Origin of the sequence: Saccharopolyspora erythraea NRRL 2338 (genome assembly GCF_000062885.1) — a bacterium.
In the GTDB taxonomy this organism is placed as follows: domain Bacteria; phylum Actinomycetota; class Actinomycetes; order Mycobacteriales; family Pseudonocardiaceae; genus Saccharopolyspora_D; species Saccharopolyspora_D erythraea.
Genome location: NC_009142.1, coordinates 3666709 through 3780323, shown reverse-complemented (window position 1 = coordinate 3780323; position 113615 = coordinate 3666709). Strand labels below are relative to the sequence as shown.

Below are 113615 nucleotides of genomic sequence, written 5' to 3'. Positions count from 1 at the left end.
CCGATCGGGACGCCGATGGCCGCGAACTCCGCTATGTCACGCTCGCCGACGGGCGTGACTACTCCGTCGCGGTCGCCGAGGCCGGGCACGCCACCGTGAGCTACCCCTCGTCCGCCGACTCGTCGAAGATCGCCGCGATCTCCCAGGCCGCACTGCGCGGTGCCGGTCCGCGGACATCGCTGTGGTCCGAATGCGCTCCCTCACCGCCGCCACCCCCGGCACCACCGCCACCGCCACCTGCGCCGCTGGTCCCGCCCGAGCCGGTACCCGAGGACGACAGCGACTCGACCAGCGCTTACTACGCCAACTGCACCGAAGCGCGGAACGCGGGAGCGTCACCCCTGTACGCGGGTGAGCCCGGCTACCGGCCCGGCTTGGATCGCGACAAGGACGGCGTGGCCTGCGAGTAGCCGACCACAGCGCTTACCGAAGCCCCGCGAGTCACACCGTCGGCCCGGTGGTCCCCTTCGGCGCCAGCACCCGCAGCACGTGGTAGCCGACGAGGGTGACGATGGTGCCGAGGGCGATGCCGCTGAAGCTGAAGGCCGGGGTGATGTCCAGGGACACGTCGCCGATACCCGCGACGAGGCCCGCCGCCAGCGGCAGGAGGTTGACCGGGTTGCCGAAGTCGACCCGGTTCTGCACCCAGATCTTCGCGCCGAGCAGGCCGATCATGCCGTAGAGGACGACGGTGATCCCGCCCAGGACACCGCCCGGGGTCGCCGCGATGACCGCTCCGAACTTCGGGCACAGCCCGAAGCCGATGGCCACGATCGCCGCCACCCAGTACGCCGCCGTCGAGTACACCCGGGTCGCGGCCATCACGCCGATGTTCTCGGCGTACGTCGTCGTGGGCGGCCCGCCGACCGCGCTGGAGAGCGTGGTCGTGAACCCGTCGGCGAAGATGGCGCGCCCCAGGCTGCCCTCCAGGTCGGTGCGGGTCATCTCCTCGACCGCCTTGACGTGCCCGGTGTTCTCGGCGATGAGGGCGATCACCGCCGGGAGCACGACCACGATCGCGGTCGCCTGGAACGACGGCGCGTGCAGGGTCGGGAACCCGAACCAGCTCGCCTCGGGAACCGCGCTGAGATCGACGCGGTAGTGTGCCACCACCTCGCCACTCGCGGTCGGCGAGGTGATCATCCCGAAGACGCGGTCGAACACCCACGACAGCACGTACCCGGCGACCAGGGCGATGAACACCGCGATGCGGCTCCAGAAGCCGCGCAGCAGCAGGCTGCACGCGAGCACCAGCACCATCGTGATCAGCGCGATCCACTGGTCCTGCGGCCAGTAGGTCTCGGCCACGACCGGCGCCAGGTTGAACCCGATGAGCATCACCACCGCGCCCGACACCGCGGGCGGCAGCACGCGGTGCACCACGCGGGCCCCGACGAAGTGCACGACCAGTCCCACGACCGCGAGCACGACACCGGACACCAGGATCGCGCCGGTCACCGCCGAGCTGTCCCCGCCGCCTGCGCGGATCACCGTCACCGCCCCGACGAACGACGCGCTGCTGCCGAGGTAGGAGGGGATGCGGCCCTGCACGATGAGCAGGAACAGGATCGTCGAGACCCCCGAGACCATGATCGCCAGGTTCGGGTCGAGCCCCATCAGCACGGGGAAGACGAACGTCGCGCCGAACATCGCCACCACATGCTGCGCGCCGAGGCCGACCGTGCGGCCCCACGACAGCCGCTCGTCCGGGGCGACGGCCTCGCCGGGGGCCGGCGTGCTCCCGTCACCGTGCAGCGTCCACCCGACGCCCAGCTTCCTGCCCAAACCCTGTCGCATCAGGACAGTCTCCCCCACGCCGCGGCCGGTCGGGTCTCAGGCCGGGCACCGGAACGGAGAAGAACAGGTTTCCGGTGGAGCCCGGACACGTGCTGCGACCGGCGAGTTCGCTCCAGTGACCGATGCGGCAGCAGACGTCCCGCGCAACGGTCGCTCAGCGCCAGCGCATCGGTGCGCTCCGTCCACGCTGGACTCGCGAGGCGCAGATGCGGAGGCCTGCGGCAGGCCGCTCTTGTAGCTTCGATCACGTGGCAGTCGCCGTGGGAGTGGTCGAGCGGATCTGGCGGTACCCGGTCAAATCGGTCGGGGGTGAGCTGGTCGAGCGAGCCGACGTGGACGAGCGCGGACTCGTCGGGGACCGCCTGTACGCGGTGCGCGATGCCGAGGGCAGGTTCGGCTCCGGGAAGAACACCCGCCGCTTCCGCCGGATGGCCGGCCTGCTGGAGCTGCGCTCCCGCTACCGCGATCACAGCCCGCGGCCAGAGCTGCTGGATCCGCGAGGCGCGGTGGTGGCGGACCCGACGGCCTACGTCCGCGGCTACCTCGGCCGGGACGACGTCGAGGTGGCCCGGGAGGCAGCGGTGTCCCACTTCGACCAGTTGCCGTTGAGCGTGCTCACCACCGCAACCCTCGACTGGGTGCGCGCGGCGGTGCCCGGCGTACCGGTCGACGAGCGTCGCTTCCGGCCGAACCTGCTGGTCCGCACGCCACCAGGCACACCGCCATTCGTCGAGGACGAGTGGTTGGGCAGCACGGCGCGGATCGGGAGCACCCTGTCCGTGGAGTTCGTGCGGTCCAGCGAGCGGTGCGTGATGGTCAACGAGGCTCAGCACGACCTCCCGCGCTCGCCGCTGGTGCTCCGCGCTGTCGCACGAGGGCACCAGAACCGGCTCGATGCGCTCGCCACGGTGGCCCGCCCGGGGGCGGTGCAGGTCGGCGACATCGTCACGGTCGCCTAGGGACACGCCGCGGTGTCCGGCGGATGGCCGCCGGACACCACCGGTACCGCTCAGCTCTTGCGGAACGGTCCGCTGACCTCGTAGGTGATGCCGCCGCTGTTCTCACCCGTGGCACCGCGCTGCGAGGAGAAGTAGAGCCGGTCGCCGGACGGGTCGAACGCGACGCCGCAGAGCTCCGACAGGTCCTGGCCGGTCACGCGCAGGAACGGGGCGACGACGTCGTCCGGGGTGATGACGCAGACCTCCATGTTGCCGCCGTCCTCGGCGACGTAGAGGTCGCCCACGGCCGCCCCGGTGATGTTGTCCACGCCGGTGAGCGGGGCATCGGCGGAGTCATCGTGGTCGTAGGCGACGTTGAGGACGTTGTTCACCGCGTCGTAGGCGTAGACGCGATTCTCGCCCGCGGCGGCGAAGAAGCACGTGCCCGAGCGGTAGTAGGCGCCCTCACCGTGGGAGATGTGCAGCGCTTCGGCCACCTGGTGGCGGGTCGCGGTGTCCGCGGCGCTGGGATCCGGGACGTCGACCCAGACCAGACCCCCGTCGCGCTCGGCGAGCACCTGCAGGGCCCCGGCGGACATGTCCTCCCAGGTCGTGGGCACGAACCGGTAGAAGCAGCCGTCGCTCACGTCCTCGGTCAGGTACACCACCTCGCGCTCCGGGTCGACCGCAGCGGCCTCGTGGGTGAAGCGTCCCATCGCCGGGTGCGCGACGGCCTCCTTCCGGCCCCACGGGTCGGTCTCGAACACCTGGCCGCGGTCGAACTCCTCGCACGACAACCAGGTGTTCCACGGTGTCGCACCACCGCTGCAGTTCACGCTGGTGCCGGCGAGGATCGGGTAGGCGGCGGTGATCCCACCTGCGCTGTCGAACCGGACCGCGCTGACACCGCCCTTGCCGTCGTACTCCTCGGAGTTGGACACGTAGATCCAGCCGTCACCGTCGACGAAGCACGCGCCACCGTCCGGCGCGCCGTGCCACACGTGGTCGGTGCCGGCGACCTTCTGCCCGGTGCGGGCGACGACCCGGCTGGTGAACCCCTTCGGGAGCATGATCCCGTTCGCGTCGGGCGGCAGCAGTTGCCCGTAGGGGCCGGTGCCGGGCTCGGCCGGGAAGGCGATGGCCTCCCTGGAAACCGAGAAGCCGAAGGCGACCGAAGTGCCGACACCGAGCACGGCGGCGCGCAGGAAGTTACGACGTTGCACTGTGGGCTCCTACTACGCGAGATCAGTTCGGGGCTTTGATCGCACAGTAGAAGCGCGGCTGAACCGCGAGCAGCGCCGTTGTGGTGAATTGTTCCTTGCGAATGGACCATTCCCGTTTTCCCGAAGCACGGAATTGGTCCATGCGGCGGTTTCCTCGTCAGAACCCGGTCCACGATGGACGGTTCACAGGGGTCGGCACGTTACTTCATCGCGCTGATCACCGCGTCCCCGTAGGTCTCGATCGTCGCGTCCACCGAGTCGTGCATGGCGTAGATGGCGAACTGGTCGACGCCGGCGTCGGCGAGTTCGTGGAGCTTGGCGACGTGTGCTTCCCACGGCCCGAGCAGGCAGAACCGGTCGACGATCTCGTCGGGGACGAAGTCGGTGCTCGGGTTTCCCGCGCGGCCGTGGTGGGAGTAGTCGTAGCCGTGGCGGCCCTTGACGTAGTCGGTGAGCGCGGCCGGCACGGCCTGGGCGGAGTCGCCGTAGCGCGCGACGATGTCGGCGACGTGGTTGCCGACCATGCCGCCGAACCAGCGGCACTGGTCGCGGGCGTGGCCGAGGTCGTCGGAGACGTAGGCGGGCGCGGCGACGCACACCGTGATCGAGTCCGGGTCGCGCCCGGCGTCGCGCGCGGCTTCCCGGACGTGGTCGACCATCCACCGCGTGAGCACGGGATCGGCCAGTTGCAGGATGAAGCCGTCGGCCTTCCTGCCCACCAGTTCCAGCGCCTTCGGACCGTAGGCGCCCATCCAGACCGGAAGGCTGCCGTCGCGGATCCACGGCATCCGCACGGGCGTACCGCCGAGGTCGACCTCACGTCCCTCGGCGAGCTCCTTGATCACGTGCATGGCCTCTTCCAGCCGGGCCAGCGTGTTCGGCCGGCCGCCGGTGACCCGCACCGCCGAGTCTCCCCGGCCGATGCCGCACACCGTCCGGTTGCCGAACATGTCGTTGAGGGTGGCGAAGGTCGAGGCGGTGACCGTCCAGTCCCTCGTGGACGGGTTGGTGACCATGGGCCCGACGACCATCCGCTCGGTGGCCGACAGGATCTGGCTGTGGATGACGAAGGGCTCCTGCCACAGCACGCACGAGTCGAACGTCCAGCCGTGGGTGAAGCCGAGCCGTTCGGCCTTGCGCATGCGGTCCACCACGGACCAGGCCGGTGGATCTGTCTGCAGGACCAGTCCGAAGTCCATCGATGCTCCGCTCGCTCAGATGAGGTACTGGCAGGTGCTGCGTTCCAGGAACCGCCCGTGTCCGGCGCGTCCCAGGTACTCCCCGGAATCCACGACCACCTTGCCCCGGGAGAGCACCGTGCGCACCTTGCCGGTGAGGCGCTTGCCCTCGTACGGGTTGTAGTCGACGTTCATGTGGTGCGTCTCTGCCGAGAGCACCTGCTCGGCGTGCGGGTCGTAGACGACGATGTCGGCGTCCGCGCCCGGGGCGATGGTCCCCTTGCGCGGGTGCAGGCCGAACATCCGCGCCGGGGTGGTGCTGGCCAGCTCGACCCAGCGGCGACGGCCGATGCGGCCCTCCACGACCGCCTGGTGCAGCAGGTCGATCCGGTTCTCCACCCCCGGCATGCCGTTGGGGATCTTCGAGAAGTCGCCCAGCCCCAGCTCCTTCTGCGAGGTGAAGCAGAACGGGCAGTGGTCCGTGGAGACGACCGACAGGTCGTTGGTGCGCAGCGCCCGCCACAGCGACTCCTGGTGCTCCTCCGGGCGCAGCGGTGTGGAGCAGACGTACTTGGCGCCCTCGAACTCCGGGCGCGCGAGCTCGTCGACGGTCAGGAACAGGTACTGCGGGCAGGTTTCGCCGAACACGGTCAGCCCGGCGTCGCGGGCCTGGGTCAGCTCGGCCACCGCCTCGGCGGCCGAGACGTGCACGACGTACAGCGGAGCGCCGGCGACCCGGGAGAGCTGGATCGCGCGGTGGGTGGCCTCGGCCTCCAGCAACGGGTGGCGCACCTTCCCGTGGTACTTCGGGTCGGTGCGGCCGGACTCCAGCGCCTGCTGGACCAGCACGTCGATGGCGATGCCGTTCTCGGCGTGCATCATCGTCAGCGCGCCGTTGCCCGCCGCCTGCTGCATCGCGCGCAGGATCCTGCCGTCGTCGCTGTAGAAGACGCCCGGGTAGGCCATGAACATCTTGAAGCTGGTCACGCCCTCCCCGACCAGCGCGTCCATCTCCTTCAGCGACTGGTCGCCGACGTCGGAGAGGATCATGTGGAAGCCGTAGTCGACCGCGCAGCGGCCTTCGGCCTTGGCGTGCCAGGCGTCGAGTCCCTCGCGCAGCGAGCGGCCGACCGTCTGGATCGCGAAGTCGATGATCGTCGTCGTGCCTCCCCAGGCCGCGGCCCGCGTCCCGGTCTCGAAGGTGTCCGAAGCGAAGGTGCCGCCGAAGGGCATCTCCATGTGGGTGTGCCCGTCCACGCCACCAGGGATTACGTAGTGGCCGCCGGCGTCGACGACGTGATCCGCCTCAGCCGCCCACCGCTCGCCGAGACCGGTCCGCGCACCGGCGACGGCGGCGATCTGCTCGCCCTCGACCAGGATGTCGGCGGCCATCTCGTCGGACGCGGTGATCACCAGGCCACCGCGGATCACCGTTCTGCTCATGCCCGCCCGCCCTTCCCGGTCGTGGACCTCGTCCGTGCGCCGCCTCGGTGCTCCGCGCGCCCGCTCATGCGCGACCCGCTTTCTCCAGTACGTCGAGGAGGATGCGGGCGCCCTCGCGCGCCTCCTCCTCGGTCAGGCTCAGCGGTGGAGCGATGCGCAGCACGTTGCCGTGCATCCCGCCCTTGCCGACGAGCAGCCCCTGCCGCCTGGTCTCCTCCAGCGCCCAGGTGGCCAGCTCCGGTGCGGGCGCGCCGGTGCCCGGGTGGACCAGCTCGACGCCGATCATCAGTCCCTTGCCCCGGACGTCGCCCAGCGCGGGCAGCCGCCCCAGCGCGGCGTCGAGCTGCTCGCGCAGCACCGCGCCGACCTGCCGGGCGTTGCCCTGCAGGTCGTGGGCGACGAGGTGGTCGAGGTTGGCCAGCGCGCCCGCCGCGGTCACCGGGCTGCCGCCGAAGGTGGAGATGGAGTTGGCCGCGACGCTGTTCATGATCTCGGCCCTGGCCACGACCCCGCCGATGGACAGGCCGTTGCCGATGCCCTTGGCGAAGGTGACGATGTCGGGCCCGCCGTTGGCGGCGTGCGCCTGCCAGCCCCAGAAGTGCTCGCCGGTGCGGCCCCAGCCGGTCTGCACCTCGTCGCTGATCCACAGGATGCCGTGCCGGTCGAGGACCTCCTTGAACCGTGCGAACAACCCGTCCGGCGGCGTGGTGAAACCGCCGACGCCCTGGACCGGCTCGGCGATCAGGCAGGCCACGTTGCCGTTGAGCTGCCCTAGCACGTCCTCGAGATCGGCCACGCACGCGTCGGTGAACTCCTCGTCGGGCAGGTCCGCCATCGGCGTTCCCGGCCTGCGGCTGCCGTGCACGTAGGAGGTCTGCACCGGCGACAGGCTGGTCGGGGACCAGGCCCGGTTGCCGGTGATGCCCAGCGCCGAGAACGACCGCCCGTGGTAGCTGTTGCGCAGCGCGAGGACCTGGTTCGACGCCCGGTAGCCGGTGGCCAGCAGCAGCGCGGTGTCGTTGGCCTCGGTGCCGCTGGCGGTGAAGAACACCCGTGGCTCGTCGATGCAGGAGAGCTCCGCGACCCGTTCGGCCAGCTCGACCATCGGCCGGTTCAGGTACAGCGTCGAGGAGTGCAGGATGCGCGCGGCCTGCTCGCTGACCGCGGCGGTCACCTCCGGCAGCGCGTGCGCGGTCATGGTGGTCAGGATCCCGCCGAAGAAGTCCAGGTAGCGGTTGCCCTCCGCGTCCCAGACGTGCCTGCCCTCGCCGCGTTCGAGGTCGATCGGCTCGTCGTAGTACAGCGACAGCCAGTCCGGCAGTACCGCGCGGCGCCGCTTGACCAGGTCGGTGTGCACGCCGGTGCTCGCCATGCGTGGTTCCTCTCGTGGCCGGTGGCGGTCAGGGGGTGGTCAGCGGTCCGTAGGCGTCGGGCCTGCGGTCGCGGTAGAAGGCCCACTTCGTGCGGACCTCGTCGATCAGGTCGAGGTCGAGGTCGCGGACCACGAGCTCCTCGTCGGTGTCGCTGGCGACGTCGCCGACGAACCTCCCATAGGGGTCGACGAAGTAGCTGCTGCCGTAGAAGTCGTTGTCGCCGTACTCCTCGACGCCCACCCGGTTGATGGCCGCGACGAAGTACTCGTTGGCCACCGCCGCGGCGGGCTGCTCGAGCTTCCACAGGTAGGCCGACAGCCCCCGGCTGGTCGCCGACGGGTTGTAGACGATCTGGGCGCCGGCCAGCCCCAGCGCGCGCCAGCCCTCCGGGAAGTGCCGGTCGTAGCAGATGTAGACGCCGACCTTGCCCACGGCGGTGTCGAACACCGGCCAGCCCAGGTTGCCGGGCCGGAAGTAGTACTTCTCCCAGAAGCCGGGCAGGTGCGGCAGGTGGTGCTTGCGGTACTTGCCCAGGTAGGTGCCGTCGGCGTCGATCACCGCCGCGCTGTTGTAGTAGAAGCCCGGCCCGTCGGCCTCGAAGACCGGCACGACCACGACCATGCCCAGCTCCCGCGCGAGCTCCCGCATCCGCTGCGTGGTGGGGCCGTCGGGGATCCGCTCGGCCCACCGGTAGTGCTCGTTCTCCTGCACCTGGCAGAAGTACGGCGCGTTGAACACCTCCTGGAACCCGATGATCCGCGCGCCTTCGGCGGCCGCCGCCCTGGCGTGCTTCTCGTGCGCGTCGATCATCGAGCCGGTGTCGCCGGTCCACTTCGCCTGGACCAGCGCGGCACGAACGAGATTGGACATCGGCTCGGCACCCCTTCGCCTCGTCGCCCGCCCGCTCGGACGTCCGCCGAGGGCGCGGTGCCGGGCGGTCGCCGCCCGCACCCCGAACATATGACCAGCGCCACACACGTGCAATGACCGCGCTGTCACTCACGGTGACAACAACCTCGGCCGCGGATCATCGGACGTGTCCCGGCGAGCGCAGATGCCGGAAGAGGCCGCGCCGACGACCGCCCGCAATTCGCTCGAGCGGGCGAATCGCCGGTGTGTCGGGCGAATGCGCATCCCGGTCTGTCCGGGCGCGGAAGGCGGGCCGTTGCCGAGCCCCGGCGAGGGGGCTGCTGGCGGCTGACGTCGACCGCCACGCAATCGGTCGCCCGCGATCTCCACTGTGGAGGATGCCGAGTCCGGCGGTGGGCGCCCGACCACGCCACCGGCTTCGGCTGTGCGCCGTGCGGACGCGGTCCGCCCGCCCGAACGGCGGAGAGCACCCTGAAGCGCCAGGTCGTTCCGCGTGGCGCTTCAGGACCCCAGGCCGATGCCCCGCCGGTCGAGGTGGCGCAACCACCGCCCTCGGCGTCCGCCACGCGCATCGGCCTTGGCCAACGCCCGCCGCGTGTACTGCACCAGCGGCCACCGCAGCGGCTCCGGCGGGAACCGCACCGGTTTCTGCCGGACCATGGCGGGCCGCGTCAGCTCGGTCTCCTCGCCGCGCAGCAGGTCGAGCGCGACGCCGGCGCCGAAGCGCGACGCCGCGAGCCCGAGGCCGGTGTAGCCGACCGCGTAGGCGACCCGGCCGGAGCAGCGGGTGCCGAACACCGGGGTGAACCGCGCGGTGGAGTCGATCGGTCCGCCCCACCGGTGTGTGAAAGCGATCCCCTCCAGCTGCGGGAACGTGTCGAAGAAGCCCGCCGCGAGCGCTTCGTACGGGCCCGGCCGCCGGGCCTGCCGGGCCCCGGTCCGTCCGCCGAAGTAGTAGTGGGCCTCGGAGCCGCCCCACAGGATCCGCCCGTCAGGGGTGGGCCGGTAGTAGTGGAAGTTGTTGTGGCTGTCGGTGACGCCCTGGCCGTCGCGCCAGCCGACCGAGCGCCACTGCTCGTCGGCGAGCGGCTCGGTCACCAGCACGTGGTCCCAGACAGGCAGCACGTGGCGCCGGATCCCGCGCAGGGGCGGCGGGAACGCGTTGGTGGCGACGACGGCGCCTGCCGCGCGCACCGTCCCGTGTGGAGTGACGACGTCCACCGCTCCACCGCGATCTCGCAGCGCGCGGACCGGGGTGTCCTCGTGCACCGCGACGCCCAGCCGACTGGCCGAGCGGGCCAATCCCCAGGTCAGGCGGGCGGGGTCGACCAGGCCCCCGGCGCCGGGCAGCCGCAGGCCGGCCCGGTAGGTCGGGGACGCGATGTCGGCGCGCACGCCGCCCGCGCCCTGGAAGACCGCCTCGAAGCCGTGCTCGCGGTAGAGCGAGAGCTCGTCGCTGAGCTCGCCGACCTGGTGCGGCTCGGTCGCGACGCTGGTCTTGCCGCACATGCGCAGGCCGGCGTCGATGCCCTCCGCCGCGACGAACTCCTCGACCGCGGCGAGGTTGCGCCTTCCGAGCGCGACCAGGGTCCCGATCTCCTCCGGCCACAGCCAGGCGCCGTGGGCGAGCCCGTGGGTCAGCGACTCGGAGAGGAAGCCGCCGCTGCGGGCGCTGCCCCCGCCGCCGATCCGGTACTTCTCCAGAAGCACGACCTCGCGGCCGGGGTCGCGCAGCTTGGCCAGCACCGCCGCCCAGAGCCCGGTGAGCCCGCCGCCGACGACGGCCAGGTCCGCCTTCGACGAGCGGGGCAGCGGTTCGGCCGGCGCGGGCGGTTCGGTGCGGGAGGTCCAGTAGACGGCGGGCTCGGCATCGGCGAGCGCACGACGTGCCCGCGCGTCGGCACGGCCCATCGGCAAGCGCCCTCCAGGTCGGTCGGCTCGGCACCGCGAGCCTAGCGGGCTACGGCGCGTTCGGATGATCGGGATGACGGGTGCCGGGAAACGGCCACCTGCTCACTCCCACCACGGGTGGTATCCGACGCCGTGGCGCTCGGCCCGGCGCACGTCCCGGTTCAGCGTCCGGGTCTGCCGCCCGATGCCCGGCGGGTAGCCGTGCTTGATCACCCGGTGCTCGGCCATCTCCACCGCGAAGCACAACGAGTAGAACAGTCCGACCATCAGCCCCAGCGCGATCGAGGTCAGCCGGATCCACAGCGGACCGGGGAGCAGCAGCACGAGCGCGCAGAACGGCAGCATCTGGGTGAGCGCGCGGGCGACGTGGCGCAGCAGCCACGTCCGGCAGGTGACGTCGTGCAGCACCCACTCGGCATACCGGTCCGGCAGCCGGCCGCCGAACGCGTACCAGACCCACTGCGCGGGATTGGGCCGGCGGCTCGCCATCCCTCCAGGCTAGTCGCCGCGAACGCGGTTGAGACCGCCCGTTCGACCTTCGCATCCCGGGCGACCTCCGGCGCTCTTCGGCGGACGCGGCCATTGACACGCCTGTAACCCGTCCTTACATTCCCTACATTCGCGATAAGAACAAGTGTGCGTAATGCGAACACAGTGATCGGGTCCTCGGCTACCCAGGAGCGGACATGGCAGTACAGGCCCAGAACGGCAGCACGAACCACCCGGCGGTCCGGAAACGACGCGTCAGGATCCGCTACGTGGTCCTCGCGGTCCTGTTCGTCAGCACGGCGATCAACTACCTGGACCGGACCAACCTGTCGGTCGCGGCACCGCACATCCAGCACGACCTGGGGCTCAGCGCCACCGAGCTGGGCGTGATCCTCTCGGCGTTCTCGTGGGGCTACGCGTTCCTGCAGATCCCCGGCGGCTGGCTGCTGGACCGGATCGGGCCGCGGCTGGCCTTCGGCTGGGCCCTGGTGCTGTGGTCGCTCGCCACGGTGGCGACCGCGCTGGCCCGCGGGTTCGGTTCGCTGTTCGCGGTCCGCGCGAGCCTGGGGGTACTCGAGGCCCCCGCCTTCCCGGCCAACGGACGCCTGGCAGCGTCCTGGTTCCCCAGCTCCGAGCGGGGTCGCGCCACCGCGATCTACACCGCGGGCGAGTACGTCGGGCTGGCGCTGGCCGTGCCCGTGCTGTCGATGCTGGTCGTGGCGTTCGGCTGGCAGTCGGTCTTCGTGGTCACCGGCGTGGCGGGCCTGGTCTGGGCCGTGGTGTGGTTCCGCCAGATCCGCAACACCCCGCAGGAGGACCCGCGGGTCGACGACGACGAACTGGCCCACATCGAGGAGCGGCACCTGGGGCGGGCCAACGTGGTGCCGAGCTCGGCCAAGCTCAACTGGGCCGACCTGCGCTACCTGCTGACCAGGAAGCGGCTGTGGGGCATCTACCTGGGCCAGTTCGCGATCAACAGCGCGATGTTCTTCTTCCTGACCTGGTTCCCCAGCTACCTCACCCAGTCGAGGGGACTGGAGCTGATGGAGGCCGGCTTCTACGCCTCGATCCCCTACCTGGCCGCCCTGGCCGGCGTGCTGCTCGGCGGCTGGTGGTCGGACTCGATGCTGCGCCGCGGCGTCTCGGTCAACGTCGCGCGCAAGACGCCGATCATCACCGGGCTGTTCCTGGCGACCGTCATCGTCGCGGCCAACTACGTCGACGACGTCGGACTGATCGTGGCGATCATGTCCGTGGCGTTCTTCGCCCAGGGCATGGCCGCCATCTCCTGGCTGCTGCCGCCGGAGATCGCACCGTCGCGGATGGTGGGACTCACCGGCGGGGTGTTCAACTTCGTCGGCAACCTCGGCGGCGCGAGCACCCCGATCGTCATCGGCATGATCGTCGACGCGACCGGGTCGTTCGCCGGCGGACTGGTGTTCATGAGCTGCGTCGCGCTGATGGGCGCGCTCAGCTACGTCTTCCTGGTCGACAAGGTGGAGCGGCTGGAGGGCTGAACGAGCGGAGTGGACACGCCGCCGGGCGGCGTGTCCACTGTGCTCAGTGCGAGCGGGCGCGCCGGACCAGGCCGGCCAGCGACGCCTTGAGCTCGGTGGCACCGCCCTCGACCAGGTCGGTGAACATGATGGCACCCATGATCAGCACGAAGAACAGAGCAACGACAACGACGAACACGATCTTCTCACCCCTTCACCCCCTTGATCGCGCGTTACCGGAAATCCGTTACAACGCAACAGGAAAGTGAGCCGCGTCTCGTCGCCGCGCGGCGGCTGCCGCGGCGGGCGGCGATCAGCTTGGCGGATCGCCCAACCGGGAGCGGCCAACGGTAGCTGTTCGCACAATGCCGCCCGCCGCGAGCGCTGCCTAGGGTCATCGCAACGCCGAGACCCAGGAGGACACCGCCCATGGCCGTCGATTCCCCGACCCGCCACCGCCGCGGGCGCGCCGCCTCCGTCCGGCCGGTCGACGGGGTCGCCTGATGCGCCTGCTGCTGATCGGTGAGGACGACCTCGCCGACTCCGTCGCCGAGCACGCCGTCCGCTGGGGTGCGGAGCTGAGCCGGCTCGGCTCGCCCACCGCGGTCGACCTCGCCGACGCGCTGGCCGGCGAGGTCGACGTCGTGGTGATCGTGTCGCGCGACGACATCCGCGTGCTGCGCTACGCGCTGATGGTCGAGCACGCCAGGCCCGGCGTCGCCCTGCTGGTCACCCTGTTCGACCGGACCGTGGCGGGCGAGGTCGTCCGGTCGGTGCCCAACTGCAAGGTGATCGGGATGACCGAGGCGCTGGTGCCCGCCCTGCTCGGCCCGTGCATCGCCGACGAACTGGTCAGCCTCACCTCGACCGCGTCCGGGCGCTATGTCGGCGTGACACGCACGCCGGTGGGGCTGTCCGCGGCGCCGCTGAGCAAGCACGAGATCGACGGCAGGCGCCCGGTCCGCAACTGGGTCCACGCCCAGCTCCGGCCGTTGGAGGGCACGACCCGCTCCCTGCTCGCCGGCCTGGCGGGACTGCTACTGGTGTTCCTGCTCGACACCGTGCTCGGCGTGCTGGTGCTGCACGAGCCCGGGGTGACCGCCGCGTGGAACGCGGCCAAGACGCTGACGACGGTCTCGGCCAGCGAAGCCGCCGAACACGCCCCCGCCTGGTACCACGCGCTGTCGACGCTGACCCTTCTGTGCGTGCTGGGTTTCTCGGCGCTGTTCACCGCGGGCCTGGTCGACCGGATGACCTCGGGGCGCTTCACCGGCATCGTCGGCGCCCGCGCCGTTCCGCGCCGTGGCCACGTCATCGTCGTCGGGCTCGGCCAGGTCGGTACGCGGCTGTGCACGGAGCTCCAGCGGCTGGGCATCGGCGTGGTGGCGGTGGAGCGCGACCGGTCGGCGCCGTGCGTGCCGCTGGCCAGGTCGCTCGACATCCCGGTCATGTTCGGGCGGGGCGGCGACCGCTTCCTGCTGCGCAAGCTGTCGTTGCGCCGCGCCAGGGCGATCGTGGCGGTGTCCTCGGACGTGCTGGAGAACATCGCCGTGGCGGTGGCGGCCCGCGCGGTCGCGCCCGACCAGCGGATCGTGCTGCGCGCCGGGGGCGACGACGACGTCACCTCGGAGTCGCAGTCGCTGTTCCGCATCGGTACCGCCTGCGACGTGAACCTGATCGGCGGATCGTTCATCGCCGCCACCGCGCTGGGACTCGCGCCCCTGACCACCTTCACCTCGGGCCACGACGTCCACGCCCTGCTGGCCGACGGCGCGGTGGTCGACACCCGCGAGTGGGCCCGCCCCGGCGTGCCCGCGCCCGCGCACTGATCCTCACTCGGGACTTCCCTGATGCCGGAATTGCCCTGAACCGCGTTCTGCGGCGATCTCGGCTTGCTACGATGTGTGCCCGACTGGTCACCTGGAGGGGCCATGAGCAGGCGCGGGCGCAGGGTTCGGGTTGCGGGGGCCGGTCGGCGGACGCCGTCGCGGAACCACGGGAAGTGGTGGGCGATCGGCGCAACGGTCGCCACCGTGGTCGTGATTCCACTGGTGATCGCGCTGGTGAGTGCGCAGTACGGCGCGTGGGTGACCTTCGAGCGGGCCCCGGAGCAGGAAGTCCTCGCGCAGGAATCCGTCAAGCGGCACGAGGATGCCCAGCTGGAGACCGAACCTCCGGTGGTGGCACGTGTCGAGCAGCTGTGGGACGTCAACGGCGACGGGTGGAACTGGGTGTTCGAGAAGGCCCTGTCCCCCGCCGAAATCGCCGAGGCGGGACGCATCTCGGCGCAGTTGGAGAGCGCCGACATCGGCAACGGCCCCACCAGTCAGGAAGAGACCGCCGCCGAGCAGATGTCCGCGCTGGGTGGTCGGCGCTTCCTCTCCGCGTGCATTCCCGACTGCGGTAGCGCCACCAGGTACAAGGTGGTGCTGACCGGGCATCGCCGCGAGACCGTGTCCGTGGTCGGGATGCGGGCCCGCGTGCTGGAACGGCTGCCCGTGCCCGACGGCACCATGCTCTACGCCGGCACCCAGGGCGGTGAACCGTTGGAGCGCGTGATGGTCGACCTCGACGCCGACGGCGCCGTGCGCACCTTCGACGAGGAGAGCCAGACGAGCACGCCTTACCTGCACAGCCACAACCTCACCCTGGCGAAGGACGAGCAGGAAGGCTTCGAGCTGACCGCGGTCACCAGCCGCTGCTGGTGCAAGTGGGAGCTCGTGGTCACCACCGAGTACCGAGGGCAGCAGGACGAGGTCGTGGTGCGCAGCGACGGCACCGCGAGCGGCGCACCGTTCGAGACGGTGAGCGCCGATGCGCCGCGGTTCGGCGAGATCGTCGACGGCGAGCAGCGCGGAGGCGAGTTCTCCTACGACTACATGGGGAACTGGCTGCCCATGGACGGCTGACCTCGTAGCCCCCGGACGCTTGGCCGCTCACCGCCGGGTGCCAGCGCCCGCCGCGCGCGCCGGTCAGCCGCCGGCGCCGGTCAGCCCAGCAGTCCGCGCGCGGCCAGGTTCGTCATCAGCGAGCCGATACCGAACGTCCACTCCGGACACTTCTCGGCGTGGTTGACGCGGTTGGCCAGCGTGCCCAGGCGGGGCGAGGAGATCCGGACGACGTCGCCGAGGTGGTGGGTGAAGCCCGCGCCCTCGGCATCGCGGTCCTCGGTGGGCGCGAACAGCGTGCCGGTGTAGAGCATGATGCCGTCCGGGTACTGGTGGTGGCGCCCGACCGTCGCGGCGACCAGCTCGAGCACGTCGCGGCTGATCTCGCGCATCGAGCTCAGCGCGTCCAGCACGAACCCGTCCTCGCCGACGACCTCCAGGCGCACGTCGGTGCGGCGCACGTCGTCGAGGCCGAAGCCGTCGTCGAACAGCCGCAGGAACGGCCCCAGCGCGGCGGAGGCGTTGTTGTCCTTGGCCTTGGGCAGCAGCAGCGCGCTGCGGCCCTCGACGTCGCGCAGGTTCACGTCGTTGCCCAGCGTCGCCCCGGTGATCCGCCCGTCGGACCGGACCGCGAGCACCAGCTCGGGTTCGGGGTTGTTCCACCGCGAGTCCTCGGCCACGCCGACCTCGGCGCCGGTGCCGACCGCGGCCAGCACCGGTGCCTTGGTGAAGACCTCCGGGTCCGGCCCGAGCCCGACCTCGAGGTACTGCGACCACAGGCCGTCGCGGACCATCCACTCCTTCACCGCCGCCGCCTCGGGCGAGCCGGGGTCGACCACGGCCAGCGTGCCGCCCATCGCGGCCTCGACCTGCGCCCGGATCAGCGCGGACCGGTCGGGATCGCCCGCCGCGCGTTCCTCGATGACCCGCTCGAGCATGCTGCGCACGAAGGTCACCCCGGCCGCCTTGATCACCTGCAGGTCCGCGGGTGCGAGCAGGTGCGGGCCCGTGCGGTCGCCCAGGGTGTTGTCCAGGACCTCGGCCAGCGGCCAGCTCTTGCGCGCCTGCGCGGTGCGCGCCAGCTCCGCCGGGTCTTCGGACTCCAGCAGCTGCGACAGGGTCGGCGCGGCACCGGAGATGTCGAGCAGCTCGTCACCGGCGACCACGACGACGCTAGGCCCCTGCTCGTCGGGATCGTGCACGCGGCCCACCAGCAGGGCGGTCCGCCAGTCGGCGGGCAGGACGTCGAACGGGTTGTTGACCAGGGACACCGCTCACCTCGCAGAGATCCGGCCGTAGGCGCTCCGACTAATCTCTACCACGCCGGGCGGCGGGCCGAACAGGTTCCGGGATACCGGTTCAGCGTGCACGCAGCTGCCTGCGCAGCAGCTTGCCCGTCGCGGTCTTGGGCAACTCCTCCAGGACCTCCACCTGGCGCGGGTACTTGTACGCGGCCATCCGGCGCCTGCAGAAGTCCACGAGTTCCTCCGGACTCGCGGTCAGCCCCGGCCGCAGGCTGACGAAACCCTTGACCATCTCGCCCCGGTACTCGTCGGGAACGCCGACCACGGCCGCCTCGCGCACCGCCTCGTGCTCGTAGAGCACGTCCTCGACCTCGCGTGGCCAGACCTTGTAGCCGCCGGTGTTGATCTGGTCCTTCTTGCGGTCCACCAGGTAGAACCAGCCGACATGGTCCATGTACCCGACATCGCCGGTGTGCAGCCAGCCGCCGGGCAGGGCGCCCGCGGTCTCCTCCGGCTTGTTCCAGTAGCCCGCGACGACCTGCGGCCCGCGCACCACGACCTCGCCGATCCGCCCCGCGGGCAGGTCGGCCCCGTCGTCGCCGACGATCCGGGCGACCGTGCTGTACATGGGCACCCCGATCGACAGCGCGCCCGACTCCGGGTCGACGGGTGCCTCGCCGTGCAGCGGAACGGCGTGCGTGGGCGCGGTCGTCTCGGTGAGCCCGTAGATGTTGTGGATGTAGTGCCCGAAGCGCTCCTGGAACGCCCTCGTGGTGCTCGGCGGGATCGGAGCCCCGCCGGAGTAGACGCGGGTGAGCGAGCTCAGGTCCGCGCTCGTCGCCTCGGGCGCGTTCATCAGGGCGATGAAGACGGTGATGGAGCCGATGGTGAAGGTCGGCCGGTGCTCCCGGATGAGGTCGACGGCCGCGTTCGGCTCGAAGCGGCAGAACAGCACCAGCGGCGCGGTGGTCAGCAGCGCCAGGGCCGCGTGCGCGACCATCCCGGTGATGTGGAACAGCGGCGCGACACCGAAGACCACGTCGGACTCGCCGATGCCGACCCAGTCCCGCACGGCGCGGGCGTTGAACACGAGGTTGCGGTGGGTGTTCATCGCGCCCTTCGGCGGCCCGGTGGTGCCGGAGGTGTAGGTCAGCACCGCAACGTCGTCGGGGCCGAGCTCGACCGCGGGCGGACGCCGTCCCCGGAAGCGCTCGATGAGCGCGGACATGTCCTCGGCACCCTCGCACCGGATGCGCCGCACGTCCCCGAGGACGCGCGGGTCGTCGCGGGACTGGTGCTCCAGCTCGGAGGTCGTCATCACCAGCTCCACGTCGGTCTCGCCGAGGACCGGGCCGGCGACCGGGCCGTGCAGCGACTCCAGGCAGACCAGCGCCCGCGCGCCGGAATCGCGCAGCAGCAGGGAAAGCTCGCGCTGCTTGTTCATCGGGTTGATCGCGACCGCGACGCAGCCGGCCTTCCAGGTGCCGAGCAGCGCGACGAGGAACTGCGGGACGTTCTGCAGGAACAGGGCCACCCGGTCGCCCCGCCGGATGCCCCGGTCCAGCAGCCCGCAGGCGAACGCGTCCGACAGCTCGTCCAGTTCGGACCTGGAAAGCACTCCGTCGAAGTACTTCACCGCCGGCCGGTCCGGTGCCGCGCGCACCGACGCCGCGAACATCTCCAGCGCGTTGGCGAACTCCGGCTCGATGTCGTGCGGCTGCCCCGCGTCGTATCGGGCCAGCCATGGGCGCTCGTCGTAGACGCTCATCCGCTCTCCGTCGCTCTGCGGGGCCTCGGCGGCCCACGGCCCGGATGCGAACCCACACTAGTGAGCAAAGTTGCGAAGTCAACCATTCGGCTGACCGCGAGCGGGCCCGAACCGAGTCGCCACCCCCACTGCGCAATGGGACAGTGAGGACAAAACGCCGAACCGGCTTCGGGGGTGCCATGGAGACCGTCGCAGTCACCGGAGGCACAGGACATCTCGGGCGCGAGCTCGTCGAGTTGCTCAGGCCGAAGTACCGGGTGCGGGTGCTGACCCGCCGTCCGGGCGCCGAAGACGACGTGCAGTGGGTGCAGGGCGATCTGGCCACCGGCGAAGGCGTTGCCGAACTGGTCGCCGACGCGCGGGTCGTGCTGCACGCGGCCACCATGTCGCCCGCCGCGCAGCGGGGTTACCTGCTGCCCGCCGACTTCTGGCGCAGTCCGCCCGACGTCGACGTCGACGGCACGGCCCGGTTGCTGGAGGCCGCGACCGACGCCGGGGTCGGGCACTTCGCCTACATCTCCATCGTCGGCGTCGACCGCCCGGTCGGGCCGTACCTGCGGCTCAAGCACACCGCGGAGGAACTGGTCAGCGTCGCCGACGTGCCGTGGTCGATCATGCGCTCCACCCAGTTCCACTGGCTGCTCGACCGGATGCTCGGCAAGGCGACCCGGCTGCCGGTGCTGCCGCTGCCGACCTCGCTGCCGACGCAGCCGGTCGACGCCCGCGACTTCGCCGAGTACGTCGTCGAATGCCTCGCGGAGGGCCCGGGCGGGCACCGCACCGACTTCGGCGGTCCCGAGGTGCTGACCTTCGCCGAGGTCGTCGAGCAGTGGCAGCGCGCCCGGCACCGCTCCAGGAAGGTGGTCACCGTGCCCGCTCCCCGCAGGCTGACCCGGATCGCCACCCACATCACGTGTCCGGACGGACGCCGGGGCAAGACCACCTGGGCGGAATGGCTGCGGACCCACCCCGCCGAGTGACGACCGCGCCGCACTTCGGGCGCCGGCCACTCCCGCCGTAGCATGTACCGGACGTTGTTCGGCGATGGGTGGACCGATGGCGACGGAGTACAGCGGCGGCGGTGATCCCGCCCGCAGCCTGGCCCTGCTGTGGCGGAGCCGGCAGCGGGGCGGGCGCCGGGGGCGGTCGGACCTCGACGCCGACCGGATCGTGGCCGCCGCGATCGAGCTCGCCGACGCCGAGGGCATCGCGGCGCTGTCGATGCGGCGGGTCGCCGAGCGGCTCGGCGTCGGCACGATGTCGCTCTACACCTACGTGCCCGGCAAGGCCGAGCTGCTCGACGCCATGCTCGACACCGTCTACGGCGAGACCGCGCGCCCCGAGGCCGACGGCGACTGGCGCGGCAGGCTGGAGCGGATCGCGCGCGAGAACTGGGCGCTCTACCACCGGCACCCGTGGATGCTGCAGGTCGCGACCGGTCGCGCGGTGCTGGGGCCCAACGTCATCGCCAAGTACGACTACGAGCTGGGCGCGGTGGCCGGGCTGGGGCTGTCCGAGGTCGAGATGGACTCGATGCTCAGCCTCGTGCTGGGGCACGTGGAGGGCGCGGCCCGGCGTTCGGTGGAGGCGGCGCAGACCGAGCAGCGGACCGGGGTCAGCGACGAGCAGTGGTGGCACGCGCACGCTCCCCTGCTCAACCGGATCATGGATCCGGCGCGCTTCCCCACCGCGGCCAGGGTCGGCTCCGCGGCGGGCGAGGCGCACGGTTCGGCGCAGGACCCCGAGCACACCTTCGAGTTCGGGTTGCAGCGCATCCTCGACGGCATCGACGCGTTCGTGCGCGCCAGACGGACCGAGTAGGTTCCCCGCCCCGCGCCGGGGGCGGGGAACCGGCGCTCAGCTCCGGTCGGCGATCTTCACCAGCGTCTTGCCGGTGTTCTCACCGCGCATCATGCCCAGCAGCGCCTCGGGCGCGTTGCGCAGTCCTTCGTAGACGGTCTCGGTGTAGTGGATCCTGCCCTCGCGCAGCCACTGGCCGACCTCGGCCAGGAACTGGTCCCGCAGGTGGGCGTGGTCGATGACGATGAACCCGCGCAGCGTGAGCCGCTTCTGCACCAGCATCGTCATGTTGCGGGGACCGGGCTGCGGCTCGGAGTTGTTGTACTGCGAGATCATCCCGCACTCGGCGACCCGGCCGAAGTCGTTGAGCACCGAGATCGCGGCCTCCAGGTGCTCGCCGCCCACGTTGTCGAAGTAGACGTCGATGCCGTCGGGCGCGGCGGCCTTGAGCTGGTCGTAGACCGGGCCGTCCTTGTAGTTGAACGCGGCGTCGAAGCCGAGCTCCTCGGTGATGTAGCGGACCTTCTCCGCGCTGCCCGCGCTGCCGATCACCCGGGAGGCGCCCTTGAGCTTGGCGATCTGGCCGGCCACCGCGCCGACCGCGCCCGCGGCACCGGAGACGAAGACGACGTCGCCCTCCTTGACGGAAGCGATCTCCACCAGGCCGACGTAGGCGGTCATCCCGATCATGCCCAGCACGCCGAGGTAGGCGTTGAGCGGGGCCGCGTCGGGATCGACCTTCAGCGTGCGCTTGCCGTCGACGACCGCGTACTCGCGCCAGCCCTGCCAGTGCACCACGAGGTCGCCCGGCTGCACGCCCTCGGCGCGGGAGGACACGACCTCGCCGAGCGCGCCGCCGGTCATCGGCTCGCCGACCTCGAACGGCTCGACGTAGGACTTGCCCGCGTTCATCCGGCCCCGCATCGACGGGTCGACGCTCATCACGAGGTTGCGGACCAGCACCTGCCCCTCGGCGGGCTCGCCGACCTCGACCTCGGCGAACTCGAAGGTCTCATCGGTCGGCCATCCCTTGGGACGGGCGGCCAGGCGGACCTCCAGGCTCTTGTACGACATGATCGCTCCTTCGCGGCTGTGCGGTTGCCGTCCCCGACGATACATAAAGTGTCAGCGACTGACATATGGCGGCCAGTGTCTTAGGTCATCGTGTGCCGCTCGTCATCGAGTGACCAATGACGTCCACTGCCGTCCGGCACAATGAACGCCATGAGCGTCCCCGCCGAGCAGGTCGGCCTCCGCGCCCGCAAGAAGCAGCGCACCAGGTCAGCGCTGATCGACGCCGGGGTGGACCTCTTCCTGGAGAACGGCTACGACACCACCACCATCGACGAGATCGCCGCGCAGGTCGACATCTCGCCCCGGACGTGCTTCCGCTACTTCGCGGGCAAGGAGGACATCGCGCTGGCCAAGGCCGCCGCGTTCGACGAACTGGTGGTCGAGGCGCTGCGGGCGCGTCCGTCCCGGGAGGCGCCGCTGGCCGCCCTCCGGCACGCGGTGCTCGCGATGGTGCGCGACTCGGCGACGAGCGAGGGGGTCCGGCGCTTCCTGCGGATCCAGCACCTGATCAACAAGACGCCCGCGCTGCTGGCGGGCAACCTGCGCCGGACCGCGGCCACCGAGGAGCGGCTGACCACCGAGATCGCCGAGCGCGAGGGTGTCGACCCCGCCGCGGACATGCGCCCGCGGATCCTCGTAGGCGTCGTCTACGCCGCGCTGCGGATCGGCATGGAGGCCATGTGCGCGGACCCGAGCCGGGAGCTGGACCGCATGGTCGAACTGGTCGAGCGCGCGATCGACCTGGCCACGGCCGGGCTGCCGGAGAGCTGGGGCCCGGACAACCGGACCTGGTGACCCCGCCCGGGGCCTGTGCCGACGGCATCCCGCGGAATACAGTGGTGCATCGGCGATCACACGGGGGTGCTCGGTGAGCGATGTGCTGACCTTCGACGACGTCAAGGCGGCGGCGGAACGGCTGCGCGGGGTCGCGCACCGGACACCGGTGCTGACCTCCAGGACCCTCGACGAACGGCTCGGCGCTCAGGTGCTGCTCAAGGCCGAGAACTTCCAGCGGGTGGGTGCGTTCAAGTTCCGCGGCGCCTACAACGCGATCTCCCGGCTCGACTCCGCCCGGCTCGAACGGGGAGTCGCGGCGTACTCGTCGGGCAACCACGCGCAGGCCGTCGCACTGGCCGCACGGCTGGCGGGCACGACGGCGACGATCGTCATGCCCCACGACGCCCCGGTCGCCAAGGCCGAGGCGACCGCCGGGTACGGCGCCCGGATCGTCCGCTACGACCGCTACTCGCAGGACCGCAGGCAGATCGCCGAGCAGCTCGCCGCCGAGCACGGGCTGACGGTGGTCCCGCCCTACGACCACCACGACGTGATGGCGGGCCAGGGCACCACTGCGCTGGAATTGGTCGAGGAGGCCGGACAGCTCGACGCGCTCGTGGTGCCGGTGGGCGGCGGCGGTCTCATCTCCGGCTGCGCGACCGCCGTGCGCGCGCTGAGTCCGGCGACGAGGGTGATCGGGGTCGAGCCCGAGGCCGGTGACGACGTGCGGCGGTCGCTGTCGGCCGGCCACCGGGTCGAGATCCCGGTGCCCCGCACGATCGCCGACGGTCAGGCGATCACCGCACCCGGCGAGCTGACGTTCGAGGTCGTGCGGCGCCTGGTCGACGAGGTCGTGCTGGTCTCCGACGACGAGATCCGCGCGGCGATGCGGCTGCTGTTCGAACGCCTGAAGATCGTCGTCGAGCCCAGCGGCGCGACCGCTCTGGCTGCGCTGCTCGCCGGGCGCGCACCCGCGCGCGGCCGGGTGGGCGTCGTGCTCTCCGGCGGCAACGTCGACCTGCGGCGGTTCAGCGAGCTGCTCGACGGCTGACGCCAGCCGTCCGAAGTGGACCTCCAGCCCGTCGAGCCGGCGCTGGAGACGGCCCGATCGACGTCGAACTCGCCGAGCCGGCGCGGCATCGGACGACGTCGCCGAAGCGGTGCGCCGCGAGGCGGCCGTCAGCCCGCGGTCCTGCTGCCGACGGGTGACGGCCAGGGACGCTGCGGCGGGCGGATCCGCTCGTGCAGGCTCGCCAGCCGCAGCACCCCGACGTCGTCGAACCGGCGTCCCGCGATCTGCAGGCCGATGGGCAGCCCGTCGGGGGTGTATCCGCAGTTGACCGAGACCGCGGGCTGGCCTGACATGTTGAACGGCACGGTGAAGGCGATGTGCTCCATGGGCAGCCGCGAGTCACCGGTCGGATACGCCTGCTCGGCGGGGAAGGCCGGGATCGGGGCGACCGGAGAGAGCAGGAAGTCCAGGCCGCGCACCGCCCGGTTGGCCGAGGCCGAGATCGCGTCCATCTGGCTGAAACCGTGGAAGACCTGCGCCGCGGAGGCATCCCGCGCACCCGCCGCCCACGCCGCGATGTCGGGCAGGACGTGGGCGCGGCGCTGCTCCGGCAGGGCGCTGATGTCGTTCCACGCGCGGTAGCGCCAGAAGAGGTCGAGGCCGTCGAGCATCTCCCTGGTCAGGATCGGCGCGAGCGGCTCGACCACCGCGCCCGCGGCCTCGAACCGCTCCGCGGCTGCCCGCACCGCGTCGGTGACGGCCGGCTCGACGGGGAGCCCGGCGCCGCCGTCGAGCAGCAGGCCGATGCGCAGGCCCCGGGCGTCGCCGTCCAGCGCCGCCCAGTCGATGTCGGCGGGCGGCAGCGCGGTGTGGTCGCGCTCGTCGGGCGCAGCCAGCACGGAGGCCAGCAGCGCGGTGTCGGCGACAGTGCGGGTCATCGGGCCCACGACCCGGCCGATGTAGGGCGGGTCGACCGGGATGCGGCCGAAGCTCGGTTTGAGCCCGACGATCCCGCACCAGCCCGCCGGCAGCCGGATGGAACCGCCGATGTCGGTGCCCACGTGCAGCGGCCCGTAGCCGGCGGCGGCCGCCGCGCCCGCGCCTGCGCTCGAGCCCCCCGGGGTTCGGTCGGGGTTCCATGGGTTGCGGGCGAGGTGGTGGAAGCTGGAGGCGCCGGAGGAGAGCATGCCGTAGTCGGGCATCGTGGTCTTGCCCAGGATCACCGCGCCGCTCTCGCGCAGCCGGGCGGCGGCGGGTGCGTCCTCGGCGGCCGGGACCCGCTCGGTCGCGGCGGTGCCGAGCGGGACGGGGACGCCCCTGGTTGCGATGTTCTCCTTGATCGTCACCGGCACGCCGTCGACCGGCCCGTCCGGCTCTCCCCTGCCCCACCGCCGCTCCGATTCGCGCGCGGCCGCGCGGGCGCCGTCGGGGTCCAGGGCGTAGGTCGCGCACAGCAGCGGCTCGCACGCCTGCACGCGGTCGAGCACCGACTCCACGACCTCGACGGGTGAGAGCGTGCGTGTGCGGTAGCCGGCGACCAGGTCGACGGCGGGGAGATCGGCGAGTTCGGTGGACCGGCTGTGCTCGTTCATGCGACCTCCACGTCCCGGGTGGCGTTCGTGCGAGTGTCGATCAGCCGCCGCGGCCGGCGGCAGCGACACAGTGTCGCCGAACCGGGCGGGACCGGCACATCCCGTCCCTTGACATCCTCACCCGGCCGCCGGTACCGGGTCGACGGGCAGCCGGCTGTAGAGCATCGAGTCCCGCCGGCCGTCCGTCCCTCGCAGGTGCGAGCGCAGGCGGCCCTCGCAGACGAAGCCGCACCGCGCGGCGAGGCTCCGGGACGCCGTGTTGGAAGGGGAGGTGGTCAGTTCCACGCGGGCCGGCCCGAGGGTTTCGAAGGCCCACGCGACGAACAGGTTCACCCCGGCTGCCGCCAGCCCCCGCCCACGCCCGTCGGCGTGCATCCAGTACCCGAGCGTGCCCGACTCGTGCTGCCAGTCGAGACCGGTGAGTCCGAGCAACCCGATCGCCGGGCCGTCGGTGACGACCGCGGCCGTCACCCCGGCGCGGTCGCGGCGCGCGGTTTCGAAGCGCTCCAGCCGGGCTCGGGCGTGCTCCTCGGTGAACGGCAGCACCGGGTCCAGCAGCGTTCCGACGATCACCGGATCGTTGAACGCCTCGACCAGGCGCGGGATGTCGGACTCGCGCCACTCCCCGCAACGACACCGCGTCGCCGTCGATCCGCGGCAGTGGCAGCGGTTGACCAGCCATGGACGCAGAGTAGCGATGGCTGGGGCGGACCAGCACACGATCGGGTCGGCGCACGGTTGCCGGTACCGGGCGAAGCCGACCGGGGCCACCATGGTGCCCAACCGGACTTCGCGCAGAACGGAGCTCGAATGCTGTACGGCTACATCTTCGAACGCGTCGGCGTCCTCCTCCGCGACATGCACTTCGAGAACACCAGCGCCGGCGCGAAGGACGAGGGGCCGGAGCGCGGCGTCCGGCTCGAGCTGCGGATCCGCGAGCGCCAGGACTGGCAGGGCACCGAGTTCGCCGCCCAGCGCGTCGTGATCGACCGCCCGGTGTGGCGTGCCGACATCTTCGTGGCCGTCGGCTCGCCGCCGGAGTCCTTCGACCGGGCCCACTACCACTCGCGGTTCGAGGGCACCGAGCCCGTGCGGCGGGAGTGGAGCGACCGGCTCACCGCGAGCCCGTTCGAGTGGCTGCGCGATGAGCTGTCCGACCTCGCCGGCCTGCTCGATCGGGCCGGGGTCGCCGACGACGGCATCCGCGATGCCGACGCGGCCGAGCTGCGCAGGGCCGCGCCGGAGATCGCCGAGAAGGCGCGGGCCGTCTTCGACGAGGTGCACCGCGGCGAGCTGGTGAGCGAGGTGAACCGCCCGTTCGTCTGAACGAGCGGTCCACGTTCGGCCGCACCGGAGCGGGGCGAGCCGCCTATGCCCGCGCGGCTCGCGCCCGCCTGCTCAGTCCTTGAGTTCGCAGAGGGTGCTCCCCTGGGTGAGGGTGGCGCCGGGCTGGGCGGTCAGTCCGGTGACGGTGCCGTCCTTGTGCGCCAGCACCGGGTTCTCCATCTTCATCGCCTCCAGCACCGCGATCTCGTCCCCCGCGCTGACCCGGTCGCCCTCGGCCACCACCAGCTTGACCAGCGTGCCCTGCATCGGCGCGGTCACCGCATCCCCCGACGAGCCCGCACCACCACCGCCGGCCGACCGCCGCCGCGGCCGCCCCGCACCCCCGGCCGGCGCCGCCGCGGGCGTGAGATCAGCCGGCAGCGACACCTCCAACCGACGACCACCGACCTCGACCACCACCGTCCGCCGCCCCACCCCCGCCTCGGCCTCGCTCGCACCGTCGAACGGCGGCAGCGTGTTGTCGAACTCGGTCTCGATCCACCGCGTGTGCACCCCGAACCCGTCCTCGGCGGTGAACGCCGGATCGGCCACCACCGCCCGGTGGAACGGCAACACCGTGGCCAGCCCCTCCACCCGCATCTCGGCCAGCACCCGCCGCGACCGCGCCAACGCCTGCGCCCGATCCCGCCCCCACACGATCACCTTGGCCAACAACGAGTCGAACTGCCCCCCGATCACACTCCCGGACTCCACCCCCGCATCCACCCGCACCCCCGGACCCGACGGCACCACGAACCGCCGCACCGTGCCCGGCGCCGGCAGGAAATCCCGCCCCGGATCCTCCCCGTTGATCCGGAACTCGATCGCATGCCCCACCGGCACCGGATCCTCCCGCAACCACAACCGCTCACCCGCCGCGATCCGCAACTGCTCGACCACCAGATCCAGCCCCGTGGTCTCCTCCGACACCGGATGCTCCACCTGCAACCGCGTGTTGACCTCCAAAAACGAGATCGTCCCGTCCGCACCCACCAAGAACTCCACCGTCCCGGCACCGGCATAACCCGCCCGCGCACAGATCTCCCGCGCCGCGGTATGGATCCGCTCCCGCTGCTCCTCGCTCAAAAACGGCGCCGGAGCCTCCTCCACCAACTTCTGATGCCGCCGCTGCAACGAACAATCCCGCGTCCCCACCACCACCACACCACCATGGCGATCCGCCAGCACCTGAGCCTCCACATGCCGCGGCCGGTCCAGATACCGCTCCACGAAACACTCACCCCGACCGAACGCCGCCTCGGCCTCCCGCACCGCCGACTCGAACAACCCCGGAATCTCCTCCAGGCTGCGCGCCACCTTCAACCCCCGGCCCCCACCACCGAACGCCGCCTTGATCGCCACCGGCAACCCGTGCTCCTCAGCGAACGCCACCACCTCATCAGCACCCGACGCCGGCTCCTCGGTCCCCGGCACCAACGGCGCCCCCACCTCCAACGCGATCCGCCGCGCGGTCACCTTGTCCCCCAACACCCGGATCGCCTCCGGCGACGGACCCACCCACACCAGACCCGCATCCAGCACCGCCTGCGCGAAATCCGCGTTCTCCGACAAGAACCCATAACCCGGATGCACCGCATCCGCCCCTGAGCGCTGCGCCGCATCGATCACCTTGCCGATGTCCAGATACGACTCCGCCGCCGTCGACCCACCCAACCCGAACGCCTCATCGGCCAACCGCACGAACACCGCATCCACATCCGGCTCCGCATACACCGCCACACTGCCCACCCCCACATCCCGGCAAGCCCGGATCACCCGCACCGCGATCTCACCCCGATTCGCCACCAACACCTTCTTGATGGCACCGGAGATGACGGTGTTGTCCACAGTGGTCTCGGCAATGCGTTCTGCGGTCATCTCGACCAGGGCTCCTAGCTCGCGCGGGGAATTGCTTTACAGGGGAAGGGCGGAGGTGCGCCACGCCGCCGGGCCGGGCCGCAGCGGCCTGCGGCCGGCGGGATGGCGCAGGGCCGCCGACCGGTCGGCCCACAACGACCAACCGGTGGGCTCGGGCTCTGTCTGCGCCGCGGCCGCCGCGGCGCTCACCGCGGCCAGCGCCGCGGTGAGCGCCGCCAGCTCGACGTCGTCGGGCTCGCCGCGCACGATCCGCAGCACCGGCCGCTCGGACTCATCGCTGTGCACTGTGTCCTCCTAGACCCCCGGTGTCGCAGGGGGCGTTCACAGGGGATCGGTGGTGTCAGAGGGGGATGTTGCCGTGCTTCTTGGCCGGCAGCGCCTCGCGCTTGTCGGCCAGCATCCGCAACGCCCGCGCCACGTGACCCCGGGTGTGGGAGGGCGGGATCACCGAGTCCACGTACCCGCGCTCGGCGGCCACGTACGGGTTGCACAGGGTGTCCTCGTACTCCTGCTGGAGCCGCGCCCGCAGCGCCTCCACGTCCTCACCGCGCTCGGCGGCCTCGGCGAGCTGGCGCCGGTACAGGATGTTGGCGGCGCCCTGCGCGCCCATCACCGCGATCTGCGCGGTCGGCCACGCCAGGTTGATGTCGGCACCGAGGTGCTTGGAGCCCATCACGTCGTAGGCGCCGCCGTAGGCCTTGCGCGTGATCACGGTGACCAGCGGCACCGTGGCCTCGGCGTAGGCGTAGAGCAGCTTGGCGCCCCGGCGGATGATGCCGTTCCACTCCTGCCCGGTGCCGGGCAGGAAGCCCGGGACGTCCACGAGCGTCAGCACGGGAATGTTGAAGGCGTCGCAGAACCGCACGAACCGAGCGGCCTTCTCGCTGGCGTCGATGTCCAGCGTGCCCGCGAGCTGCATGGGCTGGTTGGCCACCACGCCCACGCTGGCTCCCTCGATCCGGCCGAACCCGCACAGCATGTTCGGCGCGAACAGCGCCGAGACCTCCAGGAACTCGCCCTCGTCGACGAGCCTGGTGATGACCTCGCGCATGTCGTAGGGCTGGTTCGGCGAGTCCGGGACCAGCGCGTCCAGCTCCAGGTCGGCATCGCCGACACCGTCGGCGACCGAACCCTCCTCCACCTCGGCGCCGGGGAAGACCGGCGAGGAGGACAGGTTGTTCGACGGCAGGAACGACAGCAGCTCCTTGACGTAGGAGATCGCGTCGTCCTCGTCGGTGGCCAGGTAGTGGGCGTTGCCGGAGCGCTCGTTGTGCGTGCGCGCCCCGCCGAGGTCCTCGAACGAGACGTCCTCGCCGGTGACCGTCTTGATGACGTCCGGGCCGGTGATGAACATGTGCGAGGTCTGGTCGACCATCACGGTGAAGTCGGTGATCGCGGGCGAGTAGACCGCACCGCCCGCGCACGGCCCCATGATCAGCGAGATCTGCGGGATGACCCCCGAGGCGTGGGTGTTGCGCTTGAAGATCTCGGCGTAGAGCCCGAGCGCGGCCACGCCCTCCTGGATGCGCGCCCCGCCCGAGTCGTTGATGCCCACCAGCGGGCAGCCGGTCTTCATCGCCAGGTCCATGACCTTGACGATCTTCTCGCCGAACACCTCGCCCAGCGACCCGCCGAACACGGTGAAGTCCTGGGAGAACACGCAGACCCGGCGGCCGTCGACGGTGCCCCAGCCGGTCACCACCCCGTCGCCGTAGGGGCGGTCGGCGTCCATGCCGAAGTTCGTCGACCGGTGGCGGGCGTGCTCGTCGAGCTCCACGAAGGAACCCTCGTCGAGCAGCATGTCGATGCGCTCCCGGGCGGTCCGCTTGCCCTTGGCGTGCTGCTTGGCGACCGCGCGCTCCGAACCCGCGTGCACGGCCTCGTGGTTGCGCCGGTAGAGGTCGGCCAGCTTGCCCGCGGTGGTGTGGATGTCCGGTGCCTCCGCCGGCGGCACCCCGACAGGTTCGGTCGCACTGCTCATCGCTGCGGTTTCTCCTGGCTCGTTGCGGATGATCGGCGAAGCCGCACCGGCGGCGCACCCCGCCAGCAGCGGGCGGACCGATGGGCCTGCAGGCGGACGCTAGCGCACGCCCTCAGCAGCGTCAACCGGGATGTGACGCCGTGGTAGCCCTCCCGAGCACCGCTAAAGCCGCGCCCCCACGCACTTGCTACCCATAAGTGAATGCCCGATAGGCATCGGTGCGGAACATCAGGGCGCTGCCGACGCGCGCGACCGCGTCGGGGTCGCGCACCGTCCCCGTGCGCGCCATGTCGTTGGCGGCGGTCAGCGCCGCCTGCACCAGCACCCGCGCAGGGACGCGGTCGAGATCGGGCCGCACCCGGCACAGCAGCGCCACCCACTCCGCGACGTAGTCGTGCTGGGTCTGGCGCGCCCGGTGCCGCTCGGCGTCGGGCAGGTGCCCGACCTCGGTGACCAGGATGTCGATGAACCGGCCGTGGTCGTAGGCGAAGGTGATGTAGGAGTGCAGGAGCTCGCGCAACGCCTCCTCGGCGTCGCCGGTGGCGGTCAGGGTGCGTTCGAGCTCGATCTCCAGCCAGGCGCAGCCGCGGGCGATCACCGCCCCCAGCAGCTCCTGCTTGCTGGCGAAGTGGCTGTAGACGCTCGGGCCCGCGATGCCCGCGGCGGCACCGATGTCGTCGGTGGTCACCGCGGTGAAGCCGTTGTCGGCGAAGAGCCGGGTCGCCGCCGACAGCAGCACGGCCCGCCGGGACGCGCGCCTGGCCAGCAGCGGGGACGTCGCGGGCTCGGCGGTGCGCCGCGACGCCAGAGCCATGGGCTGCTGGTCGGTGACCACCGCGACCATGTTGCGCAGCAGCCCCTCGAACTCCGCCCTGGGCAGCTCGACCTGGTGGTAGGACGGGCTGGTCAGGGCGCTGAACAGGCACCAGCCCCGGAACCGGGCGTCCTCCTCGGCCAGTCCGGGCCTGCGCACCCGCGCCAGGTCGGCCAGCCCGCCCGCCACCGCGCGCAGCTCGCCCTTGAGCTTCTCGCGCTCGGCGGCGGGCAGGTGCCGCGCCTCGCGCTGCCACAGCACGCCCAGCCTGCGGTGGTCCAGGGCGGCGGTCGCCAGCTCGGCCACCAGCGCGTCGAGGTCGTCGGTCCCGACGCGGCCGAGGATCTCGCCGAACGGGCGCAACTCCTCCAGCACCACCTCGGTCAGCAGCCGCTGCTTGCTGGCGAAGTGCCGGTAGAGCGCGGAGGGCCCGACGCCGACGGCCTCGGCGATGTCACTCATGCCGACCCGCGGGTAGCCACGGGCGTGGAAAAGCTCCGACGCGGCGGCCACGATCTGCGTCCTGCGGTTGCGCGGCCGGGTGTTGCGCACCGCGCCCGCGGCCCCCTTGCTGCCTGCTGCGGCCATTCCCACCCTTTCCGGCACAGCGCGCTCCGGCGGTCGTGCGCGGCGGCGCCCACCGCCCGCCATTCCGGACAGCTTACGAGGCGCCGCACGCACGACGTGCCGGCCCGGTGGGCGGCTACTCCTCGGTCGCCCCGTCGGAGACCTCCTGCTCGGCCCGTTGGTCGATGCTCTCGTCGAGCTCGTGCATCCGGCTCTCGGCCAGCGGCGGCTCCACCGAGCCCGGGCCCTCCGGTTCCTCCGAGCGCAACCGCTCGTCGATCGAGTCGCCCTCGCGCTGCTCCCTCGGCGTCGGCCTGCCCTCGGCGACCGGCGACCAGCCCTCGGCCGGTTCCACGCCGCTCTCCAGCGGGTCGACGCCGAGCTCGTCCTCGTCCAGGTCGGGCGCGGACTGCAGGTTGGCCGGGTCGGCCGGCTCCTGCGTCGGGGCCTCGTCCGGTGACGGCGTGGTGGCGTCGAGTGGGTCCGACATGCTCGCTCCTTCCTTCACACCGCCGCGTGGCGGTCGATCCTGGCCCACGGGTCCGCCTTCCTGGCCAGCCGGCGCGTCATGTTGGCCAGGCCGTGGCGGTTCGGCGTCGCGCGGCTGATCTCGGCGAGGTCGATCGGGGTCGCAGCCGGGGCCCCCGGTCGTGCTCGCAGCGAGTAGGGCGCGATCATCGTCTGCCCGTAGGCGTTGCGGTTGATGTCCAGGAAAACGCGGTCGCCGCGCTTGTCCTTGCGCTGCTGGGTGGTCAGCCGCTCGTCCTCCTGCGCCGCCCGGTCGGCGATCTCGGCCATGTGGGCGCGGACGTCGTCGAAGTCCCTCCGCGCGTCCAGCGGCGCCACCACGTGGAAGCCCTTGCCCCCGGTGGCCTGGACGAACGGATCCAGTCCGGCGTCGCGGAACCGGTCGCACATGTCCTTGGTGATCGAGCGCAGGTCGGCGATGCCGGTCGACTCGGGCGGGTCCAGGTCGACCACGGCCAGCACCGGGTGCTCCAGGTCGTCCGCAGTGGACAGCGCGACGTGGAACTCCAGGCATGCCTGGTTGGCCAGGTACACCAGCGTGGCCGCGTCGTCGGCGACGACGTGGTGAACCGAGTCGTCGGCGCCGCGCTGCGGCACCGAAACGACGCGGATCCAGTCCGGGAAGTGCTCCGAGGCCTCCTTCTGGAAGAAACCGCCGGAGCCGATGCCATCCGGGAACCGCCGCAGCGTCAACGGTTTCCCCCGCACGTGCGGCAGCATCACCGGCGCCACCGCGCGGTAGTGGCAGACGACGTCGCGCTTGGTGAAACCGTCGTCGGGGTACATGACCTTGTCCCCTTTGGACAGCTCCACCGACCTGCCGTCGATGTCGAGCGTCTCGGAGTTCGCGGTCATCCGAACACCCCTCCGCCTCGTCCGTGTAGCTCCACCCGGAGCCGATCGAGGTTCCGCGGACCCACCGTCGCACCTGGGCACGGGCCCGCCGGGCCACATCCGCCCCGGCCGCAGTTCCTGGTCACCTCAACCGCGTACCCGAACCCCCAGCGGCCCAACCACGACGGCGCCACGCGGGTGGCCTGTGCCACGCTTCCGGCATGCGGATCGCCACCTGGAACCTCAACTCCGTCACGGCCCGGCTGCCGAGGCTGCTGGAGTGGCTGTCGGCGGCCTCGCCGGACGTGTTGTGCGTGCAGGAGCTCAAATGCTCCTCGGACATGTTCCCGGTGGCCGAGGTCTCCGCGCTCGGCTACGAGGTCGCCGCCTACGGCACCGGGCGGTGGAACGGGGTCGGCGTGCTGTCGCGCGTCGGCCTCGACGAGGTCCGGCGCGGACTGCCCGGTGAACCCGGCTACCTGCCCGAAGGCGCGATGTTCGAGGTGAACGAACCTCGCGCCATCGGCGTGAGCTGCGCCGGGGTGCGGCTGTGGTCGGTGTACGTGCCCAACGGCCGCTACGTCGGCCACCCGCACTACGACTACAAGCTCCGCTTCCTGGAAGCGCTGCGCGACACCGTCGCCGCCGAACGCGATCACGGCCGGGCGTTCGCGGTCCTCGGGGACTTCAACATCGCGCCGGCCGACGACGACGTGTGGGACATCAGCGCGTTCGCCGAGAGCACGCACGTCACCGAGCCCGAGCGGTCGGCGCTGGCGGACCTGCGCGCGGCGGGGCTCGCCGACGTCTACCCGCGCGCCCTGAAGTACGACGTCCCGTTCACCTACTGGGACTACCGCGCCGGGGCGTTCCCGAAGAACATGGGCATGCGGATCGACCTGGCCTACGGCGACCCCCGGTTCACCGGCGCGGTGTCGGACTCCTACGTCGACCGGGAGGCCCGCAAGGGCAAGGGCGCCTCCGACCACGCGCCCCTGGTGATCGACCTGGACCTCTGATCACTCCTGCTCGCCGGTCCCGGTCGTCGCGTGGTGGTAGTAGCCGAGGACGCCACCGGCACCGTGCAGCGCGAAGCCCGCGTCCGGGTTCGCGGGTTCGCCCGCGAGCGCGATGACGCGCCGGAGGTGGACGTCGACCAGTTCGTCCAGCGCGCGCCAGCGCGCGGCGGGCGGGCGACCGGCGGACCTGGCGGCGTTGTCATCGAAGTCGGACTCGGAGTCGAAGTCGGCCTCGGACCGGGTGAGCGCCTCGCGCAGCTCCCGCACGGCGGTCCGGAACTGCTCGGGCTCGCCGGGCGCGAGCCCGTCGGACCGGTCGAGCAGCAGCCGGACCATGTAGAACGTGTCGTCCACGTGGTTGGCCAGCCACTTGCGCCTGCGGTAGATGCCGCCCAGCGCGGGCCAGCGCTTGCGCGCGGCCTGCCTGGAGCGGCCGGTGACCGCGCTGAGGTCGGCCAGGCTCGCGCCGAGCCACACCGCGTCGGCGACCGCCACCTCCACTCCGCGCAGCGCGGCCTCCGACACCAGCCCCTCCACGGCCAGCGCGGCGCGCACCCCGGCCAGCGCCTCGCGGCGGAGCCGCTGGTCGTCGCCGCGGTCCTCGAGCATCGCGCCGGGGTCGTCGACCTCCACCCCGGTGCGCACCACCGCGGTGAGGTCCTGGACCAGTTCGTCGGCGCGTCCCGTCGCGTTCGCGGTATCCATCCGCCCACTCCCCCTACTGTAAACCTGCGGTTCACATTAGCGCTGTAAACCTCGGGTTCACAACCCGGTTCCCGGGACTGTGCGCCGTGGTTCTCACTAGGCTGGGATCATCGGATCGAGGAGGGACCGTGCCCGTCACCGGAGAGACCAGCACCGAAGCGCGCGTGCCCCTGCGCGACCAGGTTCGGGACGCACTGCAGGCGAGGATCGCCGACGGCAGGCTGCGCCCCGGCGACCGCCTCTTCGAACAGGACATCGCCGCCGAGTTCGGCATCTCCCGGGTCCCGGTCCGGGAGGCGATCCGGATGCTGCAGAGCGAGGGGTTCGTCGAGGTCATGCCCCGCAGGCGGGGCGTGTTCGTGCGCGGCCTGGACCGCCACCAGGCCGAGGAGCTGTTCGAGGTCCGGGAGGCGCTGGAGGTCTTCGCCGCGCGGCTGGCCGCCCAGCGCGGCGAGACCGCGGGCGTGCGGCGGATGGCCGAGCTCGCCGACCAGGCCCGCAAGGCCCACGAGGCCGGCGACATCGAGACCATGTCCACCGCCAACGCCGCCTTCCACGACCAGCTCGTCACGCTGGCGGGCAACGACCTGCTCGCGTCGATCCTGGAACCGCTGCACGGCAGGCTCGCCTGGATGTTCCGGCTCAACATGGAGCCCGAGCGGGTCTGCGGCGAGCACGAGGAGCTGCACGCGGCCATCGCGGCCGGTGACGCCGAGCGCGCGGCCGACGTCGCGAAGCGGCACGTGCACTCCAGCCGCAAGATGGTCCTGGAACGCATCCTGTTCTGAGGCAGGGACCCGGGTCCTCACGAGGCGGCTTGTCCTGCGTTCCTCGACTCGGCCGAGGTCAGTCCGTTGACCGCATCCCGAACGCCTCCGCGAGGATGCGGGCGCAGGTGTCGGGCAACGCGGACTCCTGCGGGATGAGGTGTTCACCGGCGACGCCGAGCAGATCGCCCGGGCGGTACCAGCCGCGCATGTCGTCCGCGCCGAACTCGGCGGCCTGTGGCCGGGTCGCGTGCCTGCGCAGCGATTCGTCGAAGGACACGTCCAGGTAGTAGAACCACGTCCGGCCGCGGTGGTCCTCGGCGAGGCACCGCAGCATCTCGCCGTAGCGCTCGGCGCTCATGATGCCTTCGACGATCACGTGGTAGCCGTGGTCCAGGGCGTAGCGGGCGACCGTGGAAATCAGGCCGACGTTCGCGCCGCCGGGCACGTCCCGCTCCCGCAGCACGACCCGCCGCATCACGTCCTGTTGCACGAGCGCGCAGGTGCGACCGAGCCGGTAGCGCACCGCGAGGGCGGTCGAACTCTTCCCGGCGCCGGAGTTTCCCCGGATCACGACCAGGCGGGTACTCGGCGTACCGGTCAGCTCCACGCGACGCAGCTTATCGGCAGGACCGGGCTTCCCGGCACGACACGACGCTGCCGACCAGCAGAGCTACCGCCGTTTCCGACCACGAAGGCACAGCCGCCGACCGTGCTCGCCCCGACTTCGAAGTCCACTCGTAACCGGCGCGGAACAACCGCAGTATTGACTGCGTCTCACCTGACATCTACCTTACGTATACATTCCGATATACTTCCACATCGCGGAATGCGGTGATGCACGTGTCGACCGAACCCACGGACGGCGCCGCCGACCCGACGCCCCGACCCCCGGCTCCGCGCTCCCCCCGACCCGCGGACGTCCCCTCCGCGAGCGGCCCCACAACGCAGGCCTCGCGACGCCGGAACAACAGCGCTGGAAGACCTGCAGCGTCTGACGAGCACGCCTGACCGACGGTGCCTCTCATGGCCCTGAGCAGGTCCGACGCACCGCGCGCGGCGTGGTGATCGATGCCCGGCGAACTACCATCGCGGACCACGAGCGGTGGATGGAGCGGGCGCCGTTTCGACCTGTTCCGCCGGCCCACAAGGCCGAGGACGTTGCATTGCGACCGCGCCGTGGCTCCCCCGGCCACGCGCCACGGCCAGCACGCGGCTCGTCCGAGCGGACGGCGTCCCGGACTCGAACAACCACAACAGCCTTGTGAATCAAGGCAACCGAATGTTTCAACGTCGAAACCTTGGAGTGGCCTCATGACCGCCACCGACGACCGATCGGCCGCCGACACGGCCGGCACCGGCCGGGCTCTGTACAGCTACGACCTCGCCCCGACCAAGAAGGCGGGGCGCCGCTGGGGCGCCTACAACGTCTTCACGCTCTGGGCCAACGATGTGCACAGCCTCGGCAACTACGCCTTCGCCATCGGCCTCTTCGCGCTCGGGCTCAACGTCTGGGGCATCCTGCTGGCCTTCCTGCTGGCGTCCGCGCTGCTGTTCCTGCTCCTGACGCTGTCGGGCTACATGGGGCACAAGACCGGAGTGCCCTTCCCGGTCATGAGCCGGATCGCGTTCGGCACCAAAGGCGCGCGGATTCCGGCCGCCGTCCGCGGTATCGTCGCCATCGCCTGGTTCGGCATCCAGACCTATCTCGCGTCGTCGGTGCTGAACGCGCTCCTGGTGGCCATATTCCCCGGGTTGCAGTCATTGCAGGACCGATCCGCGCTGGGGCTGTCGGCGCTCGGCTGGATCACCTTCCTCGCGCTCTGGGCGATCCAGGTCCTCATCGTCAGCTACGGCATGCACGTGATCCGCAAGTACATGGCGATCGCCGCACCGACCACCCTCATCACGATGTCCGCGCTGGCGATCTGGATGTTCCTCCGGGCGGGCGGTTCCATCTCCTTCTCCACCGCGCAGCCGCTCACCGGCGGGGCGATGTGGCTGCAGATCCTGCAGGGTGCCGCGCTCTGGGTCGTGATCTACGGGACGTTCGTGCTGAACTTCTGCGACTTCACGCGCGCGGCCAAGAGCCGCCGGTCGATCGTGCGCGGGAACCTCGTCGGGATTCCGGTGAACATGCTGCTGTTCGCAGCCATCGTCGTCGTTCTCGGCGGCGCGCAGTTCGAACTGGACGGACGGGTGATCACCAGCCCGACCGACATCGTCCAGACGATTCCCAACCTGGTGATGCTGGCCAGCGCCTCGGTCGCCCTGGTCGTCCTGACGATCGCGGTGAACCTGCTGGCCAACTTCGTCGCACCGATCTACGTGCTGGTCAACCTCTTCCCGCGGACGCTGAACTTCCGCCGGGCGGGGCTGGTGAGCGCCGTCATCGGCCTGGTCATCCTGCCCTGGAACCTCTACGACAGCCCCGTGGTCGTGAACTACTTCCTCAGCGGCCTCGGTGCGCTGCTCGGCCCCGTTTTCGGCGTCATCATGGCGGACTACTGGTTGCTGCGGAAGGGCCGCGTCAACGTCCCGGACCTCTACAGCGAGGATCCGCACAGCGACTACCACTACCGCAACGGCTACAACCTCAAGGCCGTCGGAGCGTTCGTCCCGGCCTCCGCCATCTCGGTCGTCGTGGCGCTGGTGCCCGCCTTCGAGTCCGCCTCCGGGTTCTCCTGGTTCATCGGGGCGATCCTGGGCGCGGTCATCTACGCCGCCATCGGCGACAGCAAGCCCGATTTCCGGGACGTGGACGGCGAAGCCATCGCCGTCCCCGCCGAGTGAACCACTGCTCCGCGACCGGCTGCGCCGCGACGTCTCCGGTGACCGCCTGAGCCGGTCCACCGGCGCCTGCGGCATCCACTGACCCCGACGAAGGAAGCGAATGCGCATCGTCATCGCCAACGTCAACACCACCGAAGCCGTCACCGAGGCCGTCCGGCAGCAGGCGATGAAAGCCGCCGGACCCGGCACCGAGGTCGTCGCGGTGACGCCCTCGTTCGGCCCCGAGTCGGTCGAGGGCAGCTTCGAGAGCTACCTCGCCGCGGTCGCGGTCATGGACCGCGTCGCGGCGGTCCGGGAACCCTTCGACGCCGTCGTGCTCGCCGGTTTCGGCGAGCACGGCAAGGAAGGGCTGGCCGAGCTGTTCGGCGTGCCGGTCGTGGACATCACCGAGGCCGCCGCGCACGTGGCCGGGCTGCTCGGCCGCAACTACGCCGTGGTCACCTCGTTGCGGCGCACGCTGGGCCAGATCGAGGACCGGCTGCGCGTGGCGGGCCTGGCCGAGCGGTGCGTGTCGTTGCGCGCCACCGACCTGCCGGTGCTTGAGCTGGAGGCCGATCCCGATCTCGCGGCCAGGCGCATCGCCGAGCAGGCCGTGCAGGCCGTGGACGTCGACCGGGCCGACGTGATCTGCCTCGGCTGCGCGGGCATGGCCGGGCTGGCCGAGCACGTCGAGGAGGCGACCTCGGTACCGGTCGTCGACGGCGTGACCGCCGCGGTGGGACTCGCCGAGACGCTGGTGCGGCTGGGGTTGCGCAGCTCGCCCAGCGCCTACCCGGCGCCCCGCCGCAAGACGATCACGGGATGGCCGGTCACCGGTTCGCGGGCATAGGTTCGGCCTATCGCAGTGTTGCGTGCTTCGTCTTGGCCTTGGCGCGCGAAGGGTGGTTGGTTCGACGGTGGCGGTCCGCGGTTCGCGGACCGCCACCGTGGTTCGAGGAGGAGCCGGATGCACGCGGATCAACCGAAGCCGCCAGGCGCACCCGTTCACCAGGGCACGCCCGGCCACCAGGACACGCCGGGTCCCGAGGGCACGCCGTTCGTCGTCCGGTTCGCCGAGCTGGCCTCCGCCGAACCCGACCGGCTCGCCCTGACCTGCGACGACGTGTCGATCACCAGGCGCGGCCTGGAGTCGATGTCGAACCGCCTGGCGCGCGACCTGATCGCGCGCGGAGTACGCCACGGCGACTTCGTGAGCATCGTCGTGCCCAACAGCATCGCGTTCGTGGTCGCCGAGCTGGCGTCGTGGAAGGCCGGTGCCGTCCCGCAGCCGCTGAGCCCGAAGCTGCCGGTCTCCGAGCTGCGCGAGATCATCGACCTCACCGAACCGGCACTGGTCATCGGCGACGTCGGCGCCGAGGTCGCGGGCGGACGGGCGCTTCTCCCGGCCGACCACCAGCCCGACCCCGCACTGGACGACGGCCCTCTGCCGGCCGTGGTCTCGCCCGCGTGGAAGGCCCCGACCTCCGGCGGCAGCACCGGACGGCCCAAGGTGATCGTCGCCGGCCGTCCGGCGCTGGTCGAGGAGACCGACCTGTCGGCCGACGTCTTCGGCATCGAGCACGGCGGCGTGGTGCTGGTCCCCTCGCCGGTGTCGCACAACGCGCCGAACATGAGCGTCGCGCTGGGGCTGCTGCGCGGCAACCACGTCGTGCTGATGCGCCGCTTCGACGCCGCGCAGGTGCTGCGCCTGGTCGAGCGGCACCGCGTGAGCTGGTTGTACGTGGTGTCGACGACCATGGGCCGGATCATGCGGCTGCCCGAGGAGGTGCGCGCCGCGGCCGACCTGTCCAGCCTGCGCACCGTCTTCCACACCGCGGCGCCGGTGCCGGTGTGGCTCAAGCGCGCGTGGATCGACTGGGTCGGCCCGATCGTGCGCGAGCTCTACGCGGGCACCGAGGCGCAGGCCACGACAGTGATCACCGCGCCGGAGTGGCTGGCCCACCCGGGCTCGGTCGGCCGCGTCCTGCGCGGTGAGATGCAGATCCGCGACGCCGACGGCCGGGTGCTGCCACCGGGCCGGGAGGGCAAGGTGTGGATGCGGCGCGCCCCGGACGTCGAGGCGACCTACCGGCTGCTCGGCGCACAGGCGCACCCCGACCCCGACGGCTGGGAGTCGCTGGGCGACATCGGCTGGTTCGACGAGGACGGCTACCTCTACCTCGGCGACCGCGAGGCGGACATGATCCTGGTCGGCGGGGCCAACGTGTACCCGGCCGAGATCGAGGCCGCGCTCGGCCAGCACGACGCGGTGGTGGACAGCTGCGTGGTCGGTCTGCCCGACGACGACCTGGGCAACGTGCCGCACGCCATCGTCGTCACCCGCCGGTCGGTGCCGGAGGCCGACCTGGTCCGGCACCTGCGGTCGCGGCTGGCGCCCTACCGCATGCCGCGCAGCTTCGAGTTCGTCACCACACCGTTGCGCGACGATGCGGGCAAGATCCGCCGATCGCAGCTCCGGACGGCGCGCCTGGCCGGAGGAACGGGACCAGCGGCCGGGCCGACCACGCGCTGAGCGGGCGGATCGATCCCTGACACCAACATCCACTGTGGATTCGTGTGCCCCTCGCGCCGAAGCGGCACCGCCCCCAGGCCGGAGCCGCTAGGCTTCGGCCTACTCGGGTGCACGCACAAGGGGGTGCGGGATCGTGTCCAGCGCGGAGTAGTGTTACCGCCGTTCGACGGAGCGCGGGACACGCTCGACCTCATAGGCGGCCCTGTACCGCAGGCGGCCCTCCGGGGACCGCGACGGTGACGAGAACGGCGCGGTGAACGAGGACGTGATCTGGTTCTGCGGGCGCCCGCGCCCGGTCCCGACGGTGATCTCCCCGCCCTGCCCCGTCACCGGTTGAACCGGCCGGGCTCGGCGCGCGGAACGCGGCAGTCCGGAGCAGGGTGTGCTGCGACGGGGCACCGACGCCGGAGGCGGGGATGGCGGACAAGATCGTGGTGGGCGTGGACGGATCGGCCGAGTCCAAGGCCGCGCTGCGCTGGGCGCTGCGCCAGGCGGAGCTGACGGGCAGCCGCATCGTGGCGATGATGGCGTGGGACAGCCCGCCCATCTACGGCTGGGAGGACGCGCCCTCCCAGGACCTCAACGCCCGCGCCGCCGAGACCCTGGGAGACGCCCTGCGCGAGGTGGCGCCCGAGGGCACGACCGTCGAGATCGAGAAGCAGGTCGCCAACGGCCATCCCGCGAAGGCGCTGCTGGAGGAGTCCGAGGACGCCGACATCCTGGTGCTGGGCAACCGCGGGCACGGCGGCTTCACCGGAGTGCTGCTCGGGTCGGTGAGCCAGTACTGCATCCACCACGCCACCTGTCCGGTGATGGTGGTTCGCGCGCCCAAGACCTGACATCGGCTCCCGGACGCGAAAGAGGGCGAGGCGCACGTTCGCGCCTCGCCCTCCGCTTCCGCTGGAGCCCGATCAGACCGACTCGGGCGTCCGCTGGGTCACCTCGAAGGTGAGCTGCCCGTCGCGGACCCCGACGTGGACGGCGCTGCCGGCCTCCAGCTCGCCGTCGAGCACCAGGTCGGCGATCCGGTCGTCGACGTCGCGCTCGATCGTCCGGCGCAGCGGCCGGGCGCCGAACTCCGGCTGGTGGCCGCGCTCGGCGATGAGGTCGACGGCCGCGTCGTCGAACCCGATGCCGATCTCCATCGCGGCCAGCCGCTTGCGGGTGCCGTCCAGCAGCAGGTCGGCGATGTCGTGCAGCTGCTCCGCGGTCAGCTTGCGGAACACCACGACCTCGTCGATCCGGTTCAGGAACTCGGGCCGGAACGCCTCCTTCAGCCGCGGCATCAGCCGGTCGTGCAGCGACTCGTCGGCCTCGTCCTGCGCGGCCGAGAAGCCCAGCCCGCCGGACTTGCTGGAGATGACCTCCGAGCCCAGGTTGCTGGTCATGATCACCACGGTGTTGGTGAAGTCGACCGTGCGGCCTTGGCCGTCGGTGAGCCTGCCGTCCTCCAGCACCTGCAGCAGCGTGTTGAAGACGTCCGGGTGCGCCTTCTCGACCTCGTCGAGCAGCACCACCGAGTACGGCCTGCGCCGCACCGCCTCGGTCAGCTCGCCCGCCTCGCCGTAGCCGACGTAGCCGGGAGGAGCACCGATCAGGCGCGCGGCGTTGTGCCGCTCCTGGAACTCGCTCATGTCGAGCCGGATCATCCGGTCCTCGTCGCCGAACAGCGTCTCGGCCAGCGCCTTGGCCAGCTCGGTCTTGCCGACGCCGGTCGGGCCCAGGAACAGGAAGCTGCCCACCGGGCGGTTGGCGTTGCCGACGCCGCTGCGCGAACGCCGCACCGCGCGGGCCAGCGCCCGCACCGCGTCGTCCTGGCCGATGACGCGGCGGTGCAGCTCGCCCTCCAGGTTTCGCAGCCGGGTGCGCTCCTGCTCGGTCAGGCGGCTGACCGGCACGCCCGTCGCCCGCGAGACGACCTCGGCGATGTCGCTCTCGGTCACCTCCGGCACGCCGGCATCGCGGTTGGCTTCCAGTTCCGCCTGCGCCACGCCGATCTCGTCGCGCAGCGCCGAGGCCCGCTCGTAGTCCTCGTCGGCCACCGAACGGTCCTTCTCCCGCTCCAGCCGCTGGATGCGCTGCTCCAGCTCGTCGGCCGACGGGCCCACGACGCTGAGCCGCTTGCGGGCGCCGGCCTGGTCGAGCAGGTCGATGGCCTTGTCCGGCAGGAAGCGGTCGGCGATGTAGCGGTCCGACAGCCTGGCCGCGGCGGCGACCGCCTCGTCGGTGTAGCGGACCCTGTGGTGTTCGGCGTAGCGGTCCCGCAGCCGGTCGAGCACCTCGATGGTGTCCTCGACGCTCGGCTCGGGCACCTGCACCGGCTGGAAGCGGCGTTCCAGCGCCGCGTCCTTCTCGATGTTCTTGCGGTACTCGTCGAGCGTCGTGGCGCCCACGACGTGCAGCTCACCGCGGGCGAGCCGGGGCTTGAGCATGTTGCCCGCGTCGACCGCGCCCTCGGCGCCGCCCGCACCGACCAGCGTGTGCAGCTCGTCGATGAACACGATGACCTCGCCGCTGTTGGCGCTGATCTCGTCGATGACCTTGGTCATCCGTTCCTCGAAGTCACCGCGGTAGCGGGTGCCCGCCAGCATGCTCGACAGGTCGAGCTGCACGATGCGCTTGCCGGTCAGCACGTGCGGGACCTGCCCGTCGGCGATGCGCTGGGCGATCCCCTCGACGATGGCGGTCTTGCCGACACCGGCCTCGCCGACGAGGACCGGGTTGTTCTTGGTCCGCCGCGACAGCACCTCGATGGTCTGCTCGATCTCGTCGGCGCGGCCGACGACCGGGTCGAGCTCACCGTCGCGGGCGCGGGCGGTGAGGTCCTGGCCGTACTTGTCCAGCGTCGGGGTGCCGCTGTCGCGCTCGGCGGTGGCCTGCCCGGTCGCGGCCTCCGACCGCCGGGCACCGCCCGCCGACACCCGGAACTCCTCCGGGGTCGCGCCCGCCGAGGCCAGCAGCCTGCCCGCCTCCGAGTCCGGGCTGGCCGACATCGCCAGCAGCACGTGCTCCGGCCCGATGTAGGTCGAGCCCAGCGCACGGGCCACCTGGTAGGCGTCCACCAGGACCTTGCGGCCCGCCGGGGTCAGCGCGGGCGCACGGCTGGCCGCCTCCCGCGCGGCGGGCAACTGGCGCTGCACGGTCTCGGCGAAGGTGTCCGGGTCGACCTGGACGCCCTCGAGCATCTCGCGGGTCGTGGCCTCCTTGGTGGCCGCCCACAGCACGTGCAGCGCGTCGAGGTCGTCGTGCCCCAGACCACGGGCGTAGTCGGCGGCCCCGGCGAGCAGCTCCTGGGTCTTCTGGGTCATCAGTTCGGTGATGTCGACGCGACGGGCGGCGCCTGCGCCGGCGCCAGGCCCGAAGAAACGGGCGAGGTACTCGTCGAACGGGCCCTGTCCGAATCCGCCCGGTCCGAAGAACGTCGCCATTCCTACCCTCCTCGCACGGCGCTCGTCGCCGTCATAGTTGAGCCTGTTGCTATCAACCAACGTGCCAGCGACCCTGATAATTCCCACGTGTCTCAGATCACTCGTTTCACGACCACACGGCTCAGGCGTCACAGCCCTCACCCCCGGCGGAGCCGCCGGAGCCGATCACTCGTGGCGCACCGGTGGGGAACAAAGCCGGGCGGGCGAGGATTCCCCGTAAGCTGCCCACCTGAGGCTCGTCCCACACATCAGGCAGGAGCAGGCATGGCGCGGTTGTCCGGTCAGCTCGATCCCGAGTTGCAGACCTATCTCGTCGCGCACGGGACCCCGCCGGACCCCGTGCTCACCGACCTGGCCGCCGAGACCGCACGCCTGACCGGCGACCGGGCCCAGATGCAGGTCCCGCCCGAGCAGGGCGCGCTGCTGAGGTTGCTGGCCTCGCTCGTCGGCGCCGAGTTCGCCGTGGAGGTCGGCACCTTCACCGGCTACTCCACGCTGTGCCTGGCCCGCGGGCTGGCCACCGGTGGACGACTGCTGACCTGCGACATCTCCGAGGAGTGGACCTCGGTCGCCCGGCGCTACTGGGAACGGGCGGGGGTGGCCGAGCGCATCGACCTCCGGCTCGCGCCCGCGCTCGACACCCTGCGCGCACTGCCGCGCGAACCCGCCGTCGACCTGGCCTTCATCGACGCCGACAAGCCCGGGTACGTGGACTATTGGGAGGAACTGGTGCCGCGCATGCGCGCCGGCGGCCTCCTGATCGCCGACAACGTGCTCTACCACGGCGGGGTGGTCGAGCCCGGCGCCGAGGGCAACGCCGCGGCGATCCGGCGGTTCAACGAGCACGTGCTCGCCGACGACCGCGTCGAGCAGGTGATGCTCGGCATCGCCGACGGCGTCACACTCGCCCGCCGCCGCTAGTTCGCGTCACCGGGAAAATCCGGTTCGCCCAACGAGACCGGACCGGCCGCGATCCGGCCACCTGTTCAGTCGTGCGACTCCGGCGCGACGCGGGCGAGCGCCCCGTTTTCCAGCGCCACCCACAGCGCCCCGTCCTGGCCGACCGCGATGCCGTGCGGCTCGGAGTTCGGCGTCGGCAGCTCGTGGACGTCGATCCGGCCGTCGAGGTCGATCCGGCCGACCCGGTTCGCGCCCCACTCGGTGAACCAGAGCTCGTCCCCGCGAGCCACGATCGCGTGCGGACGGGAAGTGCGGTCCGGCAACGGGAACTCGCTGATCGCCCCATCTGCGGTGACGCGGCCGATCTGCCCGGCGCCGATCTCGGTGAACCACAGCGCGCCGTCCGGGCCGAGCGCGAGCCCGACCGGCGCGGCCGCCTCCGTCGGCAGCTCGTGCAGCACCGCGGTGCCATCGAAGGACATCCGGCCGATCGCGTTCGCCTGGTTCGCGGTGAACCACATCGCATCGTCCGGCCCGGCGGCGATCATGGACGGGAAGGCCCCGGGGACCGGGAGCCCGAACTCGGCGATCTCGCCTTCCGCGGTGATGCGGCCGATTCGTCCGGCGCTGGCCTCGGTGAACCACAGGGCGCCATCGGCGCCGGTGGCGAGTCCGTAGGGACCCGCTTGCGGTGTCGGCGGCGCGAACTCGGTGAGCCCATCCTCGGTCGTGAGCCGTCCGATGCGGTGCGCCCGGTGCTCGGTGAACCACAGGGCACCGTCGGCCCCCGCGGTGATGATCGCGGGCCCCGAGTCCGCGTCGAGCCGGTGAGTGGTGGCCTCCCCGCCTGGCGCGAGCCTCGCGATAAGTCCACTGTGGACCAGCGTGAACCACAGGGCGCCGTCCGGGCCCGCGGTGATCCCGTAGGGGCCGCCCGCCGGATCCGGCACCTCGTGTTCTCGGATCTCCACGGTCCTCTCGCGCGCCATCGGCCTCCCTCTCCCGCACCACCGCCGCCGGGAAGGTTCCGCGGCCCGAATGGTTGAGTACCAGAACACACCCCACCCGCACCATCCGTTTTCAGTCACCGCGACGGGCAAGCGCCCCCGTCGGCGATCACGGGCGTCGCCAACGGCTCTCCCGCCTCCGAGCGAGTCGCGACCGAGGGCTGCGCGGACCGCCGACTAGGCCGATCGGCAGAGGCGAACACCACACTCGAACGGAGGTTCGCTGCGGCCGGACGGGTGGAACCGCGCGCTTGCCCAGGCACTCAGCGCCCCTCCGGCCACATCGGTACCGCCGTCCGTGCCGCCTGATACCTCCGAACGGCCCAGTCGCGCGCCGACCCGGGTCATAGGACTCTTCTGCTGAACCTGGCCACTTCAGGCACCCTGGGGGGACAGCCGGTCGAGATCCATCGGGAGCAGTTCGACGGCAACCGATCTGGTGGAGGTTGTCCATGCTGCCAAGACATGAGCGTCGGCGCCTCGAGGAGATCGAGGACCAGCTCAGCATCGAGGACCCGGAGTTCGCCCGGGCCCTCACGGACCCGAGCCTTCGGCGGTGGTCCCCGCGCAGGGTGCCACCGCGCCTGGTGCTCGGGCTGCTCTCAGCGCTGCTCGCCGTGCTGTGCCTGTTCCTCGGCGAGGGCGGCGCCTTCGTGAGCGCGGGCATCCTGGCCGTCGTGCTGATCGCCGTGCGGGACTGGAGCTTCCGCACCGCCTGAACCAGCGGCGGCGATCCGTCCACTATGCACTCCCGGATGGCCCCCACCGCACGTGACGGCGGCCACGACGTTTGACACCGGGACCGCCCGGTCATCCTGGATAGGGCGGTGCCGCGCGGCGCGGTGGAACCTGCGTCGGCCTCCAGGGGGAAAGCCGATGATGCCGGATGGACCAGTGGTCGTCGGAGTGGACGGCTCCCGGCGCTCGGTCGCCGCGGCGCGGTGGGCGGCCGGTGAGGCGGCGTTGCGCCACGCCCCCCTGCACGTGCTGGCCGTCAACCCCGATCCGCAGCTGAACCACCTCGCCAAGCAGACCGCGCGCGAGATCGGCGAGATGTGCCGCGAGACGCACCCCGGGCTGGAGGTCGCGAACATGACCGAGCTGGGCAACCCCGCCACCCAGCTGGTCCGGATCTCGGCGCTCGCGCGGCTGGTCGTGGTGGGCTCGCGCGGCCGGGGCGCGCTGGCCGGGGTCCTGCTCGGCTCGGTCAGCACGAAGGTCGCCGGGCACGCCCACTGCCCGGTCGTGGTGGTACGCGAACAGCACCCCCGGGGGCCGGTGGTCGTCGGCGTCGACAGCTCTCCGCACAGCAGGCAGGCGCTCGGCTTCGCCTTCGAGACCGCCTCGGTGCACGGGGTGGACCTCGTCGCCGCCCAGGTGTGGCGGGCCGAGCGGGGTGCTTCGTCGCTGGACCGGGAGGCCGCCGCGCGGGAGAGCGCCGAACGCAGCCTCTCCGAACAGCTCGCGGGCCGGCGCGGTGACCACCCCGACGTCGCGGTGCGCGAGCTGGCCGTGCGCGGCCACCCGGTCGCCGAACTGACCGAGACCGCCCGCGAAGCGCTCCTGCTCGTCGTCGGCCACCGCGGTCTCGGCGGGTTCCCGGGTCTGCTGACCGGCTCGGTCGCGATGGGCGTGCTGCACCACGCCACCTGCCCGGTGGCCGTGGTCCGCGACGAGCGCAGCACGGGACGGCGATGACGGGAGGAGCCTGCCATGACGCGATCGAGGTTGCCCGTGGTCGCGGGCGTCGACGGGTCGGCGCCGTCCACCGATGCGGCGCTGTGGGCGGCCCGGGAGGCAGACCTGCGCGGCATCCCGCTGCGCCTGCTGCTGGTCAACGACGATCCGGGGCGCGCCGAGCAGGCCGCGAAAGCGCTGGCCGAGGCGGCTTCGGCGTGCCGGGAGCAGGTGCCGGGCGTGCAGCTCGCCGAGGAGACCACCCAGGGCCACCCCATCGACGAGCTGGTGCGCCGCAGTGCGATGGCCGAGCTGCTCGTGGTCGGCTCGCGCGGGCACGGCGGCTTCGTCGAGGCCCTGCTGGGCTCGGTGAGCGCCTCGGTGGCCATGCACGGCGCCTGCCCGGTCGTCGTGGTGCGCGGTCACGGCACCACGGGCCCGGTCGTCGTGGGCGTCGACAACTCGCGGGGAAGCCGGACCGCGCTGGACTTCGCCTTCGAGGCGGCGTCGCGGTGCCGCACCGATCTGGTGGCCGTGCAGGCGCTGCCCGACGCCTACTTTCACCCCGGCCCGTTCCCGCACCCCGATCGCGACGAGCTGCGCGCCGACGCCGAGCGCCACCTCGCCGAGCAGCTCTCCGGGTGGGCGTCGACGTACCCGGACGTACCGGTTCGCAGGATCGCCACCAACGAGCACCCGGTCGCCGCGCTGCGGGAGGCCGCGGCCGACGCCCGGCTCCTGGTCGTCGGACACCGCGGGCGCGGCGGGTTCACCGGTCTGCTGCTGGGGTCGGTGGCGGCGGGCGCCCTGCACCACGCACCGTGTCCGGTGGCGGTGATCCGCTCCACCAATCCCTGAGTTCGGGGCCTTTGGAAGGAGGCGTACCGGCTACCCCGAATGCCACCGACTGGTCCAGTGCTACGAAGCAACACGCTTTCCGGCTCGTGGATCCAGCACCAGACGGCGGCGGAACCCTCCGACACCCGGCGCAGCGCGCATGTGCTGCGTTCAGCCGCGCTCGCACCCGTGCCGACTCCCCTTCGCTCCGGAACGTATGCTTCCAGGGCCCCGGAAGCGCGGTGTGCCGGCACTGCCGGCCGAGCGCGCGGCGCCCTGAAGCGCTGTTGTTCCGGTTGTGCGTTCCGCGGGCGTGCGGCTGGTGCCCGAAGAGGCCGCCGGACGACCGGGTCCGGCCCGCCGTGAGCCGAGAACTCCCCGAAGGACCGAAGAGAGCCCGATGATCCGAGTACTGGTGGCCGACGACGAACCGCTGGCCAGGGCCGGCGTGCGCACCGCGCTCGAGGCCGACCCCGGCATCGAGGTGGTGGCCGAGGCGGCCGGCGGCCACGAGGCGCTCGAGCTCGCGCGTACGCACCGGCCCGACGTCGCCCTGATCGACATCGCCATGCCGGGCGTGGACGGCATCGCGGTCGCCGACGAGCTCGGACGGACCATGGCCGGCACGCGCGTGCTCCTGCTGACCGAGCTGCGCGAGGAGTCCCACATCCCGTGCTCGCTCACCGCCGGCGCCTCCGGGTTCCTGCTCAAGTCCGCGGAGAACGGGGAGCCGGCGGAGGGCGTGCGGTCGGCCGCCGGGGGCGGTGTGGCGCTCACACCCGAGATCGCCCGCTGGATCGTCGAGCAGCTCGGAGCCGCCGGGAGCCCGGCGGCGAACACGACCCGGGCGCGCGAGCTGATCGTCGGTCTGACCCCGCGCGAACGCGAGATCCTCGCGCTCCTCGGCCGCGGACTGACCGACGCCCAAATCGCCCGGCGGATGCACGTCGTGGAAGGCACCGTCGAGGTCTTCGTGGACACGATCCTGCGCAGCGTGCAGGTTCACAACCGCGTCCAGGCGGCGCTGATCGCCCACGAGGCCGGACTGGTAGAGCGCGAACCGGTCTGATCCTCGCCACGGATTGCCCGCCCCGCACCAAGAGCGACCGATCGATCACGCAGCGCGGCATCCAAGTGACCGTCCTCACTGGACACGATGACCACGGTTTCACCATGTGGACGGGGTGCTCCGCGGAGGTAATGTCCTTTCGCGGCGGCGGAACAGGCCGCTCGCCCGGACCGGACCTATGTGGACCGTCCGGCGTGTCCCACCCGACATCCCAGGAGTCGCCCGTGTCCGCCCAGCCGGTCACCGAGCGCGAGCCGGTGCTCATCCGCTCGGCCCGCGACGTCACCGAACTGGTCAACTCCGGCGCCGCGCGCGGCAGCCACGCCCGGATGATCGTGCTGCTCGCGCTGGGCGGCATCTTCCTGGACGCCTACGATCTGACCTCGCTGGCCTACGGCATCACCGACATCCGGGAGCAGTTCCAGCTCGGCCCGGCCGGCGCCGGCGCGGTGACGGCGTCGATCAGCGTCGGGGCCATCTTCGGTGCCTGGCTCGGCGGCTACCTGGTGGACCGGCTCGGCCGGTACCGGGTGTTCATGGCCGACATGCTGTTCTTCGTGGTCTCCGCGCTCGGCTGCGCGGTGGCGCCCAACGCCGAGGTGCTGGTCTTCTTCCGGTTCCTGATGGGCTTCGGCGTCGGCATGGACATCCCGGTCGCCATGGCGTTCCTCGCCGAGTTCTCCCGGTTGCGCGGCCGGGGCAGCAAGGGCTCGCGCACGGCGGCGTGGTCGCCTGCCTGGTACGTGGCCACCAGCGCCTGCTACGTGGTGATCATGGCGCTGTACTTCCTGCTGCCCGACGCCCACCACGACCTGCTGTGGCGGTTCACCGTCGGGTTCGGCGCGGTGCCGGCGGTCGTGATCCTGCTGGTGCGCAAGAAGTACATGAACGAGTCCCCGTCGTGGGCCGCCGATCAGGGCGACCTGGAGCGCGCCGCGCACATCCTGCGCCGCTCCTACGGCGTGAACGCGGTGGTGGCCGACGACGCCGAGGCGAAGGCACCGCGCACGCGGCAGGCCGGGGGCCTGCGCGACTTCGCGCGCCTGTTCCACCGCCGCTACCGCTCCCGGACGCTGCAGGCGATGGTCATCGGGCTGGGCCAGACCTTCGGCTACAACGCGATCGCCTACGGCCTGCCGATCATCATCGCGAGCCTGCTCGGCCAGGGAGCGCTCAACACCATCAGCGCGTCGCTGGTGCTGAACCTCGTCTTCGCCGTGACCGGCGGCCTGCTGGGCATCCGCCTGGCCAACAGCGCGGGCGCGTGGCCGATGACGGTGGCCGGGTTCGCCACGCAGTTCGTCGCGCTCGTCGCGCTCGCCCTCATCGGCAAGCCGTCGGAGACCGCCTGGGTGCTGGCCGCGCTGTTCATGCTCGGGGCGTTCATGTTCGCCCAGGCGTCGGGTCCTGGTGCGCACTTCATGAGCTTCGCCTCGCTGAGCTACCCGACTTCCATGCGCGGCACGGGAATCGGCTTCAACCAGGGCGTGGTGCGCGTCGGTGCGACGCTGTCGCTGTTCTTCTTCCCGGTGCTGAGCAGCGCGCTGGCCACCGGCGTCTTCTGGGTCATCGCGCTGGCACCGGCGATGGGCCTGGCCGCACTGCTGGTCAAGCGCTGGGAGCCGGTCGGCTACGACGCCGACGCCGCGCAGGGGTGAGCAGGGCTCGCGCGGGCAGCGGCACCGAGCTCGCGCGGGCCACCAGTGCCGAATTGGCCATGGCCGGCCCGTGAGGTGTTGCGCAGGATGAGCGCATGAGCGAGTTCCACCTCGACACCCGCGCCGTTCACACCCCGATCCCCCGACCGGACGGGGCAAGCCGCCCGCTCGGTGTCCCGATCTACCAGAACCACATCTTCGCCTTCGACGACCCCGAGGCGCAGGACGCCGCCTTCAGGGGCGAGCCGGAGGCCTTCGTCTACAACCGGTACGGCAATCCCACGGTCGACGCGCTGGAGAAGGCCGTCGCCGGACTGGAAGGCGGTGCGGCGGCGCTGGCCGCGGCATCGGGCATGGGTGCGATCAGCACCGTGCTGCTGGGCTCGCTCTCCTCCGGCGACCACGTCATCGCCCAGCGCGGCCTCTACGGCGCGACGCTGGCGCTGCTGGCCGACCTCGCCCAGCGGTGGGGCGTCGAGGTGACGCACGCGTCCGGGCACGACGTCGAGGAGATGCGGGCCGCGCTGCGGCCCAACACCAAGCTGCTCTACCTGGAGACGATCGGCAATCCCACCACCAGGATCGCCGACCTGCCGGGGCTTTTCGCGGTCGCGCGGGAGCACGGGGTGATGTCGGTCGTGGACAACACCTTCGCGACCCCGGTGCTGTGCAGGCCGATCGAGCACGGCGCCGACGTCGTCGTGCACTCCACCACCAAGTACATCGGCGGGCACGGCGACACCCTCGGCGGGATCGCGGTCTTCGCCGACCGCGAGCGCCACCGGCGGATCCGCGACTACTCCTGCCAGCTCGGCGCCACGGCGGCGCCGATCCCGGCGTGGCTGGCGCTGCGCGGACTGCGGACGCTGTCGTTGCGCGTCCAGCGGCAGTGCGACAACGCGAAGCTGCTGGCCGAACGCCTGTCCGCCGATCCGGCCGTCACCGCGGTGCACCACCCGAGCCTGGAGTCCCACCCCGACCGGGAACTCGCGGTCCGGTTGCTCGACGGCGGCGCCGGGGGCGGTGTCCTCGGCCTCGACCTCGCGGGCGGCCGGGAAGCGGGGCGGGTTTTCAGCGACGCGCTGCGACTGGCGCTCGCCGCCGTGTCGCTCGGCGACGTCAAGACGCTCGTCTCCCACCCCGCCGGCACTTCGCACCGCCAGCTCGACGAGCGGCAGCTGGAAGCGGTCGGCATCGGGCCGGGGACCGTGCGCATCGCCGTGGGCATCGAACACCCCGAAGACCTGTGGGCCGACGTGCGGCAAGCACTGCGCAAGGTCCACTGAGGACGGTTGACGGGAGCGCCGGACCCGCGGGTCCGGCGCTCCTGCTTTTGCCGCCCGTTTCCCGTCGACGCCCCGACGGGAAACGGGAAACACCCTCATCCACCCCCATCACGGCCGCCGGTTTCGCCACAATCCACCGGCAGGCGGCCTGCGTTGCGGAGGTAGGCGCCCAGATCCCTCCAGGCGTCTAGGACGGCGATGAGCGCGGCGGCGAGCACGAGCACCAGGGCGACGACGGCGCCCTCCTCCGGTCTGGCCAGTCCCGCCGCCGCGACCACCGCCCATGCCTGCACCAGCGTGAACCCCACCGTGAGCAGCACGCGCAGCGAAACGCCCGGCGTGCGGATCTTCCTGATCATTCCGGTCTCCCTGCGGATCAAGGGATTGACTCCCTTCCGTAACCTGGTACGCACGTTCCGCATCCACCGCCCAGCTTGTCCGCCACCGCGCCCGGCAGCCAGGCGTTGCCCGCGCGCCCACCCAGCAGGAGACGGGAAACCCGGAGGTTCGAGTGTCCGACCGGCCGACACTGTTCGGAGCAGAACTCCGGAGGCTGCGCATCGCCGCCGGCATGGCGCTGTCGGAACTGGCCCGGCGGGTGCACTACAGCAAGGGCTACCTCAGCAAGGTCGAAACCGGCCTCAAACCCGCCCAGCCCGACCTGGCCCGCCGTTGCGACGCCGCCCTCGACGCCGGGGGCGCGCTCGCCGCGCTGGTCCCCGCGCCCGCCTCCGGAGTGCGGCTGCCCGAGACGGGCGACGACGGCGAGGTGTGGATGTTGAACCTGAGCGATGACGGGACGAGCCGGTTCCGGCCGATGGACCGCAGGCAGGCGTTGGCCGCGGGCGCGGCCTCGATGCTCGGCTTCGGCCTGGGCGGGCGCGGTATGGCCGCGACGGCCGCCCAGCCGGCGCCGCTGGAGACCTTCCGCGAGCTGTTCGGCCAGCTGCGCCGGCTCGGCCAGACCGCGAGCCCCGGTGTGGTGCTGCCGACGCTGATCGCGCAGACGCACACGCTGCGCGGCCTGTCGTCCAACGCCGGCTCCCGCACACGCGGCCCGCTGCTGGCGCTGACCGCCCGCTACGCCGAGTACGCGGGGTGGATGGCCCAGGAGTCCGGGGACGACCGCGCAGCCCTGTGGTGGACCGACCGCGCGGTGGAGCTGGCCGCGGCCGGCGACGACCACGACCTGGCCACCTACTCGCTGGTCCGGCGCGCGCTGGTGACGCTGTACCGGGAGGACGCCGCGCACACCGTCGGGCTGGCCCGGCAGGCGCAGAACACCACGGCACCACCGCGCATCCACGGGCTGGCCGCGCAGCGCGAAGCGCAGGGCCACGCCCTGGCCGGTGACTACGACCGGTGCCTGCGCAGCCTGGACCGCGCCCGCGAATTGCTGGCCCGCGACGCGCGGGAGTCGGAGGCCCCGGTGCTCGGCACGGTGAACCTCACCGACCCGGTGGCGATGGTGACCGGGTGGTGCCTGCACGACCTCGGCCGCCCGCGCGAGGCGGCCGAGATCATGGACCGCGAGATCGCCCGGCTGCCCGCGCACGCGCTGCGCAGCCACGCCCGCTACGGCGTCCGCCGCGCGCTCTCCCACGCCGGTGCGGGCGAGATCGACCACGCCTGCGAGCTGACCGCGCACCTGCTCGGCTCGGTCGAGGTCGTCAGCTCCGCGACGGTGCTGACCGATCTGCGCCGGCTGGCCCGCACCCTGGCCCGCTTCCACACCCACCCGGCGGTCCGCGAGCTCTACCCGCGGCTGACCGCCGCACTGCACGACCCCACCGCGCCCACCGCCTGAGCGCGAGCTCCCCCCCCCGCGACACCAGAGAGCACCTTTCCCGGCACCAGAAGGAGAACACCGCCGTGCACGACGTCTTCATCAACTACCGCACCGGTGACGACGAGTCCGCAGCCGCTCTCATCGACCAGGACCTGTCCCTGCGTTTCGGCAGCGAACGGATCTTCCGCGCCAGCAAGTCGATCGAGCCCGGCGAGGACTTCACCGAGCGGCTCGTCGCCGCCGTGCGCCAGTGCCGGGTGCTGCTGGTGGTCATCGGTCCCCGCTGGCTCACCGCGCGCGGCGCCGACGGCCGCAACGCGCTGGACGACGAGTCCGACTGGACGCGCCGGGAGATCCTCGAAGCGTTCGACCGGGGCATCCGCGTGGTGCCCGTCCTGGTCGGGAGGACGACCGAAAGGCTGGCCAGGGCCGACCTGCCGCCCGCGCTGGCCGAGCTCGCCGACTGCCAGTACCGGCGGCTGGACCTGCGCAACTCCGAAGCGGACCTGGCGCAGATCGCCGCGAAGCTCTCGGAGCTGGTTCCCGGTCTGGTCGACAGGAGCGGCAAGGAGGCACCGAAGCCGGCCGCGGCGGGCAACACCTACAACAGCGTGGGCAACGTGACCGGCTGGGTGGTGCAGGCCGACGTCTACCACAACAACCAGAGCGGCGGGATCGGCAACGTCGCCGGGAACATCGGCACCTACATCGACAGGGCGGACGGACCGTTGCACACCGGTAGCGGCAACCAGTACAACAACTCCACGCACTCGTCGGGCGACGGCGTCAACCACGTCGCGAACAACAAGGGCAGGATCCGCCAGCGCTTCGGCGACGGCGGCGAGGACCGGCGATGACGACGTGGATCGAAACCGCGACCGGGCCGGTCACCGCCGGCAGCGGTGACCAGACCAACCACATCAACTACTACCTGGACCGCGAGTCCGGCCGCCTGACAAGGCAGGGCAGGGACCTGATGCTGGTGGCGGAGGACGATCTGCGCCGGCTGGCCCAGCGGTTCGTCCCGCCCCGCGACTTCGGTGCGGCGACCGAACGGCTGACCCGACCGGGCATGGTGCTGCTGACCGGTGATCCCGGCACCGGACGACGGGCCGCGGCGAAGATGCTGCTGCACGACCTGGGGCCCGACGGCGGCAGGTTCGAGGAGCTGCACGACGATCCGGAGATCTCGCTGTCCGCCCAGATCGCCGCAGGCGGCCGGTACCTGCTCGACCTGGCGGCCACCGACGAGGCCCGCTTCCGTTCGGTCCAACCGGAACTCGGCTCGGTGCGGGCGGCGCTGGAGCAGCACGAGGCGCGGCTGGTGGCCGTGCTTCCCCGCCACCACGAGCACCTGTTGCGCGACGAGTTCGGCGACCTCGTCGTCGGTATCGGGCGGCCGAACGGGTCGCGGGTGCTCAAGCAGCACCTGCGAGCAGACGGCATCGACTTCCGCGAAGGCGATCTCGGCATGCCCGAGCTCGCCGACTACCTCGCCTCGGCGGCGATGCGCGAGCTGCGGGAGCTGTCGAGGCTCACCCGGCTCGCTTCCGAAGCCGACCGCGGCGGCGGATTCTCCTCCTGGCTCACCCAGGCCATCAACGCCCGCAAGGAGCGCGGTGCGGAAGTCGCGGCGCGGGTCAGGGACAAGCGCGACGCCTGGTCGCGTGCCCTGCTGCTGTCGACCGCGATGCTCACCGGCTGCCGCTCGGACGCGGTCTTCCACGCCGCCACGCTGCTGCTCTCCGTCGTGGGGCACACGCCGGACGGCACCCCGGCGCTGGAGCAGGCCGACCTGGCCGAACGGCTGACCGACATCGGCGTCGGCGTGGACCGCGACCAGCGCGTCCGCTTCGACACGCTGGCCTACGACGAGGCGGTGCTCACCCACTTCTGGAACAACTTCCCGGATCTGCGGCTGTCGTACCGGACGTGGATCGACAAGCTGGTGCGACTGCGGCTGCTCGGCGAGGCCGACCGCGGCGCCCTGGTGCCGCGCTTCGCCGCGCACGCCCTGCGGGTGGGGCGACCCGACGACCTGGTGCACCTGGTCGAGCGCTGGGCGGAGCGGACCGAGAGCGGGCGTCCTTCCCCGCACCTGCCGCTGGCCGCCGAGGCGCTGACGCTGGGGCTGCGGCACGAGGAGCACGGCGGGCACTTCCGGAGCCAGATCTACAGCTGGTCCCGCGATCAGAGCCTGCCGCAGGACCTCGCGCTCGTGGTGGTCCAGGTCTGCGCGGATGTGCTCGCGCCGGACCATCCGGACCAGGCGCTGGTCCGCCTGCACCATCTCGCCAGGCGCGGGCGCGGGGTCGTGCGTGCGGCGGCGCGCGATGCGCTCCTCGGACTGGTCGAGCGGGACCGGCGGCAGCTGCGCCGCCTGCTCGACCGTCTCGCCGGCGAACAGGCTTCGCCGCACTGGAACGGCACCGATGCCGGTCTGTTCCTGGAGCTGGTGGCTTCCCCGCCGTTCACCGATCGGATGCGGGCGGACCGGCGGCTGCTCGGCGACACGACAGTGCGGGCGCAGCTCGTGAAGGGCTGGGGTTCGGTGCTGTCCGGCCGAGGCAGGGACGTGTGGGGCGACGGCGCGCGGGCCTGGCTGGACTCCTCCGTCTCCGACGCGCGCCCGCTCGACATCCTCGTGGAGGCCTCCCGCGACGACGGCGACGCGCTCGGCGGTCTCTACGTGACGGCCCGCGACTGGGCGCACGAGGACCCGGCGCGTGCGGCGACGCGCGACTCGCTGCTGCGCCGGATCGACCGCGCGCAGGGCTTCGAAGCAGACGAGTCAACCACCGAAGGCAGTCAGGAGATGCAACGATGAACTCCGAGAACAAGGTCCTGGTCGCGTTCATCACCGCGGCCTGCGTGCTGGTCCCGACCGGCATCGCCGTCGGCACGGGGATGAACGGCTGGCTGTGGGCGCTGATCACCCTGGCGCTGCTGACGATTCCGTACCTCGTCGCCAGGAAGCTCATCGACCAGAACAACCAGCGCCGGATGCAGCGGGAGCTGGACACCGTCACCGAGCATCCCGCACCGGTCGAGCAGCCGGCGCCGCTGCCGTACCAGCAGGAGGACGTGACCGAGGTGGCGCTGCCCAGCTCGGTCGCCGACTACGACTTCCTGTTCTCCGCCACGGTCTGGTGGCGACCGGTGCCGAACCCACCGGGCATACCGCACGCCAACCCGGGCGGGCTGGCCATCGACTCGGTCCTCAGCCGGGCCAGGGACATCACCGCCCAGGGCACGCCGGAGCGGCGGACCGTCGTGCAGCACAAGCTCAACGCGGTGCTGGGTACCGTGCTGCGCGACGAGACCGGTCGGGTCGAGAGCATGGCCAACAACGTCGCGCTGACGCTGTCGGAGGCCGACCTGCGGCGCCTGCGCAAGCTCTCCGACGTCCGCAAGGACGAGGAGGTGTGGGAGCACGAGCGCAACCACGAGCGCAACAAGCGCACGTACCTCAGCGACGACGTGCTCAAGAACCCGGGCAGCGCCCTGGTGTGGTGGCTGGCCAACAACGAGACGCAGGTGGAGCAGGCGGTCAAGCTGATCGGGCCGCTGGCGAAGCTTTCCGCTGCCGCGACCGGCACCGACGTCCCCGACCTGTACCTGAGGCTGGCGTCCGAGCAGTACGCGGCGGACGCCGCTTCAGGCTCCGGTGCCGGATTCGGGTCCGGTGCCGGTTCGGGCTCCAGTACCGGTTCCGCGAGCGGCAACGGCTACCACGCCTTCCCCGACGGCGCGTTCTCCGACTTCACGGTGCACTTCCCGGAGGCCGAGCACCGCAACACCACCGACCTGCTGGCCGACCTGATGACGGCGCTGGACCTCGATCCGGACAGCGACCGCGGCGCGCTGCTGGCGAACCGGTTCGCCAAGCTCGTCGATACGGCGGGCAAGCCCGAGGAGGCCGCGGAGATCCGGCGCCGGTTCGACCACCCCTCCCCTGCCACTCCCGACACTGACCGGGACTCCGGGCCGGACTCCACTGTGGACCCCGACGGGACGGACCCCGCCGGCGACACCGTGTCCGCGGGCGGCGGTGGTTCCCATGCGGGCAACGGTGCCCAACAGGACGAGGCGGAGAACGGACACGTCGTCCGGCCACACGGCGACCCCGTGGAGACGCCGTTCCAACCCACAGGCCGCGACCTCAACGGCCACCACGTCGACTGATCCGAGGCAAGCCACGTCAGTTGGTCTCTGACCTCCGCTGTGCCAGGGACCAACTGACCCAACTCGCATCAGGAACCGGCTGACGCACATCACATCAGGAACCCGCTGACGAATACCGCGTCAGGAAGCGACTGACGGACATCGCGTCAGGAAATGGCTGACACACGTCACGTCAGGACCGGCTGACGCGCATCACGTCGATTGATCACTGGGGGTCCGCGTGATGGGTGCCCGACATGGCACCCATCACACGGCGTTTTGCCCGTGCCACCACTGCCCTGCCCAGCTCCCAGCGGCTGCGTCGACAGGATCCGAGCGTCTTCACCCGCCCGTCGTTCTTCACGCTCCTCTCTCCCTGCCCCCGATCAGCCTTCTGTCGTGCGCTCGCGAGCCTCCGAGGTGACCTCACACCTCTTTGAGGAAGCCCGAATCGACGGCTAAGTCGGCACCTGTGGTGCTGCCCGAGCGGGGCGAGGCGAGCAGCACCACCGCGTCGGCTACCTCCTGCGGATCGGCGAGCCGCCCGGTGGCCAGCTTCATCATCTCCGGCACGACCGAGGACAGGACGCTCTCGCGGTCGATTCCCGCCTGCGCGGCGATCAGGTCGGCGACACCGCCCTCTTCGGTCCACAAGGGAGTGCGCACCGGCCCCGGCGAGACCGTGTTCACGCGGAGGCCCTGCGGGCCGTACTCGCCCGCCAGCACCTTGGTCAGGTTGTTCACACCCGCCTTGGCGGCGCCGTAGTCGACGTTGATCGGGGACGGCTGGCGCGCGTTGCCGGAGGAGACGTTGACGATCGAGCCACCGCCCCGCGCCAGCATCGCCGGAATCGCCGCCCTGATCGCGCGGACCACCGAGAAGAGGTTGAGCTCGAACATCATCCGCCACTGCTCGTCGGTCGCGTCCATGAACGAGCCCCTGGGCAGGGTGACGCCCGGAGGCGGGCCGCCCGCGTTGTTGACCAGGATGTCGAGTCCTCCGAAGACCTCCACCGCGTGCGCGATGAGCGCGGCCGGTGCCTCCGGGTCCATCAGGTCGGCGGGGAAGTGCACCAGGTCGGGACCGGCGAGTTCGTCGAGCTCCTGGGAAGGTTTCCGGGAGGTGGCCACCACGCGGGCGCCCTCGGCCAGCAGCGTGCGGGTCACCGCGAGTCCGATGCCCTTGGAAGCGCCGGTCACCACCGCGACCCGGCCGGAGAGGTTCAGATCCATCGTGTACTCCTGTGGAATTTCTCCGCCGTTGTGGCGGCGGAGGTGAGCATCGCGCCCACACCATGAAGAACACCGATGAGCGGAACCGGTTGCAGTTCTGGGGAAGTTGACGCGGCGAGTTTGGCCAGAGCGATGCGGATCTTCGCGCGGGACCGCCGACAAGACCGTCAGTCCAAACCGGACACCCGCATCGTGATGTTCAGCCTGCCGCGGTCGAGCCCGATGTCCGGCTCGCGGGTACCGGGCAGGATTCGCAGCACGCCGTGGTAGGCCATCCGCGAGGGGCCGCCGAACACCAGCAGGTCTCCCGAGCAGAGCTCGACGTCGGTCCACGGCCGGTTGCGGTTCTCGGTGTTGCCGAGGCGGAACATGCCTGTGTCGCCCAGGCTGAGCGAGACCACCGGATCCGGCGCGCGCTCGTCCTTGTCCTGGTGCAGCCCCATCCGCGCCGAGTCGTCGTAGTAGTTGATCAGCGCGACGTCGGGTCGGTAGTCCGCCGCGTCGAAGTCGTCACCGTAGGCGTCGGCGACCGCTCGCCTGCCGAGATCTCCGAGCCAGGACGGGAACGGCTTGACCGGCGAGCCGTCCTGGTCGTCGAGCGTCCGCGAGTACCGGTACGGATACCAGTGCCAGCCCAGGCAGACGGTCCGCGCGGACATGACGGCCCCGTTGGGCATGCGGGCGGCCCGCATGCCTGCGGGGCCGGTCGCCCATTCCCGGCAGGCCCGGACGAGCATCCGCTGCTGTCCTGGATCCAGCCAGTCCGGTACGTGGACCGCGCCCGGTGCCAGTTCGGTGCGCGGCCGGGGAATCATCTCCATGGCGTCACCGTCCCTCCCCCGGTACCTCGGGAGATGAGTCGGCCGTCGGCGAACATCCAGCCCGAACCGTCCGATGCGGCCCCTCTCATACCGTCGGTGGCCGCGGCTCCGACCGCTGCCGGCAGGAGCGGATCGGCGAGCCCGGCGAAGGCGACCGTGCGGTCCGGCCGCCAGCCACCGACGGCCGCCAGTCTGCGGCCGAATCCGGTCCAGCCGGTCGGCTCGTCGGCCACCACCCAGGCATCCGGCCCTCCGGCGACCAGCCGGCACGCCGGCTTCAGCCAGGAAGCGGCGCGGGCGGGCCACGACACGACCGCGCCGATCTCGCCGCCCGCCGCGCTCCACGCGCGGACGAACCGGGCCGCCCGCTCGGCCGAGCCCGCGTCCCGCCCGTGCCCGATGTTGACCAGGGTCGCCTCCAGCTCGCGCAGCAGCTCGACCACCTTGCCGACCTCCGCGCCGGTCACGATGCCATCTCGACCGGACGGCAGTGCCTGCACGGCCGGTACCCGGCCTTTTCGGCCGCCTCGACGGTACCGAAGCCGCGCCGGTGGGCGGCGCTGATCCGCCTGGCGTTGTGGCAGGTCGGGAAGCACACGATGTTGGTGGTGTCGCTGCCGAGGTAGTGGACGCCGGACTCGGCGAGCTCCCGGACCTCGTCGAGGTTGACCTCCTCCGACCGCAGCATGCGTTCCTGTGCCCGCGCGCCGAACACGTGCTCGCCGCTCTCGCCGCGGGTCACGCGGTGGCACGGGACGACGACCGGGACCGGGTTGCGCGCCAGCACCACGTCCACCGCGGGTGCCCGCTCTGGGCGGCCGACCTCCCGGGCCACCCAGGCGCTCGGACGGGTCTGGCCCGCCGGGATGAGCCGGGTCGCCCGCAGCACCTCCTGGTCGAAGTCCGGCAGGTGCCGCAGGTCGACCTGGATCGACCTGGTCCGGTTGCGGCGCAGAGCCGTGAGCATCCCGGTGGGCTCGCGCTCGGCGCGCCGCAACGGCTGTTCGAACACCTGCCGGAACGCCTCCCGGAACTCAGCGTCGTCCTGCTCGGACTCCGCGGTGCGGACGAACATGACGCCGTGGCGGTTGAACGCCACGTCGACCGGCCCGAACCGGCTGCGCGCCCGCGTCCACTCGGCGAAGATCCGGTCCGCGAGCGGCCTGGGCGGCTCGTCGAGGAGATCGGCCAGCGCCGCCTCCAGTGAACTGTGCCTGTTGACCCTCATCGGGTACTCCTCCCTCCGGCCGCCGCCGCGGGACGCGCGGCGGCGGTGTAGTCCTCGCGGATGCGCCGCAGACCCCGTGAGACGTGCGACTTCGCCGTCCCCTCCGGGCAGTCCATCGCCGCGGCCACCTCCGCGATCGGCATGCCCACGACGTGGCGCAGCACGACCGCGATCCGCTGGCTCTCCGGCAGCCGCGCCACCAGCGCGCCCAGCTCGTCGCGGGTCTCCAGGCGTTCCACCTGCTCCTCGACGCTGGGGCCTGCGACCGACCGCTCCGGGAGCTCGGCCATCGGCACCTGCCCCGGCCGTCTGCCCGCGTCGCGCAGGAGGTTGCGCCACGCGTTGAGCACGATCGTGACCAGCCACGAGCGCAGCGACAACCGCAGGATGCGGTCGCGGTCGTAGCCGCGCAGCGACCGGTACGCGCGCAGCAGCGACTCGGCCGCGAGGTCCTCGGCGTCGGTGTCCCGGCCGCACAGCCGGTACGCGACCGAGTACACCGTCCGCGAGTAGGCGCGCACGAGCACGGCGAAGCCCTCGTCCAGGTCGTCGGCGAGCGCGGCGAGGACCTCGCCGGAGTCGTCCGGCTCGGCTGGCATGTCACCCATGTTCCAGGAGAACACCGACCGCGCGGATCGGTTGCACCGCCGCCGCCGTGTCACTCGCCCGTGGCCCGCTCCGGAGCAGCCTCAGGACGCCGTGGCTGAGGAGCCGTCCACAGCGGCCGGCGGCGAGCACCAGCGCGATGCCGACCCCAGCGATACCGGCCCTAGTGTCCTGAGTTGGAAGTTTGTTGTATGTTTTGGTGATGGGTCGTAGAGGTCCGCGTTTGCCCGATTTGGCGTTGACGGACGCTGAACGGGAGACGCTTCAGAGGTGGGCGCGTCGCCCGAAAACCGCGCAGGCGTTGGCGTTGCGGGCACGGATCGTGCTCGCCTGCGCCGAGGGAGTGTCCAACATGGACGTCTCGCGGCAGTTGCAGATTTCCCCTCCGACGGTGACGAAGTGGCGCCGCCGCTTTGTCGCTGATCGCCTGGAGGGATTGTCGGACGAGCCCCGGCCGGGTGCCCCGCGCACGATCACTGACCAACAGGTCGAAACCGTGATCGCCAAGACACTGGAGGAGGCGCCGCCGAACGAGGACTCGCATTGGTCGACTCGTTCGATGGCGAACGCGGTCGGGATGTCGCAGACGGCGATTTCCCGGATCTGGCGGGCTTTTGAGCTCAAGCCGCACCTGGTGCAGACCTGGAAGCTCAGCACCGATCCGCTGTTCGTGGAAAAGGTCCGAGACGTCGTCGGCCTCTACCTGGACCCACCGGAAAACGCCCTGGTCCTCTGCGTCGATGAGAAATCCCAGATACAGGCTCTGGATCGCACCGCGCCGATCCTGCCGGTCATGCCCACCACCCCGGCGCGCATGACCCACGACTATGTCCGGCACGGCACCACCAGCCTGTTCGCCGCCCTGGACGTGGCCACCGGATCCATCATCAGCCAGCACTACCGGCGGCACCGCCATCAGGAGTTCCTGAAATTCCTGAAGACCATCGACAAGAACACTCCCGCCGAACTGGACTTGCACCTGATCTGTGATAACTACGCGACGCACAAGACACCCGTGATCAAGAAATGGTTGTTGCGCCACCCGCGCTTCCACGTGCACTTCACCCCCACGAGCGCCTCCTGGCTCAACCTCGTCGAACGGTGGTTCGCCGAGCTGACCAACCGCAAACTCCGCCGATCCGCCCACCGCAGCGTCACCGAACTCGAAGCAGACGTCCGCGCCTGGATCGAATCCTGGAACGCCGACCCCACACCCTTCGTCTGGACCAAGACCGCCGACGAAATCTTCCAAACCCTCGCAGCCTACTGCCAACGAATTAACGACTCACGACACTAGAAGGAGATGAACTCCAGCAGGTCGGAGTTGAACGCGTCCTTGTACTCCGGCGTGGCGGCGAGCCCGTGCGAGGCGCCGGGGTAGACCTTCAGGGTCGCGCCGCGGACCAGTTCGGCCGACTTCCGCGCGGAGGCGTCGATGGGCACGATCTGGTCGTCGTCGCCGTGCAAGATCAGCGTCGGGACGTCGATCCTGCGCAGGTCGTCGGTGAAGTCGGTCTCGGAGAACGCCCTGATGCACTCCAGCGCGGCGTTGAGCCCGACCTGCATGCTCATCAGCCAGAACGCCTCGCGCAGGCCCTGCGAGACCGCCGAGCCGGGCCGGTTCGCGCCGTAGAACGGTTCGCTGAGGTCGCGGTAGAACTGCGACCGGTCGGCGGCGACGCCCGTGCGCATCTCGTCGAAGACATCGATCGGCAGGCCGCCGGGGTTGTGCTCGGTGCGCAGCATCAGCGGCGGGACCGCGCTCAGCAGCACCGCCCCGGCCACGCGGGCGGTGCCGTGGCGGCCGATGTAGCGGGTCACCTCGCCGCCGCCGGTCGAGTGGCCGACCAGCACCGCGTTCTCCAGGGCGAGCACGTCGAGCAGCGCCGCCAGGTCGTCGGCGTAGGTGTCCATGTCGTTGCCGCTCCACGGCTGCTCCGAGCGCCCGTGCCCCCTGCGGTCGTGGGCGATGGCCCGGAAGCCGCGCGAGGCCACCAGCACCATCTGGTCGTCCCAGGCGTCGGCGCTGAGGGGCCAGCCGTGGCTGAAGACGACGGGACGCCCCGAACCCCAGTCCTTGTAGAAGATCTCGGTGCCGTCCTTGGTCGTGATCACGCCCATCAGGTCTCCCAGCCTCGGCGAACACCGTCGGGGCCGCCCGGCGGGCGCGGCCCCGACGCCCACCCTGCCCGCTCGCCGGGTCGGCTTCCCGGGCATTTCGTCCCGAGTCCGGCGACGTCCAGGGCAGTGTAGGAGCTCAAACCGCGTGACATCTTGATCTTGTTCGACCTGCGGTTCTCGCGGTTGTCTCAAACCGATTTAACCAAGATCAGTCTCAAGCTCTTGGCATTTCCTCGGCGTCGACCGTCCGGCCGCTGTTAGGGCCGGTCAGCGGGCGAGTCTTGCGCGGGCCCCGTCGGTAAGCGGGGTGAAGAAGTTGACCAGGTTGCCGTCGGGGTCGCGAAACAGCAGAGAGCGGTTTCCCCACGGCATCGTGGTCGGCTTCTGCACGATCTCGGGGGCGACAGCCATGCTCGTCAGCCGTTCGTACTCTCGGTCGACGTCCTCGACGAGGAACTCGAGGATCGCGGTCCGGTTCGACTCGGGTACGGCCGCCCCGGCACTGAACAGCGCCATCGTCTCGGCACTGCCGATGGCCAACGTGCACGACGGGCCTACGAACTCGGCGAACTGCTCGGCGGGCCGCCGCGCATCGAGGCCGGTCACCTGCTCGTAGAACTCGACAAGACGGACGACGTCGTTGGTGATGACGCGGACAGAGACAAGCTGCACGGTGGATCCTTTCTGCGCTGGAGGGCGGTTCTGACCCCGTCCTCCGAGGGGACACCGGACACGCTAGGGGTAATAGTGGACAGGATCCGCCCGGTATTGGGACGATCCTGTGCGTGACTCGGCCAATTGCCCGTGTACTGGCATTGCTGGAGATCCTCCAGCGCGGAGGCACCTGGACCGTCGCCGAGCTCGCCGAGCGACTCGACGTGGACGAGCGCACCGTCCGCCGCTACGTCGGTCACCTCCTCGACCTGGACATCCCGGTCCGCTCGGTGCGCGGGCGGCACGGCGGGTACCGCCTGTCCCCGGGCTATCGGATGCCTCCACTGATGCTCACCGACGAGGAGGCACTCGCTGTCCTGCTCGGTCTGGTCGCGGGCCGGCGCGCCGGGTTGCTCAGCACCTCGGTCGCGGCCGCCGAGAGCGCGGTCGCGAAAGTCCGCCGAGTGCTACCCGAAGCTCTTGGCCGCCGGCTCGACGCGCTGCTGGAGATCGCCGACTTCACAGCGCCCGCACGATCGGCGCTCACGGCGGAAGCCGAGGTCCTGCTCACCGTCGCGGAGGCGGCGCGGGATCGTCGCCCGGTGGATCTTGGCTACATCGCCGGCCACGGCGGTGCCAGCGAACGCGTCGTCCATCCGTACGGGGTCGTGGCCCACTCCGGGCGGTGGTACCTGACCGGCTTCGACTCCGCCAGCGGGCAGGTGCGCACGTTCCGCGTCGACCGGATCACGACCGTCGAGATGCGCGTTGGAACGTTCGACGTACCAGTCGGATTCGACCCCGCCCAGCGGGTGCTGACCGCGATCGCCGAGACGCCGTACCAGCACGAGGTGTCCGTGCGGATTCGATCGACGCCCGAACAGATCCGCTCCGTCTTCCCACCGTCCGTCGCCAAACTGGAGGAGATCGATCCCGGCACTTCCTGGGTGCGGGCCCGGATACGAGCACAACGGCTCGAATGGATACCACCCCTGCTCGCAGCCCTCGATCGGCCGTTCGTCGTCGAACAACCCGACGCCCTCCGCGACCTGGTGCGAGCACTGGCCAGCCGGCTAGCCGGCCACGCCGACGCGCGACAAGGAGACTGATTACGCGCTGGGAAATCCCGCACACTGGCACCGAAGACCTACGGAAGCGCGCAGCCCAGACGGTATGGCACCAAGACCATGACTCGTGAACACACGAAGATCGCGATCACCCGATCCAGCGACCCATCGCCGAATTCTCAGCCCGATGTCCATTCGGACAGACAGTGGACATCAGAACCGAGAATTGGACATCAGATTTGAGGCCCTACAGGCAGGCTGGCCGCGAGCCGGCGACCGTGCCATGCTCTGCTACCGACCAGTAGGTCGGTAGTTCGGAGGAATGGCATGCGCAAGAACATCGTGATCACCGGGGCCAGTGCCGGGCTGGGCATGGGCATGGCGCGGGAGTACGCGGCCAAGGGCCACGACCTCGCGCTGTGCGCCCGCCGTACCGAGCCCCTCGACCGGCTGCGCGACGAGCTCACCGCCGACCACCCGCGGATCACCGTGGTGACCCGGCGGCTCGACGTCAACGACCACGACGACGTCTTCGCCGCCTTCCGCGACTTCCGCGACCGGCTCGGATCGCTGGACCGCGTCATCGTCAACGCCGGACTGGGCAAGGGAAAACCGCTGGGAACGGGCTTCTTCGAGGCCAACCGCCAGACCGCCGAGACCAACTTCGTCGCCGCGCTCGCCCAGGTGGAGGCCGCGATGGAGGCGTTCCGCGAGCAGCGCGCCGGGCACCTGGTGCTGATCTCCTCGATGAGCGCCTGGCGCGGGATGCCGCGCAACGCCACCACCTACGCCGCGACCAAGGCCGGTCTGGCCGCGCTCGGCGAGGGCGTGCGCGCCGAGACGATGCGCGGACCTCTGCGGCAGGTCAAGGTCAGCACCATCTACCCCGGTTACATCCGCACCGAGATGAACGCCAGGGCCGGGGGCGGTTTCATGGTGGCGCCGCTGGAGAAGGGCTGCCGCTCGCTGGTCCGCGCGATCGACCGCGAACCGGTCCGGGCGTGCGTGCCGCCGTGGCCGTGGTCGGCGTTGTCCGTGCTCATGCGTTTCCTGCCGCTCCGGGTGCTCGCGCGTCTGATGTGACGGCGACAATGGCCCCCATGCCCGTGAAACGCCCGCGCCTGCGCAAGAAGCGCTACGCGCTCGCCGCCGTCCTGGGGCTCCTGGCAGGATTCGCCTACCTCAACAACACGTCCCTGCTCGCCGCGCCGTCCGACCAGCGGCCGCGCGTGCTGGCGCACCGCGGTCTCGCGCAGACGTTCAGCACGGAGGGCGTGGAGAACGACACGTGCACCGCCGAGCGGATCGCGCCGCCGCCGCACGGCTACCTGGAGAACACGATCCCGAGCATGCGCGCGGCTTTCGACGCGGGCGCGGACCTCGTCGAGCTCGACGTGCACATCACCAGGGACGGTCAGTTCGCGGTGTTCCACGACTGGGAGGTGGACTGCCGCACCGAGGCCACCGGCACCACGCGCGACTTCACCATGGCCGAGCTGCGCGGGCTCGACGTCGGGTACGGCTACACCGCCGACGGCGGGCGGACCTTCCCGTTCCGGGGCAAGGGCGAGGGGCTGATGCCGTCGCTGGACGAGGTGCTCGCCGAGTTCCCGCACGAGCCGCTGCTGATCCACGTCAAGAGCGACGACCCCGCCGAAGGCGAGGCGCTTGCCCGGCGCCTGTCGGCGCTGGACCCACCACGCCTGGCCGAGATCGCCGTCTACGGCGGGGATGCCCCGGTGCGGGTCGTGCGGGAACGGCTGCCGCGGGTGCGGACGATGTCGAAGGCCATCATGAAGGACTGCCTGCTGAGCTACGAGGCGGTCGGCTGGACCGGAGCCGCTCCCGGCGCGTGCGCGAACACCGAACTGCACGTCCCCGAGGGCTATGCCCCGTGGTTGTGGGGCTGGCCGTCGAAGTTCACCGAACGCATGGAATCGGTCGGAAGCCGGGTGGTGCTGGTCGCGGGTTCCGGCGGCTTCTCCGAGGGTTTCGACACCCCGGAGTCGCTGCGGCGCGTGCCGGAGGAGTTCACCGGCTACGTGTGGACCAACCGGGCCGAAGTGGTCGCACCGCTGATCCGGCGCTAGGACGGCGGAATTCGTTGGCCGCCACTCGGCGACCGGTGATACTTTCCGGCTCGTAGCGGCATGTCCGCCGCACACGCCGAACCAGTGGAGGACGTCCGAAGTGCTCACCCGCGATCCTGAGAAGCCGGTGCCGCAGGCCGGGAACGAGCGGGTGGCATTGACGGTGTTCCGAGGCCGCGCCGGTGACCACAACGACCTCGCCATGCGCGGTTCGGTGGCGGTCGCACGCGGACTGTCCGAACGGTTCGGACTGCCGGCCGGCCACGTCGGCTCGCCGGAACCGGCGCTTAACACCGACTGGCGCACCGAGCTCGACGCCGCCCTGCCCGCGCTGCGCGAGATGTCCGGCGCCTACGAGCGGCTGATGTCGGGCGGGCTCGCGCCGCTGACCGCGCTGAGCCGGTGCAGCGTCGCGCTCGCGACGCTGCCCGTCGTCGCCCGGCACCGGCCGGACGCCTGCGTGGTCTGGTTCGACGGGCACGCCGACCTCAACACTCCGGACAACACGACGACCGGCTACCTCGGGGGCATGGCGCTCTCCGGCGCGGCCGGGCTGTGGGACTCCGGACTGGGCGGCGGTTTACGGCTGGACAACATCGTGCTCGGCGGAGCGCGCGACGTCGACCCGCCGGAGCGGGCGCTCATCGACGCCGGGGCGGTCCGCTCCGTGCCGCCGGGGCCGGACCTCGCCGACGAGCTGCGGGCGGCGATCGCGGGCCGGCCGGTGTACTTCCACCTCGACTGCGACGTGCTCGAACCCGGGATCGTGCCGACCGACTACCGCGTTCCCGGCGGGCTGTCGCTGGCGGACCTGCACGCGGTCTCGGACGTCGTGGCCGAGGGCGAGCTGGTCGGCCTCGAGATCGGCGAGTTCGAAGCATCCTGGCCGGAGACCGCCGAACCGGTCGTGCCGGACGCGCTCCTCGACGCCATGGCGCCGATGTACGCCGCCCTCACCGCCCGCTGAGCTCGCGGTCCCCGCGCACGGCCACCGGGGCGAGCAGCGGCCGCTTCGCGGTCCGGCGGTTGCCCGACGACGCGCCGAGCAGCCCGCGCCCGATCCAGGGGCCGACGCACCCGCCGAGCCAGCTCACCTCCGTCCGCGCGTTCGACCACCACGGGCGCGGGGGCGCGGGGGCCAACGGGGCGGTCCAGCCGTCGTCGAAGCCGGGCAGCTCCAGCGCGTGCGCCACGGCCGCCGCGATCCGCGCGTGGCCCTCGGCGTTGGCGTGCAGTCGGTCGGCGCTGTAGAGCCGCTGGTCGGCGATCGCGGCGTGCGGGAACGCGTCGACCAGCGTGGCGCCGTGGCGGGCGGCCGACTCCCGGATCCCGGCGTTGAGCGCGATGACCCGCGGCACCAGCCGCCGCGCGATCGGCATGAGCTTGCCGATGTCGGGGAACGTCGTGATGACCACGCGCACCCCGCGCGCGGCCAGGGCGGCCACGACCTCGTCCAGCTCGCCGCACACGCGGTCGGCGTCGAAGCGCGGCCGGATCACGTCGTTCATCCCGGCGCACACGGTGACCAGGTCGGGTCCCAGTTCCAGGGCCGCGGGCAACTGGCCGGCCCGGACCTGGCGGGCCAGGCTGCCCCGCACCGCCAGGTTCGCGTAGCGCAGCCGCGGGTTCAGCTCGCTCAGGTGCTCGGCGAGCCGGTCCGCCCAGCCCCGGTAGCCGGAGCGCTCGTCGCCGTCGTGGAGTCCCTCGGTCTGGCTGTCACCGATCGCCACGTAGCGGACGAACCACTGCCCTGTCATGTCTCTTTTCTCCTCGAACCGCACAGCGCCGCGAACGTTGTAGTCACCGGCAAGATTAGTCAATTCGATGAGCAGAGCCAAAACAGCAGGTGATCACCTGCGTACTCTCGGTGATCGAAGCGACGGCGCCCGAGCCCGCGCTCACCGAAACAGCGGCTCCCGCCGCACTGTCGACCCGTAGCCAGTGCACTGGTCAGCGGCGACCAACTCCGCGACCGCCAGGCCGGCCTGCTCCGCGTCCACCCGAGCCGTGGACCCCGCGCACGACCAAGCGGCTGCGCCCGCCAGCACGCTCCGGAAGTCCCAGGAAGGCGCGAAGTTGATCACTGCTCCGCGTGCCCCACGTCACAGGAGACCCGGTGTTGTAATCGTATGACCATTGAGGCAAAGTACCGGCAACCGTCGTCCCACCCCCTCAAAGACGAGGAGCCACAACGTGGAAACGATGCAACCGGCCTACGGCGTGGGCCCGCTGCTTCTCATAGCCGCAGGCGCGGTCGGTCTGCTGCTACTGCTGATCATGAAGTTCCGCCTGCACGCCTTCATCTCGCTCGTGCTGGTGAGCCTGCTGGTGGGTCTGGCCACCAGGATTCCGCTGGACGAGCTGGTCGACACCCTCCTCGACGGCTTCGGCAGCACGCTCGGGACAGTCGGCCTGCTGGTCGGGCTCGGCGCCATGATCGGACGGCTGCTGGAGGTCACCGGTGGCGCTCGGGTGCTGGCCAACACCCTGATCAGCCGTTTCGGGCCGGGCCGGGCGCCGCTGGCGCTCGGGGTCGCCTCGCTGATCTTCGGCTTCCCGATCTTCTTCGACGCCGCCTTCGTGGTGTTCCTGCCGATCATCTTCAGCGTGGCCAGGCGCTTCGGCGGCTCGGTGCTGCTGTACGCGCTGCCCGCCGCGGGCGGCTTCGCCGCGATGCACGCCTTCGTCCCGCCGCACCCGGGTCCCGTCGCCGCCGCCGAGCTGGTCGGCGCGGACATGGGCGTGGTGATGCTGGTCGGCCTGGGCGTGGCGATCCCGTCCTGGTACCTCGGCGCCTACCTGTTCGCCAAGTTCACCGGCCGCCGGATCGACGTGCCGGTCCCGGACCTGTCCGACTCCGACTCCGAGGCCGAGAACTCCGAGAGCACCTCGCGGGCACCGCTGCCGAAGTTCGGCACCGTCATCGGCGTCCTGCTGCTCCCACTGGTGCTGATCTTCCTCAACACCGGGCTGGAAACCCTCGGCACCGCCGGCGTCGTCGACTCCGAGCAGACCTGGGTGCAGGTGCTGCAGATGGTCGGCGAGACCCCGGTCGCCCTCCTTGCCACCGCGATCGTCAGCGTCATCGTCCTCGGCCGGGGCCGTTCCAGGGCCGACGTCGAGCAGATCGTCAACGGCGCGCTGGCGCCGGTCTGCGCGATCATCCTGATCACCGGCGCGGGCGGCATGTTCGGTGGCGTGCTGCGCGCCAGCGGCATCGGCGGCGCGCTGTCGGAGAGCCTCAGCGCCATCGGCCTGCCGCTGATCGTGGCCGCCTTCGTGATCTCCACCGCGCTGCGGGTCGCGCAGGGCTCGGCCACCGTCGCGATCACCACGACCGCGGGACTCATCGCGCCGACGGTCGCGGCGACCGAGGGGCTCTCTCCCCTCTACCGTGCGCTGCTGGTGATCGCCATCGCCTGCGGTGCGACCGTCCTGTCGCACGTCAACGACTCCGGCTTCTGGCTCGTCGGCCGCTTCCTGGGCATGGACCTCAAGACCACGCTCAAGACCTGGACGGTGCTGGAGACGCTGCTGGGCGGGATCGGCTTCGTGATCGTCCTGCTGCTGAGCGCGGTCGCCTAGTGGCGCGGGTCCGGATCGGTGACGGCTTCGACCACCTCGGCGACGATGCCGCGCATCGCCACCTCGGCCACGTCGGCGTCGCCTGCCACGATGGAGGAGGCGACCAGGGCGTGCAGGCGCAGCGCCTTCTCCTCGGGACGGTGGGGCATGAGGTGGTGCACGGTGCGGCCGGTGAGCACCTCGGCCACGACGTCGGAGAGCCCGGCGAACATCTCGTTGCCCGAGGCCAGCAGGACCAGGCCGTGGAACTCGATGTCGAGGTCGAGGAAGGTGTCCAGGTCACCGGCCCGGCCGGTGGTGCGCATCAGCGGGCCCAGCTCGGCGAGGCGGGCGCGGTGCTCGGCGGTGGCGTTGGTGGCCGCCAGCGCCGCCGCCGCGGGTTCCACCGCGGCGCGCAGCGCGGTCAGCGACCTGAGCTGCGCGTCGCGGCCCTTGCCCGCCAGGCGCCACCGGATGAGCTGCGGGTCGAAGACGTTCCAGCGCTCGGTCGGGGTGACTGTCACGCCGGTCCGGGGCCTGGTGACCACGAGCTGGATCGACTCCAGCACCCGCACCGCCTCGCGGGCCACCGTGCGGGACACGCCGAACTGCTGCTCGATGCGCTCCAGGGTCAGGACGTCGCCGGGGGCGTACTCGCCGCCCGCGATCGCCGGCCCGAGCACCCCGAGCACGCGGTCGTGCAGGGTCTGCTGCCTCGCCGAGACCGTCATGTCCGACGTCCACCTCCTGGCCGGGAGTCCGCCGCGGCGCAGGCTCGACGGCCACCCGGACCCCAATTCGTATGACTATTGAAAACCATCGGGAGCCGTCGCGGGCGGTGCGCCTCGCCGAGCACCCGATCCTAGAAGGGAGAACGGTGTGACGACCCAGGTGGTGGTCATGGGCGTGGCCGGGTCGGGCAAGACCACGGTCGCCGAGCTGCTCGCGCAGCGGGCCGGGCTGGAGTACGTGGAGGCCGACCGATTCCACTCCCCGGAGAACATCGCGAAGATGAGCTCCGGGACGCCGCTCACCGACGAGGACCGGCAGCCGTGGCTGCGGCGGCTCTCGGAGTGGATGCGGGAGCGGCGGGAGGCCGGTGTGTCCACCGTGCTGGCCTGCTCGGCGCTGAAGCGCTCCTACCGCGACATCCTGCGCAGCCACGCCCCGGCGCTGATGTTCGTGCACCTGCACGGCTCCCCCGAGCTGATCCGCGAGCGGATGACCAGCCGCAAGGGCCACTTCATGCCGCCGGCGCTGCTGGACTCCCAGATCCGCGACCTGGAGCCGTTGCAGGCCGACGAGAACGGCATCACCGTCGACCTCGTCCACGCCCCCGACGAGATCGCCGAGCAGGCGCTGTCCTGGCTGCGCATCGCCCCCGACATGGGCACCGCGCGCTGAGGCGGCGGGCCCGGCCCGGAAGCACCGGGCCGGGCAGCTTCTCCCCATCGTGTCCGCAGCGTTATCCGGATGCGTCAGGCTGGGCGCCATGAGCCGTCAACCCCGCGCGTTACGCGCCGCGGTCGCCGACCTCGAACGTGCCCTCGCCGGGCGCCCGCCGGCATCCGTGGCCGAAGCGGACAAGCAGCAGCAGACGCCTTCGGCGGAGCAGAGCCGGCAGGATGACGCCCGCCCCGCCGCTGAGGACGAGGACGCCCCCGACCACGCGGGCGGCGACCGCGGGCCGGCCGCAAGGGACTGACCACACCGCGGGAATGGGCGGAAGTCCCCTCCCCGGTCGCGAGCCCGCTTCACAGGTCACGATCCCGCTTCACCGTTGCCGGCGGAGCACTTCCTGCTAGACATGGGGCCATGAGCCTCACGATCAAGGGGATCTCCTACGTCACCGGGGAAACCGACGCCGAAGACCTGCGCGGTGACCTGCTCTCGATCCGCGACGAGCTGCACTGCACCGCGGTCATGTTGATCGGCACCGATGTCGCAGCCCAACTGGAGGCCGCCGAGGCCGCCCTCGACGCGGGGCTCGACGTCTACGTCCGGCCGTACCTCGCCGACCGTTCTCGGGCGGAGCTGCTGGCCCATCTCGCGGAGATGGCCGCGGGTGCAGAGGAGTTGCACCTGCGCCATCCGGGGCGGGTGACGCTGCTGGTCGGCAGCGAGTTCTCGCTGACGCAGCCGGGCATGCTCCCCGGCCCCCGGGTGTTCCTGCGCGTGCAGGTCCTGGTGCGGTGGCGGCGCTTCTTCGACCGCCGCATCACCCGCAAGCTGCGCGTGCTGCTCGCCGACGCCCTGGCCGCCGCCCGCTGCCGCTTCTCCGGGCCGATCACCTACGCCGCGGGGCACTGGGAGGAGGTCGACTGGTCCGGCTTCGACGTCGTCGGCGTCAACCTCTACCGCTTCGGCGACGACCCGGCGGCCTACGAGCGTCGCCTGGACGCGCTGGTGCGGGAAGCGGGTGAGGCGGGCAAGCCGGTGGTCGTCACCGAGTTCGGCTGCGGTGCTTTCGAAGGAGCGCAGCGCCGGGGTCCCGGATCGTTCCGCATCGTCCGCTGGCTGGCCGTCCCGCCCCGCATCAAACGGGGTCACGTGCGCGATGAACGCGTGCAGGCGGCCTACCTCGGTGAGCTGATCGACCTCTACGCCGCGCGCGGCGTGCACGGCTGCTTCGTCTACACCTTCGCAATGCGGGACTTCCCGCACCACGACGACCCGTCGCGCGACCTGGACATGGCGGGCTTCGGCGTGGTGAAGGTCGACTCCGACGATCCGTCGCTGTGGGAGGCCAAGGACGCCTACCGCGAAGTGGCCCGCCGGTACGCGTCGTAGCTCCGTCCGAGCCGACTCGGGTAGTTCCAGCCGCGAGGCGCGAGCGGTGGTCGGGCCACCTCTCGCGCCCCTCTTCGAACGGGGCGGGACTCGGACCCCGTCAACGGTCCGAAGAGGACTCCCGGACGGGCACCGGTGTCAGGTGTCGCCGGGGTCGACCTCCGCCCACAGGCTGGGCAGGTTCACCACGATCCCCTCCTGGGTGCTGCGGGCGATCACCACCACCGCCTCCCCGTCCGGCGAGGGGTTCTCCTCGCGGTGCGGCAGGTACGGCGGGACGAAGATGTAGTCGCCCGGCTCGGTCTCCACCCGCACCTCCTCGTCGCCGTCGGCGAAGACGAACACCGGATGCCCGGACACGACGTAGATCGCCGTCTCGGCCTCGCCGTGGTGGTGGTCGCCGGAGTTGGTCGCCGGGCTCACGTGGGTGCGGCCCATCCACAGCTTCTCCGAGCCGACGGTCTTGCCCGAGATCGCCTCGAAGCGCCGCATGCCCGAGGTCTGGGCGGTGTCGGACACCAGACCTCCGCCCTTGACGTGCTCCAGCCGCCCGTGCCACACGGCGTTGCCGTCGTTGTCGGCCACGACATCCCTCCCTGTTCTCACAACCGGTTCCAGGCCACGTTCATACCCCTCGCGCCGCCGCGCGGCAGGGGTCACGCCGCGCGCAGCCGGTGGTCCAGCGCGGTGTGGCGGCGGCCGGAGCCGACCGCGCGCACCGCCTGACCGAGCGCCTTCTTCGACCCGACCAGCACCACCAGCTTCTTCGCCCTGGTCACCGCCGTGTAGAGCAGGTTGCGCTGCAACATCATCCAGGCGCTGGTGGTCAGCGGGATCACCACGCACGGGTACTCGCTGCCCTGCGAGCGGTGGATCGTGACGGCGTAGGCGTGCACGAGCTCGTCCAGCTCGGCGAAGTCGTAGTCGACGTCCTCGTCCTCGTCGGTGCGCACCGTGAGCGTCTGGGCCTCTTCGTCCAGCGCGCTCACTACGCCCTGCGTGCCGTTGAAGACGCCGCTGGCGCCCTTGTCGTAGTTGTTGCGGATCTGGGTGACCTTGTCGCCGACCCGGAACACCCGGCCGCCGAACCTCCGCTCGGGCAGGCCCGGTCTGCCGGGCGTGATCGCGTCCTGCAAGAGCTGGTTCAGCGCGCCCGCCCCGGCCGGCCCGCGGTGCATCGGCGCCAGGACCTGCACGTCGGTGCGGGGGTTGAGACCGAACCTGCGCGGGATGCGCCGCGCGACGACGTCGACCGTCAGCTCGGCGGTGACGTCGGGCTCGTCGACCTGGAACAGGAAGAAGTCGTCGAGGCCGTGCGTGCGCGGGTGCTCGCCGGCGTTGATCCGGTGCGCGTTGGTGACCACGCCGGACTCCGCGGCCTGGCGGAACACCTCGTTCAGCCCCACGTGCGGGATCGGCGTCCCCTCGGCGAGCAGGTCGCGCAGCACCTCGCCCGCGCCGACCGACGGGAGCTGGTCGACGTCGCCGACCAGCAGCAGGTGCGCTCCGGCGGGGACCGCCTTGGCGAGCTTGTTGGCCAGCAGCAGGTCGAGCATGGACGCCTCGTCGACCACGACCAGGTCGGCGTCGAGCGGGTTGTCGCGGTCGAACGCGGCGTCCCCGCCGGGCTGGAGCTGCAGGAGCCGGTGCACGGTGGCGGCCTCGTGGCCGGTCAGCTCGGTGAGGCGCTTGACGGCCCGGCCGGTCGGCGCCGCCAGCACCACCTTCGCCCGCTTCGCCCTGGCCAGCTCGACGATCGAGCGCACCGTGAAGCTCTTGCCGCAGCCCGGACCACCGGTCAGCACCGCGACCTTCTCGGTCAGCGCCAGCCGCACCGCCCGCTCCTGGCCTTCGGCCAGTTCGGCCCCGGTGGTGCGGCGCAGCCAGCCCATCGCCTTGTCCCAGTCCACGGAGGCGAAGGCGGGCATCCGGTCGGCGCTGGTGCGCAGCAGCCGCGTCAGCTGGGCCGCCAACGCCACTTCGGCCCGGTGGAAGGGCACCAGGTAGATCGCCGCGGTCGGCACCTCGGCGTCCTCGCCCGGGATCTCCTCCCGGACCACGCCTTCCTCCTCGACGAGCTCGGCGAGGCATTCGATCACCAGACCGGTGTCGACGGTCAGGATCTTCACCGCTTCGGCGATCAGCTCGGTCTCGGGCAGGAAGCAGTTGCCCTCGCCGGTGGACTCCGAAAGCGTGAACTGCAGGCCCGCCTTGACCCGCTGCGGCGAGTCGTGCGGGATGCCGACCGCCTTGGCGATCGTGTCGGCGGTCTTGAACCCGATCCCCCACACGTCACCGGCCAGCCGGTAGGGCTCCTCCTTCACGACGCGGATCGCGTCGTCGGTGTACTGCTTGTAGATCTTGACGGCCAGCGAGGTCGACACGCCGACACCCTGGAGGAAGACCATCACCTCCTTGATCGCCTTCTGCTCCTCCCACGCCTCGGCGATCAGCCTGGTGCGCTTTGGGCCGAGCTTGGGAACCTCGACGAGCCGCTGCGGCTCCTGCTCGATGACATCGAGGGCGGCGGTGCCGAAGTGCTCGACGATCTTCTCGGCGAGCTTGGGCCCAATGCCCTTGATCAGCCCGGAACCCAGGTAGCGCCGGATGCCCTGCACGGTGGCGGGCAGCACCGTGGCGTAGTCGTCGACGTGGAACTGGCGGCCGTACTGCGGGTGCGAACCCCACCGCCCGCGCATCCGCAGCGCTTCCCCGGGCTGGGCGCCCAGCAGCGCGCCGACGACCGTCACGAGGTCGCCGCCGCGACCGGTGTCGACCCGGGCCACCGTGTAGCCGGTCTCCTCGTTGGCGAAGGTGATGCGCTCCAGCGTGCCTTCGAGCACCGCGCCACGGGCGGGCGCGCTTACCTGCCCGTTCGGCGCGCCGGGCTGCCCGCGCACCGCGCCCGGCTCGCGGCCCGCCACCCCCGGATCGATACCCATGTCCACCGGTAAGACGTATCACGAGCCGGTTTCCGCGCCGGAGGTCACCGACACGAGCCCTGCTGCTGGGCATCGGCGTTTCGCGGCCGATCGTGCGCACCTCGGCGCTCGTCGAGGCCGACGCCGAGACCATCGAGCCCTACTTCGAGCAGGTCGCGGACGTGCTGCTGGGCAGGTCGAGCGGCGACCGATGACACAGCCTGAGCGCGGCGACGTGCGGTTACGCTGAGTGCCGATGCGACGCAAGCTCCGGTCCCCCCTGCCCCAGCGCGACGGCCTCGACGCCGTCCGGCTTCGGCTGCCCTCCGAGGGGCCGTGGGAGACCGTGCGGGACCACCTCGTCGACCGGCTGCCGATCGGCGCCGAGCGGGTGGACCGGATGTTCCGCGAGCAGGCCGTCGTCGACCTGCACGGTCCGGTGGCCGCGGACGCGCCGTTCGTGCCCGGCTCGTTCGTCTGGTTCCACCGCGACCTGCCCGACGAGGTGCCGGTGCCGTTCGAGATCGGCGTCGTCCACCGCGACGACGACCTGCTCGTGGTCGACAAACCGCATTTCCTGGCGACCACGCCGCGCGGCAGGCACGTCGCCCAGACCGCGCTGGTGCGGCTGCGCCGCGAACTCAGCATTCCCGATCTCAGCCCCGCGCACCGACTGGACCGCACGACGGCGGGGCTGGTGATGTTCGTGATCCGCCCGGAACTCCGCAAGAGCTACCAGGAGATGTTCCAGAACCGCCTGGTGCACAAGGAGTACGAGGCGGTCGCCCCGTTCGACCCCGGCCTGGAGCTGCCCCGGACCGTGCGGAGCCGGATCGTCAAGGAACGCGGCGTGCTGGCGGCCCAGGAGGTACCCGGACCGCCGAACGCCGAGACGCTGGTCGAGCTGCTGGAACACCGCGACGGGCTCGGCCGGTACCGGCTGCTGCCGAAGACCGGCCGCACCCACCAGCTCCGCGTGCACCTCAACAGCATCGGAATCCCGATCCTGGGCGACGACACCTACCCGGTGGTCAACGACCCCGCGCCCGACGACTTCGGCCGCCCGTTGCAACTGCTGGCGAAGGCGCTGGAGTTCACCGACCCGGTCAGCGGCCTGCACCGCAGGTTCGAGAGCGGACTCGCGCTCGGTGCGTGGAAGTCGTACGAGGACTGGAATTCCGGAAGCGTCAACTGAACCACCGCCCTGGTTCCGTTACCAGGACGCGGTCTTCGGCCACGTCTTCCACCGCGGCTCAGTCTTCGGCGACCCAGTCGCCGTGGCAGAACTGCAGCCAGTCGCTGATCCCGCCCAGCTTCGAGCCGACGAGATCGGCCTGCTGCGGCGTGATCGCGATCTCGCGGCCTTCGGAGTCGACGATGCGGACTTCCGGATACCGCAACGTGATCGTCACCGGCCCCTTGTCCGCGTAGGCCGGAACGCGCCACGTCCGTTCGGACGGAACTCCTGTCATGTACCGGGATTCCCATTCCTCGCGCCGGCGGTCGATGTCGGATTTCAAAGCAGACGTCCCGATCTTTCGGATTGCACCCTGGTAAACGGGCCTGACACCGCGAACCTCGCACGATGCAATACCAGCACGCACTCATCCGATCCGGTCATTGTGGACCGATGTGCGAGCGCGGGATCATGGAACGCCCACTGCGCGAAATCCAGGAGATGCCGCCGTGCCAGGAAACCGCCACACGTCCGTCCGTTCCCGGCAGATCGCCAACGAGCTCAGACGTTACCGCGAAACGGCCGGGCTAAGTTGCAGCGACGCCGGAGCGAAGCTCGGCGTGTCGGGCAGCAAGATCAGCCGCATCGAAACCGGCGCGTCGGGCTTCCAGATCGAGGACGTGGCGGCCCTGCTCGGCCTCTACCACGTACCGGCGGCGGAACGCCGGGCGATCGTGGAGCTGGCGAAGAAGTCGGACGAGAAGGGCTGGTGGGAGCGGCAGTACGACCTGCCGCACAGGTGGAAGAACTTCATCGAGTTCGAGTCCAAGGCCAGCAGGATCCAGAACTTCGAGCAGGTGGTCGTGCCCGGATTGCTCCAGACGGCGGAGTACATCCGCGCGTCTTTCAGGGCCGCGACAGCACGCTGAGCGAGGCCGAACTCGACAAACTCGTCGTCACGCGAATGTCCAGGCAGATCCTTCTGAGCCGACCACGCCCTCCGCAATACCTCGCGGTGTTCGACGAGAACGTGCTGCGGAGGGCAATCTGCGGTCCCGCGGCGATGAAGCGCCAGCTCCAGCACCTCCTGACCGTGAGCGAGGCCAGCAACGTCACGATGCGGGTGGTGCCCCGGTCAGCGGGGGCCTACGACGGCCTCTACGGCGCGTTCCTGTTGCTGGAATACCAAGAGGAACCCGACATCGTTTTCGTGGAGAACCACGTCACGGCGTTGTTCCTCGAGGAAGAGGCAGACTTGGCGTCGTACCGGATGGCGTTGCGCAACATTCTGGGCTCGGCCCTTGCACCCGCTGCAACGCGCGACCTGATCAGCAGCGTCGCTGCCGAGCACTGACCGAGGAGATACGTCTTGCACATGCCGGATCTGACCAACGCGGGCTGGAAGAAGAGCAGCCGGAGCACGGACCTGAACTGCGTCGAGGTGGCTTTCGCCGGGCCGGTAGTCGGCGTCCGGGACTCCAAGCGGCCCGAGGGCGGGGTGCTGGCCTTCTCCCCCGCCCGCTGGGCGGACTTCGTCCGCAGCCTGCGCCGACCGGCCGCCGTCACGCGCAGGTGAAGGTCACCGAGTGCCAGCCGGTCGCGCCGTCGGGCAGGACCGGTCGGCGCTGTTCCGGCTGGGTGTGACCGGCGCGGTCGGTGGCCCGGCACTGCACGGTGTGCTCCCCGGGACCGAGGTGGAAGGTGACGCGCCACATCCGCCAGGTGTCGCGGCTGACGTCGGTGGCCAGCTCCGCGGTCCGCCACGGACCGCCGTCGACGCGCACTTCCACGCGATCGATGCCGGTGTGCTGGGCCCACGCGATCCCGGCCGCGGTCACCGGTCCGGCGGGCAGCGAGTCGCGCCGCCTGGGCCGGTCGATGCGGGACTGGGTCTTGATCGGCCCCTGCTTGGCCCATCCTCTCTTCTCCCAGTAGTGCTGCCGGTCGAAGGTCGTGACCTCGGCGTCGACCAGCCACTTGGTCGCCGAGACGTAGCCGTAGAGACCCGGCACGACCATGCGCACCGGGAAGCCGTGCTCGGCGGGCAACGGCTCACCGTTCATGCCCACCGCGAGCAGGGCGTCGCGGTCGGGTTCGAGCAGCACGTCCAGTGGTGTGCCGGTGTCGAACCCGTCGGCGCTGGTGGTGAAGAGCTGCTGAGCGCCGGGGCGAACGCCTGCCTCCAGGAGCAGGTCGCGGACTCGGACGCCGTGGAACTCGGCGGTGGAGATGTAGGGGCCGCCGACCGGGTTGGACACGCAGGCCAGGGTGATCGACCGGGTGATGAGCGGTCGTCGCACCAGGTCGTCGAAGGTCAGCACCATTTCCCGCTCCACCATGCCGTGCAGGCGCAGCCGCCAGTCCTCGACGCGCAGTTGCGGGACGGTCAGGGCGGTGTCGATGCGGTAGAAGTCCCGGTTGGTCGTGAGGAACGTCGGCGTGCCGGACACGGCGAAGTCGGCGCCGGGCGGTGGCGCGGTGACGCCGGGAATCCGCGCGCCGACCAGTCGCCGCGAGGTGTCGGCGCCCGCGCCTCGGCCGAGCGCGGTGCCCGCCGCACCCGCGACACCGGCACCGACGACCACCGCCGCCGAGGTGGTGAGGAACCGCCGCCGATCCTCCGACGTCTCCCCGTCGACCGCCGACCTGCCGCGAGCCATCAACAGGGCGAACACGACCAGCCCGGCGATCAGCGCCATGACCGGGGCCACCAGGGCCGGGGTGGTGAAGTCCGGGCGGGCAGCCACCGCGACCGCACCGAGAACCCCGAACGCACCGATCAGAACCGACCCCGGCAGCCGGCTCCGCCGGGAGATCAGCCCGGCCACCACGGCCAGCGCCGCGATGATGACGGCCATGCCGGTCAGCAGCACGATCTTGTCGGCCGTGCCGAACGTGCGGACGGCGAACTCCTTGAGCGGGGTCGGGGCGAGGTCGATCGCGCTGTTGCCGACCGCCACCAGGGGCGAGGAGGTGGGCATGCCGGCCAGCCCGGCGACGAGGTGGCCGGCCGCGAGCGCGGAGCCCGCGCCCGCCAGCCCCGCGAAAGCGGCCCGTCCCCGAGGTGCAGGTGCAGTCATGACTCCATTCGAACGCCGATGCGGGCGCGCGACCACCGCGGAGCCGTACCCGTAAGGAACGCGTAAGAGCAATGACCATTCGGTGACGTGAGCGCCCATGCCCTGCCGTGGCGGCCGACCGGCTCCTACGGTCGGGGCCGTGCGGATTCTCGTCACCGGCGCTGCCGGATTCATCGGCTCACACGTCGCCGACGCGCTGGCCGGACGCGGCCACGACGTCGTGCTGCTCGACGCGCTGCTGCCGCAGGCCCATTCCACCGCTCCCGACATCGGCCACCACCTGGTGCACGGCGACGTGCGCGACGCCGAGCTGGTTCGCGACCTGCTCTCCGGTGTGGAGGTGGTGTGCCACCAGGCGGCGATGGTCGGCCACGGGGTGGACCCGTCGGACATGCCCGACTACGCCTCCCACAACGACCACGCGACCGCCGTCCTGCTCGCGGCGATGCACGCCACCGGCGTCGGCCGGCTCGTGCTGGCCTCGTCCATGGTCGTCTACGGCGAGGGGCGCTACCGGTGCCCGGAGCACGGCGTGGTGCGACCGTCGGCGCGCAGGCAGGACGATCTCGACGCCGGGCGCTACGACCCCCGCTGCCCGTCCTGCGGCGCGGTCCTGGACCCGGACCTGGTACCCGAGGACGCTCCGCTCGACCCGCGGAGCACCTACGCCGCGACCAAGCTCGCGCAGGAGCACCTGGCCGCCGCGTGGGCGCGGCAGACGGGTGGCGGCGTGTGGGCGCTGCGCTACCACAACGTCTACGGGCCGAGAATGCCCAGCGGGACGCCGTACGCGGGCGTGGCATCGCTGTTCCGGTCGGCTCTGCAACGCGGGGAGGCACCGCTGGTGCTGGAGGACGGCCGCCAGCGGCGCGACTTCGTCCACGTCCACGACGTGGCCGCGGCCAACGCGCTGGCCGTCGAGGCGGCGCCCCCGGCGGGCGGGCTGGAGGCGGTCAACGTCTGCTCCGGCCAGCCGCACACGATCGGCGACATGGCCGAGGAACTGTCCCGCGCCTTCGGCGGTCCCCGGCCCCGCATCGTCGGCGGGGCGAGGCCCAACGACGTGCGCCACGTGGTGGCCGATCCGGCCAAGGCGCGCCGGGTGCTGGACTTCCGGGCCGAGATCGGCTTCCGCGAGGGGATGACGGCGTTCGCGAGCGACCCGCTGCGGGCTCCCGTCACGTTGAGCGAGGCTCACACCCCGTGAGTCTTTTCGGGCGGCCGAGCGCCCCGGAAAGGGTCCTGCTCAGCAACCGCGTCTGCCGGCAACGTCGGACCTGGAGCAGTTCTAAGGGCTCCCGTGAGCGGCTTGGGCCAGCGGTAGCCGGACTTCGAACCGGCAGCCGGGACCGTGGTTGCGCGCGGTGATCGTGCCGTCGTGGGCGTGCACGAGACCCTGGGCGATGGCCAGCCCGATCCCGGCTCCGGTCTGGCCGCCCGACTGCGACCGGGACGTGGTGCCGCGGAAGGCCACGTCGAAGACGCGCTCCAGGTCCCCGGCCGGGATTCCGCCGCAGGCGTCGTCGACCCGCAGCCAGCCGTGGGCGCCGTCGTGTCCGGCGGCCAGGACCACCGCGCCGTCCGCCGGCGTGTGGCGGATGGCGTTGGAGAGCAGGTTGCGCACGACACGTGCCAGTTCGGCGTCGCTGCCGGAAACCACCGGCCAGTCGCTGTCCACGGTGCTGAGCCGGACGCCCCGGTTGCGGGCGGCCGGGTTCTCCGCCGCCACGGCCTCGCCGACCACGTCGTGCAGCGGCACCGCCGAGAAGCTGAGCTGCAACGCCCCGGCGTTGATGCGCGACAGCTCGAAGAGATCGTCGACCATTCCCGCGAGACGCTGCGCCTCCCCGTGGATGCGGCCGGCGTACTCGCACACCTCCTCGGGTCCGGCCACCACGCCGTCGGAGAGCGCCTCGGCCATGGCGCGGATGCCCGCGAGCGGGGTGCGCAGGTCGTGGCTGATCCACGCGACCAGTTCGCGGCGCGACGCCTCGGCCGCGCGTTCCCGCGCGCGGGCCTCGCGCTCCCAGACGCTTCGGCGAGCGATGCTGCGCCCCAGCAGCACCGCCAGCGGCACGGTCACCACGGCCACCGCCGTGCACACCACCACGACGGTGGTCATCATCGGACCGAACATGAAGCCGGTGACGCCCAGGACGCCGGTCAGCGTGGCCGCCAGCGGCACCAGGACCAGCACGGTCAGCGCGGTGGTCAGCGACCGCCCCCGCAGCACGTAGAGCACGGCCGCACCGACCAGGGCGACCGGCAGGGACAGGCCGATCGCGTAGGGGACGACGTGGGTCAGCTCGGTGAGCATGCCCGGCATGTCGACGTCCATCCCTCACCTCACCGGGTCGTAGCGGTAGCCGACGCCCCACACGGTGTTGATGCGCACCGGGCGCGCGGGGTCGGGTTCGACCTTCTCCCGCAGTCGTCTCATGTGGACGGTCACGGTGGAGTGGTCGCCGAAGCTCCAGCCCCACACCTGCTCCAGCAGCTCGGCGCGGGAGAACGCGCGACCGGGATGGCGCAGCAGGAAGACCAGCAGGTCGAACTCCCTGCCGGTCAGCGCCAGCTCGCCGCCGTCGAGCGTGCCGCGCCTGGCGTCGAGGTCCAGCCGCAGCGCGCCGTCGGTGAGGACCTCGCCCTCGGCCGGCTGGGAGGTCCGCGCCCGCCGCAGGATGGAGGCGACCCGCAGCACCAGCTCGCGCGGGCTGAACGGCTTGACCACGTAGTCGTCGGCCCCCTGTTCCAGGCCCACCACGCGGTCGGACTCCTCGCCCAGCGCGGTGAGCATCACCACCGGCACCTCGCCGCGCTCCCGCAGCCGCCGGCAGACCTCAAGCCCGCCGACGCCGGGCAGCATCAGGTCGAGCACGACCAGGTCCGGCTTGCGCTCGGCGTGCAACCGCAGGGCGGTCTCGCCGTCACCGGCCAGCTCCACCGCGTAACCGGCCCGTTGCAGGTAGCGCCGCACGACGTCGCGCACCGAGGTGTCGTCGTCGACGACGAGCACCCGCGCCGCCGCCTCCGCGTCCATGACCATCGACCTCACCAGTTCGTCACCACCAGGTGGTTGACCGCGAGCGCGGTCACCGCCTGCACCGCCAGCCAGCCCCGGCGGTGGGCGCGCGGGAGCAGCGCGGCCCCGGCGCAGAACCACACCGCGAACGGCAGCCAGATCCGCTCCACCTCGGCCTTGCTCAGCCCGGAGATGTCGGCGGCCAGCACCGCGACGGCCGCGGCGGCGACCGGCACCGCCACCGCCGTGCGCGTGACCGCCGCCCGCCGTGCGATCACGGCGGCCACCGGCCCCGCCGACAGCAGCAGGGCGCCCACGTTGCCCCACACCCAGTAGCTGTAGGGGCGCAGTGCGAATTCTCCCTGGTGGTAGCGCTCGACCACCAGGTGGTAGCCGTCGAGCCACCAGAACCCCGCGGCGGCGAAGGCCAGCACCACGGTCACCGCGCCCGCGGCGCCCAGCAGCAGCGGCCGGACCCGCCTGGTCAGCAGCGCCACGCCGACGACGAACGGCGCCATGAGGACGAGCCCGTAGTTGAGGAAGATCCCCCAGCTCAGCAGCACGCCACCGGCCACGGCAGCGGCGTCGGCCCGCAGGCCCCGGCCCGTGGCGCCCAGGGTGAACAGCGCGACGCCGGTCGCGACCACCCCCATGAACACGCCGTCCGCCGAGACGCCCACCCACACCGCGCCGGGGAACAGCACCAGGAACGGCAGCGCCGCCCGCGCGGCGTCGGCACCGGCCAGCGCGCGGACGGCCACCGCCACCGCGACCGCGGCCAGCGAGCCCACCAGCAGCGACAGCGCGGCGGCCCACGCCCCGCCGCCGAGGCCGATGCGGTCCAGCCACACGTAGGTCAGCAGGGCGCCGGGCGGGTGGCCGGAGACGTGCACGGTCCACGAGCCGGGCTGGAAGGCCAGGATGTGGTCGGTGAAGCCGCTGAGCATCGCCGGGATGTCGGTCACGCGCGGCACGTCGTGCAGGTACTCCGGCTCGTGGGTCAGGCGGAGGGCGATGCCGTCGTGCCAGCCCTCCACCAGAGCCAGGAAGAACGTCCAGCACAGCGATGCCGCGTAGCCCGCCGCGAGCAGGAGCGGCCAGCTCAGGCGTTCGGCGAGTGACGGGCCGAACGCGACGACCGCGACCGCCGTCACCACCGCGGGCAACGTCCCGGGGCCGAAGTGCGGTGAGACGAACCCGAAGATCGGGGCGCTGTCGGCGAAGAGCGGAACACCCGCGCGGTTGAGCTGATCGCCTGTCACGGCGGCGGCGGCGATGACGCAGAGCGCGGCGGCGAACGCGACGAGGTCGCCGCGGAGTCGTGGGGATGGCACTCGCGCGAACCTAGTCCCGCCGCCCGGGCGTGCCAACGCCGCGCGGGCATCCGTCAGAACTTCGTAAGACTTCCCGCGACGTCATGATTTCTTAAGCACCGCAGCGCTTTCCAGGCTTTCCACAGTGGGCGACACTCCGGCCATGAATGCAATCGACGTGGTGCTCCCGTGCCTCGACGAAGCCGCCGCGCTGCCCTCCGTGCTCGCCGCGATGCCCGCCGGGTACCGACCGATCGTGGTCGACAACGGCTCCGACGACGGATCGCCGGAGGTCGCCGCCGCGCACGGCGCGGTGGTGGTGGCCGAGCCCCGGCGCGGCTACGGCGCCGCCGTGCACCGCGGGCTGGAGGCCGCCGGATCCGAAGTGGTGTGCGTGCTCGACGCCGACGGGTCGCTGGATCCCGCGGTGCTGCCGGAGTTCGTCGAGCGGTTGCGCGACGGCCAGGCCGACCTTGTCGCGGGACGGCGCGTGCCCACCTCGGCCTCGGCGTGGCCGTGGCACGCGCGAGCGGGCAACGCCGTGATCGCGGGACTGCTGCGGCGGCGCGGCCTGCCGGTCCACGACATCGCCCCGATCCGGGTGGCCCGGCGAGCCGACCTGCTCGCGCTCGGCGTCGCCGACCGCGGCTTCGGCTACCCGCTGGAGTTGCTGCTCAGGGCCGCCGAAGCGGGATGGCGGGTCGCCGAGGTGCCGGTCGACTACCGCCCCCGGGCCACGGGCACGACCTCCAAGGTCTCCGGCTCGGTCCTCGGGACCGTACGAGCCGTCCGCGACATGGCGGGAGTGCTGCGATGACGCCGACCGCACTGCTCGTGGTCGCCAAGGCGCCGGTCCCCGGCCTGGCCAAGACCCGGCTCACCCCGGACCTCAGCGCGGAGCAGGCGGCCGGCGTCGCCGCGGCGAGCCTGCTCGACACCGTGGAGGCGGTCGCCGCCACGCGCGGTGTCCAGCCCGTGATCGCCATGACCGGTGACCTCGACGCGGCGGTGCGGGCCGACGAACTGCGCGCGGCGCTGGACGGGTGGACCGTGCTGCCGCAGCGGGGAACCGGCTTCGGGGAGCGGCTGGCCGCGGCCCACGCCGACACCGCCGCCGCCCACCCCGGTTCGCCCGTGCTCCAGATCGGGATGGACACGCCGCAGGTGAGCCCGGAGCTGCTGAGCCATGCGTGCGGACTGCTGTCCACTGCGGACTCCGTGCTCGGCATGGCAGAGGACGGCGGGTGGTGGGCCGCGGGGTTCCGCGATCCGGGGTTCGCGGCGCTGCTCGGGGGAATCCCGACATCCCGGGACGACACCGGGTCGCGGACGCTCGCGGCGATGCGTTCGGCGGGACTCGATCCAGCGGAGCTACCCTCGCTGTCCGATGTGGACACATTGGTCGATCTGGTCGCGGTCGCCGGACTGGTGCCGGGTTCCCGCTTCGCGGCGTCGGTGCCGGCCGGGGCGGGGCGATGAGCCGGGCGTTCGAGGCCGCTTTCGGTGCCGCTTCCGATGCCGCCGGCTGCACGCTGCTCACCAGCGACGGCGCCGTGCGCCCGCTGACCGCGCGCCGGTGGTCGGCTCCGGCCGGAGCGGCCGACCACGTGCCGCTGAACGAGTGCCGGGGTCCGGTCATCGACATCGGTTGCGGCCCCGGCCGGCTGGTGGCCGCGCTGGCGGCACGCGGCGTCCTCGCGCTCGGCGTCGACGTCTCCCCCGTCGCGGTGCGGCTCACCCGCGACCGCGGTGGCCTCGCGCTGTGCCGGGACGTGTACGACAGGTTGCCGGGGCAGGGCAGGTGGCGCGAGGCGCTGCTGATCGACGGCAACATCGGCATCGGCGGTGATCCGGCACGGCTGCTGCGCCGGGTCCGGGAGCTGCTGCGGCCGGACGGCCGCGCCTGGGTGGAGGTCGAACCGCCCGGCACCGGCCCTTGGCGGGGAACCGCGCGCCTGGTCACACCGACCCGGCGAAGCCGGGCGTTCGGCTGGGCGATCGTCGGCACCGACACCATCGGCACGCTCGCGGAGTCGGCCGGTTTGGCTCTGCACCGGCTCGTCGACCACGACGGTAGGTGGTTCGCCGCGCTGGAGCCGGAGCAGTCGAGGCATTCCCGGCGCGAGCACGTGTCAGCTCCCGGTCCCGTTGCGAAAAGCCGCCCACGCCGTCCGCCACCGCACAACGCGCCTATGGTGAAAGCTGCGCCAGACGTGCTGTAGTACTCCTGGAAAGCCTTGGAGACACGTTCACCTGGAGTCCGCGATGGCCGTTCGCCGCGTCATGCCCGTCATCTCGTCAGAGGCCGCGGAGGAAAGCCGCGAGTTCTACGGCCTGCTGGGCTTCGAGGAGGTCATGAACCACGGCTGGATCGTGACCATGGCCTCCCCGTCCACGCCCGCTGCCCAGGTCAGCTTCATGACCAGCGACAAGACCGCGCCGGTCAACCCCGACATGAGCGTCGAGGTCGACGACGTGGACGCGGCCTACGCGGCGGTGCGGGACAGCGGCGCGGAGATCGTCCACCCCCTGCAGGACGAGGAGTGGGGCGTGCGGCGGTTCTTCGTGCGCGACCCCAACGGCCGGGTGGTCAACGTGCTCAGCCACCGCTGACCTCCCGGGCCGCGGGGAGGCCGCTGATCGTCGATCTGCATCAGGGGTCAGCGGACGTCGGCAGCGGATGCGGCGGTGGCCCCGTCGGGCGTCGTGAATCCGGCCAGCACCCGGGAACCCGAGCCGTGCGGCACCGCCAGCACGACCTGGCGCTCACCTGGTTCCACCGGTACGACCTGGTCGGCCACGACCACGCCGGCCGGGTCCAGGACGAAGACGTGGACCGTGCCGGGGGTGTTCACCGTCAGCTTCGCGTGGACCTCGCCGTGTGCCGTCCGGGCGTCCACGAGCCGCGCCGCGAAGTCGCCGGCCGGGCGAGCACCGCCGGGCGCGGTACCCAGCCGGACGGACTGCGCGAGCGATCCCGGGGAGGCGACCGAGGCCAGGGCGTCGAGCGGCAGCCGGGGCTCCGGTGCCGGCACCGGTTCGCCACCCGGCAGGCCCTCCAGCACCACCCGTCCCCAGCGGTACGGGTCGCCCTGCACCCCGCCCCAGGCCGACCAGCCGATGCGGGTCTGGCCGGTCAGGTCGTCGGTGTCGGAGTCGTAGACGAGCAGGTCCAGGCCCATCCGCGCCGGGTCGGCCGAACCGGGCAGCGCCGACAGCGGGATGGCCGCCTCGACGGTGTAGCCGCCGTCTCGCTCCACCGACGCGATGCGCACGCCCGGCGCCGTCTCCGCTCCCGGTCCCTGGTGGTTGTCGGCGTCGCGGAAGTGGCAGGGCGGGCCTGCTTCGGTGCGGGGAAGCACCGCGAGCTTGAAGGTGCTGGAGGTGTTCTCCGAGCCGCCCTTCGGGTCGATGGCGATCTCCACCGCGTCGGTGCGCCAGTGGCGTTTGCAGTCCCGCGCCGCGAGCGCGCGGCCGCGCACGTCGTCCACGACGTCGACCAGCACGTGCAGCACGTCGCCGTGCCGGGCGAGCTTCGCGGTGGCCGAGCAGTCATCGCGCGAGGCGCACTCGTCGCCCTCCCAGCGAGCGGACAGCTCCAGCGCCGGGCCGGGGTACTCCTCGGCACCGGCCCGGCCGTCGACCGCCGGTGGCGCCGTCGTGGCGGGAACCGCGGCGGCGGGGACGACTTCCAGCGCCGGCTCGCTCCGCGCGGCCGGCCCGCCGTCGGGCTGTGCGGTCAGCGCGTACGGGTGGTCACCGCCCCGCATGCCTGTCGGCGCGTGCGGGTCGGTGCTGCGCACGTCGAAGGCGACGCTCTCGGTGGCGCCGGGCGCGAGGGCGTCGAACCACCGCTCGGGATCGCCGACCGCGAATCCCTCCGGCGGTTCGACGCGCACGACGCCCGACTGCGGGGAGCGGGCGTGGTTGCGGATCACGACGGGGACCTCGCGCGCGCCACCCGCGGGGATCGTCCAGACCGGTGCCAGCGCGTCGCGCAGGGCGGGCAGGCCCTGTTCGACGGTCCACCGCTGGAAGTCGGCGACGGCGGGCAGCGGCGACTGCTCGGCGACGACGGGCGGGACGACGTCGAGCCGCAGCTCAGCGGTCCCCTGCTCGCCGCCGGAGAGCACCCGCACCGGAAGCGCCACCCGTCCGGCGCGCTGGTCCACCGGGACGGTGACGGTGAACTCGACACCCGCGCTCGCACCCGGCGGCAACGCCGCGAACGACCCGTCGCCTTCGACCTGCCATCCCGGCGGAAGCTCCAGCGTGACGGTGCCGCCGGGCAGAGCGCGCTCGCCTGCCGAGAGCCCGACCCGGACGCCGAACCGCTCCCCGGCGATGACGTGCGGGCGCTCGGCCGTGGCCGAAACCGCCGTGCCGAGCGGAAGCCCGCCCGGCGCGGGCAGTAGCGCGCCTACCAGCGGCGCCTCCGGCCCGCGCGCGCCGGGCACGTGCGGGGCGCGGTTGGCGAGCTCGGTGAGGTGGTCGCAGCCGATCTCGGCCGGGTCCTCCGGCACGTTCGGGCGCGACGCCCACCCCTGGGTCGCGTACTCGCGCTCGGACAGCCTTTCCCGCTGCTCCCAGGTGATGCCGCCGGGAGCGCGGCGGCCACCCCAGACGAAGTACTCCGGCCCCGGCGAGCCCGCCTGGGCGGTCCGGCTCTCGCAGTCGGGCCCGCGCAGCTCCTCGTCCGCGCCGGCCGCGTTTGAGAGGACCCTGCGCACCGACCACGGCCCCAGGCCCTCGCGGTCGATCTGCTCGGGGAAGGCGGCCGGATCGGCGGCCAGCCGGTAGGCCTCCAGCGCCAGCCGCGCCGCGTACTGGTGGTTGCCGTGGTTTCCGGGTGCGGGCGCCGGATCCATCGTGACCACGACCCCCGGCCGGGTCTGGCGCACCACCCGCACCAGCTTGCCGAGCACGTCGTCATGGCCCCACGCCCGCGCGGTCAGCGGCGCGCTCACGGTGTAGTACAGGTCGGGCTCGTCGAGGTTGTAGACGTCGGTGACGCCCGCACCGGCCACCGCGCGCCGCTCCTCGGCCTCCCGCAGCAGTCCCAGCGCGGGCCCTTCCTCCGGACCGACCGCGTTGCCGCCGCCCTCGCCGCGCGTGATGGTCACGACGCCGCTGCGGACGCCGTGCTCGTGCCCCCAGAGCCCGAAGGTCGACAGCAGCGACGCCTCGTCGTCGGGGTGCGCACCGACGAACAGCACGCCGAGGTCCGCCTCGGCGGCGGGGCCGCTCGCGCGGGTGGCGGCCGCGGGAGCAGGACCCGCCGCGTGCGCGGGACCTCCGGCGGCCACGGCCGTCGTCGCCAGCAGGAGCACAGTACCGAAGCCAGCCGCACGCACCACACCACTCCCCGCCTGTGAAGATCACCGCTGCGGCGAGCATGGCACGGCCCCGCCGCACCCGCGCCCGAAGCCTGCGGTCCGGGGCGCATTCCCACCCCGTGGGAGCACGCTCAGCGCCTGTCTCCGATCTTCGAAGCGGCGCAGCCGCTCGGCCCACCCTCGCAACAGGAACCGCCGCGCAAGGCGAGTGGCACTCAGACGTGCTTGCGGGCGATGTACAGGTGGTAGGTCGTGGCGCGCTCGCCGAACACGACCGGGATGGCGACCTGCTGGCTGTCGGCGAAGACCGCGCCCAGCATCGACTCCAGCTCGGCCGACGGGCCGGCCGACCAGATCGCCAGACAACCGTCGGCGACCAGTTTCTCCCGGCACAGCTCCAGGAACTCGCGGCGGTACAGCCCTGCGTTGTCGTCGTGGACCAGGAAGCCCGGCCCGTTGTCGACGTCGAGCAGCAGCACGTCGACCGAGGTCGGGTCCAGCCGCGCGAGGACTTCGCGGACGTCCCCCACCGTCACCTCGACCCGCTTGTCGCCGAAGGCGCCGGCGGTGTCGGGGACCAGTCCCTCCTGGTGCCACCGCACGACAGCGGGCTCGATCTCCACGACGTGCGCCGCGGTGACGCGGCGGTCGGCGAGGACCTCCTGGAGGGTGAAGCCGAGGCCCAGTCCGCCGATCAGCACCCGCACCGGTGCACCGGGGGCGCGACCGGCCAGGCTGGCGGTCAGCGCCGTGGTCGCGAGCAGGCGTTCGCTGGACGTGTGCACCGTGTCCATCACGAAAACGCCGTTGACCCGCAGCTCCAGCGCACCGTCGTCGCCACGGCGCAGCAGCACCACCTCGCCGCGCTCGGAGGTCGCGGTCGCGACGCGGCTGTGCGCGGCGGCGTTCACGTCGGCGGCCGCCTCGGGGGCCCGGAACATCTCCATGCGGTCACGTTACACAGTTCCCCGCCCAGATGTTACTGGCCGGTAGGGTGACCTGGGACACAGATCGAGTCGGGCTCGGCGTGATACGACGGCTTCGACGCGCGACGCCCGTTTTCGAACCCACGATCGACCAGGGTGTCCCAAGTGGACAGCGCCGATGCCCTTTTCCGAGCCGGAAAAGCGCTCGGCCAGCGGTTTCGCACGCGTGCGCTTACCGTGGCCGGATGGGCGAGCTCGACGCGGACGGCGATTCCTCGCCGGCATCGAAGCACTACGACGTGATCGTGGTCGGAGCGCGGTGCGCCGGAGCACCGCTGGCGATGCTGCTCGCCCGCGCGGGACATTCGGTACTGCTGCTGGACCGGGCCCGCTTCCCCAGCGACACCATGTCGACGCACTGGATCCTGCGCCCCGGCATCGAACTGCTGTCGAAGTGGGGTCTGCTGCCCGACCTGATGGCCACGGGCTGCCCTCCGATCCGGCGGATCTCGCTGTGCTTCGGCTCCACCACGTTCTCCGGGGAGCCGACCACGCCGCGCGGTACCGCCACCACGTTCGCGCCCCGCCGCACGGTCCTCGACGCGTTGCTCACCCGCGCCGCACGTACTGCGGGCGCCGAGCTGCGGGAAGGCTTCGCCGTGCGCGACGTGCTGCGGGAGGACGGCCGCGTGCGCGGCGTGGTCGGCCAGAGCCGCGACGGACGTGCCGTCGTGGTGCGTTCCCGCCTGGTGATCGGCGCCGACGGCCGCAACTCCACCGTGGCCCGCGCCGTGCGCGCCCCGCTCGTCGAGGACCGCGGCGCGCTGGCGGCGATCTCCTACGACTACTGGTCGGACGTGCCGGTGCAAGGCGTGCAAGCCCACTTCCACCACCGCGCGGCGGTGTCGCTGTGGCCCACGCACGACGAGCGGACGGTCGTGTCGCTGAGCTTCCCCCGACCGGATTTCGCGGCGCACCGCGGTGAAGCGGAGCGCTACTACCTGCGCGCGCTCCGCGGCGTGCCCGAAGTCGCCGAACGCATCGGGACCGGGAGCCGCGAAGGCCGGTTCCACACCGCGGCGAGCCTGCGCAACTTCACCCGGCGTTCGCACGGGCCGGGATGGGCGCTGGCCGGGGACGCGGCGCACCACAAGGACCCGATCACCGCGTGGGGCATCTCCGAGGCGTTCACCGACGCCCAGGCGCTGGCCGCGGCCGTGCACGCCGGGCTGACCGGGCTGACCCCGATGGAGCGGGCGCTGGCCCGCTACGAGGACCGCCGCAACGCCGCCCGCGCGGCGCTGCTGGACTTCACCTGCGAACAGGCGTGCCCGGCCTCGTTCGGAGGCGCCGTGGCGCGGCTGGTGCCCGCCATCGGGACCACCCAGGACGTCGCCGACGAGCTGGCGGGTGTCATCGCGGGCAGCACGCGCGTCGAGGACTTCCTGCACCCGGCCAACATCGTGCGGATCATGGACCGCGGCACCGCGGTCCGGCGCTGAGGACGGCGTCGCGGGCGCGCGCTCGCAAGGCGCCGCCGCACGAGCCCGGCCGGTGCCGGAATGGCGGGTAATTGCGGCGACAGCGCACGCCGCGGGCGTTCGGGTCAGGTGGGCGTCAACCCGTTTCCGGGATGCCGTACAAATAGCACCCGAGGGAAGTCATTTCTCAACGCCACATCCTCGCGGAGTTGAGTTCTTGACATCCCGATCGGGTGAATTCCAGCCACGCCTGGTGCCCACTTCGAGTTGGAGACTCGTCTAGGAGAACTGTGCAGGTCAGGTACTACCGCAAACGGCCTCTCACGGTGGAGGCCGTCCGGATCTCGACATGGAACGTGGTCGATGTCGCGGCGTGGTGTTCGGGCGAAGTGGCCTATGTCCAGGGCCACTGCGCCGTGCGCTACGTCAACGTCAACGGCGTTCAGCACAATTTCGTCGGAGATTGGATGCTGCGGGGCGTCGGAGGTGAGTTCTACCGGGTCAAGCACGTCAACTTCCACGACCTTTACGTGGAGGAGCCGACACCCGGCTACCTGCTGCGCGGCCCCGAGGCGCACCCGTCGCCCGACGCGGGGATCGTGCTCCCGAGCAGCGACTCCCGCTGCGGCGCGACGCCGGTCACGCCCCCGCTGAACCAACCGCCGCGCCGGTGGCGCGAACGAGCCGATCTGCTCGCCGCGTCCTGATCGGCTGCGTCCGGCACCGACAGCGGAAACGTTCCGCATCTGTTCGAAAGCGCCGGTGCGCGCCACTGGTCGGCGAAAGGGGTCGCGGAACGCATAGTCGAGCACTGATATCAGCGACCGTTTCTCCCAAAGGCCGGACCTTCGCATTGCGGACGCGGCGGACGCCCCCGGGGACAATTGCGGACGAATGGCGTTCCGCTTCCGCCCGCCGACCCGGATTCGACGAGAACCGCGGGAACGGTCCGCTGCCATCCGCCGCGGACCGTTCCCCGGAACGGAAATCGCCTCGGGCCTGGTAGGCCGTTCGCACGTCCACGCAGTGGTGTGCCGACGACCTCGCGCAGGACTACAGTTCTTCCAGCGGCGGAACCCGGCCGTTGGAGGCACGCCATGGCGACATCCCGATCTCCGGACCGGCGGCGCGGGTCGCGTGTGGTCGTCACGGCGGGACGCGGACCGGACGCGCTGCACGTGCACGCGACCGTCGAGCTCGACGTGACGACTCTGCCGGGGGACCTCGTACGCGCCGGGCTGCGCCTGCTGTTCGGTTCGCTCGCACGCGCGCGGCCTTCCGACGTCCCACCGCGGCGACCGCCGACGATCCGGGTCCGCTCCGAGCGCGCCGACGTGGGGCGGCACCGGCGACGCCCCGGTGCGGACGAGCGGCGGTCATGAGGCGGCGCCCTTCGCCGCGTCGCGCGTTCGGCGACGTCGACCGGCGGCTGCTGCGCTACTGCGTCGCGGTTCCGGCCTCGCCGCGCGCGAACCGGGCGCTGGACGCACTCGGTGCCGCGGCCGACGACGGCCTGCTGTGGACGGCGCTGTCGTGCGCCATGGCCACGCACGCGGGCACGTGGCGGCGCGCGGCCGTGCGGGCGATGCTCTCGGTGGCGACGACGAGCCTGGCGATCCACGTCTGCGTGAAGCCGGTTCGCCACCGGCGCCGCCCGAGGTCGGTCCTGGCGCGCGGCATCCGCAGGTCCGCATCCACGCCGCGCTCGTCCTCGTTCCCGTCCGGTCACGCCGCCTCCGCCGCGGCGGTGGTCACCGCGATGGCGATGGAACGCACCGGCCTGGGGCTCGCGGTCGCGCCGCTGGCGGCAGCGGTGGCCTACTCGCGCCTGCACACCGGGGTGCACTGGCCAAGCGACGTGCTCGGCGGCATCGTGCTCGGAGTGGCGGGGGCGCTGGCCATCCGCTGCCTGTGGGCACCGAAGCCGGCCACGGCTCCCGCCTGCGTGCGCCCCCGCCGACCCACGCGCCGGTCGCACCGGCACGCGTGGCTGTCGTGCGCCACCCGTACGATCGCCGCGTGGCATCGCCGGACACCGCCCACGGGACACGCGACGCGCTGAGCGTCCTGCACCGCGTCTTCGGCTACGAGTCGTTCCGCGGTGAGCAGCAGCGGATCATCGACCACCTCGTCGAAGGCGGCGACGCGCTGGTGCTCATGCCCACCGGCGGCGGCAAGTCGCTGTGCTACCAGATCCCGGCGCTCGTGCGGGAAGGCACCGGCGTGGTCATCTCGCCGCTCATCGCGCTCATGCAGGACCAGGTCGACGCGCTGCGGGTCCTGGGCGTGCGCGCCGGGTTCCTCAACTCCACGCAGGACCCCGAGCAGCGCCGCGAGGTCGAGACCGCCCTGCTCGCGGGCGAGCTGGACCTGCTCTACCTCGCCCCGGAACGGCTGCGCCTGGAATCGACGGCGCGGCTGCTCGACCGGGCCGCCATCTCGCTGTTCGCCATCGACGAGGCGCACTGCGTCTCCCAGTGGGGCCACGACTTCCGCCCCGACTACCTCGCCCTGTCCGAACTGCACGAGCGCTGGCCGGACGTGCCGCGCATCGCGCTGACCGCGACCGCGACCAAGGCCACCCACGCCGAGATCTCCACCCGGCTGAACCTGGAGCAGGCCCGCCACTTCGTGGCCAGCTTCGACCGCCCCAACATCCAGTACCGCATCGTGGCCAAGCGCGAGCCCAGGAAGCAGCTGCTGGAGCTGCTGCGCGGCGAGCACGCCGGCGAGTCGGGCATCGTCTACTGCCTGTCGCGGGCGTCGGTGGAGAAGACCGCGCAGTTCCTGGTCGACAACGGCATCGAGGCGCTGCCCTACCACGCCGGGCTGGACGCGGCGACGCGCGCGGCCAACCAGGCGCGCTTCCTGCGCGAGGACGGGCTTGTCGTGGTGGCCACCATCGCCTTCGGCATGGGCATCGACAAGCCCGACGTGCGCTTCGTGGCCCACCTCGACCTGCCGAAGTCGGTGGAGGGCTACTACCAGGAGACCGGCCGCGCCGGACGGGACGGGCTGCCCTCCACGGCCTGGCTGGCCTACGGGCTGCAGGACGTCGTGCAGCAGCGCAAGATGATCGACACCTCCGAGGGCGACAGCGCCCACAAGCGGCGGCTGGCCACCCACCTCGACGCGATGCTGGCGCTCTGCGAGACCGTGCAGTGCCGCCGGGTCCAGCTGCTGGCCTACTTCGGGCAGAGCGGCGAGCCCTGCGGCAACTGCGACACCTGCCTGTCCCCGCCGCAGTCCTGGGACGGCACCATCCCGGCGCAGAAGCTGCTGTCGGCGGTGTACCGGCTGCTCAACGAGCGGCGGCAGAAGTTCGGCGCGGGGCAGGTCATCGACATCCTGCTCGGCAAGGAGACCGAGAAGATCCGCCAGCACCGCCACGACCAGCTCAGCGTCTTCGGCATCGGCACCGAGCTCTCCGACGGCGAGTGGCGGGGCGTGGTGCGCCAGCTGCTGGCGCAGGGCCTGCTGGCGGTGGAGGGCGACTACGGCACGCTGGTGCTGACCGAGGCCAGCGGCGACGTGCTCGGCAGGCGGCGGGAGGTCATGCTGCGCCGCGAGCCCGAACGCCCGGCCAAGGCGGCCAAGCCGGCCAAGCGCGCCGCGGTGGAGATGCCCGCCGAGGCGGCGCCGGTGTTCGAGCAGCTGCGTGCCTGGCGGGCGGCCACCGCCAAGGAGCAGGGCGTTCCCGCCTACGTCATCTTCCACGACGCCACACTGCGCCAGATCGCGACCACCGCGCCCACGACGCTGGCCGAGCTCGGCACCGTCAGCGGGGTCGGCGAGAGCAAGCTGGCCAAGTACGGACAGCAGATCCTCGACGCGCTCGCCGGCTGAGTTCAGTCCGAAGTGGACTCATCAGGTCGCCGGTGTTGACACCGGCTTAGACTCCTGTGACGTCTTCGCGGTGGCCGCGACGGGAGGAACCGCTCCATGGCAGAGGAACCACGGCCCGGGCCGGCGCGGGTGCTCGCACGGGAGGAGATCGCGGACCGACTGCGGCGGTTCCCGGCCGAACCCCTGCCCGCCCGGGGCCTGCGGGCCGCCGCGGTCGCCCTCGCCCTGGTCGACCACGGCGACGGACCGGGCATCTGGCTGACCGAGCGGGCGGCGACGCTGCGCACCCACGCCGGCCAGTTCGCCCTGCCGGGCGGGCGGATCGACCCCGGCGAGGACGCCGAGCAGGCGGCGCTGCGGGAACTGCACGAGGAGCTCGGCGTGCGGATGGGGCCGGAGGCGGTGCTGGGGCGGCTCGACGACTACGCGACCCGCTCCGGCTACGTCATCACCCCGGTGGTGCTCTGGATCGGCGCGGTGGACCGCCTGGAACCGAACCCGGCCGAGGTGGCCAGGGTGCACCGGATCGGCCTGCCCGAGCTGGACGTGGCACCGCGCTTCATCAGCATCCCCGAGTCCGACCGGCCGGTCATCCAGCTGCCGCTGCTGGGCGTGCTGGTGCACGCGCCGACCGCGGCGGTGGTGCACCAGTTCACCGAGGTCGTCCTGCGCGGACGGCACACCAGGGTGGCCGACCTGGAACAGCCGGTCTTCGCCTGGCGCTGACGGGGGTGGACGGTTTGTAGACCGCCGGCGCAGCGGCGCACCACTTCGTCCAGTAGCGGGCGTCACGTCCGGAGGGCAGGCTGGCCGGTGAGAGAGCAGGAGGTCAAGCATGTCGGCATCGGCCAGTCCGGACACGACCAGCACCCGGCTGTGGCACCCGTTCGCGAACATGGCGGACGTGAAGAACCAGGCCTTCCTGGTGGACCGCGCCGAGGGGGTGTGGGTCTACGACCAGGACGGGCGGCAGTACCTGGACGCCACCGCGAGCCTCTGGTACGTCAACATCGGACACGGCAGGCGCGAGATCGCCGACGCCGTCGCCGCCCAGATGAGCAGGCTCGACGCGTTCAACGTCTTCAACGACTACACCAACCGGCCCGCCGAGGAGCTGGCCGCCCGCCTGGCCGCGCTGGCGCCGATGGACGACGCGCGGGTGTTCTTCACCTCCGGCGGCGCCGACTCCATCGAGACCGCCGCGAAGCTGGCCCGGTTGTACTGGGTCAACCGCGGGCAGCCGCAGCGCACCCACCTGCTCAGCCGCGGGCAGGCCTACCACGGCACCCACGGCGTGGGCACGAGCATCGCGGGCATCCAGGCCAACCGGGACGGCTTCGGCGAGATGATCGCCGACACCACGCGGGTCTCCAACGAGGACCCCGAGGACCTGCGGGACGCGATCGAGCGGCTCGGCGCCGACCGGGTCGCCGCCTTCTTCGCCGAACCGGTGATCGGCGCGGGCGGGCTCATCCCGCCCAAGCCGGGATACCTGGAGGCGGTCGCCAAGATCTGCCGCGAGTACGACGTGCTGTTCGTGGCCGACGAGGTCATCTGCGGTTTCGGCCGCCTCGGGCACTGGTTCGGCTCGCAGCGCTTCGACCTGCGCCCGGACCTGATCACCTTCGCCAAGGGCGTCACCAGCGGCTACCTCCCACTCGGCGGGGTCATCGCGGCGGGCTCGGTCGCCGAGCCGTTCTGGACCGACGGCGGCAGGCCGTTCCGGCACGGCCCCACCTACTCCGGGCACCCGACGGTGGCCGCCGCGGCGCTGGCGAACCTCGACATCCTGGAACGGGAGGACCTGCTGGGCCGCTCCCGCGAGCTTGAGCAACCGCTGTTCGACGTGCTGCGGTCGCTCACCGACCACCCCGCCGTCAGCGAGGCCCGCGGCGGTGTGGGCCTGCTGGGCGCGGTGGAGCTCGACGCCGCACTGCTGGCCGAGGAACCCGGGCTGGTTCTGCGCGCGCACCAGGCGATCCGCGCCGCCGGTGTCATCACCCGCCCGCTGGGCAGCGCACTGGCGGTCTCCCCGCCGCTGACGATCACGACGGAGCAGGTCGACCTCATCGGCCAGGGCATCCGCGCCGGGCTGGACGCGACGCTGTCCTGAACGGGGTGCGGGGAACCGCAGGGCGGTTCCCCGCTTCCGGTGAACGGCGCTACCCCTGGTCAGGCAGCCGCAACCACGCATCCGGCGGCCCGGGGACGGTTCCCGGCACTGGTACGCGGGGTCACCGACACCCGCTGCTCCACAGTGGACCAGCGGTCCCTACGCGACCCACGCTCGCGTGCGCGGACTTGCCGAACGCGGAGTGCAGAACCCTCATGGCCCTGACCAGCGGACGTTGATCGACGGGAGCATCACTCCTCCTCGGTGATCTTCTCGGCCAGTTCCACCGCCAGCCGCCGGACGCCCTCGGGCAGCTCTCCCCTGCCCGCCGAGAGCGCCAGCTCGTCCAGGAGCCCGACGAACGCGTAACGGGCATAGGGCACGATCGGCGCCCGCCCGACCGCGCTCTCGGCCTGCCCCTGCGAAGCCTGCCTGCGCGCGACCTGCGCGGCCCGGGCCAGCAGGTCCCGGTCCGACCGGCGCCGCCGATCGCGCGACGCGGTCATCACCCGCGCAGTTCCGTCATGGCAGGCACCACCCTCCCCTGCCTCAAAGCTGACACCGGAGGCGCCTCCGTGCGACTCGAAAGGGACGGGCACGGCAGTGTCCGGCGGCTTGGCCTGGCGGGGTGCTTTCGGGGTGGGGGCGCGTGGGGTTTCGGGGAAGCGGCTTGGGCTGGCGGGGTGCCTTCAGAGCGGGGCGCGTGGGGCTTCGGGGAAGTCACCCTGGCCTTGCGGCTTGCGGTGGGTGGGTGGTTTCTGGGGCGCTCGCCGCCCCCAGACAGTGATGATGGTTGGGCCCCGCACCGGTGCGTCCTGACCCACCCCCAGAGTGACCGTGGTGTCTTCCTCGGGATTTGTCGGTCGTGCCGGTGCGGGGTCCGCACTCACCGGTCTGGGCGGTTGTGACCTCATAGGAGCCTGGCCAGAGGCCCCATCACTGTCTTGTCCGCGTGCCCGGCCGGTGCGTGCCGCCCGTGCTGGTTGCTCCGAAAGGACGGCGATGTCCACTGTCGCACAGGAAGTTACCGAGGTCACCGGTGGTGTGGACACCCATCGCGACACCCATACCGCTGCCGCGCTCGATGGCGCGGGCAGGCTGCTGGGATGCGCGGAGTTTCCCGCGACCGAGCCCGGATATGCCGCGCTGCTGCGATGGCTGCGCGAGTGGGGGCAGCTGGTGCTGGTCGGGGTGGAGGGCACCGGCACCTACGGGGCGGGCCTGACCCGGTACCTGGCCACCGAGGAGGTCGCGTCTGGCCGAACGCCACCAGCAGCTCTCAGCCGAGATCACCGAGCTGGACGCACTGATCGAACCGCTCGTGCGCGCCATCAACCCCGCCCTGCTCACCCTGCCCGGCATCGGACCCGACGTCGCCGGGCAGATCCTGGTCACCGCCGGCGAGAACACCGACCGACTCGTCTCCGAAGCCGCCTTCGCCGCGCTCTGCGGCGTCGCGCCCCTGCCCGCCAGCTCCGGACGCACCCACCGACACCGCCTCAACCGCGGCGGCGACCGCCAAGCCAACGCCGCGCTCTACCGCGTCGCCCTCTGCCGCCTGCGCTGGGACCCCCGCACCCACGCCTACCAGCAACGACGCACCACCGAAGGACGCACCAAAAAAGAAATCATCCGCTGCCTCAAACGCTACATCGCCCGCGAGATCTACCACGTCCTCCACCACCCTGGACATCCACAGGAGCATCCCCCGGCAGATCTCCGGGATGAGGATTTTTCGGGGGATGCTGCGGTCGGGTGGGAGCCGCGAAATGCCCGGAGACCGGCCTACCGATCTCCGGGCTGCGTCCAGTTGCGTCCGGGCGCCCGCCCGCCGAGTCAGGCGCCCTGTAGAACCTGGCGGGCGGCCTTGGCGATCGCCTCGGCGTCGATGCCCGCCTGCTGCAGCAGCTCCGCGGGCTTGCCGGAGCCGGGCAGGGCGTGGACGGCGAGCTTGCGCACCGGCACCAGGCTGTCGGTCGCCGCGAGGACGTCGAGCACCGCGTCGCCCAGGCCGCCTTCCGGCCAGTGGTCCTCGACGGTGACGATGCCGCCGGTCTGCGCCGCCGCTTCGCGCAGGGTCACCGAGTCCACCGGCTTGACCGAGTACAGGTCGATCACCCTTGCCTGCACGCCTTCCTCTGCGAGCAGGTCTGCCGCGCGCAGCGACTCGTGCAACGTGACCCCGGCGCCGACCAGGGTGATGTCACCGCCGTCGCGGACGACCTTGGAGCCGCCGATCTCGAACGACTCCTCCGGCGGGTAGATGACCGGCGTCGCGCCCCGGCTCGTGCGCAGGTAGCTGATGCCGTCCGCATCGGCCATCTGCGGCAGCAGCCGCGCGGTCTGGTTGCCGTCGCACGGGTACAGCACGATGCTGCCGTGCACCGCGCGCATGGACGCCAGATCCTCCAGCGCCATCTGCGACGGCCCGTCCTCACCGATGGCGACACCGGCGTGCGAGCCCATCAGGCACATGTTGGCCCTGCTCACCGCCGCCATCCGCACGAAGTCGTAGGCACGCGACAGGAAGGCCGCGAACGTGGAGGCGAAAGGCCGCCAGTTGCGGGCCTGCATGCCGACGGCGGCCGCGATCATCTGCTGCTCGGCGATGTACATCTCGAAGTACCGCTCCGGGTGCGCGTCGCGGAACAACGCCGAGAATGTCGAGTTCGACACCTCACCGTCGAGCGCGACGACATCCGGACGCCGGTTGCCCAGCGCGCGCAGACCTTCGCCGTAGGCCTTGCGGGTCGCGATCTCGGTGCCGAGGTCGTAGTGCGGCAGTTCGCCACCCGGCGCGCTGAACTCGTGCGCCGCGCCTTCCACGGTCGGCTTCGCGACCTCCACGGTCAGGTCGCGGACTCCACCCAGCTCCTCGATCGCCTGGTCGGGATCGTCCAGTGGCTTGCCGTGCTTGTCGGGCAAGTCCTCCACCGCGCCGACGCCCTTGCCCTTCTTCGTCCGGGCGAGGATGACCGTCGGCCCGTCCGACGGGGTGGTCGCCTGGTCGTAGGCGGCCTCGATCTGCTCCAGGTCGTGACCGTCGATCTCGATCGTGCGCCATCCGCACGCCTTCGCCTTGGCCGCGTAGTAGTCCAGGTCCCAGCCGTGCATGGTCTCGCCGGTCTGGCCGAGCCGGTTGACGTCGACGATCGCGACCAGGTTGTCCAGCCCGGAGTAGGCCGCGTGTTCGAAGGCCTCCCAGATCGAGCCCTCGGCCATCTCGCTGTCGCCGCACAGCACCCACACCCGGTACGGCAGCTGGTCGAGCCGCTTGCCGGTGAGGGCGAGGCCGACGCCCACGGGCAGGCCCTGCCCGAGCGACCCGGTCGCCACGTCGACCCACGGCAGGATCGGCGTCGGGTGGCCTTCGAGCCGGCTGCCGAACTTGCGGAAGGTGAGCAGTTCGGTGTCGTCGATCGCGCCGGCTGCCTTGAAGCACGAGTACAGCAACGGCGAGGCGTGTCCCTTGGAGAACACCAGGTGGTCGTTGCCGGGTTCGTGCGGCCGGCTGAAATCCAGCCGCAGGCGACCATCGAGCAGCACCGCCATCAGGTCCGCGGCGGACATCGACGACGTCGGATGTCCCGAACCGGCGGCGGCGCTGGCCCGCACCGAGTCGACCCGGAGCTGCTGTGCCAGTTCTCGTCTGAACATCATCCGTTCCACACCCCCGTGGTTCCCGCCAGGAAGGGCGCCGAAACCCGGGGTGCACCCGCGCAGTTCCGGAAAAGTGTTCGACCTGGGCACGGGCGGTTGCACGGCAACCGCTGCGGGCATCCTGGTGCGGGGCCGGGCCGGAGGAGGGGAGTCGCACGATGACCGGGCAGCCGCGGGGCGGGATCCGTATGCGCAGCAACGACTTCGACGATCACCGGACACTGCCGCGGTGGTGCGGCAAGGACGAAGGGAACCGGCCGCCGGCGCTGGAATGGGACGGTGTGCCCGAAGGCACCGCCGAACTGGCGCTGATCTGCGAGGACCCGGACGCTCCCGGCGGGAACTTTTTGCACTGGCTGGTGTCGGCCATCCCGCCGTCGACCCGGGGTCTGGGTGGCGGCGCGGAACTTCCCCCCGATGCGGTCGAACACCGCAACGACTTCGGCCGCCGCGGCTGGGACGGGCCCCGTCCGCCCGCGGGTGACCAGCCGCACCGGTACTTCTTCCGGCTCTACGCGGTCTCCCGCCCCCTCCGGCTGACCGCCGAGTCCACTTCGGATGACCTGCGCGACGCCCTGCACGGGGCCGAACTCGCGCACGGCGATCTCGTCGGGCTCTACCAGCGGTGACCGCCCGATGCGGCTACCGGGCGCGCAGGTGCGCGTGAACGCTACGCGCGGCGCGCTCCGGAGATGGCCCCGAGCGTGAGGCCCTCCATCGCAGAGAGGCCGAGCATGTCCAGCCATTCCGAGAGTTCCTCGGCGCTGGTGGCGTGCTGGGCGAGCGTGCGCGCGGCTCGCTCGCGCTTGTCCGCCGGGCTCAGGGCGTCCTCCGGCGGGAACGCGATGTCATGAGGTCGGGCGATTTCGTGTGGTGCGCAAATGTGTTCCATCACGTGCTCGCTCATCTCGCCTGTGGTTGAGGTGCAGGTCAGCACATACCCGGCACTCGTGGCGGGGAAACGTCGCGGGAGAACCAGGACCTGCGCGCGGGCGCGCGTAGTGGTTGGCTTTCGATCGACAGGCCCGCAACGCCCCCGGACGCACCTTGGGAGGTCGCTCGTGTCCGAACCGCTCGTTCGTCAGGAGGACTGCCTGGCCTGCGACCTCACCTCCGGGGTGGCGCCGCTGCCCGGCGGCCGGGTGCACCAGACCCTGTTCTGGGTCGTCGAACACTGCGTCGGCCCGCTCGGCGTGGGCACGTTGCTGGTCAAGCCGTTCCGGCACGTGGTGAGCATGGGTCTGCTCACCGACCGGGAGAGCGCCGAGCTCGGACCGCTGCTGCAACGGGTTTCCGCCGCCGTCTCCCGGATCGTCCGCGCGGAGCAGGTCTACGTGTGCCAGTGGTCGCACTCCGGCGGTGTGCCGGGACACCTGCACTTCGTCGTCCAGCCGGTGACCAGCAAGCAGATGCGGCGGTTCAACGCCTACGGCCCCGCCCTGCAGGTCGCGATGTTCAAGGACGGCCCGACCCCGGACCCGAACGAGGTCAAGGACATCTGCGACCGGTACCGGCTGCTGCTGGACGCCCCCTGAGGGCGTGGCGGCCGTCCCGATCCGGCTAGGCGATCATCCCGGTCTCGGCTTGGCGATCATCCCGATCCTGGCTTGGGTTTTTCGTAGTCGCGAGGATTGATTTCGGTTAACACTGAAACAATTAATGTTGCAGAAGCATTGAGGCGCGCAGGTACGCCGTTCGTCCTGTTCGGACTGGAAATCCGCGCTGAGCCGGCCGGTCTCAGTCCTCCCCCGCCCGGTCATACGCGGCGCGGACACCTGGAGCCGCACGCCGCCAGATGCGGCGCCACACCCACCCGGGCAGCAGCGTGCTCCGCTCCTCGCGCGCCACCCGTCCGCGCCGGTGCGCCGCCCAGCGGGCCGAGCCGGGGTCGTACCTCGTGCGGTACTCGACCGCGCAGAGGTGCCGGACGCTCTTGTAGCCGTAGTGCGCCGGAGCCACGAGCCGCAGGGGTGCGCCGTGGTCCGCCGCCAGCGGCTCGCCGCCGAGCCGGTCTGCGAGCTGGACGTCACCGGCGAGCGCGTCGGACAACGCCATGCACGAGCGGTAGCCGTCGAGGCCGGTGAACACGACCCACGCGCAGGACGGATGCGGCCGCACTCGTCCGGCCAGCAGTTCATGCACGTCCCGGAACAGCACGCCCGACCAGCGCAGGCCGGTTGCGCTCCAGGTGGTGACGCAGTGCAGGTCGCTCACCTGGTCCACCCGCCTGGCAGACGAGAACAGCTCGGACACGTCGATCTGCACCGGCCGGCGCACCGTTCCGCCGACCACCAGCACCGGACGTTCCGGCACCACGGGCCTGATCCGGGCGTAGTGCGGCAGACCGAACCGGCGCATCGGCCCCTCGGACTGCCCCGGCGGCAATCCGGAACCGCGCGTGCTCACCATCCGGCCATATTAGCGACAGTCCTCCAGAAACAAGTGTCGTGAACTCGCCAACGTGAATCGCCCTCCACGACCGCGGAGCCGCATAGAGTCTGCACGCCCTGCTGCCCCTGGAGGTCGTCTTGCGCATCGGTGCACGTGGCGTCTGCACCACCGCGGTGCTCGCGCTGCTGCTGGCTGGTTCCCCCTCCCCCGCCCACGCCGACCGGTCGTGCTTCGACGAAGCGGTGCCGGTGACCGCCGAGCAGCGCCGCCTGGACAACCCGGCGCCCGGCGAAATCCTGGCCCGCAGCGGCTTCGACCGGATCGCCGACGACTTCGACCGGGAACTGTGCGACGTCGGCAGCCCGGGTGCGGCCCGCCGCTTCGTGGAGGCCGAAGGCCGGCTGCTGTGGCGCAGTGCCGTCGCACGCGCGCAGGGCCGCCTCCCCGACGCGGGTGACCTGGCCGCCGAGGACGACCGCCCGCTGTACTGGGCGCGGCTGCGGATGAGCAGGGCGCTGACCCAGTGGCGTCCCGAGTTCCCGCTCGATGGAGCCGAGCGGACCGAGCTCCTCGAGTCCTTCGAGCGGCACTCCCGGGGGCAGTCGGGCGTGGTGCTGCCCCGCGGCGTCAAGCGCGTCCTGATCAGCGGGTTCGACCCGTTCCAGCTCGACGCCGACATCCGCCGCAGCAACCCCTCGGGGGCGATCGCCCTCGCGCTGGACGGCGTCACGTTGCAGACCCCGTCGGGACCCGCGCGGGTCGAGGCGGCCATGTTCCCGGTGCTGTGGCGCCCCTTCGAGCAGGGCGTGGTGGAACGGACGTTCCTGCCGCACCTGCGGCCGGGACCGGGACAGGTCGACCTGTTCGCCACGGTCAGCCAGGGCAGGCCGGAACGCTTCGACGTCGAGCGCTGGAACGGGCGCTGGCACCAGGGCACCGACAACAACACCGAGGTCCGCGGCGAGCCGATCACCGTCGCACCGGGCATCCCGACGATCGACCCGCCGCCGGAGTTCGTGCCGACGACCCAGCCCTACGCCGCCATCGTCGGCGCCGACACCGGGCGGTTCCCGGTGTACGACAACACCGAGGTCACCGAGATCCCCGCGGGCCAGACCGCGCCGGTGACCCGGCCGGACGGACCGACGCCGGGCTCGGTCGCCCGCGCCGGCGGCGGCGGGAGCTACCTGTCCAACGAGGTCGCCTACCGCACGACGCTGCTGCGCGACGCGCTGCGCGCCGACATCCCCGGCGGCCACGTGCACACGCCGATCCTGCTGTTCGACCCGGCGAACTCGACCGAGATCACCGACCCGGTGCTCGAGGGCAACCGGCGCGACATCACCGCCCAGTTCCGCGCCGTGCTCGCCGTCGCTGTGGGAGCCGGTGCGCAGGGCGACCCGTTCGGCCCGTCATCGTCGCCGAGGACCCGGCCGCTGCCGCCGCCCTCCATGTGATCGGCTCACGGCGCTGACGACAGCTCGGCGAGCGCCTCCTCCGCGGTCAGGCAGCCCGCCGTGGTGAGGGCGAGGTTGGCCAGCGAGGCGGCGTGCGCGCTCTCGTCGGCCGCCGCCACGCAGTCGCTGACCACGTGCGCGGTGAAGCCGAGGTCGGTGGCGTGCCGGGCGGTCTGCTCGACTGTCAGGTTGGTCGCGACCCCGGTGACGAGCACGGTGTCGATGCCGCGCGCGGCGAGCACCTCCGGCAGGTCGCTGCCCGCCAGGCCGGAGAGCTTCTGGTTGTCCACGACGAGGTCCTTCGCGTCGTCGACGTGCATCGCCGAGATCAACCGGGTGGACCGGGCCGCGGGCCGGAACGCCTCCTGGGCCTCGGCGACGGCGTTCATGAAGCCGGTGTTGCGGACCAGGCCGCCCTCGTCCTCCGGGACGGTGAAGCGGGTGAACACGACCGCCGCGCCGGCCTCGCGGGCGGCGTCGTGGAAGCGCGCCGCCCTGGCAACGACTCCGCTGCGGGCGACGGGCTCGGCGAGCATCGGACCGAAGAAGCCTTCCGGTTCGACGACGTTGACCTGCCAGTGCAGCGCGAGGACGGCGGTGCGCCGTGGATCGATCGACATGGCCGAGATCCTGCACCAGCCGCACGCCACCGATCGCGGGCGGGCCGAGGCGGACGGGCACCGGCGCGGCCGTGCGCACGCTGACCTGCATGGACACACCCCCTCGTCTCCGGAGGCCGCGCCGTGACGGCTGGGGCGGCCGGCCTCACATCCCGAGCCGGGAATACCGGGGGCGGCCGATAGGGTTCGAGGTACTTGAAAGTTGCACCAAATTCCTCAGCGGAGGCCGGCATGCAGTTCGGGATCTTCACCGTCGGCGACGTCACGCCCGACCCCACCAACGGTCGGACCCCGACCGAGGCCGAGCGGATCAAGGCGATGGTCACCATCGCGCTCAAGGCCGAGGAGGTGGGCCTGGACGTCTTCGCCACCGGTGAGCACCACAACCCGCCGTTCGTGCCGTCCTCGCCCACCACGATGCTCGGCTACGTCGCCGCACGCACCGAGCGACTCGTGCTGTCGACCTCCACGACGCTGATCACGACCAACGACCCGGTCAAGATCGCCGAGGACTTCGCGATGCTGCAGCACCTGGCCGATGGCCGGGTCGACCTGATGATGGGCCGCGGCAACACCGCTCCGGTGTACCCGTGGTTCGGCCAGGACATCCGGCAGGGCATCCCGCTCGCGATCGAGAACTACCACCTGCTGCACCGGTTGTGGCGCGAGGACGCCGTGGACTGGGAAGGCCGGTTCCGCACCCCGTTGCAGGGCTTCACCTCCACCCCGCGCCCGCTCGACGGCGTCCCGCCGTTCGTCTGGCACGGCTCGATCCGCAGCCCCGAGATCGCCGAGCAGGCCGCCTACTACGGCGACGGCTTCTTCGCCAACAACATCTTCTGGCCGAAGGAGCACTTCATCCGGCTCATCGAGCTGTACCGGACGCGGTTCGAGCACTACGGGCACGGCTCGGCGGACCAGGCGATCGTGGGACTGGGCGGACAGGTCTTCATGCGCCACAGGTCCCAGGACGCGGTCGCGGAGTTCCGCCCGTACTTCGACAACGCGCCCGTCTACGGCCACGGCCCGTCGCTGGAGGAGTTCACCGAGCAGACGCCGCTCACCGTCGGCAGCCCGCAGCAGGTGATCGACCGCACGCTGGGCTTCCGCGAGCACTTCGGCGACTACCAGCGCCAGCTGTTCCTGATGGACCACGCCGGACTGCCGCTGAAGACGGTGCTCGAGCAGCTCGATCTGCTCGGCGAGGAAGTCGTTCCGGTGCTGCGCGAGGAGTTCGCCGCGAGGCGGCCCGCGCACGTTCCCGACGCGCCCACGCACGCGAGCCTGCTGGCCGCGCGCAACTCCGAGGCGGTCGGCTGACGCGCCGTCAGCCGGCGCCGGGGCCGGCTCTCTCCCCGTTCGTGCAGGTGTCCCCGCCAACCGCGGCGCGCTGCCGGGGTGTCTGGCGGCGGTCCGGGCAGTGACGGCTGTCCCCGCTCGGACCGCCATCGGACGGCCTGGCACGGCGGCGGCTCGGCTTCGCGCCGAAGGCCGCTGTCGGTCACCGGGCCTATCCTCATGGCCAACGTCACCGCACAACCGATGAGGTCCCGATGGCTACTTTCGTCCTCGTTCCCGGATTCTGGCTCGGTGCCTGGGCGTGGGAGGACGTCGCCCGCGACCTGCGAGCCGCGGGACACGACGTCCACCCGGTCACGCTCACCGGCCTGGCCGAGCGAGCCTCGGAGGCGTCGCCGCAGGTCGACGTCGACACCCACATCGACGACATCATCAGCGTCATCCGCGACAACGACCTGCACAAGGTCGTCCTGGTCGGCCACAGCGGGGGCAGCATCCCGGTGACCGGCGTCGGGGACCGCATCCCCGAGCGGCTGGCCAGGATCGTCTACGTCGACAGCGGGCCGCTGCCCGACGGCATGGCCCAGATCGACTTCCAGGACACCGACGGCCAGGAAGAACTGCGGCGGCAGGTCTCCACCGAAGGCGGCGGCTGGAAGATCCCGGTGCCGCCGTTCGACCCCGCCACCGACGCCGACAACCTCGCCGGTCTCGGCGAGGAGCAGTTGCGCCGGATGCGCGAGCTCGCCACCCCGCAGCCGTTCGGCACCGCCGGCCAGCCGCTGCGCCGTCCCCAGACGATCCCCGACACGCCCAAGTCCGCGATCATGTGCACCTTCCCGCCAGAGTTGGTGCGGTCCCTGGCGGACAGCGGCAACCCCGTTTTCGCGCCGATGGCCGGCCTGGATCTGCACCACCTGCCGACCGGGCACTGGCCGATGTTCTCGCGGCCCGCCGACCTCGCGGCGCTGCTGTCGAAGCTCGCCTGAGGCCGGTCGCCTCCCGGCGCGCCGGTTCTGGAATCCCGGTGCCACCGGATCCGTTCAGGTCGGTTCGGCCGGGTTCCTCGATTTTCCCGCGGTTTCGGCGAACCATGTGTGCACCGGAACAACGGCATGGGCGGTGGACTATGGACAAGCCTCCGTGGTGGGCTACCGGCGTGGACCTGAACAAGCCGAGTTCCGCCCGGGTGTACGACGTGCACCTGGGCGGTTCCCACAACTTCGAGGTCGACCGCGAGGTCGCCGAGGCGGCGAGCAGGCTGATGCCGACACTGCCCGCCGTGCTGCGGGCGAACCGCTCCTTCCTGCGCCGGGCCGTCCGCTACCTCGCCGGGCAGGGCATCACCCAGTTCCTCGACCTGGGTTCGGGAATACCGACGGTGGGCAACGTGCACGAGATCGCCCAGCGGGAGAACCCCGAGTGCCGGATCGTCTACGTCGACAACGACCTGATCGCCGTCGCGCACAGCCGGTCGCTGCTGGAGGGCAACGACCGGGCCGAAGCGGTCCGGGCCGACCTGCGCTACCCCGACGAGGTGCTGGGGCACCCCGAGGTCGCCGCGATGCTGGACCTGCGGCAGCCGGTCGCGGTGCTGATGTTCGCGGTCCTGCACTTCGTGGCCGACGAGGACGAGCCCGCCGCCATCGTCGCCCGCTACGTCGAGGAGATCGCACCGGGCAGCTACGTGGCGATCTCGCACGCCTGCAGCGACCACGTGGACGAGTCGACGATGCAGGCCGCCGAGCTGTACTCCCGGCGGATCGGCGGCTTCCACATGCGCCCGACCGAGCGCATCGCCGAGTTCTTCACCGGGCTCTCGCTGGTCGAGCCCGGGCTCGTCGACCTGACCGAGTGGCGGCCCGACTCGCCGCGGCAGCCGCAGGACGAGAAGCTGTGGACCGGGCCCGGCGGCGTCGGGCGCAAGCCCTGAGCGGTGCGGGCGCCGCGTTGTCTCCGATGGGCAGCGCCGCGGCGGCGGAAACCGCCGCAGAAGCGCAGCGAAGGAATCCACCGCGAACCACGGCGAACGTCTACATCGGACATCTGCGTCAGCCCAACGAGTTCAGGACGAAGCGCACCCTTTCGGCCACCGACGCGCGCGGCAGCGTCACCAGCTCGTAGCCGTACTCGGCGTAGACCTCGACCATGACGTGGTAGGTCCGCTCGGCCACCTCGGGCGACTGCCTGCGCTCCGCGTCCCGGTGGTAGATCCGCGGCCACGGCGGAGCGACGAACACCCTGCGGTTGTAGCGGAACCGCCGTGCGGCGGCGTCCACGTGCGCGGGCACGGCACGTCCTTCCAGCCGCAGGTACCCGGCGACGTCCGGGATCCCGCGGTCGAAGAAGACCGGCGCGCCGTCGCGCGGAGCGGTCCGGTGGGAGCGCATCTCCCAGCACAGCATCAGCTCGGCGAACAGCTCGCGATCCGCCCACGGCAGCGCCGTGCCGCCGATCTCCGTCTGGTCGCGGATCACGGCCCGCCCGGCCTCCCGGGTCCGCGCGAAACCCCTCTCCCCCAGCGCGTCGGCCAACGCGCTCTTGCCCGACCCCGGCCCTCCGGTGAGGACCACGAAACAGTCGTGCTCCAACGACATCACACCCATCGAGACGAACCGACCCTGCTGCGTGGACATGCGTTGCGCGCGGCCGCACCCGACGACCGCTGGGAACCACCGGAGAGCGCGGAGGGCGCCGAGAACCGAGCGCGGCACAACGCCGAACCAGCCACCCGGAGCCTGAACGGCGGAAGCGCCGGGCTCGACGGGGACTGACGCCGGTGACGATATCAGCCGCGGGGTCGGTCTCCCGAACGAAAAAAGACCGGCCCTGCGCGACGTTGCGCAGGGCCGGGGTCGGCGATGGACGGGTCAGCGGCCGCCGAGGATGCCGCCGACGGCGTCACCGAGGACCGGGAGCAGGCCCGGGTGCTGGGGTTCGGAGGGCTCCGTCGGCTGCGGCTGCTCCGGCTCCGTGGGCGTCGTCGAGTCGGCGGGCGGCTCGGGCTCCGACGGCCGGGTGGGCTCGCTGGGCTGCGTGCTCTCACCGGGCTGGGTCGGCTGCGTCGTCTCACCCGGCTGCGAGGTCTCCGACGGCTGGGTGGGCTCGCTGGGCTGCGTGGTGCCGCTGGGGGCGGAGGTCTGCGCCGGCTGCGTCGTCGTGCTCGGCTTCGAGGTGGCGGTGGGACGCGACGTGGTCGGCTCGTCCGCCCCGGTCGCCGGCTCCTCCGTGCGCCCCGATCGCTGGGACGGCGTCGGCGCGGCTTCCGGCGTCGAGGTGACCGCCGCCGCGACCGGCGCGCCCGCACGCTCCGCGGCGGAGCCGGACTCGGGCGCGCCGGGCTGCGCCGAGCGCGGCGGTGCCGGGACCAGCGCCTCCGCCTGGAACGGGACACCGGGCTCGGGGTGCGAAGCCGTGGAGTACTGCGACTCGGCCTCGTCGGACCCCGGTCCGAGCGCGCCCACCACCAGCACGCTGCACAGCGCCACGACGGCGTACCCGATCACCCGCGGCGGCGTCGCCGCGTGCGGCGCACCGCTCCCCTCAGCGCTGTGACGCCCTCGCGAGCGCATGCGGTACCGCGCCAACGACGACAAACGCACTCCCGTGTCACCACCTGGAAATTCCCCGGCGGCCATGCCCGGCCGCCCCGACCCGCTGTCTGCCGGAGCACTCTCTCACCCGAACGGGCGACAAGAACAACCGTTGCGCGCCAGATGAGATCCAACTCACTCCGAGCAAGATCATCGCTGGTCAGACGATCATAGACAACAGGAGCCGCGAAGCCTGACGGTCCGGTGAAGATCACTGGCCGGTGTTGAGCACCGAGACCGAGTTCGAGTTGACGTTGGTGACGTAGGCCTGGCGGCCGTCGGGCGTGACGGCCGCCACGACCGGCGCCCTACCCACCGGCACGGTGGCGGTGACCTGGTCGTTTCCGGTGGCGATCACCGAGACCGAGTTCGAGCCCTCGTTGACCACGTAGGCGTGCCTGCCGTCGGGGGCGATCGCGACGCTGGAGGGCTTGGCCCCGACGCGGGTGGTCGCGACGACCTTCTTCGAGCCGGTGTCGATGGTCGAGACCGTGCCCGCGTCGTAGCTGGCGACCAGCACCTCGGTTCCGTCCGGCGTGATGGTCGTGCTGTGCGGGCTGGGCGGCACCGGGATGCTGCCGGTCACCGAGCGGGTCGCGGTGTCGACCACCGAGACGAGGTTGGACTCGTGGTTGGCGACGTAGGCGGTCTGGCCGTCCGGGCTGAACGACACCGAGTGCGGGTTGCGCGGGACCCGGATGACGCCCTCCACGGAGTTGGTGTCGGTCGACATGACCGAGATCTCCGCCGAGTCGTGGTCGGGCACGTAGACCTGGCGGCCGTCCGGGGAGACC

At 71.7% G+C, this 113615-nt stretch carries 107 protein-coding genes and 2 pseudogenes (2 of these 109 only partly in view); 59 read left to right on the top strand and 50 right to left on the bottom strand.

The window, feature by feature from the left end:
- Positions 1–410, top strand: partial view of an excalibur calcium-binding domain-containing protein gene (locus tag SACE_RS39255; protein ID WP_011874031.1) — the final stretch only. 436 nt of this gene lie to the left of the window's left edge; only the last 410 of its 846 coding nucleotides appear in the window; the start codon falls outside the window, past its left edge; it ends in the stop codon at positions 408–410.
- Between the two features lie 31 nt (positions 411–441).
- Here the strand turns inward: SACE_RS39255 and SACE_RS16600 are convergent, their stop codons facing one another.
- Complete coding sequence (locus SACE_RS16600) at positions 442–1797, bottom strand: uracil-xanthine permease family protein (protein ID WP_011874030.1); 1356 nt, start codon at positions 1795–1797, stop codon at positions 442–444.
- Between the two features lie 248 nt (positions 1798–2045).
- Here SACE_RS16600 and SACE_RS16595 point away from each other — a divergent pair, with 248 nt between their 5' ends.
- The gene (locus SACE_RS16595; protein WP_011874029.1) at positions 2046–2756 is read left to right on the top strand and encodes an MOSC domain-containing protein; all 711 of its coding nucleotides are present in this window, start codon (positions 2046–2048) and stop codon (positions 2754–2756) included.
- 50 nt (positions 2757–2806) lie between these two features.
- Here SACE_RS16595 and SACE_RS16590 read toward each other — a convergent pair whose 3' ends face one another.
- The 7 genes from SACE_RS16590 to SACE_RS16560 all read right to left on the bottom strand — a co-directional run bounded on the left by SACE_RS16590 (position 2807) and on the right by SACE_RS16560 (position 11222).
- Positions 2807–3958 carry an alkaline phosphatase PhoX gene (locus tag SACE_RS16590; protein ID WP_011874028.1) on the bottom strand — a complete coding sequence of 384 codons (1152 nt, stop codon included), beginning with the start codon at positions 3956–3958 and terminating at the stop codon, positions 2807–2809.
- A gap of 200 nt (positions 3959–4158) precedes the next feature.
- Positions 4159–5157 (bottom strand): TIGR03842 family LLM class F420-dependent oxidoreductase, encoded by a 999-nt coding sequence (locus SACE_RS16585; RefSeq protein ID WP_009942325.1) that lies wholly within the window; start codon positions 5155–5157, stop codon positions 4159–4161.
- A gap of 15 nt (positions 5158–5172) precedes the next feature.
- Positions 5173–6579 carry a dihydropyrimidinase gene (gene hydA, locus SACE_RS16580; protein ID WP_011874027.1) on the bottom strand — a complete coding sequence of 469 codons (1407 nt, stop codon included), beginning with the start codon at positions 6577–6579 and terminating at the stop codon, positions 5173–5175.
- A gap of 64 nt (positions 6580–6643) precedes the next feature.
- A complete protein-coding gene (locus SACE_RS16575; RefSeq protein ID WP_009942327.1) occupies positions 6644–7951 on the bottom strand; it encodes an aspartate aminotransferase family protein in 1308 nt (435 codons plus the stop codon).
- 28 nt (positions 7952–7979) lie between these two features.
- Positions 7980–8822 carry a nitrilase-related carbon-nitrogen hydrolase gene (locus SACE_RS16570; protein WP_009942328.1) on the bottom strand — a complete coding sequence of 281 codons (843 nt, stop codon included), beginning with the start codon at positions 8820–8822 and terminating at the stop codon, positions 7980–7982.
- A gap of 501 nt (positions 8823–9323) precedes the next feature.
- A complete protein-coding gene (locus SACE_RS16565; RefSeq protein WP_011874026.1) occupies positions 9324–10733 on the bottom strand; it encodes an NAD(P)/FAD-dependent oxidoreductase in 1410 nt (469 codons plus the stop codon).
- Between the two features lie 102 nt (positions 10734–10835).
- The gene (locus tag SACE_RS16560; protein WP_009942330.1) at positions 10836–11222 is read right to left on the bottom strand and encodes a DUF5313 family protein; all 387 of its coding nucleotides are present in this window, start codon (positions 11220–11222) and stop codon (positions 10836–10838) included.
- A 197-nt stretch (positions 11223–11419) separates the two neighbouring features.
- On the opposite strand from SACE_RS16560, the gene SACE_RS16555 reads away from it, so the two are divergent.
- Positions 11420–12739 carry an MFS transporter gene (locus SACE_RS16555; RefSeq protein WP_009942331.1) on the top strand — a complete coding sequence of 440 codons (1320 nt, stop codon included), beginning with the start codon at positions 11420–11422 and terminating at the stop codon, positions 12737–12739.
- A 43-nt stretch (positions 12740–12782) separates the two neighbouring features.
- Here the strand turns inward: SACE_RS16555 and SACE_RS39745 are convergent, their stop codons facing one another.
- On the bottom strand, positions 12783–12917 hold the full coding sequence (locus tag SACE_RS39745; RefSeq protein ID WP_009942332.1) for a hypothetical protein: 135 nt from the start codon (positions 12915–12917) through the stop codon (positions 12783–12785).
- 304 nt (positions 12918–13221) lie between these two features.
- On the opposite strand from SACE_RS39745, the gene SACE_RS16550 reads away from it, so the two are divergent.
- Entirely contained in the window at positions 13222–14547 is a 1326-nt protein-coding gene (locus tag SACE_RS16550; RefSeq protein ID WP_009942333.1) for an NAD-binding protein, read from the top strand.
- Between the two features lie 204 nt (positions 14548–14751).
- Entirely contained in the window at positions 14752–15627 is an 876-nt protein-coding gene (locus SACE_RS16545; RefSeq protein ID WP_009942334.1) for a hypothetical protein, read from the top strand.
- An 80-nt stretch (positions 15628–15707) separates the two neighbouring features.
- Here SACE_RS16545 and SACE_RS16540 read toward each other — a convergent pair whose 3' ends face one another.
- Together SACE_RS16540 and SACE_RS16535 are read right to left on the bottom strand one after the other, a co-directional pair.
- Positions 15708–16877 (bottom strand): fumarylacetoacetate hydrolase family protein, encoded by a 1170-nt coding sequence (locus tag SACE_RS16540; protein WP_009942336.1) that lies wholly within the window; start codon positions 16875–16877, stop codon positions 15708–15710.
- An 88-nt stretch (positions 16878–16965) separates the two neighbouring features.
- Positions 16966–18618, bottom strand: a complete 1653-nt coding sequence (locus tag SACE_RS16535; protein ID WP_009942338.1) for a long-chain-fatty-acid--CoA ligase — start codon at positions 18616–18618, stop codon at positions 16966–16968.
- Positions 18619–18797: 179 nt separating this feature from the next.
- Here SACE_RS16535 and SACE_RS16530 point away from each other — a divergent pair, with 179 nt between their 5' ends.
- Entirely contained in the window at positions 18798–19598 is an 801-nt protein-coding gene (locus tag SACE_RS16530; protein ID WP_009942340.1) for an SDR family oxidoreductase, read from the top strand.
- A gap of 76 nt (positions 19599–19674) precedes the next feature.
- Positions 19675–20439, top strand: a complete 765-nt coding sequence (locus tag SACE_RS16525; RefSeq protein ID WP_011874024.1) for a TetR/AcrR family transcriptional regulator — start codon at positions 19675–19677, stop codon at positions 20437–20439.
- Positions 20440–20475: 36 nt separating this feature from the next.
- Here the strand turns inward: SACE_RS16525 and SACE_RS16520 are convergent, their stop codons facing one another.
- The gene (locus SACE_RS16520) at positions 20476–21492 is read right to left on the bottom strand and encodes an NADP-dependent oxidoreductase (RefSeq protein ID WP_009942342.1); all 1017 of its coding nucleotides are present in this window, start codon (positions 21490–21492) and stop codon (positions 20476–20478) included.
- A 150-nt stretch (positions 21493–21642) separates the two neighbouring features.
- Here SACE_RS16520 and SACE_RS16515 point away from each other — a divergent pair, with 150 nt between their 5' ends.
- Positions 21643–22287: a TetR/AcrR family transcriptional regulator gene (locus SACE_RS16515; RefSeq protein ID WP_011874023.1), complete on the top strand. Its 645-nt coding sequence runs from the start codon at positions 21643–21645 to the stop codon at positions 22285–22287.
- An 82-nt stretch (positions 22288–22369) separates the two neighbouring features.
- Entirely contained in the window at positions 22370–23320 is a 951-nt protein-coding gene (locus tag SACE_RS16510) for a threo-3-hydroxy-L-aspartate ammonia-lyase (protein ID WP_009942345.1), read from the top strand.
- A gap of 128 nt (positions 23321–23448) precedes the next feature.
- On the opposite strand, the gene SACE_RS16505 is transcribed toward SACE_RS16510, so the two are convergent.
- Together SACE_RS16505 and SACE_RS16500 are read right to left on the bottom strand one after the other, a co-directional pair.
- Positions 23449–24873: an amidase gene (locus SACE_RS16505; protein WP_009942346.1), complete on the bottom strand. Its 1425-nt coding sequence runs from the start codon at positions 24871–24873 to the stop codon at positions 23449–23451.
- 117 nt (positions 24874–24990) lie between these two features.
- Positions 24991–25647 carry a GNAT family N-acetyltransferase gene (locus tag SACE_RS16500; RefSeq protein ID WP_009942347.1) on the bottom strand — a complete coding sequence of 219 codons (657 nt, stop codon included), beginning with the start codon at positions 25645–25647 and terminating at the stop codon, positions 24991–24993.
- 36 nt (positions 25648–25683) lie between these two features.
- On the opposite strand from SACE_RS16500, the gene SACE_RS16495 reads away from it, so the two are divergent.
- Positions 25684–26199 (top strand): hypothetical protein, encoded by a 516-nt coding sequence (locus SACE_RS16495; RefSeq protein WP_009942348.1) that lies wholly within the window; start codon positions 25684–25686, stop codon positions 26197–26199.
- Positions 26200–26271: 72 nt separating this feature from the next.
- On the opposite strand, the gene SACE_RS16490 is transcribed toward SACE_RS16495, so the two are convergent.
- The 6 genes from SACE_RS16490 to ligD form a co-directional block, all read right to left on the bottom strand.
- Positions 26272–28077, bottom strand: a complete 1806-nt coding sequence (locus SACE_RS16490) for an acetyl/propionyl/methylcrotonyl-CoA carboxylase subunit alpha (RefSeq protein WP_044547405.1) — start codon at positions 28075–28077, stop codon at positions 26272–26274.
- A 36-nt stretch (positions 28078–28113) separates the two neighbouring features.
- On the bottom strand, positions 28114–28362 hold the full coding sequence (locus SACE_RS16485) for an acyl-CoA carboxylase epsilon subunit (RefSeq protein ID WP_009949580.1): 249 nt from the start codon (positions 28360–28362) through the stop codon (positions 28114–28116).
- A 55-nt stretch (positions 28363–28417) separates the two neighbouring features.
- Positions 28418–30058 carry an acyl-CoA carboxylase subunit beta gene (locus SACE_RS16480; protein WP_009949581.1) on the bottom strand — a complete coding sequence of 547 codons (1641 nt, stop codon included), beginning with the start codon at positions 30056–30058 and terminating at the stop codon, positions 28418–28420.
- Positions 30059–30245: 187 nt separating this feature from the next.
- Positions 30246–31460 (bottom strand): TetR/AcrR family transcriptional regulator, encoded by a 1215-nt coding sequence (locus tag SACE_RS16475; RefSeq protein WP_009949582.1) that lies wholly within the window; start codon positions 31458–31460, stop codon positions 30246–30248.
- Between the two features lie 115 nt (positions 31461–31575).
- Complete coding sequence (locus SACE_RS16470) at positions 31576–31929, bottom strand: hypothetical protein (protein ID WP_009949584.1); 354 nt, start codon at positions 31927–31929, stop codon at positions 31576–31578.
- A 14-nt stretch (positions 31930–31943) separates the two neighbouring features.
- The gene (gene ligD, locus SACE_RS16465) at positions 31944–32822 is read right to left on the bottom strand and encodes a non-homologous end-joining DNA ligase (RefSeq protein WP_009949585.1); all 879 of its coding nucleotides are present in this window, start codon (positions 32820–32822) and stop codon (positions 31944–31946) included.
- 200 nt (positions 32823–33022) lie between these two features.
- Here ligD and SACE_RS16460 point away from each other — a divergent pair, with 200 nt between their 5' ends.
- A complete protein-coding gene (locus tag SACE_RS16460; RefSeq protein WP_009949586.1) occupies positions 33023–33820 on the top strand; it encodes an exodeoxyribonuclease III in 798 nt (265 codons plus the stop codon).
- On the opposite strand, the gene SACE_RS16455 is transcribed toward SACE_RS16460, so the two are convergent.
- Positions 33821–34525 carry a hypothetical protein gene (locus tag SACE_RS16455; protein WP_009949587.1) on the bottom strand — a complete coding sequence of 235 codons (705 nt, stop codon included), beginning with the start codon at positions 34523–34525 and terminating at the stop codon, positions 33821–33823.
- 128 nt (positions 34526–34653) lie between these two features.
- Between SACE_RS16455 and SACE_RS16450 the strand changes: the two genes are divergently transcribed.
- A complete protein-coding gene (locus SACE_RS16450; RefSeq protein ID WP_009949588.1) occupies positions 34654–35313 on the top strand; it encodes a GntR family transcriptional regulator in 660 nt (219 codons plus the stop codon).
- Positions 35314–35371: 58 nt separating this feature from the next.
- Here the strand turns inward: SACE_RS16450 and SACE_RS16445 are convergent, their stop codons facing one another.
- Positions 35372–35902: a kinase gene (locus SACE_RS16445; protein WP_009949590.1), complete on the bottom strand. Its 531-nt coding sequence runs from the start codon at positions 35900–35902 to the stop codon at positions 35372–35374.
- 704 nt (positions 35903–36606) lie between these two features.
- Here SACE_RS16445 and SACE_RS16440 point away from each other — a divergent pair.
- The 4 genes from SACE_RS16440 (at position 36607) to SACE_RS16425 (ending at position 41436) form a co-directional block, all read left to right on the top strand.
- Positions 36607–38085, top strand: coding sequence for an NCS1 family nucleobase:cation symporter-1 (locus SACE_RS16440; RefSeq protein WP_011874019.1), 1479 nt, complete (start codon positions 36607–36609; stop codon positions 38083–38085).
- Between the two features lie 100 nt (positions 38086–38185).
- A complete protein-coding gene (locus SACE_RS16435; protein ID WP_009949594.1) occupies positions 38186–38914 on the top strand; it encodes an aspartate/glutamate racemase family protein in 729 nt (242 codons plus the stop codon).
- Between the two features lie 117 nt (positions 38915–39031).
- Positions 39032–40597, top strand: coding sequence for an AMP-binding protein (locus tag SACE_RS16430; RefSeq protein ID WP_009949595.1), 1566 nt, complete (start codon positions 39032–39034; stop codon positions 40595–40597).
- A 416-nt stretch (positions 40598–41013) separates the two neighbouring features.
- Complete coding sequence (locus SACE_RS16425; RefSeq protein ID WP_009949598.1) at positions 41014–41436, top strand: universal stress protein; 423 nt, start codon at positions 41014–41016, stop codon at positions 41434–41436.
- 72 nt (positions 41437–41508) lie between these two features.
- Here SACE_RS16425 and SACE_RS16420 read toward each other — a convergent pair whose 3' ends face one another.
- Positions 41509–44025: an ATP-dependent Clp protease ATP-binding subunit gene (locus SACE_RS16420; protein ID WP_009949600.1), complete on the bottom strand. Its 2517-nt coding sequence runs from the start codon at positions 44023–44025 to the stop codon at positions 41509–41511.
- Between the two features lie 264 nt (positions 44026–44289).
- Between SACE_RS16420 and SACE_RS16415 the strand changes: the two genes are divergently transcribed.
- Entirely contained in the window at positions 44290–44946 is a 657-nt protein-coding gene (locus SACE_RS16415; protein WP_009949601.1) for an O-methyltransferase, read from the top strand.
- A gap of 65 nt (positions 44947–45011) precedes the next feature.
- Here SACE_RS16415 and SACE_RS16410 read toward each other — a convergent pair whose 3' ends face one another.
- A complete protein-coding gene (locus tag SACE_RS16410; protein WP_009949602.1) occupies positions 45012–45914 on the bottom strand; it encodes a virginiamycin B lyase in 903 nt (300 codons plus the stop codon).
- Positions 45915–46384: 470 nt separating this feature from the next.
- On the opposite strand from SACE_RS16410, the gene SACE_RS16405 reads away from it, so the two are divergent.
- The 6 genes from SACE_RS16405 (at position 46385) to SACE_RS16380 (ending at position 52459) form a co-directional block, all read left to right on the top strand.
- Positions 46385–46651 carry a DUF3040 domain-containing protein gene (locus SACE_RS16405; RefSeq protein WP_009949603.1) on the top strand — a complete coding sequence of 89 codons (267 nt, stop codon included), beginning with the start codon at positions 46385–46387 and terminating at the stop codon, positions 46649–46651.
- Positions 46652–46808: 157 nt separating this feature from the next.
- Positions 46809–47630, top strand: coding sequence for a universal stress protein (locus SACE_RS16400; protein ID WP_011874017.1), 822 nt, complete (start codon positions 46809–46811; stop codon positions 47628–47630).
- 15 nt (positions 47631–47645) lie between these two features.
- A complete protein-coding gene (locus tag SACE_RS16395) occupies positions 47646–48467 on the top strand; it encodes a universal stress protein (RefSeq protein ID WP_011874016.1) in 822 nt (273 codons plus the stop codon).
- A gap of 379 nt (positions 48468–48846) precedes the next feature.
- Positions 48847–49515 carry a response regulator gene (locus tag SACE_RS16390; protein WP_009949607.1) on the top strand — a complete coding sequence of 223 codons (669 nt, stop codon included), beginning with the start codon at positions 48847–48849 and terminating at the stop codon, positions 49513–49515.
- Positions 49516–49739: 224 nt separating this feature from the next.
- The gene (locus tag SACE_RS16385) at positions 49740–51173 is read left to right on the top strand and encodes an MFS transporter (protein WP_009949608.1); all 1434 of its coding nucleotides are present in this window, start codon (positions 49740–49742) and stop codon (positions 51171–51173) included.
- Between the two features lie 95 nt (positions 51174–51268).
- A complete protein-coding gene (locus SACE_RS16380) occupies positions 51269–52459 on the top strand; it encodes a trans-sulfuration enzyme family protein (RefSeq protein ID WP_009949609.1) in 1191 nt (396 codons plus the stop codon).
- A gap of 95 nt (positions 52460–52554) precedes the next feature.
- Here the strand turns inward: SACE_RS16380 and SACE_RS16375 are convergent, their stop codons facing one another.
- The gene (locus SACE_RS16375; RefSeq protein ID WP_021342092.1) at positions 52555–52818 is read right to left on the bottom strand and encodes a hypothetical protein; all 264 of its coding nucleotides are present in this window, start codon (positions 52816–52818) and stop codon (positions 52555–52557) included.
- Between the two features lie 152 nt (positions 52819–52970).
- Here SACE_RS16375 and SACE_RS16370 point away from each other — a divergent pair, with 152 nt between their 5' ends.
- From SACE_RS16370 to SACE_RS35870, 4 genes are all read left to right on the top strand, one after another.
- Positions 52971–54266 (top strand): helix-turn-helix domain-containing protein, encoded by a 1296-nt coding sequence (locus SACE_RS16370; RefSeq protein ID WP_009949611.1) that lies wholly within the window; start codon positions 52971–52973, stop codon positions 54264–54266.
- Between the two features lie 65 nt (positions 54267–54331).
- On the top strand, positions 54332–55105 hold the full coding sequence (locus SACE_RS16365; RefSeq protein ID WP_009949612.1) for a toll/interleukin-1 receptor domain-containing protein: 774 nt from the start codon (positions 54332–54334) through the stop codon (positions 55103–55105).
- Positions 55102–57075: a P-loop NTPase family protein gene (locus SACE_RS16360; protein ID WP_011874015.1), complete on the top strand. Its 1974-nt coding sequence runs from the start codon at positions 55102–55104 to the stop codon at positions 57073–57075. Before SACE_RS16365 ends, SACE_RS16360 begins: the two co-directional genes overlap by 4 nt.
- Complete coding sequence (locus SACE_RS35870) at positions 57072–58433, top strand: hypothetical protein (RefSeq protein WP_011874014.1); 1362 nt, start codon at positions 57072–57074, stop codon at positions 58431–58433. The genes SACE_RS16360 and SACE_RS35870 overlap by 4 nt, the downstream gene beginning before the upstream one ends.
- A gap of 405 nt (positions 58434–58838) precedes the next feature.
- Here the strand turns inward: SACE_RS35870 and SACE_RS16350 are convergent, their stop codons facing one another.
- The 5 genes from SACE_RS16350 to SACE_RS16330 form a co-directional block, all read right to left on the bottom strand.
- Entirely contained in the window at positions 58839–59645 is an 807-nt protein-coding gene (locus SACE_RS16350) for an SDR family NAD(P)-dependent oxidoreductase (protein ID WP_009949614.1), read from the bottom strand.
- A 167-nt stretch (positions 59646–59812) separates the two neighbouring features.
- Positions 59813–60466, bottom strand: coding sequence for an alpha-ketoglutarate-dependent dioxygenase AlkB family protein (locus tag SACE_RS16345; protein ID WP_009949616.1), 654 nt, complete (start codon positions 60464–60466; stop codon positions 59813–59815).
- The gene (locus SACE_RS16340; RefSeq protein WP_009949617.1) at positions 60457–60933 is read right to left on the bottom strand and encodes a type 1 periplasmic-binding domain-containing protein; all 477 of its coding nucleotides are present in this window, start codon (positions 60931–60933) and stop codon (positions 60457–60459) included. Before SACE_RS16340 ends, SACE_RS16345 begins: the two co-directional genes overlap by 10 nt.
- Positions 60930–61694 (bottom strand): methylated-DNA--[protein]-cysteine S-methyltransferase, encoded by a 765-nt coding sequence (locus SACE_RS16335; RefSeq protein ID WP_009949618.1) that lies wholly within the window; start codon positions 61692–61694, stop codon positions 60930–60932. Before SACE_RS16335 ends, SACE_RS16340 begins: the two co-directional genes overlap by 4 nt.
- Positions 61691–62293: an RNA polymerase sigma factor gene (locus tag SACE_RS16330; protein WP_009949619.1), complete on the bottom strand. Its 603-nt coding sequence runs from the start codon at positions 62291–62293 to the stop codon at positions 61691–61693. The genes SACE_RS16335 and SACE_RS16330 overlap by 4 nt, the downstream gene beginning before the upstream one ends.
- 209 nt (positions 62294–62502) lie before the next feature.
- Here SACE_RS16330 and SACE_RS16325 point away from each other — a divergent pair, with 209 nt between their 5' ends.
- Positions 62503–63597, top strand: a complete 1095-nt coding sequence (locus SACE_RS16325) for an IS630 family transposase (protein ID WP_011873748.1) — start codon at positions 62503–62505, stop codon at positions 63595–63597.
- On the opposite strand, the gene SACE_RS16320 is transcribed toward SACE_RS16325, so the two are convergent.
- Both SACE_RS16320 and SACE_RS16315 read right to left on the bottom strand, forming a co-directional pair.
- Entirely contained in the window at positions 63594–64421 is an 828-nt protein-coding gene (locus SACE_RS16320; RefSeq protein WP_009946205.1) for an alpha/beta fold hydrolase, read from the bottom strand. The two genes, SACE_RS16325 and SACE_RS16320, sit on opposite strands and share 4 nt — an antisense overlap.
- 267 nt (positions 64422–64688) lie before the next feature.
- Complete coding sequence (locus SACE_RS16315; RefSeq protein ID WP_009946206.1) at positions 64689–65093, bottom strand: VOC family protein; 405 nt, start codon at positions 65091–65093, stop codon at positions 64689–64691.
- Between the two features lie 113 nt (positions 65094–65206).
- Here SACE_RS16315 and SACE_RS16310 point away from each other — a divergent pair, with 113 nt between their 5' ends.
- The 4 genes from SACE_RS16310 to SACE_RS16295 all read left to right on the top strand — a co-directional run bounded on the left by SACE_RS16310 (position 65207) and on the right by SACE_RS16295 (position 69199).
- Positions 65207–66184, top strand: coding sequence for a helix-turn-helix transcriptional regulator (locus SACE_RS16310; RefSeq protein ID WP_029621544.1), 978 nt, complete (start codon positions 65207–65209; stop codon positions 66182–66184).
- A gap of 285 nt (positions 66185–66469) precedes the next feature.
- Positions 66470–67225 carry an SDR family oxidoreductase gene (locus SACE_RS16305; protein WP_009946209.1) on the top strand — a complete coding sequence of 252 codons (756 nt, stop codon included), beginning with the start codon at positions 66470–66472 and terminating at the stop codon, positions 67223–67225.
- Positions 67226–67242: 17 nt separating this feature from the next.
- A complete protein-coding gene (locus SACE_RS16300; protein WP_011874012.1) occupies positions 67243–68232 on the top strand; it encodes a glycerophosphodiester phosphodiesterase family protein in 990 nt (329 codons plus the stop codon).
- A 100-nt stretch (positions 68233–68332) separates the two neighbouring features.
- Entirely contained in the window at positions 68333–69199 is an 867-nt protein-coding gene (locus SACE_RS16295; protein WP_009946212.1) for an arginase family protein, read from the top strand.
- On the opposite strand, the gene SACE_RS16290 is transcribed toward SACE_RS16295, so the two are convergent.
- Positions 69186–69989, bottom strand: a complete 804-nt coding sequence (locus SACE_RS16290) for an SGNH/GDSL hydrolase family protein (protein ID WP_009946214.1) — start codon at positions 69987–69989, stop codon at positions 69186–69188. The two genes, SACE_RS16295 and SACE_RS16290, sit on opposite strands and share 14 nt — an antisense overlap.
- A 436-nt stretch (positions 69990–70425) precedes the next feature.
- On the opposite strand from SACE_RS16290, the gene SACE_RS16280 reads away from it, so the two are divergent.
- Complete coding sequence (locus tag SACE_RS16280; protein ID WP_009946216.1) at positions 70426–71817, top strand: GntP family permease; 1392 nt, start codon at positions 70426–70428, stop codon at positions 71815–71817.
- On the opposite strand, the gene SACE_RS16275 is transcribed toward SACE_RS16280, so the two are convergent.
- Positions 71814–72527, bottom strand: a complete 714-nt coding sequence (locus SACE_RS16275; RefSeq protein WP_009946217.1) for a FadR/GntR family transcriptional regulator — start codon at positions 72525–72527, stop codon at positions 71814–71816. The genes SACE_RS16280 and SACE_RS16275 overlap by 4 nt on opposite strands.
- Positions 72528–72675: 148 nt before the next feature.
- On the opposite strand from SACE_RS16275, the gene SACE_RS16270 reads away from it, so the two are divergent.
- The 3 genes from SACE_RS16270 to SACE_RS16265 all read left to right on the top strand — a co-directional run bounded on the left by SACE_RS16270 (position 72676) and on the right by SACE_RS16265 (position 74586).
- A complete protein-coding gene (locus SACE_RS16270) occupies positions 72676–73200 on the top strand; it encodes a gluconokinase (RefSeq protein ID WP_011874010.1) in 525 nt (174 codons plus the stop codon).
- Between the two features lie 88 nt (positions 73201–73288).
- A complete protein-coding gene (locus tag SACE_RS37665) occupies positions 73289–73501 on the top strand; it encodes a hypothetical protein (protein ID WP_143538154.1) in 213 nt (70 codons plus the stop codon).
- Between the two features lie 110 nt (positions 73502–73611).
- Positions 73612–74586, top strand: coding sequence for a hypothetical protein (locus SACE_RS16265; protein WP_009946221.1), 975 nt, complete (start codon positions 73612–73614; stop codon positions 74584–74586).
- Positions 74587–74724: 138 nt separating this feature from the next.
- On the opposite strand, the gene SACE_RS16260 is transcribed toward SACE_RS16265, so the two are convergent.
- Together SACE_RS16260 and recD2 are read right to left on the bottom strand one after the other, a co-directional pair.
- A complete protein-coding gene (locus SACE_RS16260; protein ID WP_009946222.1) occupies positions 74725–75171 on the bottom strand; it encodes a cupin domain-containing protein in 447 nt (148 codons plus the stop codon).
- A 71-nt stretch (positions 75172–75242) separates the two neighbouring features.
- Positions 75243–77528 (bottom strand): SF1B family DNA helicase RecD2, encoded by a 2286-nt coding sequence (gene recD2, locus SACE_RS16255; protein WP_021341907.1) that lies wholly within the window; start codon positions 77526–77528, stop codon positions 75243–75245.
- A gap of 235 nt (positions 77529–77763) precedes the next feature.
- Here recD2 and SACE_RS16250 point away from each other — a divergent pair, with 235 nt between their 5' ends.
- Entirely contained in the window at positions 77764–78702 is a 939-nt protein-coding gene (locus tag SACE_RS16250; protein ID WP_009946226.1) for an RluA family pseudouridine synthase, read from the top strand.
- 58 nt (positions 78703–78760) lie between these two features.
- Here the strand turns inward: SACE_RS16250 and SACE_RS16245 are convergent, their stop codons facing one another.
- Complete coding sequence (locus SACE_RS16245; RefSeq protein ID WP_021341908.1) at positions 78761–78979, bottom strand: hypothetical protein; 219 nt, start codon at positions 78977–78979, stop codon at positions 78761–78763.
- A 160-nt stretch (positions 78980–79139) separates the two neighbouring features.
- On the opposite strand from SACE_RS16245, the pseudogene SACE_RS40160 reads away from it, so the two are divergent.
- Together SACE_RS40160 and SACE_RS16230 are read left to right on the top strand one after the other, a co-directional pair.
- Positions 79140–80038: pseudogene (locus SACE_RS40160) on the top strand (helix-turn-helix domain-containing protein).
- Positions 80039–80059: 21 nt separating this feature from the next.
- The gene (locus tag SACE_RS16230) at positions 80060–80260 is read left to right on the top strand and encodes a DUF397 domain-containing protein (protein WP_009946230.1); all 201 of its coding nucleotides are present in this window, start codon (positions 80060–80062) and stop codon (positions 80258–80260) included.
- On the opposite strand, the gene SACE_RS16225 is transcribed toward SACE_RS16230, so the two are convergent.
- A complete protein-coding gene (locus SACE_RS16225; RefSeq protein ID WP_044547399.1) occupies positions 80247–81764 on the bottom strand; it encodes a molybdopterin-dependent oxidoreductase in 1518 nt (505 codons plus the stop codon). The two genes, SACE_RS16230 and SACE_RS16225, sit on opposite strands and share 14 nt — an antisense overlap.
- A 139-nt stretch (positions 81765–81903) precedes the next feature.
- Here SACE_RS16225 and SACE_RS16220 point away from each other — a divergent pair, with 139 nt between their 5' ends.
- Positions 81904–82971 (top strand): NAD-dependent epimerase/dehydratase family protein, encoded by a 1068-nt coding sequence (locus SACE_RS16220; protein WP_009946231.1) that lies wholly within the window; start codon positions 81904–81906, stop codon positions 82969–82971.
- Between the two features lie 81 nt (positions 82972–83052).
- Here the strand turns inward: SACE_RS16220 and SACE_RS16215 are convergent, their stop codons facing one another.
- From SACE_RS16215 to SACE_RS16205, 3 genes are read right to left on the bottom strand one after another with little or no spacing between them, the layout of a single operon-like run.
- Positions 83053–84102: a sensor histidine kinase gene (locus SACE_RS16215; protein WP_009946232.1), complete on the bottom strand. Its 1050-nt coding sequence runs from the start codon at positions 84100–84102 to the stop codon at positions 83053–83055.
- A gap of 3 nt (positions 84103–84105) precedes the next feature.
- Positions 84106–84810, bottom strand: a complete 705-nt coding sequence (locus SACE_RS16210; RefSeq protein ID WP_011874006.1) for a response regulator transcription factor — start codon at positions 84808–84810, stop codon at positions 84106–84108.
- A gap of 5 nt (positions 84811–84815) precedes the next feature.
- Positions 84816–86120: a hypothetical protein gene (locus SACE_RS16205; protein ID WP_009946234.1), complete on the bottom strand. Its 1305-nt coding sequence runs from the start codon at positions 86118–86120 to the stop codon at positions 84816–84818.
- A gap of 142 nt (positions 86121–86262) precedes the next feature.
- Between SACE_RS16205 and SACE_RS16200 the strand changes: the two genes are divergently transcribed.
- Genes SACE_RS16200 through SACE_RS16185 form a run of 4 tightly spaced genes read left to right on the top strand, consistent with a single transcriptional unit; the run spans position 86263 to position 88712 of the window.
- On the top strand, positions 86263–86916 hold the full coding sequence (locus tag SACE_RS16200) for a glycosyltransferase family 2 protein (RefSeq protein WP_011874005.1): 654 nt from the start codon (positions 86263–86265) through the stop codon (positions 86914–86916).
- A complete protein-coding gene (locus tag SACE_RS16195) occupies positions 86913–87578 on the top strand; it encodes a TIGR04282 family arsenosugar biosynthesis glycosyltransferase (RefSeq protein WP_011874004.1) in 666 nt (221 codons plus the stop codon). Before SACE_RS16200 ends, SACE_RS16195 begins: the two co-directional genes overlap by 4 nt.
- Positions 87575–88321 carry a class I SAM-dependent methyltransferase gene (locus tag SACE_RS16190; RefSeq protein WP_009946236.1) on the top strand — a complete coding sequence of 249 codons (747 nt, stop codon included), beginning with the start codon at positions 87575–87577 and terminating at the stop codon, positions 88319–88321. Before SACE_RS16195 ends, SACE_RS16190 begins: the two co-directional genes overlap by 4 nt.
- 43 nt (positions 88322–88364) lie before the next feature.
- Entirely contained in the window at positions 88365–88712 is a 348-nt protein-coding gene (locus tag SACE_RS16185; protein ID WP_009946237.1) for a VOC family protein, read from the top strand.
- Positions 88713–88759: 47 nt separating this feature from the next.
- Here the strand turns inward: SACE_RS16185 and SACE_RS16180 are convergent, their stop codons facing one another.
- Positions 88760–91453: a sugar-binding protein gene (locus tag SACE_RS16180; RefSeq protein ID WP_011874002.1), complete on the bottom strand. Its 2694-nt coding sequence runs from the start codon at positions 91451–91453 to the stop codon at positions 88760–88762.
- 197 nt (positions 91454–91650) lie between these two features.
- Positions 91651–92382: a spermidine synthase gene (locus SACE_RS16175; protein ID WP_009946239.1), complete on the bottom strand. Its 732-nt coding sequence runs from the start codon at positions 92380–92382 to the stop codon at positions 91651–91653.
- 224 nt (positions 92383–92606) lie between these two features.
- On the opposite strand from SACE_RS16175, the gene SACE_RS16170 reads away from it, so the two are divergent.
- From SACE_RS16170 to SACE_RS16140, 7 genes are all read left to right on the top strand, one after another.
- Positions 92607–93863: an NAD(P)/FAD-dependent oxidoreductase gene (locus SACE_RS16170; protein WP_009946240.1), complete on the top strand. Its 1257-nt coding sequence runs from the start codon at positions 92607–92609 to the stop codon at positions 93861–93863.
- Positions 93864–94132: 269 nt separating this feature from the next.
- Positions 94133–94549 (top strand): hypothetical protein, encoded by a 417-nt coding sequence (locus tag SACE_RS16165; protein WP_009946241.1) that lies wholly within the window; start codon positions 94133–94135, stop codon positions 94547–94549.
- Positions 94550–94939: 390 nt separating this feature from the next.
- The gene (locus SACE_RS16160) at positions 94940–95224 is read left to right on the top strand and encodes a hypothetical protein (RefSeq protein WP_011874000.1); all 285 of its coding nucleotides are present in this window, start codon (positions 94940–94942) and stop codon (positions 95222–95224) included.
- Positions 95221–95904 (top strand): phosphatase PAP2 family protein, encoded by a 684-nt coding sequence (locus tag SACE_RS16155; protein ID WP_009946243.1) that lies wholly within the window; start codon positions 95221–95223, stop codon positions 95902–95904. Before SACE_RS16160 ends, SACE_RS16155 begins: the two co-directional genes overlap by 4 nt.
- Positions 95862–97688 carry a DNA helicase RecQ gene (recQ, locus tag SACE_RS16150; RefSeq protein WP_009946244.1) on the top strand — a complete coding sequence of 609 codons (1827 nt, stop codon included), beginning with the start codon at positions 95862–95864 and terminating at the stop codon, positions 97686–97688. The genes SACE_RS16155 and recQ overlap by 43 nt, the downstream gene beginning before the upstream one ends.
- 96 nt (positions 97689–97784) lie before the next feature.
- Complete coding sequence (locus tag SACE_RS16145; protein ID WP_011873999.1) at positions 97785–98414, top strand: NUDIX hydrolase; 630 nt, start codon at positions 97785–97787, stop codon at positions 98412–98414.
- Positions 98415–98523: 109 nt separating this feature from the next.
- Positions 98524–99801: an aminotransferase family protein gene (locus SACE_RS16140; RefSeq protein WP_009946247.1), complete on the top strand. Its 1278-nt coding sequence runs from the start codon at positions 98524–98526 to the stop codon at positions 99799–99801.
- 251 nt (positions 99802–100052) lie between these two features.
- Here the strand turns inward: SACE_RS16140 and SACE_RS16135 are convergent, their stop codons facing one another.
- The gene (locus tag SACE_RS16135) at positions 100053–100307 is read right to left on the bottom strand and encodes a hypothetical protein (RefSeq protein ID WP_009946248.1); all 255 of its coding nucleotides are present in this window, start codon (positions 100305–100307) and stop codon (positions 100053–100055) included.
- A 496-nt stretch (positions 100308–100803) separates the two neighbouring features.
- Between SACE_RS16135 and SACE_RS36505 the strand changes: the two are divergent.
- A pseudogene (locus SACE_RS36505) lies at positions 100804–101479 on the top strand (transposase); the annotation flags it as partial.
- Between the two features lie 158 nt (positions 101480–101637).
- Here the strand turns inward: SACE_RS36505 and SACE_RS16125 are convergent.
- A complete protein-coding gene (locus SACE_RS16125; protein WP_011873997.1) occupies positions 101638–103461 on the bottom strand; it encodes a transketolase in 1824 nt (607 codons plus the stop codon).
- A 158-nt stretch (positions 103462–103619) separates the two neighbouring features.
- Here SACE_RS16125 and SACE_RS16120 point away from each other — a divergent pair, with 158 nt between their 5' ends.
- Positions 103620–104090, top strand: coding sequence for a YbhB/YbcL family Raf kinase inhibitor-like protein (locus SACE_RS16120; protein ID WP_011873996.1), 471 nt, complete (start codon positions 103620–103622; stop codon positions 104088–104090).
- A gap of 41 nt (positions 104091–104131) precedes the next feature.
- Here SACE_RS16120 and SACE_RS16115 read toward each other — a convergent pair whose 3' ends face one another.
- Positions 104132–104368 carry a hypothetical protein gene (locus SACE_RS16115; RefSeq protein WP_009946253.1) on the bottom strand — a complete coding sequence of 79 codons (237 nt, stop codon included), beginning with the start codon at positions 104366–104368 and terminating at the stop codon, positions 104132–104134.
- A 154-nt stretch (positions 104369–104522) separates the two neighbouring features.
- Here SACE_RS16115 and SACE_RS16110 point away from each other — a divergent pair, with 154 nt between their 5' ends.
- Positions 104523–104996: an HIT family protein gene (locus SACE_RS16110; protein ID WP_009946254.1), complete on the top strand. Its 474-nt coding sequence runs from the start codon at positions 104523–104525 to the stop codon at positions 104994–104996.
- A gap of 202 nt (positions 104997–105198) precedes the next feature.
- Here SACE_RS16110 and SACE_RS16105 read toward each other — a convergent pair whose 3' ends face one another.
- Positions 105199–105870: a molybdopterin-dependent oxidoreductase gene (locus SACE_RS16105; RefSeq protein ID WP_009946255.1), complete on the bottom strand. Its 672-nt coding sequence runs from the start codon at positions 105868–105870 to the stop codon at positions 105199–105201.
- A 119-nt stretch (positions 105871–105989) separates the two neighbouring features.
- Between SACE_RS16105 and SACE_RS16100 the strand changes: the two genes are divergently transcribed.
- Positions 105990–107309: a hypothetical protein gene (locus SACE_RS16100; protein ID WP_009946256.1), complete on the top strand. Its 1320-nt coding sequence runs from the start codon at positions 105990–105992 to the stop codon at positions 107307–107309.
- Between the two features lie 5 nt (positions 107310–107314).
- Here SACE_RS16100 and SACE_RS16095 read toward each other — a convergent pair whose 3' ends face one another.
- A complete protein-coding gene (locus SACE_RS16095) occupies positions 107315–107929 on the bottom strand; it encodes a cysteine hydrolase family protein (RefSeq protein ID WP_009946257.1) in 615 nt (204 codons plus the stop codon).
- Positions 107930–108160: 231 nt separating this feature from the next.
- Between SACE_RS16095 and SACE_RS16090 the strand changes: the two genes are divergently transcribed.
- The 3 genes from SACE_RS16090 (at position 108161) to SACE_RS16080 (ending at position 111161) form a co-directional block, all read left to right on the top strand.
- Positions 108161–109249: an LLM class flavin-dependent oxidoreductase gene (locus SACE_RS16090; RefSeq protein ID WP_009946259.1), complete on the top strand. Its 1089-nt coding sequence runs from the start codon at positions 108161–108163 to the stop codon at positions 109247–109249.
- Between the two features lie 233 nt (positions 109250–109482).
- Positions 109483–110217 carry an alpha/beta fold hydrolase gene (locus SACE_RS16085; RefSeq protein ID WP_009946261.1) on the top strand — a complete coding sequence of 245 codons (735 nt, stop codon included), beginning with the start codon at positions 109483–109485 and terminating at the stop codon, positions 110215–110217.
- Between the two features lie 140 nt (positions 110218–110357).
- Positions 110358–111161 carry an SAM-dependent methyltransferase gene (locus tag SACE_RS16080; RefSeq protein WP_021342243.1) on the top strand — a complete coding sequence of 268 codons (804 nt, stop codon included), beginning with the start codon at positions 110358–110360 and terminating at the stop codon, positions 111159–111161.
- Between the two features lie 118 nt (positions 111162–111279).
- Here the strand turns inward: SACE_RS16080 and SACE_RS16075 are convergent, their stop codons facing one another.
- Positions 111280–111864 (bottom strand): AAA family ATPase, encoded by a 585-nt coding sequence (locus SACE_RS16075; protein ID WP_009946264.1) that lies wholly within the window; start codon positions 111862–111864, stop codon positions 111280–111282.
- A gap of 337 nt (positions 111865–112201) precedes the next feature.
- Between SACE_RS16075 and SACE_RS16070 the strand changes: the two genes are divergently transcribed.
- Positions 112202–112783, top strand: a complete 582-nt coding sequence (locus SACE_RS16070; RefSeq protein ID WP_009946266.1) for a hypothetical protein — start codon at positions 112202–112204, stop codon at positions 112781–112783.
- Positions 112784–113032: 249 nt separating this feature from the next.
- Here SACE_RS16070 and SACE_RS16065 read toward each other — a convergent pair whose 3' ends face one another.
- A protein-coding gene (locus SACE_RS16065; RefSeq protein WP_009946268.1) for an Hsp70 family protein crosses the window boundary here: on the bottom strand, positions 113033–113615 show its 3' end. Its footprint extends 1799 nt past the window's final position; only the last 583 of its 2382 coding nucleotides appear in the window; the start codon falls outside the window, past its right edge; the stop codon is at positions 113033–113035.

Bases quoted from the DNA above. Each gene is read 5' to 3' on its own strand.
- SACE_RS16290 (WP_009946214.1), bottom strand. From the start codon at position 69,989: ATGACAGGGCAGTGGTTCGTCCGCTACGTGGCGATCGGTGACAGCCAG.
- SACE_RS16425 (WP_009949598.1), top strand. From the start codon at position 41,014: ATGGCGGACAAGATCGTGGTGGGCGTGGACGGATCGGCCGAGTCCAAG.
- SACE_RS16525 (WP_011874024.1), top strand. From the start codon at position 19,675: ATGGCGACGGAGTACAGCGGCGGCGGTGATCCCGCCCGCAGCCTGGCC.
- SACE_RS16195 (WP_011874004.1), top strand. From the start codon at position 86,913: ATGACGCCGACCGCACTGCTCGTGGTCGCCAAGGCGCCGGTCCCCGGC.
- SACE_RS16550 (WP_009942333.1), top strand. From the start codon at position 13,222: ATGCGCCTGCTGCTGATCGGTGAGGACGACCTCGCCGACTCCGTCGCC.
- SACE_RS16105 (WP_009946255.1), bottom strand. From the start codon at position 105,870: ATGGTGAGCACGCGCGGTTCCGGATTGCCGCCGGGGCAGTCCGAGGGG.
- SACE_RS16325 (WP_011873748.1), top strand. From the start codon at position 62,503: ATGGGTCGTAGAGGTCCGCGTTTGCCCGATTTGGCGTTGACGGACGCT.
- SACE_RS16185 (WP_009946237.1), top strand. From the start codon at position 88,365: ATGGCCGTTCGCCGCGTCATGCCCGTCATCTCGTCAGAGGCCGCGGAG.
- SACE_RS16265 (WP_009946221.1), top strand. From the start codon at position 73,612: ATGAGCCTCACGATCAAGGGGATCTCCTACGTCACCGGGGAAACCGAC.
- SACE_RS16415 (WP_009949601.1), top strand. From the start codon at position 44,290: ATGGCGCGGTTGTCCGGTCAGCTCGATCCCGAGTTGCAGACCTATCTC.
- SACE_RS16190 (WP_009946236.1), top strand. From the start codon at position 87,575: ATGAGCCGGGCGTTCGAGGCCGCTTTCGGTGCCGCTTCCGATGCCGCC.
- SACE_RS16125 (WP_011873997.1), bottom strand. From the start codon at position 103,461: ATGATGTTCAGACGAGAACTGGCACAGCAGCTCCGGGTCGACTCGGTG.
- SACE_RS16120 (WP_011873996.1), top strand. From the start codon at position 103,620: ATGACCGGGCAGCCGCGGGGCGGGATCCGTATGCGCAGCAACGACTTC.
- SACE_RS16420 (WP_009949600.1), bottom strand. From the start codon at position 44,025: ATGGCGACGTTCTTCGGACCGGGCGGATTCGGACAGGGCCCGTTCGAC.
- SACE_RS16085 (WP_009946261.1), top strand. From the start codon at position 109,483: ATGGCTACTTTCGTCCTCGTTCCCGGATTCTGGCTCGGTGCCTGGGCG.
- SACE_RS16160 (WP_011874000.1), top strand. From the start codon at position 94,940: ATGGCGACATCCCGATCTCCGGACCGGCGGCGCGGGTCGCGTGTGGTC.
- SACE_RS16275 (WP_009946217.1), bottom strand. From the start codon at position 72,527: ATGACGGTCTCGGCGAGGCAGCAGACCCTGCACGACCGCGTGCTCGGG.
- SACE_RS16400 (WP_011874017.1), top strand. From the start codon at position 46,809: ATGATGCCGGATGGACCAGTGGTCGTCGGAGTGGACGGCTCCCGGCGC.
- SACE_RS16080 (WP_021342243.1), top strand. From the start codon at position 110,358: ATGGACAAGCCTCCGTGGTGGGCTACCGGCGTGGACCTGAACAAGCCG.
- SACE_RS16475 (WP_009949582.1), bottom strand. From the start codon at position 31,460: ATGGCCGCAGCAGGCAGCAAGGGGGCCGCGGGCGCGGTGCGCAACACC.
- SACE_RS16155 (WP_009946243.1), top strand. From the start codon at position 95,221: ATGAGGCGGCGCCCTTCGCCGCGTCGCGCGTTCGGCGACGTCGACCGG.
- SACE_RS16565 (WP_011874026.1), bottom strand. From the start codon at position 10,733: ATGGGCCGTGCCGACGCGCGGGCACGTCGTGCGCTCGCCGATGCCGAG.
- SACE_RS16535 (WP_009942338.1), bottom strand. From the start codon at position 18,618: ATGAGCGTCTACGACGAGCGCCCATGGCTGGCCCGATACGACGCGGGG.
- ligD (WP_009949585.1), bottom strand. From the start codon at position 32,822: ATGACCGCGAACTCCGAGACGCTCGACATCGACGGCAGGTCGGTGGAG.
- SACE_RS16320 (WP_009946205.1), bottom strand. From the start codon at position 64,421: ATGGGCGTGATCACGACCAAGGACGGCACCGAGATCTTCTACAAGGAC.
- SACE_RS16430 (WP_009949595.1), top strand. From the start codon at position 39,032: ATGCACGCGGATCAACCGAAGCCGCCAGGCGCACCCGTTCACCAGGGC.
- hydA (WP_011874027.1), bottom strand. From the start codon at position 6,579: ATGAGCAGAACGGTGATCCGCGGTGGCCTGGTGATCACCGCGTCCGAC.
- SACE_RS16350 (WP_009949614.1), bottom strand. From the start codon at position 59,645: ATGGATCTGAACCTCTCCGGCCGGGTCGCGGTGGTGACCGGCGCTTCC.
- SACE_RS16410 (WP_009949602.1), bottom strand. From the start codon at position 45,914: ATGGCGCGCGAGAGGACCGTGGAGATCCGAGAACACGAGGTGCCGGAT.
- SACE_RS16480 (WP_009949581.1), bottom strand. From the start codon at position 30,058: ATGAGCAGTGCGACCGAACCTGTCGGGGTGCCGCCGGCGGAGGCACCG.
- SACE_RS16335 (WP_009949618.1), bottom strand. From the start codon at position 61,694: ATGAGGGTCAACAGGCACAGTTCACTGGAGGCGGCGCTGGCCGATCTC.
- SACE_RS16175 (WP_009946239.1), bottom strand. From the start codon at position 92,382: ATGGAGATGTTCCGGGCCCCCGAGGCGGCCGCCGACGTGAACGCCGCC.
- recD2 (WP_021341907.1), bottom strand. From the start codon at position 77,528: ATGGGTATCGATCCGGGGGTGGCGGGCCGCGAGCCGGGCGCGGTGCGC.
- SACE_RS16360 (WP_011874015.1), top strand. From the start codon at position 55,102: ATGACGACGTGGATCGAAACCGCGACCGGGCCGGTCACCGCCGGCAGC.
- SACE_RS16530 (WP_009942340.1), top strand. From the start codon at position 18,798: ATGGAGACCGTCGCAGTCACCGGAGGCACAGGACATCTCGGGCGCGAG.
- SACE_RS16395 (WP_011874016.1), top strand. From the start codon at position 47,646: ATGACGCGATCGAGGTTGCCCGTGGTCGCGGGCGTCGACGGGTCGGCG.
- SACE_RS16460 (WP_009949586.1), top strand. From the start codon at position 33,023: ATGCGGATCGCCACCTGGAACCTCAACTCCGTCACGGCCCGGCTGCCG.
- SACE_RS16495 (WP_009942348.1), top strand. From the start codon at position 25,684: ATGCTGTACGGCTACATCTTCGAACGCGTCGGCGTCCTCCTCCGCGAC.
- SACE_RS16600 (WP_011874030.1), bottom strand. From the start codon at position 1,797: ATGCGACAGGGTTTGGGCAGGAAGCTGGGCGTCGGGTGGACGCTGCAC.
- SACE_RS16215 (WP_009946232.1), bottom strand. From the start codon at position 84,102: ATGGACGTCGACATGCCGGGCATGCTCACCGAGCTGACCCACGTCGTC.
- SACE_RS16200 (WP_011874005.1), top strand. From the start codon at position 86,263: ATGAATGCAATCGACGTGGTGCTCCCGTGCCTCGACGAAGCCGCCGCG.
- SACE_RS16300 (WP_011874012.1), top strand. From the start codon at position 67,243: ATGCCCGTGAAACGCCCGCGCCTGCGCAAGAAGCGCTACGCGCTCGCC.
- SACE_RS16245 (WP_021341908.1), bottom strand. From the start codon at position 78,979: ATGACAGGAGTTCCGTCCGAACGGACGTGGCGCGTTCCGGCCTACGCG.
- SACE_RS16500 (WP_009942347.1), bottom strand. From the start codon at position 25,647: ATGGTGGCCCCGGTCGGCTTCGCCCGGTACCGGCAACCGTGCGCCGAC.
- SACE_RS16135 (WP_009946248.1), bottom strand. From the start codon at position 100,307: ATGACCGCGTCGCGCGATCGGCGGCGCCGGTCGGACCGGGACCTGCTG.
- SACE_RS16435 (WP_009949594.1), top strand. From the start codon at position 38,186: ATGCGCATCGTCATCGCCAACGTCAACACCACCGAAGCCGTCACCGAG.
- SACE_RS16225 (WP_044547399.1), bottom strand. From the start codon at position 81,764: ATGACTGCACCTGCACCTCGGGGACGGGCCGCTTTCGCGGGGCTGGCG.
- SACE_RS16470 (WP_009949584.1), bottom strand. From the start codon at position 31,929: ATGTCGGACCCACTCGACGCCACCACGCCGTCACCGGACGAGGCCCCG.
- SACE_RS16330 (WP_009949619.1), bottom strand. From the start codon at position 62,293: ATGCCAGCCGAGCCGGACGACTCCGGCGAGGTCCTCGCCGCGCTCGCC.
- SACE_RS16560 (WP_009942330.1), bottom strand. From the start codon at position 11,222: ATGGCGAGCCGCCGGCCCAATCCCGCGCAGTGGGTCTGGTACGCGTTC.
- SACE_RS16230 (WP_009946230.1), top strand. From the start codon at position 80,060: ATGCCGGATCTGACCAACGCGGGCTGGAAGAAGAGCAGCCGGAGCACG.
- SACE_RS16345 (WP_009949616.1), bottom strand. From the start codon at position 60,466: ATGGAGATGATTCCCCGGCCGCGCACCGAACTGGCACCGGGCGCGGTC.
- SACE_RS16170 (WP_009946240.1), top strand. From the start codon at position 92,607: ATGGGCGAGCTCGACGCGGACGGCGATTCCTCGCCGGCATCGAAGCAC.
- SACE_RS16455 (WP_009949587.1), bottom strand. From the start codon at position 34,525: ATGGATACCGCGAACGCGACGGGACGCGCCGACGAACTGGTCCAGGAC.
- SACE_RS16405 (WP_009949603.1), top strand. From the start codon at position 46,385: ATGCTGCCAAGACATGAGCGTCGGCGCCTCGAGGAGATCGAGGACCAG.
- SACE_RS16515 (WP_011874023.1), top strand. From the start codon at position 21,643: ATGAGCGTCCCCGCCGAGCAGGTCGGCCTCCGCGCCCGCAAGAAGCAG.
- SACE_RS16440 (WP_011874019.1), top strand. From the start codon at position 36,607: ATGACCGCCACCGACGACCGATCGGCCGCCGACACGGCCGGCACCGGC.
- SACE_RS16095 (WP_009946257.1), bottom strand. From the start codon at position 107,929: ATGTCGATCGATCCACGGCGCACCGCCGTCCTCGCGCTGCACTGGCAG.
- SACE_RS16520 (WP_009942342.1), bottom strand. From the start codon at position 21,492: ATGTCGTACAAGAGCCTGGAGGTCCGCCTGGCCGCCCGTCCCAAGGGA.
- SACE_RS16555 (WP_009942331.1), top strand. From the start codon at position 11,420: ATGGCAGTACAGGCCCAGAACGGCAGCACGAACCACCCGGCGGTCCGG.
- SACE_RS35870 (WP_011874014.1), top strand. From the start codon at position 57,072: ATGAACTCCGAGAACAAGGTCCTGGTCGCGTTCATCACCGCGGCCTGC.
- SACE_RS16140 (WP_009946247.1), top strand. From the start codon at position 98,524: ATGTCGGCATCGGCCAGTCCGGACACGACCAGCACCCGGCTGTGGCAC.
- SACE_RS16090 (WP_009946259.1), top strand. From the start codon at position 108,161: ATGCAGTTCGGGATCTTCACCGTCGGCGACGTCACGCCCGACCCCACC.
- SACE_RS16305 (WP_009946209.1), top strand. From the start codon at position 66,470: ATGCGCAAGAACATCGTGATCACCGGGGCCAGTGCCGGGCTGGGCATG.
- SACE_RS16585 (WP_009942325.1), bottom strand. From the start codon at position 5,157: ATGGACTTCGGACTGGTCCTGCAGACAGATCCACCGGCCTGGTCCGTG.
- SACE_RS16575 (WP_009942327.1), bottom strand. From the start codon at position 7,951: ATGGCGAGCACCGGCGTGCACACCGACCTGGTCAAGCGGCGCCGCGCG.
- SACE_RS16490 (WP_044547405.1), bottom strand. From the start codon at position 28,077: ATGACCGCAGAACGCATTGCCGAGACCACTGTGGACAACACCGTCATC.
- SACE_RS16210 (WP_011874006.1), bottom strand. From the start codon at position 84,810: ATGGTCATGGACGCGGAGGCGGCGGCGCGGGTGCTCGTCGTCGACGAC.
- SACE_RS16380 (WP_009949609.1), top strand. From the start codon at position 51,269: ATGAGCGAGTTCCACCTCGACACCCGCGCCGTTCACACCCCGATCCCC.
- SACE_RS16375 (WP_021342092.1), bottom strand. From the start codon at position 52,818: ATGATCAGGAAGATCCGCACGCCGGGCGTTTCGCTGCGCGTGCTGCTC.
- SACE_RS16115 (WP_009946253.1), bottom strand. From the start codon at position 104,368: ATGAGCGAGCACGTGATGGAACACATTTGCGCACCACACGAAATCGCC.
- SACE_RS16505 (WP_009942346.1), bottom strand. From the start codon at position 24,873: ATGAACGAGCACAGCCGGTCCACCGAACTCGCCGATCTCCCCGCCGTC.
- SACE_RS16075 (WP_009946264.1), bottom strand. From the start codon at position 111,864: ATGTCCACGCAGCAGGGTCGGTTCGTCTCGATGGGTGTGATGTCGTTG.
- SACE_RS37665 (WP_143538154.1), top strand. From the start codon at position 73,289: ATGAGCCGTCAACCCCGCGCGTTACGCGCCGCGGTCGCCGACCTCGAA.
- SACE_RS16250 (WP_009946226.1), top strand. From the start codon at position 77,764: ATGCGACGCAAGCTCCGGTCCCCCCTGCCCCAGCGCGACGGCCTCGAC.
- SACE_RS16390 (WP_009949607.1), top strand. From the start codon at position 48,847: ATGATCCGAGTACTGGTGGCCGACGACGAACCGCTGGCCAGGGCCGGC.
- SACE_RS16145 (WP_011873999.1), top strand. From the start codon at position 97,785: ATGGCAGAGGAACCACGGCCCGGGCCGGCGCGGGTGCTCGCACGGGAG.
- SACE_RS16570 (WP_009942328.1), bottom strand. From the start codon at position 8,822: ATGTCCAATCTCGTTCGTGCCGCGCTGGTCCAGGCGAAGTGGACCGGC.